This is a genomic window from Clostridium sp. 1001283B150225_161107_B6 (genome assembly GCF_015556325.1).
Lineage (GTDB): Bacteria > Bacillota > Clostridia > Lachnospirales > Lachnospiraceae > Enterocloster.
Map to the genome: position 1 here is coordinate 1 of NZ_JADNMD010000004.1, position 115,343 is coordinate 115,343.

A 115,343-nucleotide genomic window follows, 5' to 3' on the forward strand; every position below is an offset into this window, starting at 1 on the left:
CCTGGTGTACCGGTTTCTTTTCTCTTGCCATAATAAAAGGCCTCCTATGATTTTTTATTTTATCATAGAAGACCTTTGGCTAATACCTATTTACAGAAAAATTTTCATACACTCATCAAAACGCCCGGAAGGGGACTGCATCCATAAGCCGGATGCCCCACTTCGGGCGTTGCTTGTGCTGCCGGAGCCGGACCATACTGCCGTGACTTAACCATGCTGCCGGAGCCGTACCATGTTATTTGAGCTGAACCATATTATCCTTAATTCGGAATGTCCCAAAGCTGCGTATAAAGCTGGAGATGCGGCTGAAGCCATATTGTTTCACATCAAAGGAAGGGTATGTCTTTTTCAGCTCATCGTGTATAATGCTCAGATTATCCACATGTCCATTGTACCCCTTAATAATGCGCATGATTTCCTTTTCAATCTCAGACTTGGAAATGCTGGCGCTCTTTTCCTGGACAAAATAACCCCCATGGAGCTTGACCACCTGGAAGTCGTTGTTGTTCAGGCTCTCCAGGAAGGTGGAGAGTTTGGAATAGCCATAGTTTCTGACATCAAAGTCTGAAAAACGTTTTGTAAGGAAATTGCCCACCTTTGCAAGGATAATGGGCTGGTTCTGGCTGTTATTCTCAATGAGGAGCTTGGTGATGGCCTTCTGGATTTCATCAATGTTTGTAATGGTTTTCTGGTTTTCAATGACCGATGATTCCGGTGCATCGTCAGAGGATATGATTTCCAGCAATTTAAAGGTATCGCAGGCTGCACGGAAGGGCTTTGGGGTTTTCTGCTCCCCGATTCCCATGACAAACATCCCGGCCTCCCTCAGACGCTGGGCCAGCTTGGTGAAGTCCGAGTCGCTGGATACCAGGCAGAAGCCATCCACATTGCCGGAGTAGAGGATGTCCATGGCATCAATAATCATGGCTGAATCAGTGGCATTCTTTCCGGTGGTGTAGCTGTACTGCTGGATGGGATTTACGGACCAGTCCAGAAGCACATTTTTCCAGCTGCGTTTTTCATTATCTGTCCAGTCGCCGTAAATTCGTTTGTAGGTGGCGATTCCCACATCCGACACTTCATCCAAAATGTACTTGATATACTTGGGGGAGACATTGTCTGCATCAATCAATACTGCAAATCTGCGTTCATTTTGTTCCATAGATATGTTCACTTTCTGTTGGCATATGTTTCAAACAAGCACTAACATGAATAGTTTAACACATCTGTAAAAAGGCTTCAAGGGTCAGCTTAAATAGGATTTCATACTTTTCAGCGCATTTTTTTCAAGGCGGCTTACCTGGGCCTGGCTTATATGGATTTCCTGGGCAACCTCGGTCTGGGTTTTTCCTTCAAAGAAGCGCATGTCAATAATATGGCGCTCCCGTTCCGGCAGCCGTTTCATGGCTTCCACCAGAGAAAGGTCCTCCACCCAGTTTTCCTCCAGGTTCTTTTTGTCACTAATTTGGTCCATCACAAAAAGAGGGTCCCCGCCGTCCGTATAAACCGGCTCATACAGGCTTACAGGCGTCTGTATGGCGTCCAGTGCATAGGTGATATCTTCCTTTGAAACACCTATTTCCTGTGCGATTTCCATGAGGGTGGGTTCCTTTGAATTGGTTCTGGTAAGCTGCTCCCTGGCATAAAGGGCTTTGTAAGCGGTATCCCTCAGGGAACGGCTGACACGGATGGAATTATTGTCCCGCAGGTATCTGCGCACTTCTCCCAGTATCATAGGCACTGCATAAGTGGAAAATTTGACATTCTGAGTGATGTCAAAATTGTCGATGGCCTTGATTAGGCCGATGCATCCAATCTGGAACAGGTCGTCGATGTTTTCCTGGCTGTTTGAAAAGCGTTGGATTACGCTGAGGACCAGGCGCAGGTTTCCTTTGATGTACTGCTCCCTGGCTTCCATATCCCCATCCAGGATTCTTTGAAACAGTTCCTCTTTCTCTTCATTGCTCAGTAAAGGCAGTTTGGCGGTATTGACTCCGCATATCTCAACTTTGTAGCCCGACATAATCCTTACCTCCGTTAATAATGCCATACGCCCTGACATGGAAAAAGCAGGGCTGTACTGGATGAATCTGCTATAACGAAATGATGTACGGATTCCAGGCGTTTTATACGGTTTGGGGGGAGAAAAAGATTTCCATTTTTTTCTGGTTTGCGGGGAATGCATGGGAAATGCGGGTTCACAAATTATAATAAAATGAATAAAATATCATAAAAATAAAAAAAGTGACCAAATGAGGCGGAAAATAACGCTTTACGTAACGCTTTATCTGCTATTATGTAACCATATCAGGAAAAGGCTGTTCTGGTTACAATTTAAATTACAGTAATAATTTTATAAAAAACAGGAAAATGTAACCAAACTGTATCGGTTTATGATATGATATGGATAAGTTTAAGTGAGATATATCTGCACCTGATTGTCGGTGGAGCTTATGAAAAGGAGAACTATTATGGAAAGACGGAGATGTTCCGGTACAATAGCGAAATCCATGTATTACAGACAGAAGCGGATTCTGGCATTCTTACTGACAGCGGCCATGGTTTTCACAAATATGGGCACAAGTCTGAATGTATCCTATGCCGGTACGGCGGACCAGATTACGTTTCAGATGAAAGGGTCGGATTTGGTAGCAGCTGTGGAGGAGGCCATAGCAGGCGGTCACGGGATAACATCAGATGATTTGGGCTTTACCAACGGCAGGATGGCTGAATTTGAAAAGGTATTTTTCGGTGCGGAAGGTGCTGTGTATGAAGTGTATCCGGAGATGGAGGGAAGCAGCATGGAAGCTGAGCTGCGTGTATTTGTACGCCTTCCTGAGGATGCAGACGACATGTATATGGTAACCGGGGATGAGGAAATCATCTTGCTCTACGTGAATAACGGAGAGGATACCATAAGCTGTACCACGGAAATCACCCGGATGGATGACGGAGCGGAAAAAGTCAAGAAAACAAAACGTGTCACCATAAGGAGCTATGAGGATGCGTTTGGCGATGAAGAGATAGACCTTATATCGAAACCGGCCCAGGAGGAGAACGGAGTGTCTGAGCCTGAGACTTCAGCCGGAAACAGCACAGGGGAAACCGCCCTGCCGGACAGCAGCGCAGAGGGCAGCAGCAGCGCGGGTCAGGAAGGGACATCCCTGCCGGAGGATGGAACGTCTGACAGTGCGGACAATGGTACAGAGGGTAAAACTGAAGGCAGCGCGGACAGTAAAACTGAAGGCAGCGCGGACCACGTTACAGACAGCAGCACGGACAGCAGCCTGTCTGACACAGGAGCACTGCCGCCGGATGAGACCCTGGGAGCCGCTGAAGAAAAGGGCACTGCTGCGGATGAAAAGGCAGACATACCGGAAGGAGACAGTGGGGCTGATTCAGATAAAAAGTCTGCAGAGGATAATGGCAACGCAGCAGATGACAGAGATTCAAAAGAACAGGGTGAGAAGGAAGAAGCATCAAATCAGGGTAAGGATAAGCAGGAGGACAGTGCTGTACCGGCAGCTGCTATCTCCCGTCATGATGCGCCGGTTGTGTCTGAGAAAGAGGACGGCAACCAGGAGGCGGCCCCGGATGTAAAGGAAGAGGGCGCAAAGAAGGAAAAGGCCCGCGAAGAAAAGGAAACCACAGAGGCAGCGGACGACGGTGCAAAAGACGGAAAAAAAGAGGAAACATCAGAGCCGGCAGCTGAGAAGGATGGAGAACCGTCCGCAGAGGCCGGTACAGAACCGTCCTCAGAGGCTGATGCAGAACCGTCCTCAGAGGCTGACGCAGGACAGTCCGGTGCATCCACAGCAGAAGCGGATGTGACAAATACAGATGAAAGGCAGACCACGGACACTGCGGACCAGGGAAGCATCCCTGAAAGTATGGAAACAGCGGACAGCACGGGTGAAAGCAGTGATGCGCCTTCGGACGCATCGGACGCCTCTGCGGCGCCGTCAGCCGATGCCTCCCTTCCGGCTGAGTCAGTGCAGGGGACTGCAGAAGTGCCTGTGCCGGAGGATGATACCAGGAAGGCCGGCACCTCTGATTTGGTTGGAATGGGTTATTGTTCCACTGCAAAGGTTTATACCACAAGCCTGAATCAGTTAAAGGCATTGGAGGATTTCGACGGGTATAAGGTGACATACGCCAGCTTCCCTGAGGCCAGTGCCCGGATTCTGGAAGGCCCCAGAGGTGTTAAGGAGGGCGATAGCCTGACCTTTGGCGTCAGGACCCAGCTGGGATACACGATTGATAATGTGACAGCCAATGATGAGAAGATGGAAGCGGATTCCGTTACAGATAATTCAGACGGTTCACAGACAGCGTGGTTTACCATATCCCAGGTGTATGAGGAACAGGACATACAGGTATATACTCTGGAGACAATGGAGCATCCTGCTTTTGACAAATCAGTGGAGGTCAATGGGGTCACAATCCGGGTGACTGCATCCGAAGGAGTACTGCCGGCCGATACACAGATACAGGCTGAAGAGATAACAGAACAGGTGGAATCAGCGCTGACAGAGATGGTGGCTGCTGAATCAGATGATGGAACAACGGTCAGCACCATCATAGCTTATGACATCAATCTGATGTATGACGGCGTGAAATTAGATAACAGCTGGGCTGAGGATGGAAATCATTATGTGACGGTATCATTCAGCGGTGAGCGGATTGAGAAGGCCAGCATGGACGCGGATCAGATTGAAATCCTTCATCTGGAGACACCTACCCAGGAGGTCCAGGCAGTGTCTGCAAAGGCAGAGCTGGAGGGAAGCAAAGAGACGGACGCCATAGCCGAGGTACCTGTGCTGGATAATATTTCTGCCGGCAACATTGCTGTGGACAGCGAAGGCCGTCAGGAACTGGACGTAAGCGGAAATGCCGTCGGACAGATTGATTTTCAGACAGACCATTTCTCGGCGTTTACTGCAGTTTTTAAAACCTCCCCCTATCTGATTATTGCCAATGAACTGGCGGAAGGCAGTACGGAGGCTGAGAATATTGAATACACCTATAAAGTCAGCATCACGGACAGCCGGACAAATAAAAATGAGAAGCTCTATCTGCTGACAGGCCAGGATGGGGCAGAGGAGTATACGAAAGCTGATAAAACCAGCGAGGGCGATACCAATACCTATACGTTTAACCTGATGCCCGGCGGAAAAATGAAGATTGGGAATGTGGGACCGCTGGCTGAATACAAGGCGGTTCAGGAGATATCAGATTCCCATAATGCCTTCATGGGAGTGTATGAGTCCCGGACCAAAATAGGGTGGACCAACGGCAATGAGGGAAGCAGTGAAGAACATCCGGAGGAAGAGGATTCCTTTGAGTACCATCATGAAAAGGATGCATATGGCTCTCTGACAGAACGGGCAACTGCATTATTAACCGCATTTTCCAGATGCAGGACGCAAAATGAGCGGAGAGACTTTCTTGGCTATGGAAGACTGGGGTCATGGAATGACCAGTTAAGAAAGCGGCTGTTAGAAGACCATGGACTGGATGAGTGGCCTTTGGCAGCAGATGAAGGATTCCAGGATGTGATAGACATGGCCCAGGGTAAATTGGATGATTTAGAGATAAATGCGGACTTAAGCAGCAGCCGTTTAAACATCTACTTCCGCATCATGAAAGAGGGTACCAATGGCGGCGAGCTTAACAGCCCCGGAAAGATGGAAATTGTGCCATATCTGTCCATGAACCGGACCGACGATAACAACATAGACCACATACCGAACTGGACTGCGTATGTAGCATATAACAGTAAAGGAGCTGGCTGGTATCAGTTTTTATCTAAATCAGCAGCCAGTTTTGACCTTCACACAAAATCAGCCCAGGATGTGATAGACGCCCAGCCGGATAAGTGGATTCCTTTGATGGCAGCTGAGTTTGAACAGCCGGAAGAACCAATAAAGCAGCCGGAGATAGAAGGCTCCTTTACTAATATTGGATTTGCTTATCAGATTGAGCTTTTATTTAGAAACCAATACAAAACTGATGGAGCGTCAAACGACGACACAACAGAAATACCTGAAACACCGGAAGCGCCGGAATCATCCGAAACACCTGAAAACAATCCGGGCGGTGAAACCGGAACGGATTCCGGCAATGTACCTGGGAATAACACAGATAATACAGACACCGCAGATGCCGCAGACACATCAGCAGGAAACAGGAATGACTCTTCTTTCGGCAGTTCCGGCGGAGGCGGAGGCACCACCGCCACAACAGGCGGCAGTACAGGCAGATACCAGGGTTCTGATGACCAGAGCGGACCTGGCGTCCGGGGAAATGTGATTGAACCGCAGGAGGTACCCCTTGCATCTCTTCCGGTGGATGCATCGGCAGCAGCCAGCCAGTCAATGGCCATGATAGATGACGGGGAAATTCCTCTGGCATCCATACCAAAGACAGGCGACAGGGGGAACGGTGTGCACGAACTGTCATTCATCCTTTCGGGGATGCTGATGGCAGTGTATATGGTTCTGGGAAAGAAAAAGAAGGAATTATAGGCTATAGAGGTAAATGTACCACAAGGGCGCTGCCCTATGATGGAGCTTGCAGGAGCATGTTGGATGCCTGCGCTTACATCATAGGGCAGCGCCCTTATTTTGTCATCTATCCATGGTAACAAGTGTCCACCGGTCATTCTGCAGCATGACAAAGCATGGTTTTTTCACACGGTATCTGTAATAAGTTTCCGCCAGGGTCTGGAAGAGCCTGTATTTCATCATGGTTGCACAGATTGGATAGATAGTCATATATGTAAATGCTCCTTTCAGGGGTGATAGTATATTTTATTCAGCATGTCCATAAATATGACTGGTAATTAGTACAGTGTTTTCCCGGCCCCGTTCTGCCTGCCTAGCCTGGTATGCAAAATGAGATGCAGGTTCCCATTCCCTTTTTGCTGAGTATTTTCAGGCCTGCCTCTGCCCCGTAGCGCATGATTAAGCGGCTGTTTACATTGGTAAGGCCGATATTCTCACTGCCTGGATTGGCTATCTTTTCATATAATTCTCTGATATCTGCTTTTTCCATTCCCACTCCTGAGTCAATGACTGAAAAAATCAGCTGTCCCTTCCTCCTCACAATGCGCAGCTTGATGAAGCCTGAGCCGTCCAATGGTTTTATGCCGTGGTACAGGCTGTTTTCAATCAGGGGCTGGAGAATCAGGCGCATGATGGGGATGCTTTCCAGCTCTTTTTCATATTCATAATAAAGAATGTATTTATCTTCATAACGGTACCGCTGAATGCTGTCATACTTTTTCAGATAATCAATTTCATCCCTTAAGGTCACCATGGAATGAGGGTTCTGAAGGGAATATTTCAGGATATCAGACAATGCCTCAATCATCTGGTTTACCGCAGTGGGCTTACGGGTATATTCCATGGCCTTGAAATCCAGGGTCTGCAGGGTATTGAACAGAAAATGGGGATTAATCTGCAGCTGCAGGGCTGTCATCTCCGCCAGTTTCTGTTCCTGCTCCTTCAGGGCAAGCTTGCTGCGTAGAAAGGTCTGGTTCAGAAAGAGCTGGACAATATTATTGAGGATAATGTCGTATTCATCCTTGATGAAGGCAGGCTTTTCAGGGTTAAATACGCCCCGCTCCGCATCCGAGAACACCTTCACAAAGTAGTCAATCTGCTGGAAATTCTTTTTGGTGATGGCATAGGCAATCCACAGGGAGGTGGAAAGCACGGCTGCCAGGACCATGAGAAACTGCAGGAGCAGGGTATAAAGAGCCTGATAGTAGTTGGAGTGGCTGATACAGGCAGCGATATAAGTTCCGCAGTCCGCAGGAATGATTCGCACGTAGTATTTTCCGCGGCTTAAGTCCACCCATCCGCGGTAGGCATTGTCCTGGGACTGTTCCAGGCGGCTGACCAGCAAATCTTTGTCCTCCAGGGACAGCCGGGCAGTTTCCGCGCCTCCCTGGAGCAGGAAATTGCCGTCCTCGTCCAGGATAAAGAACCGGTCCAGCTGGGAACTGGTATTGATGAGCTGTTTTAACTGTTCCTCATATATGTTGACCATGACCACGCCCTTAAACATGCTCAGTTTCTTAAAATAGGTGAGGACAGGAACGGGCTGGGTGTAGGAGTACTGGTGCATTTCCCTGTGTTCCAGCCATTCGTCCTGTCTGGAATGGTCATAGGAATCCTTCCAGCTCAGGTCTGAAAACTGGGACAGCCGCGTGGCTCCGCCTGTGTCAGAGGTAAGGATGGAATCATAGCCGTCCAGGTAATAGTACACAGAGGCAATATAAGGGGCATTGTTGGTCAGAGAATTAAAGTTGGACAGGATGGTATTGGTCAGGATTACGTCCAGATATCCAATCTGCTTATGTGAAATGAAGTTGCGCAGGGAGATGGACAGTCTGGGAACTTATAAAAATCCGATTCTGTATGCGGATTATTCCGACCCGGATGTGGTCCGGGTGGGCGGGGATTATTATATGGTATCTTCGTCCTTTACTTATATTCCGGGGGTTCCGCTGCTGCATTCCAGGGACCTGGTTCACTGGGAGCTGATTAATCACTGTGTAAAGGAACTGCCTTTTGAGAAATACGCCCTTCCCTGCCACGGTTCCGGCACATGGGCGCCATCCATCCGTTATCATGAGGGAACATTTTTTGTGTTCATTCCTTTGGTGGATGAGGGAATCCTGGTTGCCAGGACCAGGGACCCATACGGGGAATTTGAGTGGAATATGCTGTGCCGGTCAAAGGGCTGGATTGACCCCTGTCCTTTCTGGGACCATGACGGGAAGGCCTACATGGTCTTTGCCTATGCTAAGAGCCGCACCGGGATAAAACACAGGCTGTCGCTGGTGGAAATAGACCCGCAGTGCCAGTCCCTTCTGGATACACCAAGGCTTATATTTGACGGAGAACAGGTTGCTCCTACATCGGAAGGCCCCAAAATGTATCAAAAGAACGGATACTATTATATTCTGATGCCGTCAGGAGGCGTGGAGACGGGCTGGCAGTCCTGCCTCAGGTCCCGGTCTGTCTATGGTCCTTATGAATATAAGGTGGTGATGCACCAGGGTAATTCGCCGGTTAACGGTCCGCACCAGGGGGGCTGGGTATCGTCGCCTGACGGAAGGGACTGGTTTGTCCATTTTCAGGATGTGGCGGAGCTTGGAAGAATCGTGCATCTGCAGCCCATGTGCTTTCTGGACAACTGGCCCTTCATTGGCCAGGACCAGAATGGGGACGGCATTGGCGAGCCGGTGGAAGAATGGGCCATGCCGTCGGAAGGAATGCCGGAATACGCCATTTCCCAGTCGGATGATTTTACGGGGAAGACGCTGGGGCTTCAGTGGCAGTGGCAGGCCAATCCGGATGCAGGCTTTTATTCTCTGGAGAAAAATCCGGGTTATCTGCGGCTGTATTGCTGCAGGAATCCGTCCAGGGAAAACCTGCTCTGGTATGCGCCCAATGTGCTGACCCAGATTCCGCAGAAACCAAAGCTGACCATGACCGTGAAGCTGTCCCTATCCGGCAGACAGGAAGGGGATTTCGGGGGTATCGGAATGGTGGGCCATGATTACGGATATGCCGGCCTGTACTGTACGGGAAGGGCTGTCCAGATAAGGTGTTACCGTGGAACGGTCACGGAACCCATGTTTGAGGGAGAGGCCAGTGAGAAATTGGTATTTTCACAGGAAACAGAGGAAGGCCGGGCATGGTTCAGGCTGACGCTGGGGGAAGATAAGACCTATGGCTTTTCTTATTCCGCTGACGGCAGGACCTTTACCCGGATAGAGCATTCATTTCCGCTGAAACGCGCCACATGGACCGGAGCAAAACTCTGCCTCTGGTCCTGCTCGCGGGAAAACAGGGAGTCTGAGGGATATTGTGATTATGAGTATGTGAATGTTGAATGACACCAGGAGATGTAAGGATATACGGATAGTCAGCAGTATTCAGGAAAAAGGAATGATTCATACGCCGCCGCCCGGAGTAAATCCGGGCGGTGTTGTATTTGGGGCCGCGGCAGATGCCGTACCCTGCTCTAATGGGCTTCCGTATTCTTCCGGTATAATATCAGCAGTCCCTTAAGGAGCAGCGCATCGTCCACAATTATCTTATGACGGCACAATGGCGTGATGAACTTTGCCAGTCCGCCGGTGGCTATGATAGTGGGAGACTCTCCCAGTTCCTTTTCCATGCGGTCCAGAATCCCGTCTATCATGTCCACGTTGCCGTAAATAATGCCTGAGCGCATACAGTCAATGGTATTCTTTCCAATTACATGGCTGGGAACCTCCAGGCTGATGTAGGGCAGCTGGGCTGTTTTGCTGCTCAGTGAGTTAAGGGAAACCTTGAGGCCGGGAAGGATGACGCCGCCGATATAATTTCCCTTTTTATCAACCGTACACAGTGTGGTGGCCGTGCCCATATCTATGACTACCAGGGGAAGGGGGTGTTCGTGGCTGGCAGCCACCGCGTCCACAATCTGGTCGCTTCCAACTGTTTTGGGGTTGTCCATAATGATATTCATACCGGTCTTCATGCCGGAGCCCACCAGGAGAGGCCGGATTCCCGTTACCTTTTCCACTGCGTTCAGAATGGTGGAGTTAACAGGGGGAACCACGGAGGAGAGGATGGCTCCTTCTATGCTTGAAATGTCAATCTGATGCATTTCCAGGATGTTCTTAAAGCTCACCGCGTACTCCGTGTCCGTGCGGCCCTGGTCCGTGGTGACCCGCTCTATAAAATATGTTTTCGTCTCGTCGATGCCGCCGATAACGGTATTGGTATTGCCCATGTCGATTGCTAAAATCATTGGGGGAACTCCTTTCAATCAAATAGGATGTATGTTATACTTTAACATGGATTGTAACATAGAAAAAGAGGAAAGACAACCGGAGGAATCATATGTTAAAAGGAAAGACAGTCCTTCTTGGAGTGACAGGAAGCATTGCAGCATATAAGATAGCCAGCCTGGCCAGCATGCTGGTCAAAAAGGGCGTGAAGGTCCATGTACTGATGACGGAGAACGCCACCCGCTTCATAAATCCCATAACCTTTGAGAGCCTGACAGGCAATAAATGTCTGGTGGATACCTTTGACCGGAATTTCGAATTCAGCGTGGAGCATGTGGCGCTGGCAAAACAGGCGGATGTGGTGATGGTTGCCCCTGCATCGGCAAATGTCATCGGGAAGATAGCCCATGGCATTGCAGATGATATGCTGACCACCACGGTGATGGCCTGCAGGTGCAAAAAGATACTGGCCCCGGCCATGAATACCAATATGTACGAAAATCCGGTTCTGCAGGACAACCTTGAAATCTGCAGGAAATACGGCATGGAAGTCATAACGCCGGCCTGGGGCTATCTGGCCTGCGGGGATACCGGGGCCGGAAAGATGCCGGAACCGGAGGTGCTGTACCAGTATATACTGCGGGAAGCTGGTTATTCCCGGGATTTGGCCGGCAGACGGATACTTGTGACAGCCGGGCCAACCAGGGAATCCATTGACCCGGTGCGCTACATCACGAACCATTCCACAGGCAAAATGGGGTATGCCATTGCCAGGGTGGCGGCCTGCAGGGGAGCTGCAGTTACCCTGGTAAGCGGCCCCGTGGACCTTGCCCCTCCCCTGTTTGCGGACACGGTTTTGGTGGAGAGCGCCAGGGAGATGTTTGAGGCAGTGACCGCCAGGAGCGGGGAGCAGGATATCATAGTCAAGGCAGCGGCAGTGGCTGACTACCGTCCGGCCGTGGTGGGAACGGAAAAGATGAAGAAATCGGACGGCGACCTGTCCATTGCCCTGGAGCGTACAGACGACATACTGGGATGGCTGGGACAGCACCGGCGTGACGGCCAGTTCCTCTGCGGATTTTCCATGGAAACCCAGAATATGCTGGAGAATTCCAGAGCTAAGCTGGCAAAGAAGCATATTGACATGATTGTGGCCAATAACCTGAAGGTGGAAGGCGCGGGATTTGGTACGGATACCAATGTGGTGACGCTTATTACCAGGGACAGTGAGAAGGAGCTTCCCATTATGTCCAAGGAAGAGGTGGCGGACTGCCTGCTGACTGAAATTTTGAACAGAATAGAGGGGTAGGCCGGGGGTTGTAATTATCATCCCCCCCTACTCTATAAAACGACAGGTTGATATTATCTTAACAAAGTCGTTGTGAAATATATCTAAAAAAGCAAAGTATTTCACAGGAAAACCCTGCTTCATATTGTAGATTTAGACTAAAATGGCGAAAGAAAAAATTGAATATTGACTTTGAAACTGTCAGAATATATAATTAAATCATACTTGAAACGGGTTTCAAGAATAAAACATACAAAGGGCGGAGGCGCCGGAAGGTGCATAATCCGCAGACGGGCAGGATGGTGGGCTTATGACGAGCATACGGGACGTGGCAAAACTGGCAGGCGTATCCCCCTCTACCGTATCCAGGGTAATGAACGGTACGGCCAGGGTGGATGACGAGAAGAGACAGAAGGTGGAACGGGCCATATCAGAAACCGGTTTCAAGCCAAATGAGGTGGCCAGGTCCCTTTATAAGCGCTCATCCAAAATCATCGGCATACTGGTGCCCAACATCATCAACCCGTTTTTCAATGAGCTGGCAGGAGCCGTGGAGGAGGAATGCGACCGCAGGGGATACCGCCTGACGCTCTGCAATTCCAACGATGATTTGGAAAAGGAGAAACGGAACCTGAACCTGCTGGAGCGCATGAATGCAGACGGGGCCATCCTAATGACCAACATGGATGAGATACATAAGGAAATCGGGAACTGCCGGATTCCGGTGGTTATGATTGACCGGCAGATTGAGGGCGGAAAAGAGATTGCCTGCATCCAGTCCAACCATTACCAGGGCGGAAGGATGTCCATGGAGCATCTCCTGGAATGCGGCTGCAGGCATATTGTGCAGATAAGCGGCCCGCTTCATCTGTCCAGCGCCAGAAAGCGCCACCAGGGATATCTGGATGTGTGCAGGGAACGGGGAATTGCACCTGCCTGGATAGAAGGGGATTACAGTTTTGAATCAGGAACCGAGATGGCGGCGCGGCTTTTGGAACTTCATCCGGATACGGACGGAATCATAGCAGCCAACGACATGGTGGCCATATCGGTGTATAAGGAGCTTCACAGGAGAGGCATACGGGTTCCGGAGGATATACAGCTGATTGGGTTTGACAACATTTCCCTCAGCAGCCTGTTTACGCCGGAGATTACCACCATTGCCCAGCCCATAAAGAAGATGGGGCAGGAGGCGGTGCGGATGCTGACGGAATACGTTGCCGGGGCGCAGATTAACCGGAATAAGGTATTCGATATCAAGCTGATAAAAAGGGACACAACTCTTTAGGGAATGCCTGGCGGCGTATTGGCCGGGCAGGCCCGGACATCAAAGGGATAAAATAAAATGTAAAGGAGAAAAGGAGGAATTATGAAGACAGCAGTGGTAGGCAGCATCAACATGGACATGACAGTGACAGCCGAGCGTATTCCCTTAAAGGGAGAGACGCTGAAAGGAGAGGACATCCGCTACATACCGGGAGGAAAGGGCGCAAACCAGGCAGTAGCCATGGCAAAGCTGGGAGCCGATGTGGAGATGTTTGGCTGCGTGGGCGATGATGAGGCGGGAAAAAGCCTTATTAAGAACATGGAGGACATGGGAGTGGGAACCTCCCACATCAAGGTTGCTCCCGGAGTAAACACAGGACTGGCGGTCATCACTGTGGGGGACCATGACAACACCATCGTGGTGGTGGCAGGAGCCAATGACAGGGTGGACCGGGACTATGTGGACAGCATAAAAGGAGCACTGTTTGCGTGCGACATCGTATTGCTGCAGCATGAGATTCCCCAGGACACGGTTGAGTATGTGATTGACATCTGCCATGAAAATGGAGTGAAGGTGGTACTGAATCCGGGTCCGGCCAGACCGGTGAAGCCGGAGGTTCTGGCCAAGGTGGACTACCTTACGCCGAATGAACATGAGGCAGCCATCCTGTTCGGGGACATGACGGTGGAGGAGATGCTGAAGGCGCATCCAGGCAAGCTGGTGATTACCCAGGGCTCCAGAGGCGTATCCACATGCCTTCCCACAGGAGAGATTCTTACTGTGCCGGCCAGGAAAGCCAATGTAGTGGACACCACGGGGGCCGGAGACACATTGAACGGGGCATTTACCGTGCAGATTGCAGGAGGCAGCACCATGGAGGAAGCGCTCCGGTTTGCCAATACGGCAGCCAGCCTGTCCACGGAGCGGTTCGGTGCCCAGGGCGGAATGCCTGACTGCGGCCAGGTGCTGGACGCCATGAAGCAGGCGTAATGTTGGATGGAGGAAGAAAACATGAAGAGACACGGCATACTTAACAGCAATATTTCCAGGGTACTTTCATCCATGGGGCATACGGACCGGATTGCAATTGCTGACTGCGGTCTGCCTGTACCGGAGGGAACAGAGCGCATTGATTTGGCGGTAACATTTGGAAATCCCAGGTTTATGGACGTTTTGAAAGCGGTTTCAAACGATATGAAAATAGAAGCAGTGGTTCTGGCTGAGGAAATCAAAGAACAGAATCCACAAATCCTGGAGGAAATCCAGGAGCTTTTTGCCAGCCTTGAAACCGGTTTCAAAATAGAAAAAGTAGAATTTGTCCCGCATACCCGCTTTAAGGAGATGACAAAGGAATGCAGGGCCGTTATCCGGACCGGCGAGACAACGCCCTATGCCAACATTATCCTGCAGTCCGGCTGTATCTTTTAAAGCAGAAACTATCTGGAGGGAAACAACATGAAAATTGAAATGAAAGGAATCAACAAGTCCTTTGGCCAGAACCAGGTCCTTAAGGATGCGGGCTTTGTGCTGGACGACGGGGAAGTACACGCCCTGATGGGAGAAAACGGCGCAGGCAAGTCCACCCTGATGAAAATCCTTACCGGCGTTTATACCCGGGATGGGGGTACGGTCATTGTGGACGGAAAAGAAGTGACCTACAAAAGCCCGCAGGAAGCGGAAAAGGCCGGAATCGTATTTATCCAGCAGGAGCTGAATGTACTGTTCGACCTGACGGTGGAGGAAAACCTCTTCCTGGGCAAAGAAATAAAGAAGGGCTTTGGAATATGCGACCGGAAGGCCATGAGGGCAAAGGCAGAGGAAACCTTAAACCGTCTGGGAGTCAGCATCCCCACAGACAAGGTGATGTCTGAGCTTTCCGTGGGACAGCAGCAGATGATAGAAATATGCAAGGCGCTGATGGTGGACGCAAAGGTCATTATCATGGATGAGCCCACGGCAGCCCTTACCCAGAGCGAGACAGAGGTGCTCTTCGAGGTGATGCAGTCCCTGCGGAATAAGGGAGTGTCCATTGTCTATATATCCCACCGTATGGAGGAGATTTTTGAGCTCTGCGACCGCATTTCCGTGCTGAGGGACGGCACCTACATAGGCACGAAGAAAATTCCGGAAACCAATATGAACGAAATCGTCAAAATGATGATTGGCCGGGAAATCGGCGAACGGTATCCAAAACGTGACTGCGCCATTGGAAACGAAGTGTTCCGGGTGGAGGACCTGACTAAGGAGGGCGTGTTCCACGATGTAAATTTCTCCGTAAAGGCAGGAGAGGTCCTGGGGGTATCCGGACTGATGGGGGCAGGGCGTACGGAAATCATGCAGGCTATTTTCGGTAATCTTTCTTATGAAAGCGGCAGCATTTTTATTGACGGAAAACAGGCAGTGATTAAGAATCCGATGCAGGCCATAGAGCAGGGAATCGGATTCATAACAGAGGACCGCAAAACAGAGGGCCTTCTTCTGGAGGAGAGCATTGAGAAAAATGTATCCCTGACAAACCTGGGGCGCATCTCAGGCAGGGGCAGGGTGGTAATCAGCAGGGAGAAGGAAAAAGGGCTGGTCACCAAGGCCATAGAGGAGCTTCATATCCGGTGTTTCGGACCAGGACATGAGTGTGTAAACCTAAGCGGCGGAAACCAGCAGAAGGTGGTATTCGCAAAATGGATTTACATGGAACCCAGAATCCTGATTCTGGATGAACCCACAAGAGGCGTTGACATCGGCGCCAAGAAAGAGATATACAGCATTATAAACCAGCTGGCTGAAAAGGGCGTTGCCATCATCATGGTGTCCTCTGAACTGCCGGAGGTATTGGGAATGAGCGACCGGATTATGGTGGTGCGCGAAGGCATGGTCAGGGGAATCATCAACCAGGGTGAGGCTGACCAGGAGAAGATAATGACATTGGCTACGGGAGGTACCTTATAATGAATGAAAATAAAAATAAAGTCATCAATTACGCCCAGGATTTCGGGGCACTCATTGCCCTTATCCTGCTGGTGGCGGGCATCAGCATTGCCAGCCCAAGTTTCCGCACCGGGGCCAATTTCCTGTCCCTGCTGCGTCAGTCTTCCATCAACGGGCTCATAGCCTTCGGCATGACCTTCGTCATTCTGACGGACGCCATTGACTTATCCGTTGGTTCGGTGCTGGCCCTCAGCACAGCCCTTTGCGCAGGCATGATTACAGCCGGGGTTCCGGCTGGTCTGGCCATGATTCTGGCACTGGTTTTGGGATGCGGCATGGGTGTTGTCAGCGGCATCATGGTAACAAAGGGACGTCTCCAGCCTTTTATCGCAACCCTGATTACCATGACGGTGTACCGCGGCCTGACCATGATATACACCAACGGTAAGCCAATCTCCAACCTGGGCGACAGCTTTATCCTGAAGGTGGTTGGAAAGGGAAAGTTCTACGGTATTCCGATTCCGGTCATTCTTCTGATACTGTTGTTCCTGCTTTTTTACTTCCTGTTAAATAAGACCACCTTCGGGCGCAGAATTTACGCAACCGGAAGCAACTGGAAATCTGCCAAGCTGGCAGGAGTGAACATACACAGGACAAAAATCATTGCCTATGCCATATCCGGCACCATGGCAGCCTTATCCGGCCTGATTCTGCTCTCCAGACTGGGTTCCGCGCAGCCCACCCTGGGAAGCGGCTATGAGCTGGACGCCATTGCGGCAGTAGCCCTGGGCGGCACCAGCATGAGCGGCGGCAGGGGAAAAATCTACGGAACCCTGATAGGCGTGCTGATTATTGCAGTGCTGAACAACGGCCTTAATATCCTGGGCGTATCATCCTACTATCAGGACGTCATCAAGGGCCTGGTCATCCTGATTGCAGTGCTCTCAGACCGTAAGAGATAGGAAACCGTAAAACCGTGTACATGAATCTGATATGAATATAAAAATAAATTTCGGGAGGAAAAGACCGTGAAGATTAAGAAAATACTGGCCCTTGCGGCAGCATTTACAATGCTTACGGCAGTGGGAGGCTGCAACGCCATCACCATTGACGGGGAGGAAAACGTTAAGGAGGGAAGCAGCGGAAACGTGATTGGTTTTTCTGTCTCCACCCTGAACAATCCATTTTTCGTAACGCTGACAGAAGGGGCCAGGAGTGCCGCGTCAGAGAAAGGGGTGGAGCTGGTGGTCGTGGACGCAGGGGATGACGCTGCCAAGCAGACCAGCGACATCGAGGATTTGGTGTCCAGAAACGTGGGCGTGCTGATTGTCAATCCGGTGGATTCGGACGCAGTTGCCCCGGCAGTAAAGAGCGCCATGTCCCAGGGAATCAAGGTGATTGCAGTGGACCGGGGAGTCAACGGAGTGGATGTGGACTGCCAGATTGCATCTGACAATGTGGCGGGAGCCAGGATGGCAACCGAGTATCTGATGGAGCTTGTGGGAGAGGGCGCCAAGGTGGCTGAATTACAGGGCGTGCCAGGAGCCTCAGCCACCATTGACAGAGGAGAGGGCTTCCACCAGGTGGCGGATAAATCCCTTCAGGTGGCTGCCAGCCAGACCGCTAATTTCAACCGTGCGGAGGGTATGACGGTTATGGAGAACATCCTTCAGTCCGACGGCACCATTAAAGGTGTGTTTGCCCACAATGACGAGATGGCCCTTGGGGCAGTGGAGGCAGTTGCTGCTTCCGGCAAGGACATAAAGATTGTTGGATTCGATGCAACGGACGATGCCCAGAAGGCGGTAAAAGACGGCAAGATGGCGGCCACGGTTGCCCAGAAACCGGATAAAATGGGTGAGACAGCCATTGAGACAGCCGTCAGTATCATGGCTGGTGAGACTGTGGATAAATCCATTCCGGTGGAAGTGGAGCTGATTAAATAGCAGAAATGAGATGGACCCGCCAGACCGGAACTTCCGGATGGCGGGTCCATTGCTGCCGGTTATATTACCATGTCTTTACCAGCTCTGTCTTAAAGTCCACCGTGTAAGGGCTGTCGTCCCTGGTCTTTAAATCCTCATAGACAGCCCTGCGCTCGTCGGCGCTTTCTTCGGCCCAGTATTCATAGCCCCGCATATAGCTGTCCATCAAATCATCCCAGGATTCAAACAAAGGCTGCATGGCCGTGGCGATTTCCAGGGATTTATCCAGGGCCTCCTGCTCGGTATAGTAGCCAGCCAGGTAGTAAAAGCTCATCAGGTTCATGGCGCGGCAGTAGTCCCAGCCTGCAATGGCGTCAGGGCCGTACTGCTCATAGAAGCCGAACATATCCGCGTAATTCCGGGCCTCATCCACGGTCATCTCAAACTGGTCCAGCAGGAATGCGCTTCGCTCGTCCGGGGCAATGTCCCTGATACCGGATTCATCCAGGTATGCCATGTCCTCGGCAAAGGTGGCCCGGTGTCCTTCTGTCAGAATCCAGTCCAGGGTGCTGTCCGCTGTCTCGCGGTCCGTGACGCTCCACCATTCTTCCAGTGATTTCTGCTCCATGGCCATCACCTCATCGTTGGCCGCCAGGCCGGCAAACCGGTTGTAATCCCAGCCGTTCAGGTCGGTGAGGACCGCGTAGGAGGCGTTGAACCAGCGGACCGTATCCGTCAGCTCCGCGGTGGTCCTGTCTTCCTCCTCAGGGGCATTTTCCTGGAATTTGGAACATGATGCCTTGAAGGAGGCTATCTTGCGGTCGCTCATCTTATTGGCCACATAAGCCATGGAGTAGTAAGCATAATCTGTTTCCCCGTAGACAACATAGGCATCCACCTTGGAGCCGTCCACCGACATCTTTCCGGTTATGGCGGTCAGGCTGGTCATGCCCGGCACCTCCGGCGCCTGGGCTTCGGCCTCGCCGGATATATTGTAGCTGGTTTTTATAATGTCCTGCACGTCCTCCAGACTGGAGGCCTGTCTGGCCGGACCGCTTTTAGGAAACTGAAGCAGGAACACTGCGTTGTCCTCCTTGGCGCTGGAAGCAATCAGCCATCCGTCCATGGGCGCCTCCTCTGTTTTCCAGGACTTGTCCAGATAAATGGACGCAGTGTCATCCGGGGTGGAGAATTCCTGCATCTGGGCCAGCATATCCTCCGGGGTTTTGGCCTTGCAGCCCTGCAGCGCTGCGGATGCCAGGGCTGCTGTGAGACAGAAGGTCAGGGCCAGTTTTTTTGGGGTTGTACATTTCATGGTTTTATCCTCTCTTTGTGGTCCTTTCAGGCCTGTCAGCTGGTTACGGACAGGCATGGACCGTATCTATACAGTATACTATATAACCATTCCGCACAGCAACCTGTAATTTACAGAGATTTCCATAGAATGGGGTGTCCTTAGCACCCGGCGCCTGTATTTCATACCTGTGAATACATGAGAGAGATATATGTACGGCAGGCAGGGCTGCATATGGAAAAACGGCCGGTAAAATCAAAAGCCAAAGGCCTTGACTTATGATTCCAATCATAATAGAATAAAAATTGGATGATTTTGGGCGTACTTCCAAAGTACGTCCATCTTTTACTCAATGGAAAACGGAGGACGAATAACTTGTCACAGATAGATAACCAGATGACAGAAGAGATAAAAAAGCGGAGGACATTTGCAATCATATCCCACCCCGATGCAGGTAAGACCACGCTGACAGAAAAGTTCCTGCTGTACGGCGGCGCCATCAACCTGGCCGGAACCGTCAAGGGGCGCAAGGCTGCCAAGCATGCTGTGTCCGACTGGATGGAGATTGAGAAGGAGAGGGGAATCTCGGTGACTTCTTCCGCCATGCAGTTTAATTACGACGGATTCTGTATCAATATCCTGGATACGCCGGGCCACCAGGATTTCTCAGAGGATACCTACCGTACCCTGATGGCGGCGGATTCCGCGGTCATGGTCATCGACGGTTCAAAGGGCGTGGAGGCGCAGACCATCAAGCTGTTTAAGGTATGTGTTATGCGCCATATCCCCATCTTTACCTTTATCAATAAGTTTGACCGGGAGGCCAGGGACCCTTACGAGCTTCTGGACGAGATTGAGGAGGTGCTGGGAATCCGCACCTGCCCGGTGAACTGGCCCATTGGATGCGGCAAGAGCTTTAAGGGCGTATACGACCGGTTCTCAAAGAAGATAACCACCTTTACGGCTGCCATGGGCGGCGCCAGGGAAGTGGACAGCCAGGAGTTTGCAGTGGACAGCGCGGATGTGGATTCCATAATCGGACAGGACTATCACCAGCAGCTCAGGGATGATATTGAGCTCCTTGACGGGGCCAGCGACGAGCTGGATATGGAGCGTGTCAGGATTGGGGATTTGTCGCCGGTATTCTTCGGCTCGGCCCTGACCAATTTCGGTGTTGAGACCTTTCTGGAGCATTTCCTTAAGATGACAACGCCGCCTCTTTCCAGGAAGACCCTGGACGGGGTGATTGACCCGTTCCGCCCTGATTTTTCCGCCTTTGTGTTTAAAATCCAGGCCAACATGAATAAGGCCCACAGGGACAGGATTGCTTTTATGCGCATCTGCTCCGGCAAGTTCGAGGCAGGCATGGAGGTAAACCATGTGCAGGGAGGAAAGAAAATCCGCCTGACCCAGCCCCAGCAGCTTATGGCCCAGGACCGTAAAATTGTGGAGGAGGCCTATGCCGGCGACATCATCGGCGTCTTTGACCCGGGGATTTTTGCCATCGGAGATACCCTGTGCGCTTCCAATGAGAAGTTTCAGTTTGAGGGCATACCTACCTTTGCGCCGGAGCATTTTGCCAGGGTGCGCCAGGTGGATACCATGAAGCGCAAGCAGTTCATAAAGGGAGTAAACCAGATAGCCCAGGAGGGTGCAATCCAGATATTCCAGGAGTTTAATTCCGGTATGGAGGAAATTATCGTGGGCGTGGTGGGCGTACTGCAGTTTGAGGTGCTGACCTACCGTCTGCGGAATGAATATAACGTGGAGGTTATCCTGGAGAAGCTGCCCTTTGAACACATCCGCTGGGTGGAAAATCCGGGCGAGGTGGATGTGGCCAGGATTCAGGGTACATCTGATATGAAACGCATTAAGGACTTAAAGGATAATCCGCTGCTGCTGTTCATTAACAGCTGGAGCGTGGGCATGGTATTGGACCGCAATCCGGCGCTGAAGCTGTCGGAATTCGGAAGAGCTTAGAGCAGAGCCGGGCGGCAGACGTTTTTTTCAGCGTGAATGAATGCAATCAGCTGCCAACAGAAGGAGGTAAAGTCATGAGTAAGATTGATGCTGTAAGGGCTGCCATGGTGGAGGCCATGAAGGCTAAGGACAAGGCCAGGAAGGATTCCCTTTCCATGCTGCTGTCCGCTCTCAAGAATGCGGAAATCAACAAGAGAGAGCCTTTGACGGAGGAAGAGGAGAACGCGGTCGTTAAGAAAGAAATCAAACAGACCCAGGAAACGTATGAGATGGCGCCGGCAGACCGTGAGGATATCCGGTCAGAGGCAGCGGCCAGGATGGCTGTATATAAGGAATTCGCACCCGAAGACATGAGTGTGGAGCAGATTCAGGCTGTCATAGGCGCTGTCCTGTCTGAACTGGGGATAGAGAATCCCACGGCTAAGGATAAGGGCGCCATCATGAAGGTTCTGATGCCCAGGGTCAGGGGAAAGGCCGACGGCAAGGTGGTCAATGAAACCCTGGCTTCCATGTTCCGGTAAAGACAGTTTTTGGGTTTTGAGAGCGGGCCGGTTGGAGCAGGACAATATAAGGATGCGGGGCTTAAGCTTTGCAGGAAAAGGAGACGGTAACAATGTATAGGAAAGAGATTGAAGGTTTTATTGACGCCCACAGGGAAGAGATGATAGAGGATATCTGCACGCTGTGCAGGATTAACAGTGAGAAGATGCCTTATGTGGAGGGCAAGCCTTACGGGGAAGGCCCGTTCCAGGCTCTTCAGGCAGCTCTCAGCATGGCGGAGGGGTATGGATTTTCCATCCGCAACTACGACAACTATGTGGGGACAGCCGACCTCAATGACAAGGAGAGGCAGCTGGACATTCTGGCCCATCTGGATGTGGTTCCCGCAGGCGAGGGGTGGACGGAGACAAAGCCCTTTGAGCCGGTGGTAAAGGACGGAAAGCTGTTTGGCCGCGGTACGGCTGACGACAAGGGTCCGGCTGTGGCTGCGCTCTATGCAATGAGGGCGGTGAAGGAGCTGGGAATCCCGCTTAATAAAAACGTCAGGCTGATTCTGGGCACGGATGAGGAGTGCGGAAGCTCTGATATCGTAAATTATTACGACAAGGAGGAGGAAGCCCCCATGACCTTTTCGCCGGATGCGGAATTTCCGGTTATCAATATTGAAAAAGGACGCCTGGAAGGTCATTTCCACGCATCCTTCCAGGCTTCTGAGGCAATGCCGAGGCTGGTGAAGGTGGAAGCCGGCATAAAGGCCAATGTGGTTCCGGGCAAGGCCAGGGCCGTAGTGGAGGGCGTTGACCTTAAGACGCTGGAGGCAGCGGCAGAGGAAGTGGAGAAAGAGACAGGAATCTCCTTTGTACTGGAGGGGGATTTACCGGTCATCACAGTTACCGCCCAGGGAGAAGGCGCCCATGCATCCACGCCTCAGGAGGGAAAGAATGCCCTTACCGGCCTGCTGGTGTACCTGACACGTCTGCCTCTGGCAGAGTGCTCCCAGATGGATATGCTGAAGAACCTGTTAAAGCTTTTCCCTCACGGCGACACCTGCGGAAGAGCCGCCGGCATCAGTATGGAAGATGAGCTGTCCGGCGCCCTGACCCTTGCATTCAGCATGCTGACGGTTGGGGCTGACGGCCTGGAAGGCGTATTTGACAGCCGCTGCCCAATCTGCGCAACTGAGGACACTGTGCTGGGAGTGGTAAAGAGTGCCATGGCTGACTTAGGACTTACGTTGGAGAATGACACCATGATACCGCCTCACCATGTGGACGGAGATTCCCATTTTGTAAAGACACTGCTGTCCGTATATGAGGACTACACGGGCCTTGAGGGAAGCTGCCAGGCGACAGGCGGCGGCACCTATGTCCATACCCTTAAGAACGGCGTTGCCTACGGTGCAGCCCTGCCGGGAACCGATAACCGCATGCACGGGGCAGACGAGTTTGCAGTGGTGGATGAGCTTGTTTTAAGTGCCAAGATATTTGCGCAGGTTATTGTTGAGCTGTGCGGCTGATAGTGAAAATATACCCTGTTTTTCTGTGACCTGATTGTGAATGAGGGGATGATGGAATGGTGGGATTGGAAGGCGGGCCGGAACAAGGCGGGCCAGCTGCTTATGCGGAGAATATCCGGCAAGCCCGGTCTGCAGTACCGGACCGGCCGGAAAAAACAACAATTGCAGGTAAGAATGATTTATCAGAAACAGCTGTCAGAAACAACGGCTGCTACCGCCGGGACCGGACCGTGTGGACAACGGCGGAGGACGGGGAGGACTGGCGGGAGCAGACGGTCCGTCTGCTGGAACAGCTGAAAAAGCAGTATCCGGGCATAGAGCTTCACCTGGCGGACGGGGAGGAAGCAAAGGATTTGGCTGCGCTGGCTGTCCGGGCAGGAACAGGTATGCATCTGTATCTGTCCCGGGAGTTTGTCCGCCGCATGGGCAGCAGCAGGGAGGAATTTGGCAGCTGCTATTCTGCGCTGTTATCCGCTGCCGGAACCCTCTGGGCGGAAAAGGGACAGACCATGGCTTCCGGGGCTTTTTTGGGGGAGAATGGGATTTCATACTGGTCTGTGCCGGATAGGACGGATAAGGCGGCCTCGGCTGCGGTTCCGGTTCCCGGCGGGGAGAAAAAAACATCCACCAGCAGCGGTACAGGGATGCACGTATCCCTTTCCCTCAATGTTTCCAGCCATTTTTCCCGTGTGGCCAGGGCGCGCACAAAGGGGCAGGTACAGGAAGCCATGTGGGACATATACAGGTCCATATCCAACCTGAAGACGGCAGCGGCCTATGGTGATGACCAGCAGCGGGTAAAGGCATCCAGGGCCCTTCGTTCCCTGCAAAAGCTGCTGGGCCGGGGAGGCAGGAAGATGCGCAGGCTGGAGCAGGAAAAGCTTAAGCAGCGGGCGCAGAAAAAGGCGGAAAAGGAACACCGGGACCGAAGGGCCTTCCGGCTTAAGCAGGAGCAGAAACGTATGCGTTCAGCCAGACTGGGGGCAGATGCCGGTCTTGTGAAGGAAGGTCATGGAGACGAGTACTATATTCAGGCATACAGGCGGTTTTCCGGCCCTGGGGACAAGAGGGAGTATCAAACGCCGGAAGCAATCATGGCAGGCCTCTTTGAGGCCATACCATCGGGAGATGCAGGGGTGGCCGGAGCGTCAGAGGCCGGGTTTACGGCAGCCGATGTAGTTGTCTCAGGTGATGCCCTGTAAAACAGCGGGGATAGGATATCACAGCGCTGGTTACAGAGAGTATTATAAAGGATATTACCTGGGGGACTGTCCGGACTGCCGCAAAAAATGCCGCATAAATGTCTCTTCCGGCAAAAAATGCTTGACAAATAGGTTCATGTGATGTATTTTCTTAACTAAGATAAATCCCAGCGATTTGATAGGAATCGGTATAGGAGGAACTTATGAATCAGTTAAGAGCCATGCAGATGAATATGGATATGATGAACAGCATGTACATGATGATGTGCTGTGTATCCGCATGGGCAAAAAACTGAATGTAAGTTTCATCTGTATGGATTGTGATTAATCAGGAGACATCCCGGTAGCAGGGGAAGATTCAGGGCCGCAAGTCCGTGCAGGACATGCGGCCTTTTTGCCGTGATTCTGCCATGGATGCCGCAGCCAGGCGTGAATAGGCGAGAGATGCCAACTATGTGCTGCAGGAACAAAAGAAAGGAATTAGACCTATGGAAGCAAATAAAGAGAATCCCATCATCCAGCTGGTGGGGCTGGGGAAACAGTTCCAGACCATGAACGGTCCGGTTACTGCCCTGGAAGATATCAATCTGGAAATCCGGTACGGAGAGGTGTTCGGCATCATCGGCCTCTCCGGCGCAGGTAAGAGCACCCTGGTACGGTGCATTAATTACCTGGAAGTGCCGACCTCAGGAAAGGTCATATTTGAGGGAAAGAACCTGTCCGTGATGAAGGACAGGGAGAAACGTCTGGCCAGACAGTCCATGGGCATGATTTTCCAGCAGTTCAATCTGCTGTCCCAGAGAAACGTGCTTCAGAATGTCTGCTTCCCCCTGGAGATAGCAGGGGTGTCCAGGGCAGAGGCCAAAAAGCGGGCCGAGGAGCTGCTGACGCTGGTGGGGCTGGAAGACAGGATGAAGGCTTACCCGGCACAGCTCTCAGGCGGCCAGAAACAGAGGGTTGCCATTGCCAGGGCCATGGCAACCAATCCAAAGGTCCTTCTGTGCGACGAGGCCACCAGCGCGCTGGACCCCAATACCACCAAATCCATTCTGGAGCTGCTTAAGAAGATAAACAGGGAAATGGGAATCACGGTCATTGTTATCACCCATGAGATGGCAGTTATCGAGGCCATATGCGACAGGGTGGCCATCATAGACCACAGCCATATTGCGGAAGTGGGAAATGTATCCGATATCTTCTCCGGCCCCAAATCCGATATCGGACGCCAGCTGATTCTGGGGGATGTGGCTGAACAAAATCTGAGTTTCGGCAGCTCCCGGCAGATTCGTATTATTTTTGACGGAAGGGAATCTTCTGAGCCTGTCATTGCCAATATGGTGCTGGCCTGCAAGGTGCCGGTGAATATCATGCATGCGGATACCAGGGATATTGAAGGCAAGGCCATGGGTCAGATGATTATCCAGCTTCCGGAGGATGACACGGACGCCGGCAGGATTTGTAACTACCTGAAGACAGCCAATGTAAAGTTCGAGGAGGTGCGGTGAGATGCAATTTGATTCTACGACCATAAATATGCTGGTGAAGGGAATATGGGAGACCATCTACATGGTATTCCTGTCCTCAGCCTTATCCTATGTCATCGGTATTCCGCTGGGAATCGCCCTGGTGGTGACGGACAAGGAAGGCATCAGCCCGGTGCCGCTGTTTAACAAGGCCCTGGGACTTATCATCAACCTGCTGCGTTCCGTGCCATTCATCATCCTGTTAATCATGGTGCTGCCCGTTACCAAGTTCATTGTGGGAAAGACCATTGGATCCAATGCAACGGTGGTGCCTCTGATTATTGCCGCAGCCCCCTACATAGGGCGTATGGTGGAGTCTTCCCTGAAGGAAGTGGACGCAGGCGTCATTGAAGCAGCCAAATCCATGGGTGCATCCACCTGGCAGATTATTGTCAAGGTGCTTCTGCCGGAGGCAAAGCCTTCCCTGCTGGTGGGGGCCGCCATATCCGTGACCACAATTCTTGGATATTCTGCCATGGCAGGCTTTACCGGCGGCGGGGGACTGGGCGATATCGCCATCCGCTACGGATACCACCGTTACCAGACCGACATGATGATGGTGACCGTGGTGCTTCTGGTCATCATTGTACAGCTGATACAGGAAGTTGCCATGCGCATGTCCAGGAAGAGTGATAAGAGGATTCGGTAGGTAAAACAGGCAAGAGAATTACATTGGAAAATCATGTAAGAGGAATCATGTAAAAGAAATCATGTAAAAGAATCATCTGACAAAGTCGTGCAGGAGAGTCTGCTGAGGCAGCCCGGTTTCCCCGCAATGTCCGGAAAACGTATATGACCGGCGTAAGAGAAAACGGCGCCTGGCCTTGGCTGATGATAAATGCCGTATCATTCATGGCGCAAAATAACAGGGGCATTGCCCCAAAGCGAGGAGGACACAATTATGAAGAAAAACATGTTAGGTGCAGCCGTACTGGCTGCCGTGCTGGCATCAGGAGTGCTTAGCGCTTGCTCCGGCAGTCCAAAGGAAACCACGGCAGCAGATACAACTGCGGCAGCTGCCGGGACACAGGCCGCTGATTCCAAGGCAGAAGATACCACGTCCGCGGAGGAGGAAACCACCCAGGCCGGCGGAGAGCTTAAGGAAATCGTGGTAGGCGCAAGCCCTGCACCCCATGCTGAAATTCTGAATGCAGCCAAGGAGGTTCTGGCATCCAAGGGCTATGAGTTGAAAATTGTGGAATATACAGATTATGTACAGCCCAACAATGCACTGGATTCCGGCGACCTGGATGCCAATTATTTCCAGCACAAGCCATACCTGGATTCCTTTAATGCCCAGAACGGAACAAAGCTGGCCAGTGCAGGCGCTATCCACTATGAACCCTTTGGTATTTATGCAGGCAAGACAACATCCCTGGAGGAGCTTCCTGACAAGGCAACCGTACTGGTGCCAAATGATGTGAGCAATGAGGCAAGAGCCCTTCTGTTACTGGAGGCACAGGGACTGATAAAGCTGAAAGACGGCGTGGGCCTGGAGGCAACCAAGAATGATATCGTGGAGAACACCAAGAATCTGGATATCGTAGAGTTAGAGGCAGCACAGCTTCCTCGTTCCATTTCTGACGGCGACATTGCAGTCATTAACGGCAACTATGCAATCGAAGCAGGACTGAAGGTCAGCGACGCCCTGGCTACAGAGGATTCCCAGTCCCTGGCAGCTACCACCTACGGCAATGTGGTGGCAGTGAGAGAGGGAGAAGAGTCCAGCGATGCCACCAAGGCGCTGGTGGAAGCATTGACCAGCCCTGAGGTAAAGCAGTTCATGGAGGAAACATACGAAGGCGCTGTTGTTCCGCTGTTCTAGGGTGCGCTGATGACGGGAATGAAGGTTCGAACAGGCTTCGGGAAAAGTACACTCATGTTCATAAAATTGTAAGAGGCTGTCCGCCGGGGATATACCCCGGCGGATTGTTTTATTTTACAAAATATGTTATACTTCTCCAAAAGTGCGTCCTGTTTTTTATGGACATACCGGTGCAGCCCTATGGGCTTGAGAGAGGAGATAAAATCCATGGAACATGAATACGATAACGGATGCGGAACCGGAGATGGCAAGGGTCCGGATTATCATACAGATAACAGGGAACCGGTGATAGTGGCGGAACAGCCTGCCAGGGAGGTGAAGGACGGGACCTTCGGACGGGAAAACGGCGGACGGGAAGCCGGCGGTCAGGAAGCTGGAGGTCAGAATGCCGGCGGTCAGGAAGCCGGAGGTCAGAATGCTGCGGCAAAGGGGACGCCGGGCCGGGAATGCCCGGACCAGGAAAGAACGGTTCAGGGAAGCCCAGTCCGGGAAAGCCCAGGCCAGGGTGGTTCCGATGGATGGAGCAGTCCCATAGATACGCCCCTAAGAGAGGACAGATGGAGCGATGGGGATAAGCCTTATCTGGGAAGTCCCTGGGAGCCGTCCCCATCCGGGACAGCATATGGGCCGGGAAAAGAGAACGGCGCCAGCGGAAACGACAGCCAGCCAATATATCACCCGGCGCCGGCTTCTTATGGCCAGAGGCAGCCAGGGGCCGGACAGGGTCAGCCAGGTCAGGGCCAGCCGGGTCCAGCCCAGGGCGGCAGTGCCGGAATGGGCAGTGGTTCTGTTCAGAGGGACGGAAGCGACGGAAGGGGAAACAGCCGGTATCAGAGCCAATATCAGACCCAATACCAGACCCAGTACCAGTCCGGCCAGCCTGTTTACCAGGAAAAGAATAACATGGCAACCGCATCTCTGGTCATGGGAATTCTTTCTGTGTGCAGTATCTGCTGCTGCCTGCTGTTTGGTATTGTTTTCGGCGCCCTTGGCATCATATTTGCCATCATGTCAAAGAAGGAAAACAGGATGGACGGCAAGATGGACGGCCAGGCAAAGGCAGGACTCATACTCTCTATTATTGGCATCGCTGTCACTGTGCTCATAGTTATCCTTTTTGTGGCGGTTGAAGTGCTTTACGTGATACCGGGGCTGGATTGATGGGGAATTATTATAAGAGATAATTATAAGAGGCGGAAATCAGGTTTTAATGGGACGGTATCCGGCATATAGTAGGTAGCAAGAGAGGCCGGGAGGCTGTGGACCGTGAGGATTTACGACCTTAAACAAAAAGAAGTGATTAATGTAAAGACCTGCAAGCGTCTTGGATTTGTGGGAGATGTGGATTTTGATATGGAGACGGGCTGTCTGCTGGCCCTGATTGTGCCTGGTCCGGGCTGCATATGCGGTTTTTTGGGGCGGGAGAAGGAGTATATCATTCCATTCTGCGACATCTGTCAGGTGGGAAACGATATTATACTGGTGGACATAAAAGAAAAAGATGTGACGGAAAGCATTAAATGCTGAAAGGAAACATGGCAGCGCGGATTCCAGTGGGATTCGCGCTTTATCCGTGTATGCGGGGACAGAGGAGTGGCCGCCAGGGTCTCCCCTGCCGGCCGGTTTGTGAGAAAAAGTTGTATGAAAAGCATTTGCTTTTTACAAAACTAACTATACAGATGAAATGTGAAGGTTTTATGGTGGAAATGTGAAAAAACTGTGAAGGGAACCGGAAAATGGCCGCAGCAGTCACAGGTTTTCGTGGATGATGGCCAGGATGTCTTTCAGCCTGCCTGCTTCAATCTGACCCGGAGCAGAGGCTTCCCCTACAGAGCCAAAGGTCATGCAGGAGCCGAACACTTCCCCTGACAGGCGGCTTATCAGTCCGGTGCCTTTCATGGACATGGTAATGACAGGGCAGGACAGGGACTGGCTGGCCTTATGGGTGGCTGAAAGAAGAGTAAGGACATCGCCGGCTGACTGCGGCATGACCGCAATTTTGGCTATGTCTGCCCCCAGTTCCTCCATGTGCTGCAGGCGGCGGAGCATCTCGCTTTCATCCGGTGTAGCCGTAAAATCGTGATTGGACAGGATGACGCTTACATGGTGTCTGTGGGCCAGGTCCGCCATCTCCCTTACCATATCGTCGCCGGAAAAGAGCTCTATATCCACCAGATGGATATGCCCGGAACAGATGGCGCGTTCCGCCAGGGAGCGGTAAGCCGGGAGGGAGGCGGGCAGATGGCCGCCCTCCTTATGTGTGCGGAAGGTAAAGAGAAGCGGAATGTTATCCAGAGCAGCTTCCAGGCCGGGAATAACCTGGTCCAGGGTGCCTGGTACCATAATGGACTCAAACCAGTCCGCCCGCCATTCAGCCACATCCACAGGCAGCTCCGTGAAGGAGGCTGCCTGACGAATCAGGGAGTCATAGTCCCTTTCCACCAAAGGAGCGCATAGTTTCGGCATTCCCTGACCAAGTACAGTTTGTTTTATAATAACATTTTTCATGATAAAGGGCACCTTTCCTGTAATCTTTTTGGTTCTGTATGGATTCATTATAAAGGAGGGAGGGGAATTCGTCCATACCGGAATGAAAAAAGAACAAAGTCCTTGCGATTCGTACTTTCTTCGGTTAAAATATATGAAGCGTTTAAGACGATACGTGAAAAAGAAAGGAAGGGTAACCCAGATGAAATGCCCCTATTGTAATGAAGCAGACACCAAGGTCATAGATTCCCGCCCGGCAGACGACAACAGCTCCATACGCAGGCGCCGCCAGTGTGAGCGCTGCGGTAAGCGCTTTACCACCTACGAAAAGCTGGAGACCATGCCGTTAATGGTAATAAAGAAGGATAATTCCAGGGAGACATATGACCGCTCCAAGATTGAAGCAGGAATCATTCACTCCTGCCACAAACGGCCGGTATCCCCCCAGCAGATTAATTCCATGATTGATGAGATAGAGAACCAGATTTTCAATATGGAGGAAAAGGAAGTGCCGACCTCCGCCATCGGAGAGCTGGTGATGGGAAAGCTTAAGGACCTGGACGAGGTGGCATATGTTCGTTTTGCCTCTGTATACCGTGAATTCAAGGATGTGAACACATTCATAGACGAGATTGGCAAATTGCTGAAAAAATAGATTGGAAGGAATACTTATAAGTATGCTGGAAATGTTTTATCCCCGCCGTTACGAGGTCTCCGCCTATGTGATACCCTTTGACCATTATCATGCACAGGGAATGCAGGGCGTGATTTTTGATATAGATAATACCCTGGTGCCCCACGACGCGCCGGCAGACGGACAGGCAGTGGAACTCTTCGGGCGGCTCCGGGCCATGGGAATGAAGACCTGCCTTTTATCCAACAATAAGGAACCCAGGGTAAAGCCGTTTGCGGATTTGGTGGGTTCCGGCTATATCCACAAGGCAGGCAAGCCGGGAGTCAGGGGATATGAGAAGGCCATGGAGCTTATGGGGACCGACAGGGACCATACCCTGTTTGTGGGAGACCAGCTGTTTACGGATGTGTACGGGGCCAACCGGGCCGGTATTTACAGTATCCTGGTAAGGCCCATGAACCCCAGGGAAGAAATACAGATAGTGCTGAAGCGTTACCTGGAAAAGCCGGTGCTGTATTTTTACAGGAAACATGCCAGAGACATAAAACAAGACAGGGAGTAACGTGAGACAATGGACGGAAAGACAAGAGTATGCGGACTGATTGCAAATCCGGTGGAACATTCCATGTCGCCCATGATGCATAATTTTTTTGCACAGAGAACAGGGATGAACCTGACCTATGTCCCTTTTAAGGTTGAGGAAAGCCGGGTGGGGGATGCGGTAAAGGGGGCTTATGCCCTGAATATACAGGGAATGAATGTGACGGTTCCCCATAAGCAGCGCGTCATGGAATTCCTGGATGAGCTGGATGAGGACGCCAGGGCCATTGGGGCGGTTAATACGCTGGTCAGGACAGATGCCGGGTATAAGGGGTATAATACGGATGGCGCAGGCCTGAGCCGTGCTCTTGCGGAATCCGGCATCAGGACAGAAGGCGAACACTGCATTCTGGTTGGCGCCGGAGGAGCCGCCAAGGCAGCAGCTTATGTGCTGGCAAAGGGCGGGGCCCGGCGAATCTGTATCCTCAACCGGAATGAACAACGGGCCAGGGAACTGGCCGGCTGTATCAATACACTGATTGGCCGCAGCCTGGCAGAGGCCCTGCCCCTTGACGGCTACAGGAATCTTCCTGCCAGGGAGGGCGGATATCTGGCTCTGCAGTCCACCAGCGTGGGCATGTATCCCCATGTTGAGGATGTTATCATCCATGACCCGCAGTTTTACGGAATGATTCATACCGGTGTGGACATTGTCTATACCCCCGCCAGGACAAGGTTCATGAAGATGGTACAGGAGGCAGGAGGAAGGGCTGTGAACGGCCTGGACATGCTTTTGTATCAAGGCGTTATCGCTTTTGAACTATGGAATCCCCAGGTAAAGGTGGACAGCGAAACCATAAGGATGGCAAAGCAGATGATAGAAGACTTCCTGGTAAAAAAGCAGGCCGGGGAGGACCGGGGAGAGAACCTGATTCTCATCGGCTTCATGGGGGCGGGAAAGACCAGCGTGGGAGAGCATTTTGCAGCCCGCTACCACATGCCTCTGATTGATACGGATAAGGAGATTGAGGCAGCGGCCGGTATGGCTATATCCGACATATTTGCCAACCAGGGAGAGGAAGCCTTCCGGCGCCTGGAGACAGGGGTTCTGGAGAAACTGCTGAAACAGGGAGGCAGGTCTGTGATTTCCGTGGGAGGCGGACTGCCTCTCAGGGCGGAAAACAGGGCGTTTCTGAAGCAGCTGGGCACCGTGGTATATCTGGATGTCCTGCCGGAGACTGTGATGGAACGAATCGGAGCCGATGTGTCGGACCGCCCCATGCTCCACGGCAGTGATGTGATGGGACGCATTATCAGTCTTTTGGATTCAAGAAAACCCCGCTATCTGGAAGCCTCCCACATGGTAGTGGATGTGAACGGACGGGATGTGGATGATATCGTGGAAGAGATATACCGCAGGGCAGTGGATAAAAACCGCTAAAAAGGGAGAAATTTATACTGCCAATAAAAAAGAACTTGAAAATGCTCCCTACATAGTATAGAATATAAAAGATTAAAGACTTATGGGGCGCTTAGGCAAGCGTCATGAACGAACTCAAGGAGGAATATCTTTATGATATCAGCAGGCGATTTTAGAAATGGCATTACACTGGAGATTGACGGACAGGTTGTCCAGATTATGGAATTCCAGCATGTTAAGCCAGGCAAGGGCGCAGCATTCGTGCGTACAAAATTAAAAAATGTAATCAACGGCGGCGTGGTAGAGCGCACCTTCCGTCCTACAGAGAAGTTCCCTCAGGCAAGGATTGACAGAGTGGACATGCAGTATCTGTATGCCGACGGAGAATTATATAACTTTATGAACCAGGAGACTTATGACCAGGTAGCCCTGAACCAGGATATCATCGGCGATGCCCTGAAGTTCGTGAAAGAGAATGAGGTATGTAAGGTCTGCTCTTACAATGGCAGCGTATTCTCCGTAGAGCCTCCGCTGTTTGTTGAGCTGGAGATTACAGAGACAGAGCCAGGTTTCAAGGGCGATACCGCAACCGGTGCCAACAAGCCGGCTACCGTGGAAACCGGTGCAACCGTATACGTACCGTTATTCGTAGAAATCGGCGATAAGATTAAGATTGATACCAGGACCGGCGAATATCTGTCACGTGTATAATATAACTTGTCAGACACGCTCTGGGAAGCGGTTTGTAAGAATTGCTCCGGCAGATGCCGGGGCAGTTTTTAACTTTCCGGGAAAAGGAAAGACCTATTGTCACAGTAAAGGAGAGTATACATTGTGAATAAGATTCTGGATATGATGGAGCAGGAAATAAAGCAGGCGTTTACAGCCAGCGGATATGAGGATTCCTTTGCAAAGGTGGTTTTATCCAACCGTCCCGACCTGTGTGAATATCAGTGCAACGGCGCCATGGCTGCTGCCAAAGCATACAGGAAGAAGCCTATTGATATAGCCAGCCAGGTGGTGGAACATCTGGTTTCCGGCGGCGCCCACCCTGTTTTTTCAGAGGCAGTTGCCGTGATGCCGGGATTCATTAACCTGAAACTGTCAGAGGAGTTCCTGGCAGAGTATGCAGGTTCCATGGCCCAGGCAGACAAGCTGGGACTGGAAACGCCTCATAAGCCTGAGACAGTTATAGTGGATTACGGCGGGGCCAATGTGGCAAAACCGCTTCATGTGGGCCACCTGCGGGCGGCCATTATCGGGGAGAGCATAAAGCGCATGGGCCGGTTCCTGGGCCACCATATGATTGGCGATGTGCACTTGGGAGACTGGGGACTGCAGATGGGACTTATCATCGAGGAACTCAGGGACAGGAAGCCGGAGCTGGTGTATTTTGACGAATCCTTTGAGGGACCCTTTCCGCAGGAGGCGCCCTTTACCATCAGTGAGCTGGAGGAGATATATCCTGCGGCCAGCGCCAAGTCCAAGGCTGACGAGGTGTTTAAGGAGAGGGCCCATCAGGCAACCCTGAAACTTCAGCGAGGATACGCCCCATACCGGGCAATCTGGCAGCATATCATGTCTGTCTCTGTGGCCGACCTTAAGAAAAATTATGCAAACCTGAACGTGGAATTCGATTTGTGGAAGGGCGAAAGCGATGCAGAGCCATACATTGCGGATATGATTCAGATGCTGGTGGATAAGGGGCTGGCCCATGAGAGCCAGGGCGCGCTGGTGGTGGATGTGGCACAGGATACGGATACCAAGGAGATTCCCCCCTGCCTGATTCGCAAATCCGACGGAGCTTCCCTCTATGCCACATCTGATTTGGCAACCATTGTGGAACGGGAGCAGGATTTTAAACCGGACCGGTATATATATGTGGTGGACAAGCGCCAGGGTATGCATTTTGAGCAGGTGTTCAGGGCGGCTAAGAAGGCTGGTATTGTGAAAGAAGATACCCCCATGATTTTCCTGGGCTTCGGCACCATGAACGGCAAGGACGGAAAGCCCTTCAAGACCCGTGAGGGCGGAGTCATGCGTCTGGAAACGCTTATTGAGGAAATCAATGAAGCTGTATATCAGAGAATCATGGAGAACAGGACCGTATCAGAGGACGAGGCCAGGAGCACGGCGGCCGTAGTAGGGCTGGCGGCCCTTAAGTACGGCGATTTGTCCAACCAGGCAGCCAAGGATTATGTCTTTGATATTGAGCGCTTTACATCCTTTGAGGGAAATACAGGTCCGTACATCCTCTATACCATTGTGCGGATAAAATCCATTCTTGCCAAATACAGGGAGAACGAGGGCCAGGTCAGCCCGGATGGCTCTGAAAAGAAGATTCTTGCCTGCACAGGCAGCTCCGAGAAGGCGCTGATGCTTATGCTGGCCAGATATAACGAGGTCCTGGAAAACAGTTTTGCTGAGACAGCGCCTCATAAGATATGCCAGTATATCTATGAGCTGGCCAATGCCTTCAACAGCTTTTATCATGACACCAAGATTCTGGCAGAGGAGGATGAAGCCAGGAAGGAGAGCTATATCGGTTTAATTTCCCTTACCAGGCGGGTACTGGAAACCTGTATCGGACTATTGGGAATCGAGGCTCCGGAGCGCATGTAACCGCGGGGATGTCCCGGGATATTCTGCGGCCCCCTGCCTTGGTGCAGGGGGAGCAGAGATATCCCGCTGAAAGGATGCATGAAGCAGATGAAGATTGTCAGGATGGACACCAGCAGCTTCTGGAAAGGAGAGGCTGGTGTGAAAGGCCTGGTTGAAGACCAGGGGGAAACATTTGAGGTAAATTTATATCTGGGAAACGGAAAGGTAAGGGATTATTCCTGTTCCTGCAGCAAAGGGAATTCTTACAGGGGAATGTGCGCCCATGGGGAGGCCCTTTTTGCGTATTATAAACAGCGGAGGGAGGAGGCGTCCAAACCAATGGTTCACACGTCCTCCCAGGTCCACACCATGATACGGGAGTACACGAACCGGGAGGTGGCCAGGATTCTGGCGGAGGATGTGGATGCCCAGGTTAAGCTGGAACCAGTGCTGATTCTGGACGGAAAGGACACTCATCTGGAGTTTAAGGTGGGAATTACCCGTTTTTATGCTGTGCGCGATTTGGGGGCATTTAAGGAGGCCGTTGAAAACAGCGCCCATGTGGCCTATGGAAAGGACCTGTCCTTTCATCATCACAAATCAGCTTTTACTGACAGCAGCAGGGAACTGCTGGCCCTGCTTATGGGAGCCGCGGAAAACCAGAAAGCAATCCGCAGCCTGACCTTAAACCGTATGAACCGGGACCGTTTTTTTGAAATGGTGGCCGGCCGTACCATAGAGGTCCAGCTTCCCGGAGGAAACCGGGTCATGATGGAAATGGAGGATTCGGACCCGGTGGCTTTACTTAAGGTGGAAAAGACGGGAAGGGACGGACTGAAAGCCAGCCTTATGGGCGTGGCGCCCATGAAAGGAAGCGAGGACCCAAGGCGGGTGGCTGCCTGTTTCCGTGGGGAACGGTTTCTTTACGTGGCATCAGGCCAGAGGCTGTACCGGTGCAGCGAGTCATGCACCCAGGTCATGGGTCTGTTCATGGAACAGATGTGCATGGAACGGGATGGAAGCGTGATGGTGGGGCAGAGGGATATTCCCCTGTTTTATGAGCGGGTGGTCAAGCATATTCTTCCATACTGCCGTCTTATGCTGGAGGAAGTGGATTTTAAGGATTACGAGCCGGAGCCATTAAAGGCGTCCTTCCGGTTCGGCACAGGGGAGGATGGCGCACTTGTGATGGAACCATCCCTTGCTTACGGCAGTTATGAATTCCATCCCCTGGAGGATGAGAATCTTCCCAGGACTATCTGCCGCGATGTGCCGGGCGAGTTCAGGGTTAGCCAGCTGATTCATAAATATTTTAAGTACAAGGACCCTGAGGGCAGGAAGCTGGTTATAAGGAATGATGAGGATGAGATATACCGTCTTATGACGGAGGGAATGGACGAATTCCGCTCCATGGGAGATGTATATGTGTCGGAGAACCTGCGTCAGTGGAAGGTGCTGGCGCCGCCGCGGGTTACGGTGGGGGCCTCTGCTGTCAGCGGCTGGCTGGAGCTGGACGTGGACATGGGAGATATGAACAGCCAGGAGCTGAACCGGATACTGGCAGCCTACAGCCAGAAAAAGAAGTACTACAGGCTGAAAAACGGACAGTTCCTTGGGCTGGATGAAGGCGGCCTCACGGTCATCAGCCGCATGGCATCGGAAATGGGAGTGACCAGAAAGGAGCTTCAGAGCGGCAGGGTCCGCCTGCCGGCTTACCGCGCCTTTTATCTGGATTATCTGCTCAAGGAGAGTACCGGTGTAACCTATTACAGGGACCAGATGCTGAAGGCCATGGTGAGGTCGGTCAAGTCCGTGGAAGACAGCGATTTCACGGTGCCTGAGAGGCTGCGGGGCGTACTGAGGGAGTATCAGAGAGTCGGGTATGTCTGGCTGCGGACCCTGGACAGCTACGGATTCGGGGGAATCCTGGCCGATGACATGGGACTGGGAAAGACCATACAGATTATTGCGCTTTTGGAGAATGCCTATGGTTCAGGGGAACCGTCCCCGTCTCTGATTATATGCCCTGCTTCCCTTGTGTACAACTGGGAGCATGAGATTGTTCGTTTTGCGCCGGACCTTAAGGTCCTGTCGGTTGTGGGAAGCAGTTCAGAGCGCGAGGCCCTGTTAAAAAAGGTGGGAAGTACCCCACGGGATTACCAGGCCATTGTGACCTCCTATGACTTGCTGAGAAGGGACATTGGATTCTATGAAGGCATTCATTTCCGGTACCAGGTCATAGACGAGGCCCAGTATATCAAAAATGCATCCACACAGAGTGCCAGGGCAGTGAAATCCCTGGATGTGCAGACCAGATTTGCCCTGACAGGAACGCCTGTTGAGAACCGTCTGGGGGAACTGTGGAGTATTTTTGATTATCTCATGCCGGGCTTTCTCTTTGGCAGCCAGTTTTTCAAAAAGGAATATGAAATCCCTATTGTAAGGGATGGTGACGCAGCAGCCCTAAAACGGCTGAAACGGATGATAGGTCCCTTTGTGCTGAGGCGTATAAAAAAGGATGTGTTAAAGGAGCTTCCGGACAAAATGGAGGAGGTTGTATATTCCAGCTTTGAGCCGGAACAGAAAAAATTGTATACAGCCAATGCCGCCGCCTTTAAGGAGAAACTCAGTGCAGGCGGCTTTGGCCAGGCGGGGGAAGGAAAGCTCCAGATTCTGGCGGAGCTCATGCGCCTGAGACAGATATGCTGTGACCCGCGGCTGTGTTATGACAATTACAGGGGCAGTTCCGCCAAGCTGGAGACCTGTATGGACCTGGTTCGCAGAGGCGTGGCGGGAGGACACAAGATATTGCTGTTTTCCCAGTTTACCTCTATGCTGGACATTATCCATAAGAGGTTCGAGAAGGAGGGAATCAGGTGCCATGTGCTTACGGGAGCCACTTCCAAGGAAGAACGAATCCGGCTGGTGGGGGATTTTGGGAAGGACGAGGTGCCGGTATTCCTGATTAGCCTGAAAGCAGGGGGAACCGGCCTTAACCTGACAGCAGCGGACATTGTCATACATTACGACCCTTGGTGGAACGTGGCCGCCCAGAACCAGGCCACGGACAGGACCCACCGGATTGGCCAGGATAAGCAGGTCACGGTCTATAAACTGATAACCAGAAATACCATAGAAGAGAACATCTTAAAGCTTCAGGAAGCCAAGAGCCATCTGGCGGATGCAGTGGTGCCTGAGGGCACAGTATCATTTGGAAGCCTGACAAGAGATGATATACTGAATATCATAAAGGAGGAATAAAAAATGAAAGTATTAATGTTAAACGGGAGCCCTCATGAGAAGGGATGTACCTACACCGCCCTTGCAGAGGTGGCGGGAGAGCTTAATAAGGCTGGTATTGAAACCGAAATCATGCATGTGGGCGGCGGGGCTGTCCGGGGCTGCATGGGCTGCGGTGCATGCGGTAAGCTTGGAAAATGTATCTATGGTGATGATAAGGTCAATGAGGCAGTGGAAAAGATGAGACAGAGCGATGGACTGATTATAGGTTCGCCTGTGCATTACGCTTCTGCCAGCGGCGCCGTCACCTCCTTTCTGGACCGTTTCTTCTATTCCGGAAGCAGCGCTGCTGCCCATAAGCCGGGAGCAGCCATTGCTTCCGCCAGAAGGGCCGGCACAACTGCGACCCTGGACCAGCTGAACAAATATTTTATGATTACGCAGATGCCGGTGGTGTCCTCCCAGTACTGGAATATGGTTCACGGACAATGTCCCGAGGATGTGATGAAGGATGAGGAAGGCATGCAGATTATGCGTGTCCTGGGCAGGAACATGGCCTGGATGCTCAAATCCATTGAGGCCGGAAAAGCAGCCGGAATCACGCTTCCTGAGACAGAGGAAAAAAAGAGGACGAATTTTATACGTTAGGAAAATGGCTGATTAAGGCGTGGAAATAATACGCGGAATTGGTACGCAGAAATAATACGCGGAATCAATACATAAAGCCGATGCATAAACGTAAGATATCCTGACTGTATTGCAGGGCCCGGCACAGTGATGTGCCGGGTTTTTAAATTGTCTGTATGTACCAGCTATGCCAATACGGTATGCATGGCCTGATTGTGCAGGTGCTGGTCCAGGATTAAATGGACCCGCTCCACTTCGCCGAGAATCAGGGATTCCGATTTCATGATTTGGTTTCTTAAGATGCGCTCGGTGGATTTGAGCTGGAATTCATGATTGTCCATATGGGTGTTCATGGATTTTATTTCGGACTGCATACCCTGGATTTCGGACTGTATACCCTGGATTTCGGACTGCATACCCTGGATTTCAGCCTTTATACCCTGGATATCAGCCTTCATACCCTGGATTTCGGACTTCATACCTTGGATATCAGTCTTCATACCAATAATTTCAGTTATCAAAAAGTCGAGTTTTTCAGAATCTGTCAAGCTATCACCTCCTAAAACAGTGTGCTGTGTCAGTGTGTCAGATAATGGTTTATGTTCAGCCTGGAAACAGGGTGTACTTAGTATAGCACATCGGAGCATGCAAATCTAGGATGGTATTTACATTTTAAGGTATTATTTTCATCCATAATTTTCGCTGGATTCCACCGCTGTTTTCCATGAAAAATAATTCTTGCCACCAGTCACTTATTCTGTTATACTCTGATATGGTTAACTAGCTAATAATAAACAGGCTAATGGTTTATCAGTTAAATATCCAGAAAGGAGGCGATTTACATGGATAATGCTTCGTGCTGTTGTTCCTTTCAATCTCCGGAACATCTTCTTATAGAGAAGTACATCCGTGTAGCCAGGCTGCACCGCAGTATGATGGAGCACCGCCTGGACGGCACAGGAGTGTACCGCAGCCAGCATCAGATTCTGATGTTTGTGTCGGATAACCCCAATGTGTCCCAGAAAGAGCTGGCAAGGATGTATGGGGTGTCCGGGGCCACCATAGCTGTTTCCCTTAAAAAACTGGAAAAGGGGGGCTATATAAGACGTCTGGTAGACCAGGAAGACAACCGGTGCAACCAGATATGCATTACAGACAAGGGCAGGAAAGTGGTGGAGGAAAGCGTAAAGATTTTCAGGCACATAGAGAGCTGTATGTTTGAGGGATTTTCCGAGAATGATATGAAGGTGCTGGGAGGACTTCTGGACCGGATTTACGGAAACCTGAACCGGGAGTTTGCAGACAGGGCAGAAAGAGAGGAATCATAAGTGAAACGATACGGAGCATATATAAAACCATATCTCAGCGCCTTTATCCTGGGGCCCCTTCTGATGCTGACCGAGGTGGCGGGAGAAATCATGCTGCCCAAGCTGATGTCCATGATTATCAACAACGGCGTGGCTCAGAGAAATGTGCAGTATATCCTGTCAGTGGGAGGTCTGATGATTCTGGCCACCCTGGTTATGGCCATTGGAGGAATCGGAGGAGCCTATTTCTCGGTGAAGGCGGCAGTCAGCTTTACCAGCGATTTGAGGGACGACCTTTTTTCAAAGGTGCAGGAATTTTCCTTTAAGAACATCGACACCTACAGTACCGGGTCCCTGGTTACCCGTCTGACCAATGACATCCAGCAGGTCCAGAACGTGCTTATGATGGGACTGCGGATGGCCATGCGTTCCCCCGGAATGTTCATAGGGGCCCTGATTATGGCTTTTATGATGAATGCCAGGCTGGCCGTGGTTATACTGGTGGTCATCCCTCTGCTGACGGCAGCCATTGCAGTCATACTTAAGACGGCATTTCCAAGGTTTACCGCCATGCAGAAAAAGCTGGACCAGCTGAATTCCGGCATCCAGGAGGCGCTGACCAATGTGCGGGTCATCAAGTCCTTTGTGCGGGAGGAATTTGAGGAAGATAAATTTAAGGACCTAAACCAGGATTTAAAGAACAGCAGTCTGGATGCCATGAAAATCGTCATTGTGACCATGCCTGTGATGACCCTTGCCATGAATATAACCACTCTGGCCGTGGTGTGGTACGGAGGGAATATTATCATAGCAGGGGATATGCCGGTGGGGGACCTGACTGCATTTACCACCTATATCGTACAGATACTCATGTCGCTTATGATGCTTTCCATGGTTTTTCTGCAGCTTTCCAGGGCAGTGGCATCCATCCGCAGGGTCAACGAAGTAATGGATACGGAGATTGACCTGACAGACCGGGACGCCTCCAGAAAAGACCTGGCTGTATTGAACGGCAGGGTGGAGTTTAAACATGTGAGTTTCAGCTACACGGACAAAGAGGATGAGATGGTGCTGGAGGATATAAGCTTTACGGCTGAGCCGGGGCAGATAATTGGCATCATCGGCTCCACCGGCAGCGGAAAAACCACCCTGGTGCAGATGATACCGCGGCTTTACGATGCCACAAAAGGCCAGGTGCTGGTGGACGGGGTGGATGTCAGGGATTATTCCCTGAAAAACCTGCGGGAGGGCGTGGGCATGGTGCTCCAGAAAAATGTGCTGTTTTCTGGCACCATTGAGGAGAACCTGCGCTGGGGCAAGGAGGACGCCTCCCTGGATGAAATCAGGGAAATGGCACAGAGCGCCCAGGCAGACAGCTTTGTAACTTCTTTTACCAATGGCTATGAAACGGACATGGGACAGGGAGGCGTCAATGTATCAGGCGGCCAGAAGCAGAGGCTGTGTATTGCCAGGGCCCTGCTCAAAAGGCCCAGAATCCTCATACTGGATGACAGCACCAGCGCTGTGGATACGGCTACGGAGGCCAGGATACGGCAGTGCTTCAGGACCAGCCTTAAGGATACCACCAAAATCATCATAGCACAGCGCATCGGCTCTGTGGAGGAGGCTGACCGGATTCTGGTGCTGGACGAGGGCAGACTCATTGGCCAGGGGACCCATGAGCAGCTCATGAAAGAATGTCAGGCATACCAGGAGATTTATTATTCCCAGAGGGACCGAAAGGAGACGGCTGCATCATGACGAGACAACAGAAAGCGGAAAGCCTGAAACGGCGTTATGGAAGACATGGGGCTCCTGTGCCCGGAGGTCCCATGGGAGGCAGAAGGCATGGGCCGGGGCGGAATATGGGCATGGGGCCGGGGCGGCTGCCCAGGAACGCAGGCACCACCATCAGGCGTCTCCTGCATTATTTAAATGAGGATAAGCCAAAGATGATGCTGGCATTTTTCTGCGTCATCCTCAACACCGGGGCAACCCTGGCAGGTTCCTATATGCTGCGGCCTATCATTAATACTTTTATTGCCCCGCTTACAGGCGGACCCGGGGACCCGGCGGGACTGGCAAGGTCCCTGGCTGTGCTGGCGGCTGTGTTCGCAGTGGGAGTGTTTGCCAATTATGCCCAGGCAAAGGTCATGCTGACCGTGGCCCAGAACGCTCTGCAGAAAATCCGCAATGACCTGTTTGGCAGAATGCAGAAACTGCCGGTGCGGTTTTATGACACCAATTCCAACGGTGATTTGATGAGCCGTTTTACCAATGATGTGGATACCATCGGACAGATGCTCAGCTCCACGCTGGTGCAGCTGTTTTCCGGGGCACTGAGCATTATCGGCACCCTGTTCCTCATGGTGTACACCAACCTGATACTGACCCTTGTCACTCTGGTGATGATTCCCCTGATGATGAAGGCGGGAGGAGCTGTGGCAGGGTGGAGCCAGAAATATTTCACCGCACAGCAGACATCCCTGGGAGCAGTAAACGGTTATATAGAGGAGACCATCACCGGACAGAAGGTGGTAAAGGTATTCTGCCATGAGGACATGGCCAGGGAGGAATTCGGCATACTGAACCAGGACCTGAGATACAACCAGATTCGGGCCCAGTTCTTCGGCGGAATCATGGGGCCTGTTATGAACAGCCTGAGCCAGATAAACTATTCCCTTACCGCCTGTGTGGGCGGCCTGCTCTGTGTGTTAAGGGGCTTTGACGTGGGGGGACTGACCGTATTTTTGAATTTTTCCAGACAGTTCAGCCGTCCCATCAACGAGATATCCATGCAGGTCAGCAATGTATTTTCAGCCCTGGCCGGGGCAGAACGTGTATTCGCGGTGATGGATGAGGAGCCGGAGCCGGCTGACACGGAGGACTGCACGGCGCCCAATCCCATGATTGGCCATGTGGTACTGGACCATGTCACCTTTGGCTATGACCCGGATAAAACCATTCTTAAGGACATAAGCCTCTATGCCAAGCCGGGACAGAAGATTGCGTTTGTAGGCTCCACCGGAGCGGGAAAGACCACCATAACAAACCTGCTGAACCGGTTTTACGACATCCAGTCAGGCTCCATCACCATTGACGGTGCGGATATACGCCGTATTTCAAGGGACGCCCTGCGCCGCAACATCGCCATGGTCCTTCAGGACACCCACCTGTTTACAGGCACGGTGCGGGAGAATATCCGCTACGGCAGGCTGGACGCCACGGACGACGAGGTCATACAGGCTGCAAAGACAGCCTCAGCCCATTCCTTTATCATGCGCCTTCCCCATGGATACGATACCATGCTGGAGGGGGACGGAGCCAATCTGAGCCAGGGACAGAGGCAGCTGCTCAATATTGCCAGGGCCGCCATATCCAAGGCCCCTGTGCTGATTCTGGACGAGGCCACCAGCTCTGTGGACACCAGGACGGAGAAACACATTGAGCACGGCATGGACCGGCTGATGGCGGACCGCACCACCTTCATCATTGCCCACAGGCTGTCCACGGTGCGAAACGCCAATGCAATCATGGTCCTGGAGCACGGTGAAATCATTGAACGGGGGACCCATGAGGAGCTTTTGGAGCTGAAAGGACGGTACTACGAACTGTATACAGGCATGAAAGAACTGGATTGATTGCCAATAAATTAACAGTTATTTAACATATAATTAAAAAAATAACGTATAAAATCTGTATTGTATACAATCTTTATTTATGCTATACTAAGTTGGTGTATTCCGGTGGGGGCAGGCAGCCCCGCCGGTCATACCGGACGCCAGTACTGGTCCGGCTGCACAAAGGAATAAAAAGAAAGAAAAGAGGGAGAGAATCCATGGGTTTGGCGACTTTTATAGGCGGCATCCATCCATATGAGGGGAAAGAGCTGTCAGAGAACAAACCGGTACAGGTCCTGATGCCAAAAGGCGACCTGGTGTATCCGATGTCACAGCACATTGGGGCACCTGCGAAGCCGCTGGTAGCCAAGGGTGACCATGTACTGGCAGGCCAGAAGATTGGAGAAGCAGGCGGTTTCATCTCTGCCAATGTAATTGCTTCTGTGTCAGGTACGGTGAAGGCCATTGAACCAAGGCGTATGGCCAACGGAGCAATGGTGCCCTCCATTATCGTTGAAAATGATGGAGAATATAAGACAGTTGAGGGCGTGGGAGAGGACAGGGACCCATCCGGCCTGTCAAAAGAGGAAATCCGCAACATTGTGAAGGAAGCCGGTATCGTCGGCCTTGGAGGGGCGGGATTCCCCACTCATGTAAAGCTGACTCCGAAGGATGAAAATGCCATCGAGTACATATTGGTCAACGGCGCAGAGTGTGAGCCGTATCTTACCAGCGACTACCGCATGATGCTGGAGGAGCCGGAGAAAATCGTAGGCGGTTTAAAGGTCATCCTGCAGCTTTTTGACAATGCAAAGGGTGTCATAGGCATTGAGAACAACAAGCCTGAGGCCATCAAAAAGCTGACCGAGATGGTGAAGGACGAGCCCCGCATCACGGTTTGCCCGCTTATGACAAAATATCCTCAGGGAGGTGAGCGTTCCCTGATTTATGCCGTCACAGGCAGGAAGGTCAACTCATCCATGCTTCCAGCGGATGCAGGATGTATTGTGGACAATGTTGACACTGTGATTTCCATCTACATGGCCGTGTGCAAGAGCACGCCCCTGATGAGGAAAATCATTACGGTCACCGGAGACGCGGTGGCAGACCCCAGGAATTTCAGCGTAAAGCTTGGAACCAATTACCAGGAACTGCTGGATGCAGCAGGCGGTTTTAAGACTGAGCCCGAGAAAATCCTGTCAGGCGGCCCCATGATGGGCCAGGCCATATTTGACCTGAATATTCCGGTAAGCAAGACTTCATCCGCCCTGACCTGCTTCACAAAGGACCAGGTGGCAGAGATGGAGCCTTCCGCATGCATACGGTGCGGAAAGTGCGTCAGCGTATGTCCAAGCCACATCATCCCTGTGATGATGATGCAGGCCGCCCTCAGGGACGACTGCGAGACATTTGAGAAGCTGAACGGTATGGAATGCATGGAGTGCGGAAGCTGTACCTATGTATGTCCGGCCAAGAGGCCTCTGACTCAGGCATTTAAGGAAATGCGCAAGACAGTTGCGGCTAACCGCAGGAAAAAAGGGTAGGAGGGGACATAAGTCATGAGTAAATTATTAAACGTATCATCATCCCCGCATGTGAGAAGCCATGAGACCACCCACAGCATCATGCTGGATGTGGCCATTGCCATGTTGCCTGCAACTGCTTTCGGTGTGTATCATTTCGGCATGCATGCGCTGCTGGTGCTTATAGTTACGGTTGCAGCCTGTGTTTTAAGTGAGTATGTATATGAGAAGCTGATGAAGAAGCCAAGTACCATCAGCGACTGCAGCGCCCTGGTCACAGGCATGATACTGGCGTTAAACATGCCTCCGGAGATTCCGGTGTGGATACCGGCTCTGGGAGGAATCTTTGCCATCATCGTGGTGAAGCAGCTCTACGGCGGTCTGGGACAGAATTTTATGAACCCGGCCCTGGCAGCCAGATGCTTTCTGCTGATTTCCTTTGCGGGAAAAATGACCAATTTCAGCTACAGCGGATTCGACGGCGTGTCCGGTGCAACTCCTCTGGCAGTGCTTAAGAGCGGCGGCGCAGTGGATGTTCCGGCCATGTTTGTGGGAAACATTCCAGGCACCATCGGAGAGGTTTCCGTGATTGCGCTTTTAGTGGGCGCTGCCTATCTTCTGGCGAAGAAGGTAATCTCCATCCGGATTCCAGGCACTTACATACTGACGGTTGTGGTATTTGCCGTCCTGTTCGGGGGCCATGGATTTGATTTGAACTATATAGCAGCCCATCTGTGCGGCGGCGGCCTGATTTTCGGAGCCTTCTTCATGGCAACCGACTATGTGACAAGCCCCATTACGCCAAAGGGCCAGATTATGTTCGGCATCCTGTTAGGCGTGCTTACAGGACTGTTCCGTATTTTCGGCGGCTCCGCAGAGGGCGTGTCCTACGCAATCATCATCAGCAATATCCTTGTTCCGCTGATTGAGAAAGTAACCCTTCCCAAAGCATTTGGAAAGGAGGGCAAGTAAACATGAGCAAATCAGGATTTATGAAAGACGCAGTGATTCTCTTTGTAATCACCCTGGTGTCCGGATGCCTTTTAGGCGGTGTATACCAGCTGACCAAGAAGCCAATTGAGCTGGCAACCATAGCTGCCAACAACAAGGCGTATAAGGCAGTATTTGCAGAGGCGGAAACCTTTGATTCCGACGAAGCCCTCACAGCTGCCATCCCGGCCTGCAACGAGGCCCTGTCCGGTATGGACTTTGGCGGCGTGGAAGTGGAGAATGTACTGAAGGCAGTGGATGCAGGCGGAAACCAGTTAGGCTATGTCATCACCTCCCTGTCCAACGACAGCTACGGCGGCGTGGTAAAGCTGTCGGTGGGACTGAAGGATGACGGAACCATCACAGGCATTGAGTTCCTGGAAATCAGTGATACTCCCGGTCTGGGATTAAAGGCAAAGGAACCGGCGTTCAAGGACCAGTATGTGGGAAAGAACGCACCTGAGCTTTCCGTCACCAAATCAGGCAGCGCAGACGATACCCAGATTAATGCCATCAGCGGCGCTACCATCACTTCAAATGCAACAACCAATGCAGTCAATGCAGCTTTATACTATCTGCATAACTGCATCCAATAAATAGGAGGTGGGAACATGAATAAATGTACAGAACGTTTATATAACGGTATTGTGAAAGAAAACCCTACCTTCGTCCTGATGCTTGGTATGTGTCCGACACTGGCTGTCACCACATCCGCCATCAACGGTCTGGGTATGGGACTTTCCACAACCGTGGTTTTACTGTTTTCCAATATGATTATTTCTGCCCTGCGCAAGATTATACCTGACAGGGTGCGTATCCCGGCATACATCGTTATCGTGGCATCCCTGGTTACCATGGTGCAGCTGCTGCTCCAGGCATATGTTGACAGCCTGTATTCAGCTCTGGGCATCTATATCCCGCTGATTGTGGTTAACTGTATCATCCTTGGACGCGCAGAGTCCTATGCATCCAAGAATGGTCCCCTGGCATCCACCTTTGACGGCCTGGGCATGGGCCTTGGCTTTACACTGGCCCTGACCTGTATCGGTCTGGTCCGTGAGATTCTTGGTTCCGGCGCCGTATTCGGGAAAGTGCTGATTCCGGAGGATTACCATGTTGCCATCTTCGTGCTGGCTCCGGGCGCATTCTTCGTGCTGGCTATCCTGACAGCCCTTCAGAACAAGTTCAAGGCTCCTTCCGCAACCAATGGTTCAGCTGCGCAGTCCAGGCTGGCCTGCGGCGGCAACTGTATGTCCTGTACCGGTTCAGCCTGCATGGCGAACCATGAGGTACTGGAGACAAGGATGCGTCAGGCTGAGGAAAAGGCGCTGGCGGCAAAGAAGGCAGCTGTAGCAAAGAAGGAAGCAGAGCTTAAATCAGCTACTTCCAAAAAAGAAAATTAGGAGGGTGGATAGATGAAAGAGTTATTGTTAATTGCCATTGGTTCCGCTCTGGTTAATAACGTTGTTTTAAGCCAGTTCTTAGGACTCTGTCCATTCCTCGGTGTTTCAAAGAAGGTTGAGACCTCAGCCGGCATGGGTGCGGCCGTTATCTTCGTTATAACCATAGCATCGGCAGTGACCAGCCTGGTTTACACCGGAATCCTTGTGAACATGCACCTGGAATACCTGCAGACCATTGTGTTCATTCTGGTCATCGCAGCCCTGGTTCAGTTCGTGGAAATGTTCCTCAAGAAATCCATGCCCTCACTGTATGAGGCACTGGGCGTGTACCTGCCCCTGATTACCACCAACTGTGCGGTGCTGGGTGTTGCCCTTACCAATGTACAGAAGTCATACAGCTTTATCCAGAGCGTTGTGAACGGCATTGGTATTTCCGTAGGTTTTACCATCGCCATCATCATGCTGGCCGGTATCCGTGAGAAGATTGAGCACAATGATGTACCGTATTCATTCCAGGGGTCACCTATTGTTTTAATTACCTCAGGTCTCATGGCAATCGCATTTTTCGGATTTTCCGGATTAATTTAGAAGGAGGAGAAGGAAAATGGTTACAGGTATTATATTAGCGGCAGCAGTTGTAGGTATCCTTGGTATTCTTATAGGAATCTTCCTTGGCGTTGCCAGCGAGAAGTTTAAAGTACAGGTAGATGAAAAAGAGATTCTGGTCCGCAATGAGCTTCCCGGCAACAACTGCGGCGGCTGCGGTTATGCGGGCTGTGACGCACTGGCAAAGGCCATTGCGGCCGGTCAGGCAGATGTGGGGGCCTGCCCTGTGGGCGGTGCTCCTGTGGCTGAGAAAATCGGTGAAATCATGGGCGTGGCCGGCGGAGCTGCTGAAAAGAAGGTGGCTTTCGTCAAGTGTACGGGAACCTGTGATAAGACAAAGGTGCAGTACAACTATTACGGCGTGGACGACTGCAAAAAGGTGTCGGTGGTTCCCGGTGCAGGAGAAAAGGCATGTGCCTACGGATGTATGGGCTACGGCTCCTGTGTGAAGGCCTGCGCCTTTGACGCCATCCATGTGGTGGACGGCGTGGCAGTGGTGGATAAGGAAAAATGTGTGGCCTGCGGCATGTGCGTGGCCTCCTGTCCCAACCATCTGATTGAGCTGGTTCCCTACAAGGCAGAGCATCTGGTGCAGTGCAGTTCCCATGACAAGGGCAAGGATGTAAAGGCTGTCTGTGCAGCCGGATGTATCGGATGTACCCTGTGTACAAAGCAGTGCGAGTTTGATGCCATCCATATGGAGAATAACCTGGCTGTCATTGATTATGAGAAATGCACCAACTGCGGCAAGTGCGCAGAGAAGTGTCCTGTGAAGGTTATACTTTAGATAAGATGAAAATGTCTGCATAGAATAAATGCATTCTCATGAAATAAAAAGCTGTCCTTTCCCGTATACCATGGGAAAGGACAGCTTTTCGCTGTTTTCATATGCTACTTTTTCTTCCTCTTTTTAAATGCCGGAGAGTCAAAGGACTGGTCGTCAGGCAGCACCTTTCTGGTGGTTGCCTCCACCAGATTATCATAACAGGAGAAGATTGAATTTATATCCTGGCTGTCCATCCTGGGTGTCAGGAAGGATACCAGAGGCACGATGATAAGCCCCACAATCATGGACACAGCTCCTGCATTGATGGGAGAAGCAATATAATGCAGGAACATATTTGAGACAGTGATGCCGATGCCTGTTGCAAAGCTGGCCCACACAGCAGCCGGTGTGGTCCTCTTCCAGTACAGGCCGTAGAGGAAGGGGGCCAGGAAGGCTCCGGCCAGGGCGCCCCAGGAGATGCCCATGAGCTGGGCAATGAAGTCCGGAGGGTCCAGGGCAAGGACAACGCTGATGACAATGAATACCACAATCAGGCACTGCATCAGTATCAGCTGAGTCCTGTCCTTCATATTTTTCACCAGACTGCCCTTGATAAAATCCAGGGTCAGGGTGGAGCTGGAGGTCAGCACCAGGGAGGAAAGGGTGGACATGGACGCGGACAGAACCAGCATGACCACAATTCCAATCAGCAGGTCGGGAAGGCCGGACAGCATGGCAGGGATGATGGTGTCGTAAGCCACGGCCCCATTTCCATTATAAATGGCAGGGCTGTCAAAGAGCCGGCCGAAGCCGCCCAGGAAATAGCTTCCCCCGGAGATAACAATGGCGAACAGGGTGGATATCACCGTGCCTGTGGCAATGGCTTTTTCGCTGCGGATGGTATAAAATTTGTGAATCATCTGCGGCAGGCCCCAGGTTCCGAGGGAGGTGAGAATCACCACTCCCAGAAGATTCAGGGGGTCCGGTCCAAAGAAGGAGGTATAGGCGCCGGGCTGTCCCAGGGTTACCGGAACTTCACTGGGAATCAGGGCAAGTCTGCCGACAGCAGCTGTAAAGCCTCCCTGGCCGTTCAGAACGCTTAAGATGACAGCAACAATTCCGGCCAGCATGATAATACCCTGAATAAAATCATTGATGGCTGTGGCCATATAACCGCCCAGAATCACATATACGGCTGTCAGGATGGCCATGCCCATGACGCAGACACTGTAGGGAATGTCAAAGGCCATGCCGAATAACCGGGACAGTCCGTTGTAGACAGAGGCTGTGTAGGGGATGAGGAAGACAAATATAATCAGGGAGGCAACAATCTTCATGCCCTGGCTGTGAAACCGGCTGCCGAAGAATTCAGGCATGGTAGCCGAGGAGAGATGCTTGCTCATGACCCTGGTGCGCCTTCCCAGGATGACCCAGGCCAGCAGGCTTCCAATCAGGGCATTTCCAATTCCAATCCAGGTGGATGCCAGGCCGTATTTCCATCCGAACTGGCCGGCGTAGCCAATGAACACAACCGCGGAAAAGTAGGAGGTGCCGTAAGCAAAGGCGGTGAGCCAGGGACCCACGCCCCTTCCTCCCAGTACAAAGTCGTTGACATTGGTGGCATGGCGCCGGGAATAGAATCCCACGCCCAGCATGATGGCAAAAAAGATAATCAACATCAGCAGTTTTACAGTCATTTGAATAACCTCCGCATACACTTTAATAATTAAAACTTCTGAACTTTAATGTATCAAAGTAAAGGGGGAATGTCAAAGGGAATTTCTTGTTTTTCCTTACTTTGGCTATTTTGACGGAAACATATGGAAGGAATGGGGGAGCTAAATGCCATTTATTCGGTAAAGTGGGGGATGAGTGTCAATTTTCGACATAAAATGTAAAATCCAGAGATGGATATAAAATGTAAAAAATGAATTATTATGGTATAAAATGATTAACATAATTAAAATTACAAAAATAGGAAATCAGATAACATGTTTAAAAGTTAATAATAATGTAATATAAATGTAAAAGTAAAGCTGGCAAGATGTACAATTTATAAAGCTTATTTACTGGAAAACTGTAGTAAATATATAAAAAATATTACAAATGTTTCAAAAGTGAGAAAAAATGTAACAAAATTGTTAAATCTCCATTGACGCGAAAAGTCAAATCCCATATAATTAGCCATACATCCCGGAAAAACATGCACAAAGTGGGAGATACCCACTGCATAAAATTTTGAGAATGGTATCCGTGCAGAACTGCGCGGAACCAGGAAAGAGGAGTATGTATGCTTACATTACATTCATTCCTTCGTTCGGTACTGCTCTTTGTTAAGTCATTGACTGTGAAAGTAACAAAGCAGATGTACCGTTCCTCATCCGTGGTAATGGCTGGTATGATGGTAGTGGCTGTTATTGCATTTTCAGCCAATGGGTTTGGCGGAGGGGGTAGGAACGCCCTTGCAGCGCCCATGGTAAATGAAAGTGAAGCCGTGGACACGGAGGCAGAGGAAGAAGAAGGAAGCGGTCTGGTTACTGAAGCAAAAATACAATCCGGACTTTTAAATACAGACAGTGAAGGCCAGCATCTGGCCGGTGCGCTGCTGGAAGCGGATGTCCGAGAGAAACAGAGAAAGCAGGCAGCGGCACAGACCCAGATTGAGACACTTCAGAAACAGATATTAAAAGAAAAACAGGAAGAGGAAGCCAGGAAAAAGGCGGAGGAAGAACGCCGGGCAGCCAGACGGATTAAATATACGGACGAAGACTACCAGGTGCTCCTGCGCATTGTCCAGGCAGAAGCAGGCATCTGCGACCCCAAGGGAAAGATTCTGGTCGCGGATGTAATCATAAACCGTGTGCTGTCAGGGAAATTCCCGGACAGTGTAAAGGCAGTTGTATACCAGCCATCCCAGTTTCAGCCTGTATCCAACGGCACCATCAACACGGTAAAGGTCACTGCAGAAACCATTGAATGTGTGGACCGGGCCCTGTCCGGCGAGGATTATTCCAATGGAGCCCTGTATTTCATGAACAGAAGGGCATCGGGCAGCGCGGCTTCCTGGTTTGACAGGCGCCTGACCTACCTTTTTGCCCATGACGGCCATGAGTTCTTCAGATAATTACCCGGAAACAATCTGCGGGACATGGCATTATGAAAAAAAGGATTGAGTTTCCTGTGGCTTTAGGTGTATACTAGGGTATGCTTGAAAATCGAAACGCCACAAAGGAGAATGGAATATGATTTTTGATGAGAAGAAGAACTTGGATTTTTACAGAAATTTAGGGATTGAAGGCAGATATGCCAAGGCCGTGGATTTCCTTAAGAATACGGACCTTGAGGCATTGGAGCCGGGAAAGTATGAGATTGACGGCAAGAACGTATACGCCAATGTCACGGCCTATACCACCATTCCGTGGGACGAGGCCAAATATGAAGCCCATGAGCACTATACCGATATCCAGTATGTGATTGAGGGAAGCGAAATCATGAGCTATGCGCCGGTACATGAGATGACGGTTAAGGTTCCCTATAATCCGGATAAGGATGTGGTATTCTTTGAAAACACCACCCCCGGACTTCAGGTTGTGACCGGAGCCGGACAGTATCTGATTTTCAATCCATGGGATGCCCATAAGCCAAAGGCTGCCAACGGAGAGCCTGCGCCTATTAAAAAGGTGATTGTAAAAATCAAAGAGGACTAAAGCGCATCATAAGGCGTATTATAAAAAGATAATTAAAGGCATCACCACAAAGGCCGGCCTGCTGTATCTGGAATCAGCAGACCGGCGCTTTTTTATGCCTGCTTGTGCCCCTTTTATGTTTGCTAATATTTTGTTAATTGAAATATTGACTTTTAATTCACAAAATGAGATAATGAAAAAGATTTCGATAAAATGAAAGAGAGGTAAATGAATGATGGCAAATGTAGATTTGAGTCAGTATGGTATTACCGGAACCACAGAAATTGTTTATAATCCTTCCTATGAGATGTTATTCGAAGAAGAGACAAAGCCAACTCTGGAGGGTTATGAAAAAGGCCAGGTAAGCGAGCTTGGCGCAGTGAACGTCATGACTGGCATTTACACAGGTCGTTCCCCTAAGGACAAGTTCATTGTTATGGATGAGAACTCAAAGGACACTGTATGGTGGACAACGGATGAGTACAAGAATGATAACCATCCAGCCAGCCAGGAAGCATGGGATACGGTAAAGAAGATTGCCCTGGAAGAACTTTCCAATAAGAGACTGTTTGTCGTAGATGCATTCTGTGGAGCAAACAAAGACACCCGCATGGCAATCCGCTTCATTGTTGAGGTTGCATGGCAGGCTCATTTCGTAAAAAACATGTTTATCCAGCCAAGCGCAGAGGAACTGGAAAACTTCACGCCTGATTTCGTTGTATATAATGCTTCCAAAGCAAAAGTAGAGAATTACAAGGAGTTGGGCCTGAATTCCGAGACAGCTGCAATGTTCAACATCACCAGCCGCGAGCAGGTTATTGTGAACACATGGTACGGCGGAGAGATGAAGAAGGGTATGTTCTCAATGATGAACTACTATCTGCCTCTGAAGGGCATTGCTTCCATGCACTGTTCTGCCAACACAGATATGAACGGTGAGAATACCGCTATCTTCTTCGGACTTTCCGGAACAGGCAAGACCACTCTTTCAACAGACCCCAAGCGTCTTCTTATCGGTGATGACGAGCATGGCTGGGATGACAACGGCGTATTTAACTTCGAGGGCGGATGCTATGCAAAGGTAATCAACCTGGATAAGGATTCCGAGCCTGACATCTATAATGCAATCAAGCGTGATGCCCTTTTGGAAAATGTTACACTTGACGCTGACGGCAAGATTGACTTTGATGACAAGAGCGTGACTGAGAATACACGTGTATCCTATCCGATTGACCATATTGAGAAGATTGTTCGTCCGGTATCAGCTGCTCCGGCTGCAAAGGATGTTATCTTCCTGTCAGCAGATGCGTTCGGCGTACTGCCTCCCGTATCCATTCTGACTCCTGAGCAGACACAGTATTATTTCCTGTCCGGATTTACAGCAAAGCTTGCCGGTACAGAGCGTGGAATTACAGAGCCAACACCTACATTCTCAGCATGCTTCGGACAGGCTTTCCTGGAACTGCATCCAACCAAGTATGCAGAGGAGCTTGTTAAGAGAATGGAGAAGAGCGGTGCAAAGGCATACCTTGTTAACACCGGCTGGAATGGAACAGGCAAGCGTATCTCCATTCGCGACACCCGCGGCATCATTGATGCGATTCTTGACGGCTCCATTGCAAAGGCTCCAACCAAGCAGCTTCCATTCTTTAACTTTGAGATTCCTACCGAGCTTCCAGGGGTAGACCCGAAGATTCTTGACCCGCGTGATACATACGCAGAGGTTTCCCAGTGGGAGGAAAAAGCAAAAGACCTGGCACAGCGTTTTGTAAAGAACTTTGCAAAATATGAGGGCAATGAAGCAGGAAAGGCACTGGTTGTTGCTGGTCCCCAGTTATAATTCCAATCAAACCGTCACTCTGCCCTGGGGCGGAGGGATAGCGCCATAGAATGGGAACCGGACAGCTGACCCCAAAGGTCGGCTGCCCGGTTCCTTTTGCGTGGCGAAGATGGTTCTGGAAGCCCGCGGGCCGGTATTTCTTAATATTTCCTACTGTTTCTTAAGTCTCATTTACGTCCATTGAAAGGCTGATTTTTTCATGGTAACATGAAGCCATAAAGGAGGATGGGTTATGAAAAAATGGAACATGGGACATTCAGGAAGACTGGGGGCGGCCGTTGTCCTGATGGCGGTCATCTCACTGCTTTCACTGTCAGGCTGTGCAAGCAAGTCGGCCAACACATCTGCCAGGGCGGAGACTGCGGCGGCTGCAAGATATGTGGAGACTGCGGGGGCAGGGCAGTACATGGAGGCTCTGCCGGAAGAAGACGCCGGCACAGAAATGCAGGAGAGCGGAAGCGGGATTTCGTCCACAGCGGATATGGGCAGTCTGGCGGACGCAGGCAGGAAGCTGATACGGGATGTGAGCATGAACGTGGAGGCCAGGGATTTTGACGGTGTCCTCTCACAGATTACCGGCAAAGTAAGGGAGCTGGGCGGTTACGTGGAATCATCTGATGTGTCGGGAATCAGCGTCAGCTCTTACGGCGGCAGCCAGCAGCGTTATGCAGACATCAAGGCCAGGATTCCGGCTGACAAACTGGACCGCTTTGTGGAGATTGTGGAGGGCGCCGGAAATGTGACCAGCAAGCAGGAACAGGTGACGGATGTGACCCTTCAGTATTCAGATGTACAGAGCCGCAAGAAGTCACTGGAGATTGAACAGGAACGGCTTTGGGCCCTGCTGGAGAAGGCGGACACGCTGGATGCCGTGGTGGCGCTGGAAGCACGGCTGTCGGAAATACGCTATGAGCTGGAGTCCTACACATCACAGCTGCGTCTCTATGACAACCAGGTGGACTACAGTACGGTGTCCATCTATATGATGGAGGTAAAGGACCTTACCCCCACTGCGCCTGACAGCATTGGAACTAGGATTCAGAAAGGCTTTAACCGGAGTCTGAACAACCTGACGGAGGCCGCGGTTGACCTGATTGTGTGGCTGGCTTCCAACAGTCCCGTCCTGCTGGTGCTGGCTGTCATAATTGCGGCGGCTGTTCTCATCGCCAAAAGGGCGGGCCGTAGGAGCGGAGGCAGGAACCGTCCGGGAAGCAGTGTCTTTATTTTCCGCGGTGATAATACAGGGAAGAAAAAAGAAAAAGACAGCAGGGAAAAGCAGGCTGGGGAAGAACGGACAGAGAAAGAAGGGACAGAGAAAGAACAGGCGGAGAAGTAGCATGTAAACAAAAAGGCCGGAAAACAAAATAAAAGGCAGGGCGCACCCGGTAAAAACGGGCTTGTGCCCTGCCTTTTAATGACGTATACTCATAGTAACAATACACACCCGGAGAAAGGAGGCTCCCATGCAGCTCACCTATCTGCATATACATAATTTTAAATCCATCCGAAGCATGGAAATCCGTGATATTGACAGGGCGCTGATTTTCGTTGGAAAAAATAATACAGGAAAGACCTCGGTGCTGGATGCAGTCTGCGCAGTGTGCGGCTGCTATGAGATTCAGGACAGGGATTTTAACGAGAACCGCCAGGCTATACGGATTGACGCCTGTTTTTCCATAGAGGAGGAGGACCTGCATCTGTTTCACCATATGGGTGTTGTCAGCCAGTACAGGCGCTATGATGTGTGGCGCAGGGTGTTTTCTGAGCGGCTGCCCTCCTTTCAGAATGGGGAATTGTCCTTTACCTTCCACGTGAACCAGGACGGCAGGGTGCGTTACGAGGATTTGTACCGGAAGAATAACCCCTACATCCATATGGTAATGCCGCGCATCTACCGTATCAATGCGGAGCGGGAGCTGAACCAGCTGCAGAACGACCTGCTGATGTTCCAGGAGGACGAGGAACTGCGGAGACTGCGCTCCGGCAGCTGCATGTTTGAGCGGGCAAAGAAATGCAACCATTGTTTCCAATGCATTGGCCTGGTTAATCAGAAAAAGCCGGAAGAGCTTACTGCCTTTGAGACGGCCCGCCTGCTGGAGTTTAAGATATATCAGCTGAACCTGAGCGGGTTTTCCAGGAAGGTCAATGAGAATTTCTTTAAAAACGGCGGATATGAGGAGATACAGTATACCCTGAATTGTGATGCGGACCAGCTTTTCACCGTGGAGGTAACGGCACACAACCGCCAGAGGGGCAGCGTAAAGCCGGTGGAGCTGATGGGAAAGGGTATGCGCAGCATTTATATGCTGTCCCTGCTGGAAACCTATATCAGTGAACCGGGCAGGATTCCAAGCATTATTGTGGTGGAGGACCCGGAGATTTTCCTCCATCCCCAGCTTCAGAAGACCTGCAGTGAGATTCTGTACCGTCTGTCCAAGAAAAACCAGGTGATTTTTAAGACCCACAGCCCGGACCTGCTGTTTAATTTCAGTATACGCCAGATACGGCAGGTGGTGCTGGATGAGGAGCGGTATTCAGTGGTACGCCCCAAGACTAATATGAGCGGGATACTGGACGACCTGGGATACGGGGCCAATGACCTTTTAAATGTCAGTTTTGTGTTTATCGTGGAGGGAAAACAGGATAAGAGCCGCCTGCCGCTGCTTCTGGAGAAGTATTATTCCGAGATATACAATGAGGAGGGGAATCTGTACCGTATTTCCATCATCACTACGAACAGCTGCACCAACATAAAGACCTATGCCAATTTAAAGTATATGAACCAGGTCTACCTGCGCGACCAGTTTCTGATGATACGGGATGGGGACGGCAGGGACCCGGAGGAGCTGGCATCGCAGCTGTGCAGGTATTATGACGAGCGCAATAGGGAGGATGTGGACCGCCTGCCCAAGGTGACCCGGAGGAATGTGCTGATTTTAAAGTATTATTCCTTTGAGAATTATTTCTTTAATCCGGCTGTTATGGTCCGTCTGGGAATCGTGGAAAGCGAGGATGCCTTTTATGGGACACTCTACGGCAAATGGCGGGAATATCTGTACCGCATTCGCAGCGGGCAGCAGCTGATGGAAGTGCTGGGACGGGATTTCTCATCCCCGGAGGATATGAAGGACCACATGGAAGAGGTGCGCACCTATCTCAGGGGCCATAATCTCTATGATATATTTTATGGTCCCTTTAAGGAACGGGAGAAGGAGATACTGAGGGCCTACATTGACCTGGCTCCCAGGGAGGATTTTAAGGATATTCTGGATGCCATTGACCGGTTTGTGTATTTTGACAGCCGGAAGAGGCCCGGAGATAAATAGAAAGCAGGGAAGAATATAACAGAAAAAGGGCGCCGCCCATGGCCGGACAGAACCGGCCGTGGACAGCGCCTCTTTTATATGAATCAAGGTATACTGGTTCTCTTAAACTGCATAGGGCTCTTCAACAGCAGGGCTGTCTGCGTTCTTTCCTTTTTTCATCACGCAGGTGTACACAAAGGTTCCCAGGCATACGGCGGCAAAGAGGATGCCGGCTGGATAGGCAATGGCGGTAGAGAGCTGGAAGCCTTCCTTTGCCATGAGGATATAGGTGCAGGAAACAGCCGACATGAAGGTGGCCGGAAGGGCGGTGAGCCAGTAAAAACGTTTTCTGCGGAACAGATACACGCTGGCAGCCCACAGGGCAATCATGGCCAGTGTCTGGTTGCTCCAGGAGAAATATCTCCACACCACCTGTACATCCACCTGGGTCAGGACAGCGCCAACGGCCAGCAGCGGAACGGTTAAGGCGAGACGGTTCTTAATGGGCTTCTGGTCAATCTTAAACCAGTCCGCCAGGGTCAGCCTTGCACTGCGGTAAGCAGTATCTGCTGAAGAGATAGGGCAGGCGATAACGCCAATCATGGCGATGACAGCGCCTACAGGTCCCAGGAGCTTGAAGCAGATTTCATATACAACGCTGGACTGTCCGTTGCCAAGTGCCTCTAACAGACCGCCGGTGCCGTTATAGAATGCAACTCCTGCAGCGGCCCAGATAAGGGCGATGACACCTTCCGCTACCATGGCTCCGTAGAACACCTTGCGGCCGTCCTTTTCATTGGTAAGACACCGCGCCATCAGTGGGGACTGGGTTGCATGGAAACCGGAGATGGCGCCGCAGGCAACAGAGATGAACATGGTGGGCCATATAGGGGTGCCTGCAGGATGCAGGTTGGACAGGGTAATCTCAGGAATGTGATAGCCGCCGAGTATGATGGCTCCTCCCACGCCCAGCGCCATGACAATAAGGCAGACTCCAAACACAGGATAAATCTTTCCGATAACCTTATCAATGGGAACAAAGGTTGCTATGAAGTAATAAATCAATACCACTGCCAGCCAGAATTTGGCATCCAGCACATTGGGGGTCAGCATGGCAAGCAGGTTGGCGGGGCCGGTGGAAAAGCTTACGCCTACCAGTACCAGAAGGACCACGGAAAATACACGCATAACCTGTTTCATGGCGTTGCCCAGATATGTACCTGTCAGCTCAGACACGCTGGCTCCCTTGTGGCGCATGGACATCATGCCTACCATATAGTCATGGACGCCTCCGCCTAATAGTGTACCGAAGGTAATCCACAGAAATACGCTGGGGCCCCAGCAGGCGCCGGCCAGTGCTCCGAAGATGGGCCCCAGACCAGCAATGTTCAGCAGCTGAATCAGGAATATACGGGGGGTTCCCATGGGCACATAGTCACTTCCGTCTGTCATGGACAATGCCGGCGGCTTTCTGTCATCCGGGCCAAATACCTTTTCAGCCACCTTGCTGTAGAACATGAATCCGATAATTAAAATTGCCAGACATACAAAAAAACTAATCATATACCTACCTCCTATGTATTTCTTGTATTTGTCATAATTATACAATAATAGGAGGAAAAGTGAATATTTTTTGTACCAACTGTATGGAGGGGTGCGCAAACAGTAGAAAAAGGTTCATAAACGGATGGCGGTTTGCCCGGGATTGCGTGTAGAGGAATCAGAATCCAATGAGCTGGCGCAGCATTTTTGATTTTTCCCTGCTCACAGGAAGAATGTTCTTCTCATACCCCTGCATCTTCACGGCCAGGCTGTTGTTGGCCCAGGGGAACAGTTCGGTGATATAGTTAAGGTTTACCAGATAGCTCTTGTGTATACGGCAGAAACCATGGGAGGCCAGACGCTTCTCATATTCTCCCAAAAGCAGATTTTCCGTGTAGTCCCGTTCGGTGGTGTGGATGATGCAGCTCCTTCCCGCGGTTTCTATGTATACAATCTGCTGTATATCCACCAGTATAATGGTCCTGTTTATGTTAATGGCCATGCGGCCGGAGGGAAAGGCAGCTGCAGCGGGTTCTCCTGTTTCCTGTGAGACAGCATATGAGGCCTGCCTGTACGGTTCGATGCAGGACTGGATATCAGAAGCAGTAAGGGTCTGGTTTTTCCGAAGGTCCTTTTGGCATTTTTCCAAAACGCGGCGCACACGGTCCGGGTCAAAGGGCTTTAGGATATAGTTGTTCACGCCCAGCTCAAAGGCCCTGACTCCATACTGGGAGTAAGCGGTGGCAAACACAATCTGGGCGTCGGGAAGAATGCGTCTGGCAGCTGCCGCCAGAGTGGTGCCTTCCATGTCCCCCAGATTGATATCCACGAACAGCAGGTCAAATGTCTGCCGGCTGATGAGTTCAATGGCAGAGGCGCCGCTGTCGGCTTCCTCAATCCGGCTGTCCGGCATGGCGTCCAGAATCTGATGGACCAGTTCCTTTCGTGCGGGACGTTCGTCATCAATCACAGCTATCTTCATTGCATGAAACCTCCTGTTTGATTTTCCTGGATGGGTCAGGGCTTTCCTCCGGTTCCAGAGGTATCCTGAACCAGACCCTGGAACCGGACTCCGAAGTCTCTATCTTCAGGCCGTTATCTTCTCCGTATATGCTTTTCAGGCGCTTATGTACATTGGACAGGCCCACGCCCTTTCCAAGGCCCGTGTAAAGACTTAAGACCACTTCCCGGGGGATGCCCTGTCCGCGGTCGGACACAGCAATTTCTGCCATGCCGTCCACACTGTGGGCGCTGATGGAGACATGGCGGGCGCCGGTCCTGTCCCCGCCGTGGCGCACTGCATTTTCCACCAGGGGCTGCAGGATGAAGGAAGGGACCTTGCAGTTAAGGTCGTCCTCCACATCCAGCTCCACAGCCAGCTTTTCTTCAAACCGCGCCTGTTCCAGTTCCAGATAGCTGGCCACATGGTACAGCTCCGTGTGGAGACTGAGCATGTACTGGTCATTTTCCAGGGCCTGGCGGTAGTAGGAGGAAAGGGTGAGAATCAGCTCCCTGGCCCGGTCCGGATTTTCCCGGCACACACATGAAATGGTGTTCAGCGCATTATAGAGGAAGTGGGGATTTACCTGGGACTGGAGCGCCTTAAACTCCGCTTTGCGGCGAAGCTGCTTCTGATAATCCAGGTCTGACAGCTCCAGCTGGGTGGAAAACAGGCGGGCCAGTTCCGAGGCAAAATCCAGGTTGGACTGGGAGGTGTGCCAATGCTTCTTCACCATCATGGTCAGGCTTCCCACTGGTTTGTCCATCTCAATGAGAGGGGCGGCAACAATGATATGGTTTTTCAGAATATGGTACAGAGGGTCTGACTTTTCCGCATAGGAGAAGGTGGTGGGCTTTCTGTCATGGATGGAGCTTAGAATAGGCGCCAGCACAGCCTCATCCCGGAGGACATCGTACCATGCTTCCCCCTTCATGGCCAGAATTTTCTGGGTATCTGTAATCATCACGGCTGCACAGGCAGTGGACCGGTATATGATGTCCGCAGTGGCATCCATATCAGCGGTGCTGTAGAGGCCCTTTCTCAGGTGGGGCAGGCTCTGGTCCACAATGCCCATGGCCAGCCGTATCTTTTCTGCAAACTGGCTGTCCTCCTCCATGAATACCATATTAAAGGTGCCAAGAAACACAACCATGCCCAGGGCGTTCATGATAATCATGGGAAAGGCTATGAGGCGCACCAGGTCCAGGGCAGCCGGGAAGGGGCGGGAGATGAGAAGGATGATAACCATCTGGCCAATCTCCGCCAGGGCCGTAATAAGGAATACCCCGGCCCCGTCAATCTTGCCGGCCTTAAAACGCCTGGAAAAGGCGGAACCGATAAGGCCCTCCACAAAGGTGGAGACAGCACAGCTCACCGCGGTAAAACCTCCGATGTCGAAAAGGTACCGGTGAAGCCCTCCTATGACGGCGGCTCCGATTCCCACATAGGGACCGCCTAAAAGCCCTGCCGCCAGCACGCCGATGACTCTGGTGTTGACAATGGCGCCCTGGGCGCGTACTCCGGTGTAGGTGGAAAAAATGCTGACCAGACCGAAGATGACTGCCAGGGCTGCTCTGCTGCCCATGGCGTGGCTGTCCTCCAGGAGCATGGAGCGCACCATGGGAAGCTTGGTGAGCATGGTGGCTATGAGTACCAGAAGACCTATGTTTAAAAGCAGGTTGAAAAACATGGTGTTGGACATGGCTGACCTCCTTGAGTGGTTCTTACACCAGTATACCAAAAAATGAATCTTAAGAAAATCTTTAATTGTAAATCTTGGAAGACTATGGTAATCTAATGGGGAAGATAACTGTATTAATATACTTAATACAGATAGAACACCAGGAAAAACAGGAAACCCGGCCCGCGGCCTGACGCAAGAGCCATACAGGCTGCGGGCGGGAATCCCGGCATCAAAAAAGGGAGAGGGGGAAGGACGGGATGATTGTACTGGATTACAGGGACAGCAGGCCGCTGTATGAGCAGGTGGCGGAACGGCTCCGGGAACTGATGTTTAAGGGCGCCCTGCCGCAGGATGCACAGCTTCCATCTGTGCGCAGCCTGGCCACAGAGCTGTCCATCAATCCCAATACCATCCAGAGAGCGTATACGGAGCTGGAGCGCCAGGGATATATTTATTCCATCAAAGGCAAGGGCAGCTTTGTGGCGGATAACAGCCGGATGAAGGCTGGAATCCTGAGGGAATGGAAGGGACATTTTAACTCCGCTGTGGAGGAAGGCATAAAGGTAGGCGTCACAGCAGGAGAGATGAAGGAAATGATTGATACGGCCTGCCGGAATCATGCCATGGAAAGGGGAGAGAGTAATGATTGAAGCAGTGAACCTGACAAAGCGGTTTGACGATATCGTGGCAGTGGACCACATAAGTGCCACCATACGGGATGGCAGCGTGTTCGGGCTCATCGGTACCAACGGGGCCGGAAAGTCCACCTTTTTGAGGCTGGCCAGCGGCGTGTTAAAGCCAGACGAGGGATGCATAACCATTGACGGGCATGAGGTATTTGAGAATATCCCGGCAAAGAAGCGTTTTTTCTATATATCGGATGAGCAGTATTTCTTTAATAATACCACTCCTGCGGAGATGATGCGCTATTACCAGAAGGTGTACCAGGGATTTGACGAGGCCCGTTTCCACAAGCTGATGGGAAATTTCGGCCTGGATGAAAAGCGGAAGATTCACACATTTTCCAAGGGCATGAAAAAGCAGGTTTCTGTCATCTGCGGCGTGTGCGCCGGCACGGATTACCTGTTCTGCGATGAAACCTTTGACGGGCTGGACCCGGTGATGCGCCAGGCGGTGAAGAGCATTTTTGCAGCGGATATGGAGGACAGGAACCTGACCCCCATCATTGCATCCCATAACCTGAGGGAGCTGGAGGACATTTGCGACCATGTGGGTCTGCTCCACAAGGGAGGCATCCTTCTGTCAAAGGATTTGGATGACATGAAGCTTAACATCCACAAGGTCCAGTGCGTCCTTAAACCGGATATGAAGCCAGAGGACCTGACGGCCCTTGATATGGTAAATGTGGAACAGAGAGGAAGTCTCTGCACCATCACGGTGCGGGGGAGCAGGGGCGAGGTGGAGGCTGTCATGGCTTCCTATGAGCCGGTATTTTTTGAGTGCATCCCACTGTCCCTGGAAGAAATATTCATCAGTGAAACGGAGGTGGCTGGTTATGACATCAGGAAGCTTATACTTTAAGCTGCTAAAGGAGGATTTCAGAAGAAGGCTGTGGGCCATTGCGCTGGTGTTTCTGGCATTTTTCTTCACCCTTCCCATTGGGCTGGCCCTGAACATGGAGAACGCAGCCAATACCAATTACTACAGGTACAATGATTACATGCCATTTGTCCAGGACGGCACCATGTCTGACCTTCAGTACAAGGAAAGGCTTCTGGAACTGAAGACAGAGGTTGTGTTAAGCGGTGTGGAGTATGGAAACGGGATGATTGCCTTTTTGATGATAACCGCGGCAGTGGTTATGGGCGTGTCCGGCTTTGCCTATCTGCATAACAAGAAAAAAGTGGACTTTTACCACAGCATCCCGGTGAGACGTGAGGCCCTGTTCGGGGCTCAGTTTTCAGGAGGCATATTCATTGTGGGCGCTGCCTATGGGCTTAATCTGCTGCTGCTCCTGGGCGTGGCCTTATCCTACGGCGTGCCTGCGGGCGGGATACTGGGAGCCATGGCCGGTGGATGGGCACTTAATATGCTGTATTACGCCCTGATGTACGCCACAGCCGTGGCAGCCATGATGATGACCGGAAATATAGTGGTAGGCGTTTTGGGAACAGGCGTATTCTATTTCCTGCTGCCGGGAGTCATGCTGCTCCTGTGCTGGTACTGCGGAACATTTTTCGTCACCACGGCCAGATACCTGTGGAGTTCAGAACAGTCGCCCTTTATGTGGGGTGTCAAGTATCTGTCCCCGTTCAGCGTGTATATCAATTCCTTTGGCTGGAAGATGAACGAACTGACAAAACATGTTCCGGAGCTCATCTGTACGGTCCTGGCATTTCTGGCTGTCACCACGCTGGATTTGGGGCTGTACCGCAAACGTCCGTCAGAGGCTGCAGGCAAAGCAATGGCATTTAAGAAGTCCATGCCGCCCATCCGTATACTGCTGGTACTGGGAATCGGATTGGCCGGAGGCATGTTCTTCTGGTCGCTGCAGAGCAGGCTGCGCTGGGGATTATTCGGAACCATGGTGTCGGTGGTGCTGACCCACTGTATTGTGGAAATCATCTATCACTTTGATTTTAAGAAGATGTTCTGCCATAAAATGCAGCTGGGGCTGTGCCTGGCTGCGGGAGTTCTGGTATTCCTGAGCTTCCGGTATGACTGGTATGGCTACGATTCCTATATACCGTCCGGAGAAAAAATCCTGTCCGCCAGCCTGGACATCGGCGTGGACACCAACTGGCTCTCAGATAAGACCTTTGAAACAGACAGTGAGGGAAAGCTGCAGATAAGATATGCGGACCCCTATGAATATATAGAAGAAACCATGGTGCTTACCGACAAAGAGGCTGTGTTATCCATGGTGGGAGAGGGCAGGAAACGCGCCCTGGAGCAAAGAGATGAGCGGCTGGGCATACGCAGGGCAGCGGTGGGGGCCGGCGGCTATTATCCCGGTGCAGCCGGCTCCGTCAGCTATATCGGCGGGGCGGACGGTCCCACCTCCATCTTTGTGGCCATGAAGAACGGCAAAGGAGATGATTCAGAGCAGGAAAAATTCGACACCAGTATGACGGTGTGCTACCGCCTGGCAAACGGCCGTGAGGTGAGACGCTCCTACTCCCTGCCCTTGTCAGCTGTGCTGGATGCCTATGCGGCCCTGTACAGACAGGACGCCTACAAGGAGGGCGTGTACAGGATTTTAAACCAGGAGCCCGGACATGTAAGCCAGGTTATGTACAGGGAGGCTGACTGTGTCACGGAGGTGAGCCAGGACAGCCGGGTACAGGAGGCTGTGCTTGCGGCTTACCAGGAGGACATGAGGGAGCTGACCGTGGAGGAACGGCTGGTGGAGATGCCTGTGGGCAGCCTTGCATTTATGACGGACCAGGAAAACAGCTATCTCCTGCAGCAGCGCCAGAAAGCCAGGTCGGCATTTGGCAATATAGCACAGTATCAGGTGGAAGATGTATGCCAGTACTGGCCGGTATACCCATCCTTTAAGCGGACCATTGGACTTCTGAAGGAACAGGGCATGGAGCCTGGCTCTTACCTGGCGCCTGAAAAGGTGGAGCGGATTGCATTTGAGGTGCAGAATTATTTCTATGACCGGAAGGGAGAACTGCCGGAGGGAGAGGAGTTGGAGGAACTTCAGAAAATCAACCCTAACTACCGGGAAGACGGTACCCTTGTATTTGAGGACTCCCAATCCATCCGCCTGCTGATGGGAGCCATTGCAGAGGATGACAGCTGCCGCATGAATTATCTTTGCGAGACAGTTGAGGGAGGCCCCTATTGTACCATAAGGACAGAGAACCAAGTGGGAGTGGGCGGATTGCTTATTAAGAACAGGGTCACGCCTGAGATAGCAGAGCTCTTTAACGGAATTCCTGTAAACAGCGGGAAATAGGGCGGACAGGGCTGGAAACAGAAGCTGAGCCGGAAATAAAAGAAGGATAAAAAAAGCAGGGAACAGACCCCAGTCATTTCATTGGTCTGTTCCCTGTTTTTGCAGCAGAAATCATCCGCTTCAGGAGGAACATCCTCCGCATCCGCTGCATCCGCTTCCGGCCTCGCGGGCAGTGCCGAAGACCTGTTCATGAAGCCGCCTTCCCGTAGGGGTGGCAGCCAGGCCGCCTTCCGCTGTTTCCTTTAAGGAGGAGGACATGGCATCGCCTACCTTTTTCATGGTCCAGATGACTTCGTCGGCAGGAATGGCGCTCTCAATACCGGCCAGGGCCAGTTCGGCTGCCACAAAGGCGCCTGCCACGCCGGAGGCATTGCGCTTGATACAGGGAATCTCAACCAGACCCGCTACGGGGTCGCATACAAGTCCCAGTATGTTTTTGATGGCAATGGCAATGGCCTGCTCCACCATCTTCGGGGTACCGCCTGCCAGTTCCACGATGGCAGCAGCAGCCATGGCTGCCGCAGAACCGCACTCGGCCTGGCATCCGCCCTGGGCGCCTGCCAGGGAGGCATTGTTGGCAATAACCATGCCTACGGCAGATGCAGTGAACAGGGACATGACGCAGTCTCTTTCCGGAATCTGTTTTTCTTCCTGCATGGTCAAAAGGGCAGCAGGCAGGATGCCGCAGCTGCCTGCTGTGGGTGCGGCCACAATCCGACCCATGGCAGCATTGAGTTCCGATACAGCCAGGGCGCGGTACAGGGCGCCGGAGAGAAAGGAGCCGGTCAGGCTTTTCCCGCTTTCGGATATCCTGCGCATCTTATAAGCGCTGCCTCCGGTCAGACCGCTGGTGCTGCGAAGGTCCTTATTGCAGCCGGGTTCAATGCACTGGGCCATGACCTGGTAATTGTTCCGCATATGTTCATATATGGATTCCTCTGTCTGCTCCATCTGCTCTGCCTGCTGCTTCAGTACAATGGCAGAGATGGGAAGGCCGCTTTTTTCGGCGGCAGCCACAATGGATGCCACAGAGGAGTAATTGAATTCAGGTTCCATAAATATAAATCCTCCTGTTATTGTGGTTTTTTATCAGCTATATGGGCTGAAGCATGGTGCTGGAGAAAATATTGGGAAGCACTTTGATTTTCTCGTTCAGCTCCGGTCCGAAACTGCCGTCAATCTCAATGGTCATCACGGCCTCGCCGCCCCGGCTCTGTCTGGACAGCCGGAAGTTGCAGATATTCACCCCTGCGTCGGCCATGACTTCGGTGACAGACGCAATGGTGCCGGGTGCATCTCGGTGGAGCACAATCAGGGTTGTGTGCTGTCCTGTGATGGACACCTCCATGCCGTTTACTTCCGTTACCAGTATGTTGCCGCCGCCGATACTGCTTCCCAAAAGGGAGACTGTGTTGCCCGCGCCATCGGTCAGGGTAACCCTGGCCGTATTGGGATGGGCTCCGTCAATATCGCCTGTGGCAATATTGACCTCCAGGCCCTGTTCCTTAGCCAGCTCCGGCGCCCTGCGTATGCGGCTGTCGTCCGTGGCCATTCCCATGATGCCTGCAATCAATGCCTTGTCCGTGCCATGGCCCTTATATGTCTTTGCAAAGGAGCCGTGGAGGAAAATGTCCGCCTTTACGGCAGGTGCGCCCAGCAGGGCCAGGGTTATCCTGCCGATTCTGGCAGCTCCGGCCGTGTGGGAACTGGAAGGGCCAATCATCACCGGCCCCAGGATATCAAATACATTCATGATGTTCCGCCTTTCTGTCATTGGTTTGTTTGTACATTTTTGTGCTGTTCATCCATACTGCTTGTGCTGTTCTGTCCCGGTATACCCACTGTCATGCAATGATTAGCTTGACCCCGGTCCCGCGAATCCTGCTTTCCATCTGCGGCGAGATGCCTGAGTCTGTCACAATGGTATCAACCTCGTCAAAGGGACAAATTTTAAGCAGGCTGGCTTTTCCGAACTTAGTGGAGTCAGACAGCACAATGGTACGGCTGGCAGAACGGTGCATCTGGTTCTGAATCCGTATCTCGCTCAGCCTCTGGTCCGTGCATCCGATAACAGGGTCAATGCCTGTTACGGTCATGAACATGATGTCGATGTGGATGCTTTCCAGGGTAGAGGAGAATTCATTGACCAGGGTATACTCATCCCGGTTCAGAATACCGCCTGTGAGGATGATGGTAATTCCCGGATTTTCAGCCAGCATCAGAGCGTTCTGAATGGAGTTTGTCACAACGGTCAGGCTGCGGAACCGTTCCTTTAATACAAGCGCCATCATCTGGCTGGTGCTTCCGTAATCCAGGGCAATGACCTGGCCTTCATTTACCATGCCCGCTGCCTTTGAGGTGATGGCTGCCTTTTGCTCCAGGTTCTGGGAATTACGGATTTGCAGGGAAATGTATCCCCCCGGAATATCTGCTGATTTTCCTGTATCCATAGGGACAGCGCCTCCGTGTACCCTGGACAGGCGTCCCTGGCTGTCCAGATACTCCAGGTCCTTGCGGATGGTTTCCGAGGAAACGCCCATCAGCTTTACCAGTTCGGCTGTATGTACGATTCCGTCTTTATCTAAAAGCTCCAGAATCTTAGTGTATCGCTGTTTTGCCAGCATATGTTTTAGCCCTCCCTTCTGATGCTTTTCTTAATTAGTCAATCATAACTTATTATATCCCAAAATCCCAAAATGGAAAAGTAAAAAATGCAATGATTCCCAAGTTAATCCCAAAATCGCCTCTTTGCCCCTGCAAAAAAACATTGGGAAAAACTTGTGTTTAAAAGGACCGATTTCATTATAACCAACATATTCGCAATTTTATAGATGCGAAATGCACAAAAAGCCAACAAAAAATTTAGTATAATTGCGAAAAAATTTGATATTATTGCGAATTAACTTGAAAACCCAATTAAAAACAGATATACTATGTCTGTAGCAGGGCGAAGCGGTCCTGCAGGGAATGACAGGTACCGTTTAGGGAGTGGGTACCGGATACACACAACGAAAGGAGATTTAATAGATATGAGTAATGAAACAAGAGCGAAAATCGTAAAAGCAGCACCCAACCGCTGGCTGGTGTTCTGTATCCTCACATTATCAGGAGGTATTGCATTCAAGCTTTCGTCCATGAAGGACATGTTCTATGTACCCATGCAGCAGTTTATGGGCCTGACCAATACCCAAATCGGCGGCGCCTTAAGTGCTTACGGCATTGTGCAGACCATTGGTCTGATAGCAGGTATTTACATCTGCGATATGTTCAGCAAGAAATATATGATTGGCGGTTCCCTGATTGGCCTTGGAATCGTAGGCGTATATCTTTCCACCTTCCCCGGGTACTGGGGCTTTCTGGCTGCCTTCGGCGTAATGGCTATCTTGGGAGAGGTTACATACTGGCCCGTACTGTTAAAGGCCATCAGGCTTTTAGGCGATGAGAAGACACAGGGACGTATGTTCGGTTTTCTGGAAATGGGGCGCGGTATTGTGGACGTCATCATTGCATCCACTGCCCTGGCTATCTTCAAGGCCATGGGAGAGGGTGCGGCAGCACTGAGGGGCGGCCTCTTGTTCTTATCAGCAGTCACGGCTGCAGCCGGCGTACTCTGCCTGATTTTTGTTCCCAATGACGAAAAACGCGTGGATGAAACGGGTAAGGAAGTCAATAAGGCGCAGGCTGCTTTCGGCGGTATGATGCAGGCGGTCAGGAGTATTGACATTTGGGCTGTTTCTTTGAACGGTTTTACGGTATACTGTATTTATTGCGGACTTACATATTTTATTCCTTTCCTGAACCAGATTTATTTCCTTCCGGCAACAGCCGTGGGTATGTACGGAATCATCAACCAGTACGGCCTTAAGATGGTAGGCGGACCCATCGGAGGTTTCATGTCCGATAAGGTGCACAAATCCTCTGCAAAGCATATCCGCGCTGGCTTCGTGGTATGCATCATTGCCATGGCGCTGTTCCTGATGGTGCCTCATGAGACGCTTGGACAGGGCGGGAACTGGGTAATTGGAGCAGCATGCACACTGGCTTTCGGAGCCATCGTATTCACCATGAGGGCTGTGTTCTTTGCACCTATGGATGAAGTAAAGGTTCCAAAGGAGATTACAGGAGCAGCCATGAGCCTTGCCTCCCTGGTTATCTACCTTCCCAATGCATTTGCATATGTAATGTACGGCAATTTCCTTGACAGGTATCCGGGTATGGCTGGCTTCCGGATTGTATTCAGCGTCATGATTGGATGGGCGGTCATTGGTGTGGGAGTGTCCACATTCCTGATTCACCGTATCAAGAAGTGCCAGGCAGCATCCAAGGCAGAGTAAGCCGGCACATTGATTTTGAAAGAAGGGCGGTATGAATATATGAAGGAATATCATGGTTTTAAAAATTGCGGAAACTGGTATAAAGGCAATATCCACAGCCATACCACGGTGTCGGACGGCATGCTCACCCCGGAGCAGTCCGTGAAGCTTTACAGGGACAACGGATACCATTTTATGTGCTTTTCCGAGCATGACATATTTACAGACTACCGGGAGCTGTTCAACACGGAACAGTTCATCATAGTGCCGGCGGTGGAGAGCAGTGTGGTGCTGTACCGGGCAAAGGGCACAGGGGAGCGCTATAAGATACATCACCTCCACGGTATCCTGGGTACGCAGGCCATGCAGGACGCAGCTCCCCTGGGGACCTACGGGCACATGCAGTACATCCCCCCTATGAAATTTTTCGGTGAGTGGACCGGTCCAAAGGCTGCCCAGGAGGTGGCCGACATGCTGAGGGACCATGGCTGCGTCACCACCTACAATCACCCCATCTGGAGCCGGGTGACAGAGGATGAGTTTATCTACACAGAGGGAATCAGCTCCCTGGAGATTTTTAACTTCAATACGGTGCAGGAGTCCAATACGGGTTACGATGTGACGTACTGGGACAGGATGCTGCGCATGGGAAAGAAAATCAATGCATTTGCCAGTGATGACAATCACAACGAGGGGCTGTTTGAGGATTCCTGCGGCGGCTGGATTTGCGTCCAGTCCCCTGACTTAAGCCATGACGGCATTGTGCAGAACTTTATGGACGGCAATTATTATTCCTCATCCGGCCCTGAGATATATGACTGGGGTGTGCGGGACGGCAAGGTATGGATTGACACATCCAATGTGAATCATGTAAACTTTGTATGCGGAAATATCATCAATGACGGGACCACGGTTCTGGGGGAGAGGTTTAAGGATACCCTGAACCATGCGGAATACGCCTTAAAGGGCCATGAGACCTATATACGGGTGGAGGCAGTGGACAAATACGGCCGCACCGCGTGGACGAATCCCATCTATCTGGAATGGTAATCAGGTACTAAAGGAGGAAAGGAAGAATGAAAGAGCTTCAGCAGATTCTTACGGCTTTTGACGACTGGCTGTGGGGCAACTGGCTGTTGTTTGTGCTTCTTGGAGTGGGGCTTTTATATACAATCATAACAGGAGGCATACAGATACGGCGTTTTGGATACATCATAAAAAAGACAATCTGGGAGCCCATTCTCTCAAAGAACAAGGAGTCCAAAGAAGCAGGAACCATATCTTCCTTCCAGGCCTTGTGTACGGCAGTGGCGTCCTGCGTGGGAAGCGGCAACATTGTGGGCGTGTCCACGGCCGTGCTGGCAGGCGGCATGGGAGCCATCTTTTGGATGTGGGTGGCTGCCTTTGTGGGAATGGCTACCAAGTACGGTGAAATCATTCTTGGTATGCTGTACCGCGAGAAGAATGAAGAGGGAAATTATGTGGGCGGTCCCATGTACTATATCAAAAAGGGACTGCACGCGCCCTGGCTGGCTGTACTGTGCGCCTTCTTTATGGTGACCCAGATTATCGGAGGCAACTTTATCCAGTCCAACACCATAAGCGGTGTCATGAAGGAGAATTTCGGCGTTCCCTATCTGACCACGGGAGTTGCCCTTGTATTCATTATTTTTGTTATTACACTGGGCGGACTTAAACGTCTGGCCCATGTGGCCCAGAAGCTGGTTCCTACTATGGCGCTCATCTATGTGGTGGGCGGGCTTCTCATCATTGCTGCCAATATAACCAGGGTGCCGGGCGTATTCGCAGACATCTTTGCCGGAGCCTTCGGCCTCAGGGCCATGGCGGGCGGCGCCATGGGCTCCATGCTGATTGCCATGCAAAAGGGTGTTGCCAGGGGCCTGTATTCCAATGAAGCCGGCGAGGGTTCGGCGCCGGTTATCCATTCCGCCGCCCAGGTAGACCACCCGGTGCAGCAGGGCATTACAGGCGTGGCGGAGGTTTTCTTAGACACCTTTGTCATCTGTACCATTACCGGACTGGTGCTGGGAGTTACCGGCGTGCTGGATTCGGGAGCGCCGGGAAATGTGCTGGCCATCAATGCATTTGCCAGCGTGTGGGAACCCCTGCGCTATGTGGTGGCTGTCTGTCTCCTGCTGTTTTCCTCCACAACCCTGATGAGCCAGTGGTATTTCGGTTTCGTGGGTCTGAACTACATATTCGGGACAAAGGTGGCCGACAAATTTAAATACGTATTCCCCTGCTTTTGCATTATCGGCGCATTGGCGGAGATTGAGCTGGTCTGGGTCATCCAGGATGTGGCTCTGGGGCTTCTCACCATCCCTAACCTGATTGCCATGGTAGCGCTGGCACCCCAGGTCAGGAAGGCTACAAAGGAATATTTTTCACGGGAGGAGTTTCAGCGGTAACCGTTGGGACGGCAGGCCGTCCCAAAGGGGCAGAAGATAATTCTGCCTCTTCTTTTTATTGACAATCCTTTGCCGTAAAGCTACAATCATATCAACAGATGGACCAGCCAGTATATGTAAAATAATGTGAGGTCCGCCATCAGGGAGAAAGAGAGGACATAAGTATGATATCAGAGAAAATGAAACCATTAGTCAACAACAATTCCGCCATCCGCGCCATGTTTGAGGAGGGCAAGCGTCTGGCTGCCATCCACGGAGCGGAGAATGTGTACGATTTCAGTCTGGGCAACCCCAATGTGCCGGCCCCGGCAGAGGTGAACCAGGCAATCTGTGATATCCTGAAGGAAGAAGAGTCCACCTTTGTCCATGGTTATATGAGCAATGCTGGCTACGAGGACGTGAGACAGGCCGTGGCCGAATCACTGAATAAACGTTTCGGCACCAGCTTTTGCCGGAATAACATCCTGATGACCGTGGGGGCTGCCAGCGGCCTGAATGTGATTTTGAAGACATTGCTGAATCCGGGGGATGAAGTCATTGCCTTTGCACCTTATTTTGTGGAGTATGGAAATTATGTCCGCAATTACGATGGAAACCTGGTGGTCATTTCACCGGATACAAGGGATTTTGAGCCTAATCTGGCAGAATTTGAGCAGAAGATAAACGCAAGGACCAAGGCTGTCATCATCAATACCCCCAACAACCCTACCGGCGTGGTGTATTCCCTGGAAACCCTTACAAAGATGGCCGATATCATGCGGGCCAAGGAAAAGGAATTTGGCACAGACATCGTGCTGCTGTCCGACGAGCCCTACAGGGAACTGGCCTACGACGGCGTGGAAGTGCCCTACGTGACCAATGTCTATGACAACACCGTTATCTGCTACTCCTACAGCAAGTCCCTGTCCCTGCCGGGAGAGCGTATCGGTTATCTGGTGATTCCCAATGCCTTAAAGGACAGTGAGGAAGTGTTCAATGCAGCCACCATTGCAAACCGGGTGCTGGGCTGCGTCAACGCCCCGTCCCTGATGCAGAGGGTTGTCATGCGCTGCCTGGACGCCCAGGTAAACCTGGAGGCATATGACAGGAACAGGAACCTGCTCTACAACGGGCTTAAGGACCTGGGATTCCAGTGCATCAAGCCCCAGGGCGCTTTTTACCTTTTTGTCAAGTCTCCGGAGGCCGATGAAAAGAAATTCTGTGAGAACTGTAAGAAGTACAATGTACTGGTTGTTCCGGGCACCTCCTTTGCATGCCCCGGCTATGTGCGCATTTCCTACTGCGTGTCCTATGAGCAGATTGAGCGTTCCCTTCCCGCCTTTGCAAAGGTGGCCGCAGATTACGGACTCGGGAAGCAGGCATAGGGACCTGGGCCGTGAAGCGGCAGTGAGTCAGAATTCAGGAGGAAAGCAGACATGAAACCATGGGAAATGAACATACGCCAGGTGGTTCCCTATGTACCCGGGGACCAGCCGGCAGGCGATAAACTGATAAAACTGAATACCAATGAAAATCCATACCCGCCTGCACCGGGCGTGGAAAAGGCTTTAAAGGAGATGGATGCGGACCGGCTGCGCAAATATCCCGACCCGTCCTCGGCAGAGCTTGTGAAAGCCCTGGCGGAATTTTACGGAGTGGGGCAGGACCAGGTGTTTGTGGGGGTTGGCTCTGACGATGTCATAGCCATGTCCTTCCTGACCTTTTTTAACTCCAAAAAGCCGGTGCTGTTTCCGGATATCACCTACTCCTTTTACAAGGTATGGGCTGACCTGTACCGGATTCCTTATGAGACACCGGCGTTAGACGGGAACCTGGCCATCCTTCCTGAGGATTATAAAGGGGAAAATGGGGGAATCATATTCCCAAACCCCAATGCGCCTACCGGCATCTACATGCCCCTGGACCAGGTGGAGGAAATCGTAAAGGCCAACCAGGATGTGATTGTTATGGTGGATGAGGCATACATCGACTTTGCAGGCCCCTCCGCCAGAGAGCTTCTGCCCAGGTATGATAACCTGCTGGTGGTCCAGACCTTCAGCAAGTCCCGTTCCATGGCAGGGGTGCGCATCGGCTTTGCCCTGGGAAACCCTGTATTGATTAAAGCGCTGAATGATGTAAAATATTCCTATAACTCCTATACCATGAACCTGCCGTCCCAGATTGCAGGTGTCCAGGCCGTAAAAGACAGGGCATATTTTGAGGCGGCAAAGGCAAAAATCATAGCTACCAGGGAGCGCTCCAAGAAACGGTTTGCAGAGCTTGGATTCACCTTCCCGGATTCCATGACGAATTTCATCCTGGTTACCCATGCGCGTGTTCCGGCCAGGGCCATGTTCGACGCGCTGAAAAGGGAGAGGATTTACGTGCGCTATTTCAATGCGCCCAGGCTGGACAACAGCCTGCGCGTCAGCATTGGCACGGACCAGGAGATGGATGCCCTGTTTCGGTTCCTGGAGCAGTATCTGAGGGAGTGGAAGGAAACAGAGGATTCTGAATAAAGGCTGTGTGCAGGCAGGAGAGATGGATATGATGGAAGAAACAGGCTGGAAGCATTATCTTCGTCTTATACTTAATATAGTAATCCCGTTGACGGGCTGGCTTTTAATCTGCCTGCTGGGACCAAGGCTTTTGAAGTTTTTCATGCCATTTGTCATAGGCTGGGTGATAGCAATGATAGCCAATCCCCTGGTTCGTTTCCTGGAGCGCCGGATGAGGCTGGTGCGCAGGCACAGCTCCATTGTCATTGTGGCGGCGGCCCTGGCCCTTGTCATCGGACTTTTATATCTTCTGGTGTCAAGAACCTTTGTCCTGCTGCGCCAGTTCATAATGGACCTTCCCGGGCTCTATGCCGGTATTGAAGGGGATGTGGCCCGCAGCATGGAACAGCTGGAGCACCTGTTTGATTTTATGCCTGACAGCATACAGCAGAGCTGGGCCCAGTTCGGTAATAATCTGGGAAGCTATATGGGAACGGTTGTGGAGAAGATTGCATCCCCCACCGTGGAGGCGGCCGGGACTGTGGCGAAAAGCCTTCCGGCTATCCTGGTCTATACCGTGGTCACCATCCTGTCTGCGTACTTCTTTATCGTGGACAGGGACCGCATCCTGGCAGTTATAAAAGCCCATACGCCCCAATGGGCAGGCCACTACGGGCTGTATCTGAAGGGTGAGGTGCGCCATCTTATAGGGAGCTATTTTATGGCCCAGTTTAAAATCATGGCAGTGGTGTGGCTGATTCTCACGGTTGGATTTTTAGTTTTGGGAGTGGGATACGGTCCCTTGTGGGCTTTTCTCATTGCTTTCCTGGATTTCCTGCCTGTGTTTGGAACAGGAACAGCCCTTCTTCCGTGGGGGCTTATCAAGCTTCTGGGAGGCGAGTACGCCTTTGCGGCAGGGCTGCTGCTTATATACGTATTAACCCAGGTAACCAGACAGATTGTACAGCCGAAGCTGGTGGGAGACAGTATGGGCCTGCCCCCCCTTATCACGCTGTTTTTGCTGTATCTGGGATTTAAGGCGGACGGAATCGCGGGAATGATTCTGGCCGTGCCCATAGGCCTGCTGTTTGTGAACCTGTACCATTACGGTGCATTTATGGGTATCACGGACAGCGTGTGTATCCTTGTCAAGGATATCGAACGATTCCGGCATAAAGAGGTATGACAGCCGGCTGTTGAGGTAAATAAGGAATAAAATGTAATCAGGAGAAGACGGAGTTGAAAGTGGAGAATAATCTGGATACAGATAAAGTCAGAGGGCTGGTGTGGAGGCTGGCATTTCCTTCCATGCTGGCTCAATTTGTGAATGTGATGTACAGCATTGTGGACCGTATGTACATTGGAAATATTCCGGAGGTGGGCGCCCTGGCCCTGGCCGGCGTGGGAATATGCGGTCCTGTGGTCACCCTTATATCATCCTTTGCCAGCTGGATTGGAGTGGGAGGAGCGCCTCTCATGAGTATTCGTCTGGGACAGAAGAATGAGAGGGCTGCCACCCAGATGGTGGCCAACTGCTTTGCCCTTTTGACAGGCATGGCCCTTATCATCATGACAGTGTCCTATTTGTTCAAGGACCAGCTTCTGGTGTTTTTCGGCGCAGGTCCTGCCATATTTCCCTATGCAAACCAGTATATGAGCTGGTATCTGACAGGCACTGCATTTGCCCTCATTTCCGCGGGCATGAACCAGTTTATCATATGCCAGGGATTTGCTACGGTGGGTATGAAATCCGTGGTGCTGGGAGCTGTCAGCAATATTGTTCTGGACCCGGTGTTTATCTTTGTGATGAATATGGGGGTCCGGGGAGCAGCCATTGCAACCGTGCTGTCACAGATGGCGTCCTGCATTTATGTGCTGCTGTTCCTGTTTGGTAAGCGGCCTTTGGTGCGGATTACCTTTGGGGGATACCGGTGGAAGACCATGAAGCAGGTGCTGTTAGTTGGCCTGTCCCCATTCCTGATTATTGCCTCGGACAGCCTGCTCATCATTGTCATGAACATGATAATAAGCAGCTATGGGGGACCTGAGAGAAGCGACATGCTTCTCACCTGCAATACCATTGTGCAGAGCTTCATGCTGATTATTACTATGCCGCTGGGAGGAATTACCGGTGGAACACAGACGGTCATGGGTTATAATTATGGTGCAGGCCGCCCTGACCGTATACGGAAGGCAGAGAAGCATGTGCTGCTATTGTCCATTGCATTTACAACGGTCATGTTCATCATTGCCCAGGCAGGCCCCGGGTATTTTGTCAGGATATTTACAAGGGAAATGTCCTATGTCCAGGTTACGGAATGGGCAATCCGGATTTTTACCCTGTGTATCATTCCGCTGGCAGTGGAATATACGGTGGTGGACGGTTTTACAGGCATGGGAATCGCAAAGGTGGCCATCAGCCTGTCCATGTTCAGAAAGTCGGTCTATTTCCTGGGCATGCTTTTGCTGCCCCGTTATTTTGGTGTGGAGGCTGTGTTCTATGCTGAGCCCATATCGGACATCATGGCCTGTGCAGCCGCATCCACAACATTTATCCTGCTGAGCGGGAAGGTGCTGAAGGACAACCGGAGACTGTTTTAACAGGACGGTTTGCGGGCTGTCAGACAGAAACATACATAAATGGAAGGATGAAGAATATGAATATACTGGTAAGCGCCTGTTTGCTGGGAGTGGAATGCAGATATGACGGCCGCGGCGTACTGATTTCCCAGGCAGAGGAGCTGTTAAGCAGACACCATCTGATACCAGTCTGTCCGGAAATCATGGGCGGTCTGGCCACGCCCAGGACACCGGCGGAGCGGGTGGGAGACGGAGTCATCACAAGGGATGGAGCGGATGTCACGGCAGCGTATGAAAAAGGCGCCGGGGAAGTACTTAAGCTGGCCCGGCTGTACGGCTGTCAGGCAGCCATTTTAAAGGAGAGAAGTCCTTCCTGCGGAAGCGGGCAGGTTTATGACGGCACATTTACCGGCACGCTTAAGGGCGGAGACGGTGTCTGCGCCGCATGTCTGAAGGAACATGGGATTGAAGTATATGGGGAGAGCCAGGTGATGAGACTGTTAGAAGACATAGAAAGGTAAAGGTGCATGAGGGAAGATAAAAACAAGGTGGAATCCATACCTGCCCGCAGCGGGGAAAGCCGTCCCCGCCGCAGCCGCAGCAGGGAGGCTTTCAGGCAGCGCCAGAAGGAGCTGGCAGAGAGCAGGGCACAGGAACGCAGGCAGCAGGAGGGTAAGGCCCAGGCAGACCGGGAGAAGGATAACAAGGCACAGACGGACCAGGAGAAGGATAACAAGGCACAGGAAGGATGGGAAGCCGGGGACCGGGAAACAAGAAACCCGGATGTACAGGGGAACAGCCCCCTTCCTAAAATCCTGAGCTGGAAGGCAGGGGCCATGGTTCTGTTAATGGCCGGTATTGTGCTGATGGGAGTCTATGTATACAAAGCCCTGGGATACCGGAATACATACTTTCCCCATACAGTCATCAACGGAATGGACGTATCAGGGAAGACCGTGGAGGATGTGAAGGGACTTATGGCCTCCGGTGTAAACGGGTACGGGCTTGTGCTCAGGCTCCGGGGGGAGGAACATGAGATTATAACCGGGGATGAAATCGGCCTTCATACTGTGTTTGACGGAAGCCTGGAGGAAATCATACGCCAGCAGAATCCCTTCCGCTGGCCCAGATACCTGCTTAAGGGACCATCCTATGATATACGGACCATGATTGCCTACGATGACGATGCACTGGGGCAGACACTGGAGGGACTGTCCTGTTTTGACAGCAGCCGGGCTGTCCCGCCCTCGGACGCTTACCTGTCCGACTATGTCAGGGGACAGGGGTATTCCATTGTGCCGGAGACAGAGGGAACCACCCTGGATATGGGGAAAGTCAGGGAACAGGCGGAGCAGGCCATATCCAGTCTTGCCCCGGAATTGGACCTGGATGCCCTGGGGTGTTACAAGGCCCCGTCCATCCGCAGTGATAATTCCTCCCTGGCAGCTGCCAGAGATGCCAGGAACCGCTATGTAAATATGACTGTGACCTATACCTTCGGCAGCAAGACAGAAGTGCTGGACGGGGATGAGATACATCAATGGCTGGTGGCTGACGGGGAACAGGTATCCATTGACCCGGACCAGGCGGCAGCCTATGTAAAGAGCCTGGGCACCAGGTATAACACAGCATACACAAAGCGCTCCTTTGCCACCAGCTACGGACAGAGCGTGGAGGTGTCCGGTTTTTACGGGTGGAGAATCAACCAGTCCCAGGAGACAAAGGAGTTGCTTGGGATTCTGGAAACAGGGGAAAATGTTACCAGGGAGCCGGTCTATTTGCAGACAGCCGCAAGCCACGACGGGCCGGATTATGGCGGCACCTATGCGGAGGTGAACCTGACGGCCCAGCATCTGATTTTTTACAAGGATGGTGAGAAGGTGCTGGAGTCAGATTTTGTCTCCGGCAATGTTTCCAGAGGACATACCACGCCTCCGGGAATTTTCTCCATTACATACAAACAAAGGGACGCTGTGCTGAAAGGGGAGGGATATGCCAGCCCGGTTAAATTCTGGATGCCCTTTAACGGAGGTATTGGTTTCCATGACGCCAGCTGGAGGTCCAGCTTTGGCGGTTCCATTTATAAGAGCGGCGGGTCCCATGGCTGTGTGAACATGCCCTACGACAAGGCCAAAGAGCTTTTTGATAATGTGTATGCGGGGATGCCCGTTATCTGCTATGACCTTCCGGGTACAGAGAGCAGGAAATCCAGCCAGTCTTCAGGTAGGGCGCCTCAGGAGACTGCGGCTGCGCAGCCGGTACCGGCACAGACAGCGCCGGCGCCCACCCAGGCACCGCCGGTCCAAAATCCGGATATTCCGGAGGGGACACTGCCATCCCAGGCAGTACCGCCGGAGACAGCGCCGCAGCCATCACAGCCTCAGGTTATCATACAGCCTGCAGACCAGACAACCGCAGCGCCGGCAGAGCCGCAGCCGTCACCCGGAACCACAGAAGGGTACGGACCGGCCTTTCAGACACCACAGTCCGGCTCATCAGCCGGGCCGGGCGTCAGCTGACGGAACGCATTAAGAATGGGTCAAGCTGTGAGGTTTTTTGCAGGAGACAGTCGATTTTTCAAGTGAATTTATTGACAAATGGAAAAAACCATTTTATAATGCCCTTAATGCATCTAGGGATTACTCGTACAGCCATTATTCAAAATTAGGGAGGATATGGACTATGGTAGAAAAGAAAGATGTTAAGGCAAATGTAAAGGCGGCAGCGGAGGCAGTTAAGCCGGCAGAGGCCAAGACAGAAGCAAAACCAGCAGTTCCGGAGAAAGTAGAAGCAAAGGCAGAGGCAGCAGTTCCGGTGAAGGCAGAAGCAGCTCCTGTTGAGAAGGAAGTAAAAGCTCCGGCTAAAAAGACAGCAGCTAAGAAGACAACAACCGCTAAGACAGCAGTCAAGAAGGCGGCTGCTCCCAAGGAGACGGCCAAGAAAGAGACAGCTCCCAAAGCAGCAGCTAAAAAAGAGACTGTAAAAAAGACATCCGCTAAAAAGGCAGCAGAGCCAAAGGCAGCCGTACATTTCCAGTTTGACGGCAAGGACCTTGTGGCAAAGGATGTGCTGGACCAGGCTGTGAAGGCATTTAAGAAATCACACAGGGGTGTTGAGATTAAGACCATTGATTTGTACATTGTTGCAAATGAGGGCGCAGCCTACTATGTGGTGAACGGTGAGGGCGGAGACGATTACAAGATAATACTGTAATTCAGAATAAAGGATTGAAGGATGAAGTGGGTTGCTGTATCATGGATGCAGCAGCTCATTTATTTTATGTGCCGTGGGCAGGCATAATATTGATAAAGAATAGGAAACAGGAAAGTATGGCAGATTTACCGATACGGTTTGAAGAACGGATGAGAGAATTATTAGGAGATGAATACCCTGCCTTTGCGGCCAGCTATGACAAGGAGCGGGTCCAGGGACTGCGGTTCAACCGTCTTAAGTTTCCGGATGGGATTCAGGGCGCAGGGGAAAACTGGGAAGAGGCCGGAGCAGCTGAATTGGCACAGCGGGTCAGTCAGGAAACAGGGTTCACCCTTCAGCGGATTCCATGGGTGAAGGAAGGATATTATTATTCCGGGGACAACAGGCCCGGAAAGCATCCTTACCATGAGGCGGGGCTCTACTATATCCAGGAGCCCAGCGCCATGGCCGTGGTGGAGCTATTGGACCCCAGACCGGGAGAACGCGTACTGGATTTGTGCGCGGCGCCGGGAGGAAAGTCCAGCCACATTGCCTCCAGACTGAGAGGCAGGGGATTCCTGCTGTCCAATGAGATTCACCCGGCCAGGGCCAGGATACTCTCCCAGAACATGGAACGGATGGGAGTGCGCAATGCGGTGGTGTCCAATGAGGATGCATCCGGCCTGGCCAGGGTATTTAACCATTATTTCCATAAAATTGTGGTGGATGCCCCCTGTTCAGGGGAAGGAATGTTCCGCAAGGATGAAGAGGCCAGAGCCCAGTGGAGTGAGGAGCATGTAAAGATGTGCGCTGCCCGCCAGGGGGAAATACTGGACCACGGGGCATCCATGCTGGCTTTTGGAGGCAGGATGGTGTATTCCACCTGTACCTTTGCCCCGGAGGAGAATGAGGGAACGGTTCTGGCCTTCCTGAAACGCCACCCCGAATTCCGCGTGGAACAGGTGTCTGCTTATCCCGGCTTTACCGGGGGAAAGCCCTGGTGGGCAGGACCGGAGGCAGATGGCTGGGGGCTGGAGAAGACCATGCGCATTATGCCCCACATTCTGGAGGGAGAGGGCCATTTTATGGCTGTCTTAAAAAAGGATGGGGAGGCGGACCATGGAGCAATAGCAGGAAACCGGGACAGGATGTATCTGGACAGCAGAAAGAGAAAGGAGGTGTTCAGGGATTATGGGCCATTCATACGAAGCACACTGACAGAGCCGGAAATGTTCCTGGAAAGAAAAGAATACGTTCTGTTCGGTGAGCAGCTGTATCTTCTGCCGGCCGACATGCCGGATATAAAAGGGCTTAAGATTCTCCGCCCGGGCCTTCATCTGGGCACACTTAAAAAGAACCGCTTTGAGCCCTCCCATGCACTGGCGCTGGCGCTGAGAAAAGAGGAGGTACTATCCTCCTGGGAGCTGCCCCCCTGCGGAGACAGTGTAATCCGGTATCTGAAAGGCGAAACCCTCAGTGAGGACGCAGGAGCGCCGGAGGGTTGCCTGAAAGGCTGGACGCTGGTCTGTACCGGCGGTTTCAGCCTGGGCTGGGCCAAGAGTGCAGGCGGAATGATGAAAAACCACTATCCCAAGGGGCTCCGGTGGAATTAAGAACCGCATCACATGTTACGGACACATGCCGGGCGGCAGGAGACATTCCATATCCTCAGGCAGCCCGGCCGTAAAATCCATGGATTCTCCTGTAATGGGATGTTCAAACATCAGACGATAAGAGTGGAGTGGCTGCCGGCTGATATAGCGGTAATCCGGACAATATAGGAAGTCTCCGGGAAGGGGATGTCCAATGGACCTCATATGGACCCGTATCTGGTGTGTCCTGCCTGTTTCCAGGCTGAGACTCACCAGGGACAGGTCCCTTTCTTTGTTATAAAGAAGGGTACGGTAATGGGTGACAGCCCTTTCTCCTGTCTCCGGGTCCACCCTGCGCTCAATGGTAGAACCCTCCACCCTGGCGATGGGGCTGTCAATGGTACCTTCCTCCGGGGCATGACCAAGGACAATGGCCCTGTACTCACGTCTGATTCGCCTTCCAATCATCTGTTCTGATAAGATGCAGGCACTGAGCATGTGTCTGGCCAGGACCAGCAGGCCGGTGGTATCCCTGTCCAGGCGGTTGATGACCCTGTAAGTAAATGGCTCCCCTCTTTCATGGAAATACCAGGAAACAGCATTGGCCAGGGTATTGTCGCGGTGGCCCTGGGAAGGATGGATGGGCACGCCCGCATCCTTATTGATGACCAGTATGTCCTCATCCTCATACACAATGGAGAGAGGAAGCTTTACCGGCACAATGTTCTCCGAATCCTCCTCTTCAGGCAGCGTCACCTCCAATGTCTCCCCGGTCTTAAGCCGGTAACCTGCGTACACCGGGGTTCCCTCCACGTAAAGCCCCCGACCTGCCTTAATGCGCACCAACAGCCGGCGGGAAAATCCTCTTGCCCTTAAAAACCGTCCGATATCAACTCCATTCTGCCCTTCTCCAATGGTATAACATATAACTCTCCGTCTCATGTCCATTCCTCAACTCTGTTTTTCTGATATACTCCCATCACCTTTTGCGCAGGATATTAATTCAAATGCTTCTTCTTGCTGGCAGCATGGTCCACAATAGCATCCTTTCGCAGGAAGCTGGCCCGCTTTACGCTGTCAATTCCATATTTGCTGCGTATGGCATCCACAGCTTTTTCAAAATCCTTTTTCTTCTGGAGACTTGGGTCGTCAAAGAGGCTCATCTGTGAGAACCCGTCATCGGAAATCTTGCCGGCACGCACCCCCATAAGCCGCAGAGGCGTCATGTTCCAGGATTCTTTAAGCAGGCGGCAGGAATACTCATAAATAACAGAGGTGGAGTCCGTTGGTTCCGGTATGGCCATCTGGTGGGACTGATTCCTGAACTCCCAGTCCCGCAGCTCCACGCAGACATTATTGCACAGCACATGGTCCGCCCTCAGCCTGGCGCCCACAGTCTCACAGAGGGAGAGCAGGACCTGGCAGGCGCTTTCATAGTCGGATATATCCCTGGAAAGGGTGATGCTGTTTCCATATGCTTTATTTACCGGCTCTTTTTCAGCCACAGGGTCCCGGTCAATTCCATTGGCATACTGGTGGATGAGGACTGCATATTTTTCTCCCAAATGGGACTTAAGCACCTCCAGGTTGCAGCCGGCCAGCTGCCCGATGGTATGTAATCCCAGGTTTTCCATCTTCCGCTGGGCAGCGCCTCCCACAAAAAACAATTCCCGTATAGGCAGGGGCCACATCTTATCAGGCACCTCCTGGGGAAACAGGGTATGGCATTTATCCGGTTTCTCAAAGTCGGAGGCCATCTTGGCCAGAAGCTTGTTGGTGGAGATTCCGATATTTACCGTGAATCCCAGTTCCTTTTTGATGCGTTCCCGAATTTCATTGGCCACCTTCAGGGGGCTGCCAAAGAGATGGATGGTGCCGGTCATATCCAGGAAAATCTCATCAATGCTGAACCTTTCATGGTCCGGTGTGTATTGTTCCAGAAGCTCCATCATGCGCCGGGAGCACTTAATATAAAAATCAAACCGGGAGGGAACAACCACCAGTTCCGGGCACTTGCGCATGGCCTGGACCAGGGGTTCCCCGGTGGTGACCCCATACTTCCTGGCCAAAGGAGACTTGGCCAGAACAATTCCATGACGCGACTTGGCATCCCCGCCAACCGCAGAAGCAATGGTCCTCAAATCCAGGGCCTCCGGGTCCTGGGATAGCCGGTACACACATTCCCAGCTCAAAAATGCTGAATTCACATCAATATGAAAAATAAGACGCTCTCCCTGTCCCATCATAAAACACCGGCCTTTCAGGTTTTAGTTTGTTTATAGATATCATAGCAGAATATGTGTTCGGGGGCAAGAGGGATATGGGGCGGGAGAGGGGACGGGGATGGGGATGGGAGGAGGATTGGCGTTTGGTTGCACCCCACAACCATACCCTTTCAATCCATTTTCTCAGTAATATTCATTTTCCATCAGGAATACTATTAAAATAAAGCCAACTAGGCGGCGTCGCTTATGAAGCATTGGATTTTTTCGGTAATTTTGATTATTTCACTGGCCTGTACGCAGATATATGCGGCGGCAGACAGTTGGGCAGCGGTACCTGTGCGGGAAGAAGTGCAGGAGGGTCAGGAATGGGAGGCCCGGGAACAGCAGGTGCAGACGCTGGGAGCCCAGGTGCGGGAGGTCCGGGTGCAGGGGGACGGACTGAAGGAGGCTGCGGCGGTGAAGGGAACAGCGGGCGCCGCAGGGGCCGGGGAGACGGCGGGGGAAGGGGATTTCCTGAAGCTGTATGCCCAGTCGGCTGTGCTTATGGATGGAGATACCGGCAGGATACTGTATGGGAAGGGACGGGATATCATCCGGCCCATGGCCAGCACCACGAAAATTATGACCTGCATCCTGGCGCTGGAGGCAGGGAAGGGGGAGGAGACGGTGAAGGCGTCTTCCAATGCGGCTTCCCAGCCCAAGGTGCATCTGGGGGTGCGGGAAGGGGAGGAGTACAGGCTGGAGGACCTTTTGTATGCCCTGATGCTGGAATCCTACAATGATGCGGCTGTGATGATAGCGGAGCACATAGGGGGCAGCGTGGAGGGATTTGCTTCCATGATGAATGAGAAGGCGGCCGGGCTGGAATGCCGGGATACGTATTTTATTACGCCCAACGGGCTGGACGGGGTGAAGACGGATGAGCAGGGGAAGGAGCACATCCATTCGACCACTGCCTCTGATTTGGCGAGGATTATGCGGTATTGTGTGACGGAGTCGCCTGCCAAGGATGAATTTTTAAAGATAACACAGACGCAGAACCACTATTTTACGGATGCAGCGGGGAAGCGCTCCTTTAACTGCAATAATCATAATGCGTTTTTGACTATGATGGAGGGAGTGCTGTCAGGAAAGACTGGATTTACCGGAGGCGCCGGTTATTCCTATGTGGGGGCCATGGAAAATCAGGGAAGGACTTATGTCATTGCTCTTCTGGGCTGCGGTTGGCCGCCTCATAAGACATACAAATGGTCGGATGCAAGAAAGCTCTATAATTACGGATTGGAGCATTTTAAGATGAAGGATGTGTTCCGGGAGGAAACCTTTGCAGGAGTTCCAGTGGCAGGAGGACTGTGCTGGAAGGAAGGAGAAGGCGCCACGGACCAGGTGGAGCTTTCCATGATGCTTAAGCCGGATGATATGCATCTGACACTGCTGATGGGAGAGGGGGAACAGGTTCAGGTAAAAAAGAAGGTTCCTTCTATATTAATGGCTCCGGTCAGGGAGGGGCAGCAGGTGGGCAGCGTGGATTATTACCTGGGAGATGTGCTGGTAAGAAAGTACCCTGTCTATGCATTGCAGGGCGTGGAGAAGCTGAATCTGAGGCGTGCCGCGGACCGCGTGCTGGATTTGTTTCTATGCAGATGACGGGAATGAATTTTCAAACAGCCCCTGGTACGGCAGAAAGGGGAAACAGACCTTTGGATAAGAGGATGGGAAGGGTGTTTTAAGGGGCTTTGGGCAGAATATGCCAGGATTTGCCACATTATTTAATCTTTTCTTACAAATTTTTGTATTATGTGAAGTTTCCGCCGTTCTTGTTGACATATGAACGCTTTTGTCATTATAATAGGGTTAATGTCATAAAATAGAAATTCATACGAATTCTGGATATGAATGAAGATACAGGAGATTTTTACATAATGAAGGGAAAAAAGTTAAAAAGGGGCCTGGCGATTGTGCTGGGACTGATGCTGGCAGTTGAGCTTCCGGCATCTGTGGCAGCGCCTTTTAAAATGTTTGATTCCTATGCATATACAGGGGCGGCCACGGTTAAGGCCACCTCTTTGAATGTACGCAGCGGGGCCGGCACCGGTTATTCCTCGGTGGGCAGGCTTGCGGCGGGAGCAGCGGTTACCGTTATCGGAGAGCAGCGCGGAACAGACGGCAATACATGGTATCAGATTCAATACACAGGCACAGGCGGTGCCGTGAACACCGGCTATGTCTCGTCACTTTACATCAGGCTTCCGGTGGCCTATACCACGGATTCTAATTTTGAAGCATATCTCACCTCACAGGGATTTCCGGAGAGTTATAAGAACGGGCTCAGGCAGCTTCACGCCCAGTACCCTAATTGGGTATTCAAGGCCAAGAACACAGGCCTGGACTGGAACACGGTCATTGAAAATGAGTCTGTGCTGGGGCGCAACCTTGTGGCCACAGGCAGTGTTTCTTCCTGGAAATCGGTTGCCAACGGAGCCTATAACTGGGACAACAGCACCTGGACAGGATTTGACGGCAGCAACTGGGTGGCTGCTTCCGAGGATATTATAAGGTATTACATGGACCCCAGGAACTTTCTGGATGAGACCTATGTGTTCCAGTTCCTCAACCATGAATATGATGCAAATACCCAGACAAAGGAAGGACTGAACAGTCTTATATCCGGCTCCTTCCTGTCAGGGACAACGAATTCCACGGGAACAGGGGGAAGTGATTTTTCCAGCGGACCAGGGGCTTCCTCGGAAGGACCCGGGTCAGGCAGTTCCGGTTCATCGGGCGGCTCCTCAGGTTCCTCCAAAGGGCCTGGCCGCAGCAGTACCTATGAGGATACACAGCATGGACCGGGAGTCTCCGGTTCCTCCGGCGGCTCAGGGGCGGCAGCCGTCTCTCCGGGAGGAAGCGGTTCCTCCGAAAGCAGTTCCTCAGGGGGAAGCAGTCCTTCGGGGAGCGGCGGTGAAGTGAGCCTGGAGCCGCCTCACGCATCCATTGAGCGCAGGGAGCGCAATGTGGTGGCTACCAGCGTAAGCCTGGTGGCTCCGGGACAGGACAGCTCCGGCAGCACCAATGGTCCCTCGCCCTCCGGACAGAGCGGCGGCAGCTCTTCCAGCGGCCCTGTGGCCTCGCCGGGGTCCGATAATGTGGTGGACCAGACCGGCACATCGCCGGGAGGCGGCTCCACAGGTGCGGCAGCTCCCTATGCAGACATCATCATGGGGGCGGCCGGTCAGTCAGGGGTAAGCCCTTATGTGCTGGCGGCCATGATTCTTCAGGAGCAGGGCAATAATGGTACAAGCCCTCTTATCTCCGGTTCCTATTCCGGTTATGAGGGATACTATAACTTCTTTAATGTGGAGGCATACCAGTCCGGCGCAGTGTCCGCCATTGAGATGGGACTCAGGTTTGCGTCCCAGTCCGGTTCCTACGGACGGCCCTGGAACACGGTGGAAAAGGCCATCCGGGGCGGCGCCCAGAACTATGGGGATAATTATGTGAAAGCTGGGCAGAATACATTTTATCTGAAGAAATTCAATGTCCAGGGGTCAAACCTTTATAAGCACCAGTATATGAGCAATATCCAGGGAGCTGCCTCGGAGGCGGCCAAGCTGTCCCAGGCTTATACGTCTGATTTGAAAAAGACGGCTCTGGAGTTCCATATACCTGTATTCAACAACATGCCTGAGCAGCCCTGCGTGGCGCCAACCGGAGACGGCAGCCCCAACAACAAGCTGTCCGGACTTGGAGTGGACGGCTTCAATCTGACGCCAAGCTTTAACAGGGATACCCAGGAATATAATCTGATTGTGGATTCTTCTGTGTCCAATATTACAGTCAGCGCATATGCATCGGATTCCAATGCACGTGTGGACGGCGCAGGCAATGTCTCCCTGCAGAATGGCGGAAATGACATTTCCATTGCTGTGACGGCCCAGAACGGAAGCGTAAGGACCTATACCATCCATGTGGTGAAGCAGGACGGCGGACCCACCCAGGGAAGCGCAGGCTCGCCCGTATATGGCGGCGGCAGTTCCGGCGGTACGGTCAGTCCGGACGGCAGCTCAGGCAGCGGCAGTTCCGGCAGCGGAGGCGGACCAGGCGGTTCGGGCGGACCGGGCAGTTCTTCCGGAAGCGGCAGCGGACCAGGTGGAAGCAATGTTACCATTGTAGAAGTGCAGTCCTGATAAAGGGAAGACATTATAATCAGAAAGTGGGAAATAATAATGATTAGACGGATGAGACATGCGGCTGCTGTTCTGGCAATGGCGTGCTTGATGACAGTCATGATGCCGGCACAGATGATGACGGCCTTTGCAGCAAATGCGAGAATCGCCTTTTCCGACCCCTCGGCAACAGTTGGGGGCAAGGTAAAGGTGAATATGAAGATAACCAGCAGCGATAACCTGGCCAATGCGGATGTGATGCTTTCCTATGATTCCAACATACTGGAATTTGTGGACGGCACCAATGCGGACGGAGGCGCGGGAGCTGTCCGGGTTCACGGTGATGCAGGTACGCCCAATACGGGTACCCTTGCATTTACCCTTAATTTCAATGCCATAGCAGCCGGGACCAGCAAGATTGAGGTTACCAGCCAGGAGATTTATGATACCAGCTCGCAGATAGTGACGGTAAACCAGCAGGGGAGCTCCACTGTGACAATCAGCGCCCTCCAGTCAGCTTCCAAGGATGCAACCCTTAAATCCCTCCAGATTTCACCCGGAAGCCTGACACCGGCATTTTCGCCGGATGTGGACACCTATGCGGTGACCGTTGGCACGGATGTGGATAAGGTTATTGTCAGCGCGGACTGTACCGACGACAACGCTACCAAGGTGGTCAGCGGAAACGAAGGCCTGCAGATGGGCGAGAACCGCGTGACCTGCCGTGTGACGGCCCAGGATGGGGAGACCATCAAGGAATACGTCATTGTGGTGACCAAGGCAGAGGGCGGCGCCAGTGCAGCGGACGGCGATGCTTCTTCCCAGGTACGGATGCGGATTGCTGAACGCGTCATCACCATTCTTCCTCCCGACCCGGAGGTGAAGGTTCCGGAAGGCTTCAAGGAGAGCACCATCAACATCGACGGCCACAAGGTTCAGGGCTGGGTATGGGGTTCTGAGGCAGAGCACCAGTACTGTGTTGTGTACGGCATGAACGAGGCCGGAGAAAAGGGCTTCTACCGTTATGACATGAAGGATGATGAGAGGACCATCCAGCGTTACTTTGAGGACCCGGCCATCAGCGGTTCCGTGACCAAGGAAGTGTATGATGAGCTGGCCCTTACATACGACAAGATTTATGATGATTACAGTCTCCTTAAGATACTGCTGATTGTGACCATTGTCATTGCTGTCATTCTGCTGGTCATCCTTCTGGTGGTTGTATTTACCAAGGGTTCCGGCAAAAAGGGCGGCAGCCGGGAAGAGACTGGCGGCAAGAAGGACGGACCGCGGGGCAGCCGGGGCAGAAACAGCAGGAAGGAACATGCGGAGGAGCCTGAACTTCCGGAGGATTCAGAGGCATATGAGGATTATGCCGGGGAGGAATACCAGGACTCTGGCGAGTACGATGAATCCCGGGAATATGAGGATGATTCTGTCTACGATGACGATGAGGATTACAGGGACCTTCCTGAGGACGATTACCTGCCTGAGGACGGGGACCAGGACATCTATGATGAGGATGAAGATGCATACGAGCCTGAAGAAGAGCCTCAGCTGGAGATTCCGGTGAAGAAGCCGGTAAGGCCGGCACAGGCAGCCTTTGCACCGGTCCAGACACCAGCCCAGGCGCCGGCTCATACGCCGTCCCAGGCGCCGGCATCCAGGCAGAAGCCCCCTGTGAAGCAGGAACGGCCGGCTGTCAGAAGGGAAGCAGAGCAGCAGTCTGCAGAACCGGAAGGACAGGATGATGATTTTGAGATTTTTGACTTGTAATATGCGATAAGAGAACAGACTGACAGAACGTAAAGGCAGCAGCCATCGGGGATGATTCCCATGGCTGCTGTTTGCCTGTACACCCAATGGCAGGAATATGCCTTAATGATAAAATTTTATTATTAGACCATCACAATATATAATTATACTTTATTTTTGGGGGTTGTTATAATAATAACATGAGCCTTTTAATATAGAGTATATATAAGGGATAAAAGAATAAAGGAGGAGGCATTTCATGGGATACAGAATGGATTTGAAGGATGCCGACAGGATGTTTGCAAAGCTTCAGGAAGAGTATGAGATATGGGCGCCAAAACGTTTTGTGGGTAAGGGCAGGTATTCCGACACAGACCTGATTAAGTACGCCAGGGTGGACCGGGCAGAGGAAATTGAGTACAGGGAAAAATCGGATTTTCCGGCCAAGGAGGTTTTAAGCCCCATTACCCAGTCCCTGTTCTATTTCACAGAGGATGAATTCATTGAAAGCAAGGCGACTTCCAAGAAGCTGCTTATTTTTATGCGGCCCTGCGACATCCATGCACAGCACCATCAGGAGAAGATTTATCTGACCAACGGCGGTTACGAGGATATATATTATAAGCGTATGAACGAAAAGGTCAAGATTGTGATGATGGAGTGCGGCGAAGGCTGGGATACCTGTTTCTGCGTCAGCATGGGAACCAACAGGACCGATGATTATTCCATGGCAGTCCGCTTTGGGGAAGACGGACTGGAATTCCAGGTAAAGGATGATGCATTTGCCTCTTATTTTGAGGGCATGGAAGAATGTCCTTATGAACCCCGGTTTGTGGAAAAAAATGAGCTGACCCTTACCGTGCCGGAGATTCCGGATAAGGAGGTATTGACAAAGCTTAAGGAACATTCCATGTGGAGGCAGTTTGACGGCCGCTGCATCTCCTGCGGCGCCTGCACCGTTGCCTGCAGTACCTGCACCTGTTTCACCACAACGGATATCATATACAATGAGAACCACAATGTAGGGGAGCGCAAGAGAACTTCCGCCTCCTGCCAGGTAAAGGATTTTACCGACATGGCCGGCGGCATGAGCTTCAGGAACAGGGCCGGGGACAGGATGCGCTATAAGGTGCTCCACAAATTCCACGATTACAAGGCCAGGTTCAAGGACTACCATATGTGCGTGGGATGCGGACGGTGTATGGACCGGTGTCCGGAGTACATATCCATCGTGGCCACAGTGAACAAGATGGCGGATGCCATTGAGGAAATAAAAGCTGGAAAGCAGGCATAGGAGAGGGGATGCAGTCATGAATAATATAGTGAAGCCAGTGGCATGTAAGATACGCGAGGTAAGGCGGGAGAGCCTTCATGAATATACATTCAGGGTGGAAACGGATATCCGGCCTTCCCATGGACAGTTCCTGCAGCTTTCCATTCCAAAGGTAGGGGAAGCGCCCATATCCGTCAGCTCCTTTGGAGACGGCTGGATGGATTTTACCATCCGTTCCGTGGGTAAGGTGACGGACGAGATATTTGAGAAGCAGCCGGGAGACATTCTTTTCTTAAGAGGAGCCTACGGCAAGGGATGGCCGGTGGAACAGTTCCAGGGCAAGCATATGGTTGTCATTACCGGCGGCACCGGACTGGCGCCTGTAAAGAGCATGTTAAACATGTTCTGGGACCAGGAGGATTTTGTGAAGAGCGTGCACCTTATCAGCGGATTCAAGAACGAGGACGGAATCATTTTCAAGAATGATTTGGACCGCTGGAAAGAGAAGTTCACCACCACCTATGCTCTGGATACAGACCACAAGGATGGATGGGAGACAGGTTTTGTCACAGAGTTTGTGTCAGGGATTCCCTTCCGGGATTTTGGAGAGGACTACAGCGTTGTGGTGGTAGGACCGCCGCCCATGATGAAGTTTACCGGCCTGGAAGTACTTAAACAGGGCGTTCCGGAGGAAAAGATATGGATGTCCTTTGAGCGCAAGATGTCATGCGCCGTGGGCAAATGCGGACACTGCCGCATTGATGAGGTGTATGTCTGTCTGGACGGACCTGTGTTCAATTATACCCAGGCCAAGTATCTGGTTGACTAAGAGAGGGGTGGCGAAGGAATGAATCATGATATTGATATAAAAAAGGTAAGAATCAACTGTTTCAGACAGTCCAAGGTGGCAGGAGAGTTCATGCTGCAGATGCGTGTGCCGGGAGCCATGATAGAGGCAAAGCACTTAAAGCTGGTGCAGGACCTGTGCGAGCGCTTTGGAAACGGCACCTTCCACCTGGGTACCAGACAGACATTTGACATACCGGGCGTGAAATATGAAAACATTGAGGAAGTAAATAAATACATTAAGGGATATATCCATGATGTGGATGTGGAAATGTGCGGCGTGGACATGGATGTGACGGATTACGGTTATCCCACCATCGGGGCCAGGAATGTTATGTCCTGTATCGGAAACGCCCACTGCATCAAGGGCAATGCAAATACATACGAGCTGGCCAGGAAGATTGAGCGTCTGGTATTCCCTTCCCATTACCACATCAAGGTGGCAGTGGCAGGATGTCCCAATGACTGTGTCAAGGCCAACTTTAATGATTTCGGCATCATGGGCATCAACAAGCAGGTCTATGACATTGACCGGTGCATTGGCTGCGGTTCCTGCGTGGATGCCTGCAAGCACCATGCCACAGGCGTGCTGAGCCTGAATCAGAACGGAAAGATTGACAAGGATACCTGTTGCTGTGTGGGCTGCGGCGAATGTTCCCTGATTTGTCCTACCGGAGCCTGGACCAGAGGAGATAAAAAACTGTACCGTGTAACCCTGGGAGGACGTACGGGCAAGCAGAACCCAAGGGCAGGCAAGCTGTTCCTTAACTGGGTTACAGAGGATGTGATTCTGGGCATGTTTGCCAACTGGCAGAAGTTTTCCGCCTGGGCCCTGGATTACAAGCCGGAGTATCTCCACGGCGGCCACCTCATTGACCGTGTGGGCTACAAGGAATTCGTAAAGCATATCTTTGAGGGCGTGGAGTTCAATCCTGAGGCAAAGATGGCGGATGACATTTTCTGGGCTGAGAATGAGCAGAGAGGAAACATGCATGTGATGCCCCTGTCCGAGCATAAGCACGCAGGTCCTCAGGAGCCGGCAAAAAAGTAGAAATCCTGGAATATAATCAGATAGCAGCAAAAGATTACAAACAGCGGGGATGCCGGGGCATACCCTGCTGTTTTTCTGCATTTTTTTTACCTTCTTGCCAAAGGATACGGTCAGCGTGATATTTTGCGGACAGACAGGGATACTATATATGATAAGTACAGACAGCGGGAACGAAAATAGGGATGGCGGAGAAGGCAATACAGACAGCGGGGAAGGCAATGCGGATAATAGGAAATTATTAGTGTACACTAATTTATACAGTGACATTTTGGGGAAAATGTAGTATACTTCTAAGCGAAATAAATTGACGGATATTTAACATATTATGGACGAAAGGAAGAATGAATATGTACTGTGTAAAGCGCATCAATGATGATTTGTTCTGGGTTGGCGGTACAGACCGGAGGCTGGCCTTATTTGAGAACGCGTATCCTATTCCGCGTGGCGTATCCTATAATGCATATCTGATGCTGGATGAGAAGACGGTTCTGTTTGACACGGTGGACAGGGCAATCACGGAGCAGTTTTTTGAAAATATAGACGCACTGTTAAAGGGACGCGCCTTAGATTATGTGGTGGTGAACCACATGGAGCCGGACCACTGCGCCACCCTTGGAGAGATTGTGCTGCGCTATCCGGGGGTACAGGTGGTGTGCAATCCCAAGACCATTCCAATCATCAAACAGTTCTATAATTTTGACATTGACTCCAGGGCCATTGTGGTCAAGGAAAATGACACCTTCTGCACGGGACGTCATACATTTACCTTCCTCATGGCGCCCATGGTGCACTGGCCTGAGGTCATGGTGACCTACGATACAACAGACAAGACCCTTTTCTCCGCAGATGCCTTCGGCACCTTCGGGGCCATGAACGGCAATCTGTTTGCAGATGAGGTCAACTTTGAGAGAGACTGGCTGGATGATGCCAGACGCTATTATACCAATATTGTGGGCAAGTACGGTCCTTCCGTCCAGACCCTGTTAAAGAAGGCGTCGGGCCTGGACATCCGTACCCTGTGTCCTCTTCACGGACCGGTATGGCGCAGGGATATAAGCTGGTATGTGGACAAGTATCTGACCTGGAGCAGCTATGAGCCGGAGGAAAAGGCTGTGATGATTGCCTATGGTTCCATCTATGGCAACACGGAGAACGCAGCCAATATCCTGGCCTGCAAGCTGGCAGAGAGAGGGCTCAGGAACATCGCCATGTACGATGCCTCCTCCACCCATCCGTCCACCATTATCTCGGAGGCATTCCGCTGCAGCCATCTGGTATTTGCGTCAGCCACCTATAACGGAGGCATTTTCAGCAGCATGGAGCATGTGCTTATGGACCTGAAGGCCCATAACCTGCAGAACAGGACTGTGGCCCTGATGGAAAATGGTTCCTGGGGTGTGCTGTCAGGCAAGCAGATGAAGGAAATCATTGGCTCCATGAAGAATATGACTATTCTGGAACAGATGGTGACTGTAAAATCATCCCTGAAGGAATCACAGATGGAAGAACTGGACGCCATGGCGGATGCCATTGTGGACTCAATGTAACAGCGGTACTGAATCAGGTACAACCGTATTTAATCATGATTTGCCGGACAGCTTGTTGGGAGTTGTCCGGTATTTTATTGCGTTTTTTGTACTTTTTGTGTATTTTTGGTCGGAAATGTTGCATTATTTTGTGAAATTTAGTAGTATAGAAAATGCGTTCCCATATTTCAGGTGCTGAAAATTGGGAGGCGGAGGAAAATACAAATGATGTGAGAGGATATGATAACATGGGAATTATGAGACTGATTGAGGGGATAAGGGCGCAGAAGACAGTCAGCGTGTTTTCCGGCAGGCATGAATATTTATTTGCTGCCGGGAAATACAGTCCTGCCTGTCCGGACGGTTTTTGGGGAATCCGCGTCAGACGCAGGCCGGAGGCAGTTCCTGACCGAACCGGGCCGGATAATGGCCCCTTTTTATTTTTCGACAGCAGGACCAACCGGTTTCTGGATTTTACCGGGGGGCTGCTGGAGACATTATTTCCCATGTCCGCTGAACATTCCTACGATATGGCTGCCCTGGAACAGGAAGTGAACCTGCGGGTGAACCGGTATATTGCTCACAATCTGATATACAGAATACAGGAAGGCGCGGCAACGTATGGGCGGGAGGAATTTGACGAAGGAGAGATACGGGAGCAGGCGTATGTATGCTATATGACAGGGGGCGGCAGCAGCCTGCGCGTTCCGGCCCTGGTATTTGACATGAGCCAGTTCTGCCGTATGGACAGGCGGCAGGCAAGGGCAGGAGAGGGACCGTTTCTGGAGGCATATGCCCGTCTCATGATGCTCCATTTAAGCGAACAGTTTCCGTCCGGAGAGGTGGCAGGAAGCTTTCTGGAGGACATATGCAGGAGGGACACGGGCTGCCGTCGCAATTACGATATTATCTGCAGGGAATATGCAAAGGACTGCTATGTGGAGCAGGAGCTGGAACATCTGATGTTGGAGGCAACCGACAGCATGAAGCGGGCCAAGAGCCTGTGCCAGCTCCTAAAGGCCAAGGGCAGCGTGAAGCCCCATGTGGAGCTGGACCAGGAGATGTTAAGCGTCTCCCTGGCCCCGGACTGCACCAGCCCGGTTATTGGCAGGAAGCGGGAGCTGTATTATTCATGAAGGTATGTGCAAAATTCTTCCGCATGGGCCATCCTTAAAGGCCATTCCCCGAAAGGCCATTACCCAAAAAGCCATTACCCAAAAGGCCATTACCCGTAATGCCATCCTCAAATGCAGCCTCCGGACGTTGACGGACCCTGAGCAGGATGGTACAATGATGAATAGCCATATGGAATCACAGGAGGACAGGAATCATGATTAGAAGAAAAGACGAAATGGAAGCCTCGGTCAAGCATGAGGTGCAGAAGGGGATGGGGGATGTGACCTTCCATACCTTTATGACAAAGGAGGAGGCTTACGGCTCAGGAAGGACCTTTGCCAGGGTTGTGTTTGAACCGGGTACATCCATTGGGATACATGAGCATCATGGAGAGTTTGAAGGATATTATGTGCTGAAGGGCCGGGCCCTGGTTACGGATAACGGCGTGGAATCCGTGCTGAATCCGGGAGACTACCACATGTGCAAGGACGGGGACAGCCACGGCATTGCCTGTTACGGGGATGAAACCATGGAAATAATTGCCCTTATCATCAATGTACCGGCGTAGGCGGCATCAGTAGAGGCGTGTTTGTTCCGGACATGGGACAGGGCTGCCTGCTTTGGAAGGGTTGTTGGAATCCGGTTCCTGGCAGACAGCTCTGTGTTTTTGTCTGAAACATGCACTGCAATACGTAAAATTTCTGTAATGCAATGAATATTATATTGTATTTTTAGAATCCCTGTAGTAAAATAATATCTGATTATGGGGACTCAGACCCATGTTTCCGGACCATATCAGCCAGGCAGCGTATGACGGGAAGCAGCTCCAGGGCTTCCTTCTCGCTGAGGCTGTGTAGTTCCCAGAACAGCTGCTGTTTGCCGTCCTCCATGGATTCGGTTCCTGGGTAAAAAATACGGTCGGCGGGGATTCTCAAAGTGGTCACCAAGGGATAAAGCACCTCAAATTTGGGGTTCCCACGGAAATTTTCTATATTGATAATGGTACGGACATCTATGCCCAGCTTCTCCGCCAGGGAAGCCTGGGACAACCCCTGTTCTTCGCGGGCTTTTCGGATGACCGTACCTAAAGTTTTAACGTAATCATGCATTGCGATTCACCTCAATACTAGTGTACACTACACTTCTTATATTATGAATTACTATGCAATACATATAAACAATGAATTGAAATACACCAAACTCCTGGATGGATTGCCGGGAGGGGGAAAGGATTTTTGCATGGGTGAACGGACAGAAGACAGAATGCAGGCGTGCATGAAACGTGTGGTGCTGGAACCGGTGCATGAACAGGAATATGCACAGCCGCTTCTGACATTATTTGACGAACTGGTGGCCTGGGACCTGGCATCAGGGAACATCCGCACGATATTTTACACAGAGGGCAGGGAACGGCTGCGGGAAAACCGGACAGCGCAGGAATTGCAGGCATTTGCCTGGAACCATGTACATCCCCGGGAGTGCAGGCAGTTCCGGGCGTTTTTCAGCTCCGCCCACATGGGAGAACTGTCCGGAAGCAAAACCCCTGATAAGCTTGTATTCAGGCAAAGGACTGCAGAGGGAGGGTATGTGTGGGTGCAGGCAGTGGCCATACCGGCCGGCAGCGGGAGTAATACCATTTTGTGCTATGTCCGTGACCTTGGAAAGGAGGAGCAGGAACGGTACATGCAGGAACAGATTATTGACCGGTACGTGTACAGGAAATGTGATTTCTTCCTGTGCCTGGACGGAGACACGGGCTACTATGAAATTCTTAAGAAGAATGACAGCCGGATTCAGGGACAGATGCCTTCTTCCGGAAATTATAAACAGGAGCTGGAAGCCTGCATCAGGAAGTACGTGGCGCCGGAGGACCGGGACATGCTTCTGGAGAAAGCATCCATGGGCAATGTGCTGGATGTCCTGGAACGGGAAGGCGAGCTGATGGTATCCTACGGGGAAACGGGTCAGGACGGTCAGTATGTCCGCAAATTGCTGCGCTATGTATATTTTGACAGGCAGGAACGCAAGGTCCTCCTTATGCGCCAGGATATCACGGCGGAGTACCTGGAGCAGAGCAGGCAGAAGAAGCGCCTAAACGATGCGCTTCTTCATGCAAGGATTGATTCGCTTACAGGGCTTTACAACCGCCAGGCCGTGAACGCCAAAATCAATGGAATCCTGGGGGATTGGGCTGTGATGCCTGCTTCGGTCCTGCTCTTTATTGACTTGGATAATTTTAAGACAGTAAATGATACCCTTGGTCACCGGTACGGGGACAAGGTGCTGTGCTCCGTGGCGGACTGCTTCCGCCAGGTCCTCCGCACCTCCGATATAATAGGAAGGGTGGGAGGGGATGAGTTTGTGGCCTTCCTTCCGGGTGTGGCTTCCGAAGAGGAGGCTGGCGAGTGCGCAGGACGCCTGTGCCAGGCCGTAAGCCGTATACCGGGTTTGAAACTGAAAGACCGCGGGCTGTCCTGCAGCATTGGAGGGGCCGTGTGTCCAAGGGACGGAAGGGATTACGATTCACTTCTCATGAAAGCGGATATGGCTGTCTATGAGGCCAAGCGCCGGGGCAAGAACCAGTTTGCATTTTACCAGCCCGGGATGAAACCCCATTCCGCGCCCTGATAAGGGTAAATGGGTTCTAATCCACCACCTCAATGTGATAGGTTTTCAGCCAGAAGTTGACCTGCAGGATGTAGGCCAGCATCTGGGGGCCGGCCATGAGCTGTCCGTACCAGGGCTTTCCATAATCAGAGGGGCTGGTGAGGAAACGTTCCAGCTTTTTACGGTCCAGGAAATCCATGACCGGGGAGTGGCTGTCGTCCATCATTTCTTTTACACGGCCCACAAGCAGCTTTTCATAGGCAGTGTCATAGGTTTTAGGATAAGGGGACTTTCTGCGGAACAGTATTTCATCCGGAAGAAGTCCCTTTCCTGACTGGCGGAGCAGGTTCTTTACCAGTCCGTCCCGGGTCTTTATATCCCAGGGCACGTTCCAGACATATTCTATAATCCGATGGTCGGCAAAGGGTACCCTTGCCTCCAGACCTGAGTACATGCTGGTGCGGTCCATACGGTTGAGAAGGGTCTGCATGAACCAGCGCAGGTTCAGCCAGGCAATTTCACGGCGTCTGGCTTCCTCCGGGGAATCCTCAGCCAGTGCAGGTGTCTCCGCCACGGAGCGCTCATAGGTGTCCTGTACGTATTGGTCCATGTCCAGATATTCTAAGAAGCTGTCGTCCAGCAGAACCTTTCTGGGAGCCAGGTCCATGGTCCATGGGAAGGTGCGGGCTTCGAAGCACTCCTTTTTATGGAACCAGGGATAACCGCCGAATATCTCGTCGGCGCATTCGCCGGTCAGGGCCACCTTATTGTGCTCCTTGACCATGGAACAGAACTGGAGCATGGAGGAATCAATATCTCCCATGGCAGGCAGGTCATGGGCCAGGACGGAATCCAGCAGGCGGTCGGCCTGGGTCAGGTTGCTGCATTCCAGGTAGTGGTGGTCGGAATCCAGGAATTTTACCATCTGGTCCACATAGGGGCGGTCCTGGGAGGGCTGGAAGGAGTTGGCCCGGAAGAATTTATCGTTGTCCACAAAGTCAAAGGAGAAGGTGGTGAGCCGCTTTCCTTGTTTTTTCAGCTCCTTTGCGCAGACAGCGGATACAAGGCTGGAATCCACGCCGCCGGAGAGAAAGGTGCAGATAGGCACATCGGACACCATCTGCCGGCGTATGGAGTCCTCCACCAGAAAGGACGTTTTCTCAATGGTTCTTTCATAGCTGTCCTCATGGGGACGGCTGACCAGCTTCCAATAGCTTTGCTGGCGGATGCCCCCGGGGCTGCATATGAGGTAATGCCCCGGAAGCAGTTCTTCCATGTCCTTGAGGACGCCGCAGCCACAGGTCCTGGCAGGCCCGATGGAGAACACTTCATTCAGTCCCTTCCGGTCCAGCCGGGCCTTGACGCCAGGGCAGGCCAGGATTCCTTTGAGCTCAGAGGAGAAAATCAGTTCTTCGTCCCTGATGGTATAGAACAGCGGTTTTACACCGGCCCGGTCCCGGAACAGACACAGCCTGTTATGGGCTGTGTCCATGATGGCAAAGGCAAAAATGCCGTTCAGGCGCTTTACAAAGTCAGGGCCGTATTCCATGTAGCCTGCCAGTATGACCTCCGTGTCGCTGGAGGTCTGGAAGGTGCAGCCGGCGGCCATAAGCTCCTGGCGCAGTTCATCGGTGTTGTACAGTTCTCCGTTGTAGACAATGGCAAAGGTCTGTCCGGAGCCGGATTTTACCATGGGCTGGTGGCCTCCGGACAGGTCGATGATGGACAGGCGGGCATGGGACAGTCCGCCGTGTTCCCACAGCCATGTTCCGGCGTCGTCAGGCCCCCGGTGCCGCAGCTGCTCTGCCATGGCTTCCAGCACCGATTCATAGTGTTCTTTTTCTTTCAGGTAATGGTCATGAGGGTTATAAAAACCGGCAATTCCGCACATAATTCATTCCTCCTGTCATGATGTGGAAAGGTGATTGGTATTAAAGCATGAAGCATGCCAGGGCAAAGGTGCAGGCAAAGCCAAGACAAACCGGTATCAGGTTCTTCCTGGCCAGCTCCAGCGGGCTTACATTGCAGATGGCAGCAACGGGGATAAGTCCCCATGGCACGATGGTGCCGCCGCCCACGAAGATTGCTGTAATCTGGCCCAGGGCAGCCATAACCGGAACAGAGGAACCGGTGGCAGTTGCGAAGGTCCTGGCCAGAGCTCCGGTAAGGGGAAGGCCCGAAAAACCGGAACCGTCCAGCCCGGTCAGCCCGCCCACCACCATTTGGATGAAGGCAGCCATATATTTGTTTAGAGGGGCATTCTGCGCCAGCCACAGGGCCCAGTCGTTCATGATGCCGTGGGTGAAACGTTCTCCCATGATGGAGGTGATTCCGTCCCCGCCCAAAAAGAAAAAGGCGCCGATTATAATAACCGGAGCAAAGATGCGGATGGCAAAGAGAAACCCTTCGGTGACATAGCCGGTGACCTTTTCCAGGGACTGTTTTCCAAATCCCGCCAGGGCGCCCAGGCAGGTGAGAAGGAGGGCGGTGCCGGAAACCATGCTGGTGGCATCCCCTCCTTTAAGGCCGCACAGCAGCATGAGCACAACATCCCCTGCAAAGGCCAGAGGCGTAAATACCGCCAGGAACAGGGCTGCCTTCCTGTGTCCCTGGGGCCTGGAGGGTTCTGCCTGGATGGAGAGCCTGGGGCCTCTGGCATCCAGCCGGCTCCTGTTTAACACATATGCGCTGAGGACAGTGACAATGCCCATCATCCAGAATAAAGGCCATGCCTGCTGGAGAATGTCCGGGGTGTCAAGGCCTGCCGCGCCTGCTGAGATGGCAGGGGCTCCCTGAATCACCACATCGTAGCTCAGCGCAAAGCCATGTCCGAACAGGTTCATGGCCATGGCCGCGGCCAGGGGATTCAGGCCTGCCTTCACTGCAAAGGGAAGCATGATGGCACCCACCAGTGCCACTGAGGGACTGGGCCACAGGAACAGGGAAAACAGGAACATGGTGAGTCCAAGAATCCACCAGGTCAGGGACGGGGTCTTCATGATGCGGGCCATGGGAACCATCATCAGATAGTCGCTTCCCAGGTCCTTCAGGCATTTGGACAGGGAGGTGACCAGGGCAATGGTGGCCAGCACTTCCATGAATTCCCTGCCCGCGTAGAGGACGGCGGAGAATACGGTGATAATGCCTCCTGTAAGGGATTTAAGGCCGATGAGGCCCAGGATGAACAGGAAGGCAATGCAGACAGCAGGGGTATCCTTCTTGAGGACCATCACTGCCAGGATAACGATAACGCCTATGAGATAAGCGTAGTGGAGCGGAGTCAGCACTACTGCGGATTCTATCATGATAAGTCACTCCTGTATTTATGGAATATAATCTATGATATGGGGAAATGCTCTCTGCCGTGAAAAGGAAAGCAGGAAATTGGGGGTTGATTTTATAGCCGGGTGCTGGTATGCTAGATAAGGACTTAAATTTAAAAATGAAAGGAAGTGAACCGGAGTGGAAGGTCGAAGTCATACGTTGGAAGCAGACAATTATCATAAGCGTGTGGTAGTGGGAGCTGGGCCAGGGGCTTTGATTCCGCTTTGCTTTCACTGCCGTTGATGATAGGATACAGATACGTTTATGATGATAGCCATGGATTACAGGAGGAGTCTGTAATTATGGCTATTTTGTAGTTGCAGTCCGGCTGTTCGCGGCAGGGCTGCGGCATTTTGCGCGCTGCTTTCATGATGTCACCATTCATGGAAGGAATAAGATGCAGGAGAATTTTGATTTAAAAGAGCTGTTGGAGCTGCTGGACACCATGCAGCTCAGATTATTGAAGGAAAAGCTGATTGAGATGAATGAGGTGGATATTGCCGCGTTCATCGAGGAGCTGGATTCGGAAAAGACCGTGGTGGTCTACCGTATGCTCCCAAAGGAGCTGGCCAGCGATGTGTTTGCCTGCCTGCCGGTGGAGAAGCAGGAGCACATCATTAACAGCATTACGGATTACGAGCTCAGCACCATTGTAAATGATTTGTTCGTGGACGACGCCGTGGATATGCTGGAAGAACTGCCGGCCAATGTGGTCAAGCGCGTGCTGAAAAACTCCACGCCAGACACCAGGAAGCTGATTAACCAGTTTTTAAAGTACCCGGAGGGCAGCGCAGGAAGCATTATGACCGCCGAGTATGTGGGACTTAAGAAACGCATGACCGTGGAGGAGGCATTTGCCTATATCCGCAGGCACGGCGTGGACAAGGAAACCATTTACACCTGTTACGTCATGGATGCCAAGAGGGCCCTGGAGGGTGTGGTGACGGTCAAGGACCTGCTGATGCATCCCTATGAGGAAGTCATCGGCAATATCATGGATACCCATGTAATCAAGGCCGTGACCACAGACGACCAGGAGGAGGTGGCTGAGAGCTTCCGCAAGTACGACCTTCTGAGCCTTCCTGTGGTGGACCATGAAAACCGTCTGGTGGGCATAGTCACCGTGGACGACGTGGTGGATGTGATGGAACAGGAGGCCACCGAGGATTTTGAGAAGATGGCAGCCATGCTTCCCAGCGAGAAGCCCTATCTTAAGACAGGGGTCTTTGCCCTGGCCAAGAACCGTTTGGCCTGGCTTCTGATTCTCATGGTCAGCAGCATGATTACCGGAAGCATTCTGGCAAAGTACGAGGCGGCCTTTGCGGTTATACCGCTGCTGGTGACCTTCATTCCCATGCTGACGGATACCGGCGGAAACGCAGGCAGCCAGAGCAGCACCATGATTATCCGCGGCATGGCGGTGGGAGAGATTGAAGCAGGGGATATACTGAGGGTTATCTGGAAGGAACTCCGGGTTGGAGTGATTGTGGGCGTACTGCTGGGACTGGTGAACTATATACAGCTGTTAATCCGCTTTCCGGGCCAGGAAATGCTCTGCCTTACAGTCGTACTGAGCCTTTTGGCCACGGTTATGCTGGCCAAGACCATTGGCTGTGTCCTGCCTATCGTGGCACAGGTCCTTCATCTGGACCCTGCCATTATGGCTGCGCCCCTAATCACTACCATTGTGGACGCTGTGAGTCTGATAATTTATTTTCAGCTGGCATGCAGCCTGCTTAAGATTTAAGACATATTCAGGGGGCCGGAAGCCTGTTTTCATGCAGGATTCCGACCCCCTGTTCCGGTGACGGTCCCACAATTTGTAAATCCTGAGAACCCTCTATTGACAATGGGGAACTGATTTTACTATAATAGAAGTAAGTTTAATAACATGTTTCAAGTCTTTGATTTCTGTCCCCGCGTCCAGTTTCAGCAGAACTTATAGTATGGAGGTATCCCCTTTCCCTGGGGTGCTTCCGGTCTTTACCATATATTCCATCAAGAAAGAGAGGTAGTTTTATGAACCAGGAACAGCTAAGAATCATGAGCGGGAAAAAAGGGTTTATTGCAGCGTTAGACCAGAGCGGCGGCAGTACACCGAAGGCGTTGAAGAATTACGGAATTGAGGAGGACCAGTACAGCAATGACGAGGAGATGTTTCAGCTGGTCCATGAGATGCGTACCAGAATCATAACCAGTCCCTCCTTTACCTCAGACCATATCCTGGCAGCCATTCTCTTTGAGAATACGATGGAGCGGAAGATAGGGGATAAGCTGACTGCGGATTATCTGTGGGAGGAGAAGGGTATCATCCCCATTCTGAAGGTGGATAAGGGTCTGGCAGAGGAAGCGGACGGAGTCAGGCTGATGAAGCCCATACCGGGACTGGATGAGCTCCTTGCCCGCGCAGTGGAGCGCCATATTTTCGGCACCAAGATGCGTTCCGTGATTAAGCAGGCAAATCCAGCGGGAATCAAGCAGATAGTGGACCAGCAGTTTGAAATCGGGCTTCGCATTGCAGCCGCAGGACTGGTTCCTATTCTGGAGCCTGAGATTGATATTTACAGCCCGGATAAGGCTGAGTCCGAGCAGATTATGAAGGATGAAATCAAGAAGCACCTGGCGGAGCTTCCAGGGGATACAAAGCTGATGTTTAAATTGTCCATTCCGGATAAGCATGGATTTTACAGCGACCTTATGGAGGATTCCCATGTGGTGCGCGTGGTGGCTTTGTCCGGCGGCTATTCCCGCCAGGAGGCCAATGAGCGCTTGAGCCGCAGCCCGGGACTGATTGCCAGCTTTTCCAGGGCATTGTCAGAAGGCCTGAATGCTAAACAGACCCAGGGTGAGTTTGACCGGATGCTGGCCCAGTCCATTCAGGAGATTTACGATGCATCCATAACCTAGAAACAGTAACCATACTATAAGGATGGAAGGCTCCGCTGCTGCGGAGCCTTTTTAAGGATGGTAAGGACTGGAAACAGATGGCAGGGGGGTGGGCCTAATTGGCGGCCTGCCTTGTGTTTACAAGGACTGTCATAAATGATATCATATAAATTGATATCATGTGAAAGTGTCTTTATAAAAGATACAAAGGCATTTAGTTATGACAAGAGGAAGCTATGAAGCATAGGTTTATCGGAAAATGGCATGTCGCTGTTTTTTTAGCGGTCTGCTTTGTGTTTGCACTGACGGCCGGCGGCGTTTTTTATAACCAGCGCGGGAAACTGGCCGGAGAATTCGGGGATATGGTGGCAGCTAACCTGACCTCTTATACCCAGGCCCAGAAACGTTACCTGAACAGTTCCATTACAGATGCCTGGAATACCCTGAAAGGGATATCAGGACTGGCTGAACAGATTGTCCCGGAGTCTACGGAGGATACCCTGAACGGGTATCTGGAACAGCTTAATCTGCAGAACAGGGATTACATGATAGAATACCTGTCCCTGGAAGAGCTGGAGAAAAGGCTGAGGGACCAGCAGGTATCGGAGCGTGACTGGAATCTGTTCCATGAGATTGAACAGGGGAAGGGCGTTGTATCCGATATTTGGGACTGGCAGAAGGAGGGAAGCCGGTCTGTTTTCACGGTTGCGGAGCCGGTCCGGATAAGGGGGCGCGTGGGTGGGGTGCTGCAGACCAGGCTGGAGCCCCTGGCCATCACGGAACAGGTGCCGGAGGCCAGCGCATTTAAGCGCAGCAGCACCCTTATTGTGAGAAGGGACGGGACCATCCTTGCCAGTGAGAACCATAACCGGGGCGATATATCCACAGGGAACCTGTTTACCTCTGTAAGGGCAGCCGGTATTACGGATAAGGTAGCGGGACAGATGGAAGAACGTTTTTACAGGGATGGGTCCGACAGCTTCATGTTTGAGGGGAAGGGGGATTCCTACTATTTTTCCTGGGATTCCCTGGGGTACAATGAGTGGTACATTGTGAACTTTGTACGCTCTCCGGATGTGGCCATTCATTACGACAATATTCTGAAAGAGCTTATCTATGCCAGTCTGCTCCTGATTGGCCTTACGGCTGTGCTGGGCGGTGCGATCGTTGTACTGTTCCTGCGTTACAGGAGCAGTATGGATTTGGAGGTTAAGAAGTACGGACTGCTGGCGGAGTTTTCCGACACAGCCCTGTTTGAATATGACAGGAGAAAGGATACCCTGGAATTTACCAACAATGCCAGACGCATCCTGAAGCTGGAGGAGCTGGTAATCAGCCATGTCACGGGAAAGAAGGTCCGGACCGACCTGTTTCTTAAGGAGGACAGGAAGGTGATGGAGGATATGCTGAGAGGCAGGCCCGGCAGAGGGGAAGACAGGGTCCAGTATACAGAACTGCGTCTTAAGAGCATCTCCGGTGAATATCACTGGTTTGGCTGCCATTATAAGGCTATACCATCGGACACAGGTGCAGTGGTAAAGGTGGTGGGAAAGCTGGCGGATATTTCACGGCAGAGAAGCCGGGAGCAGGCACTCCGGGAGCAGGCCATGCGGGACGTGCTCACGGGAATCTACAACAAGGCCGGTGAAAGACTGATAGACAGGATGCTGAAGGAAAAGGGCCAGGGCCTGTTCCTGATGCTGGATTTAAATCATTTTAAGAACATCAACGATACCATGGGCCATGCGGCAGGGGACGCCATACTCACCGAGGTGGGAAAGGTCCTGAAAAGGACATGCAGGGAGAATGATATCGTGGCCCGCATTGGCGGGGATGAATTTGTCATGTTCCTTCCGGGGGCATTTAACCGGCAGACAGGAGAACGCAAGGCAGGGGAGATACAGGAAAGCCTTCTGGCAGTCCGTATATCCACCTGGGGAATCAGGGGAATCAGGGCCAGCATCGGCACTGCCCTGTGCCCGGAGGACGGAACAGACTACGGGACGCTGTTTAAGGCCGCGGACGGGGCCATGTATCAGGCCAAGGAGCAGTCCAGGAACCAGAAGAAGAGCGGAGCGGCAGAAGAAGGAAAACAGGACAGGACAATATCATGACGGCAGGAGGAAGGACATGAGGCATGGATGGGGAAGCGTGATTCTGTCAGGAGGACAGGGACGCCGCATGGGCGGCATTGACAAGGGAGGGCTGGACTATAAGGGGGAATCCTTCCGGGGGCATATACAGAGACAGCTGCAGGCCCTGGATATCCCATGCTATCTGTCCCGGGCCTGCTATGGGGGGAACGGGGACAGGGAGGACGGACTGGAGGTCATTGAAGACACGGTAAAGGGGGCTGAGGGTGAGTGGATTGGCCCTATGGGAGGCATCTGGTCCTGCTTTCAGAGAACAGGCTATGAGGGGCTGTTCTTTATATCCTGCGATATGCCGTTATTCAGAACAGAGATGGCGCGGATTCTCATGGAGCGCTGGGAACCGGGCACGGATGCGGTGCTGTGGAGGACCAGGAACGGCCGGATACAGCCCATGTGCGGCTTTTATGCAGATACCTGCCTGGAGGCGCTGGAGGATACAATCCGCCGGGGGAATTACCGTCTGATGAAGTTCCTGGACGCTATCCGCTGTGTTGTGGTGGACACCGCTGAGGCCCATATACCGGATATCTGGTTTGCCAATGTGAATTCACTGTCCGCTTACAGGAGTCTCTACAAGCTGCGGACGCCTGTCCTGGCCGTAAGCGGCAGAAAGGACACAGGCAAGACAGCCCTTCTGGAAATGCTGGTCAGGGAGCTGGCCCGGTCCGGAATCCGGTCTGCGGTCATCAAGCACGACGGCCATGAGTTTGAGGCCGATGTGCCGGGAACCGACAGCCGCAGAATTAAGGATGCAGGGGCATACGGCACCGTAGTGTACTCCGGCTCCAAATTTTCCGTGATTAAGGAGCAGCCCTTCATGAAAGCAGAGGATTTTTTTTGTTTTTTTCCGGAGGCGGACATCATTTTCCTGGAAGGGCAGAAATATTCGGACTATCCCAAACTGGAGGTGCTGAGAAAGGAAATTTCTGAGATTCCGGTGTGCAGGCCGGAGACAGTGCTGGCCTATGTATGGAGCGGGGAGGAGGGCTGGAGCCGGGAAAACAGCTGTGCCGGAGACAACCGGCGGAATATAAAATGTCCCGTGCTCACAGCCGGCCGGAAGGACCTTATCCTGGAAATCGTGATTGAGTACATGGACAGGTACAGCCGGGGAGACGGAGGGCAGGAGCTATAAGCAGAATACCCGCCACATCCTTTTTGCCCCTGGCCGAAATATGTCATTTTTTCTCCCTTACAGCGGACCGTTATCCTGCCTTGTCTTACTGATATAAAATGACTGCAGTGATTTCTCTATGTTCAGTTTTTCATAAAAACCCTCTGCCTCAGGCTGGGCTCCAAAAAACAGGGAGGTGGGGGAAATATCAATGGCCCGCCTCATCAGCTCCCTGCCGATACCCTGTTTTTGGTATTCCTTCAGCACAAGTATTTCTGATATGGTGCCAAACAGATAGCCGTCGCTTAAGATGCGGATACAGCCAACCAATTTATCATTATCCCAGGCAGTGATGTTGATTGTTTTACTTATGGCCTTTCGCATCAATTCCGTATCATAGGAACCGGGCCAGACCTGACTTGCCATCCCAATAAATATGTCTGGCTGCAGGTTTTTATCATCGTTGATATAATGAATCATGACAGCCTCCTTTTGTGAATGAATCCAAATATATGCAGACGCGCAGCATTTTTATTTATAGTATCATATCAGCCTGGTCCTCTCAAGACAATTCAGTGGGTTTCCCGGAGTTTTTACCATATGAAGATATCCGGGACAGGGATAAAAAAGCTTTTTTAACCTTTTTATTACAATTGGGATTTAGCATGCTATAATGTAAAGAAAGGCGGCAGCACCATAGCAATCAGTCAGGAGGATATATGTATAAAATGTATTTAATCACTTTTTTTGCCAGCACATTTCAGATTTTGAGGTTTATTGCCCTGATACTTATTATAGCATGCTGCATCAAATATTTAAAAAGCAGATAGGATGTGTTTATCTGGTATGCAAAAGGTAAAGGGGATGGGAAAAGTATGAATAGAAGAGCAAAAAAAGCAATTTTAACTTCCCTTATGGTATCTGCTGTTACAGCTGCCCTGACTGTAACCGGGTGTAATGCATCATCAGGAGAAGTCCCGCAGCCAGCAGTGCAGGAAACGGAAAGCCAGGGTACGGGTGTATCTGCTGTTCCGCCGGAAATCACTGCTCCGCCGGAAATCACCGCCCTGCCGGAAATCACCGCCTTGCCGGAAATCACCGCCCTGCCGGAACTTATGTTTCCCTCAACCGCTGACTTCCCTATGGAATACGATGAAAAAGGGGATATAATCTTTTTCGCAGATGTGGACCATGACGGTGAAGGTGAGCGCATTGAACTTAACATGAACGAATATAAAGACCGGGGAGGTGCAGGAAGCGTTCTGAAGGTTCGGCTGGATAATGGAGCAGATTCGCCTGTCATTTGGGAAAGGGAATATGCTGCGCCTCACGCGGGACAGACCATGCTGTACCTTTACAGGGAGGCGGGACAAGATTATCTGATGGAATATTATCCGGGGATGTACCAGGGGTACGCCTCCTACTTTTTACATCTGTTTTCCTTGGACAGTGACGGCAATCCTCTGTATCTCCATGAATATGAGGCTGGCTTTGCCTTACATGAGAACCGGGAGGATGGCTTTTATACGGGCTTTTACGGGGATGCAGAGGCATTTGTCTCATTTTTGGAGCAGGTACAGCACTATATAGAAGGCGCCCTTCTTTTGGTGAGTACAGACAATGGTAATTTGTCCTACAGCACTCCGGAGAACCCGATTACTATCTTTCATGATGACAGTTTCTGGACAGATGAATGGAATGTGGCGGGGAATATGAATTCCCTGGATTGCATGAAGCTTGTGGTCCGGAAAAACTGGATGAACACCGAGGGCATAAGCAGGCTGAAGGAGCGGGGGAACAGCTGTCTTGAAACCTGGGCTGATATAAAGGGAAACGAACGCTCTTTCCTTACTTCGGATGTGGTGGCAGCCGGATTATTTACGGATTTAAGCGGTGACAACTGGCTGTATCTTCCCGACCGGGAACCGCCTGCAGGAGATGCGGATTTTGTGTTTGGCATTCCAGCCCAGGACCTCAGTGATTTGTATGTATCCTGTTTTATGGAGGATGAAGTGGCAGTTATATGGACCGACCCCTATGTATGGGATAATGATAACCATACGAGGATTACCCGGGAGTGCTATCACCTCTCAGCAGATACCATGAAAGGTTTTTTAACATGGGCATATACCAGATAATCCATATTTTTTCCAATGTTTCAGGGCTTCTGCCATAGAGAGCGGAAGCCTGTTTTTAATTTTACTTAATTATTATAGGACCGGCCAAAAAACGCTGCTGCTGGTGAGCAGGATATAAACGGCGGAAATCAGAACAAATGTTCGGTTTGCATATTGCGGTTTGTAAACAGCTGCAGTATAATAGATTCATAAATGGGAATAGCATACAATGACAGATACTAATAAGAAAGTGGAGAAGAAAGGCAAGCAGGGTTATCCGGCAGGAAGGGAGGCATGACAGTGGAGCAGCGGACCTACATTGTGATAGATTTAAAATCCTTTTATGCATCTGTGGAGTGTGCAAAACGGGGGCTGGATTCCATGACAGCCAGGCTGGTGGTGGCGGACCCGGAACGGACGGAGAAGACCATCTGCCTGTCCATCTCCCCGGCCATGAAGGAGCTGGGAATCCGCAACCGCTGCCGTGTCTTTGAGATTCCGAAGAGTGTGGATTACATCATGGCCCCGCCCCGCATGCAGCTGTATATTGATTATGCGGCTGGGATTTACGGTATTTATCTGAAATATATTTCCAAGGAAGATATCCATGTCTATTCCATTGACGAGTGTTTCATGGATGTGACCAATTATCTGCCCCTTTACCATAAGACGGCCAGGGAACTGGGCCAGATTATGATGGCTGATATTCTGCGGGAATATGGAATCCGGGCTACCTGCGGTATTGGCACCAATCTCTATCTGGCCAAAATTGCCCTGGACATCACGGCAAAGCATTCGCCGGACTTTATCGGGGAGCTGGACGAGGAAACCTTCCGGAGGACACTCTGGAACCATAAGCCGCTGACGGATTTCTGGCGAATTGGGAAAGGAACTGCGGCCAGACTGGAGAAGTATGGGATTCACACCATGGGAGACATTGCAGAAATGGATGAAGACTTTTTGTACAAGCTGTTTGGGGTAGATGCAGAACTTCTGATTGACCATGCATGGGGAAGGGAGACTGCCACCATTGCTGCCATTAAGTCATATAAGGCCAAAACAAATTGCCTTACCAGCGGGCAGGTGCTGGGATGCGATTACAGCTTTGAGGATGCGAAGCTGATTGTGAAGGAAATGATGGATTTACTGTGTCTGGAGATGGTGGAAAAGAACCTTGTCTCCAATTCCGTGACCTTACAGGTGGGGTATTCCGGGAAAACGGCAGCCGAGCCGTCCAGAGGGACAGCTTCTCTGGATGCAGAGACAAATGCGGATATCATCCTGGTTCCGGCAGTGTCTGCCCTGTTTGAACGCATTGCCAATCCCGGCCTGCCCATACACCGCATTAACATTTCAGTAAACCACGTGATTGAGGAGGAGTACAGGCAGTACAGCATGTTTACCGATGCCTGGGAACTGGAACGAAACCGTAAACTGCAGTCAGCTATGCTGGATATAAAGAAAAAGTTTGGGAAAAATGCTATCCTTAAAGGGATGAACCTGCAGGACGCCTCCACCATGCAGGAACGGAACCAGCAGATTGGCGGGCATAAAAGCGGTATTTACAATAGCGGCAGGGACAAAAACGGCAGGGACAAAAACGGCGGAGACAAGAACAGCGGAGACAGGAACAGCGGAGGCAAGAACAGCGGAGACAAGAACGGCGGAGGCAGGGAGTATAAAGGCAGAGAAAACAGAACCGGAGGAAACAGAGATGGCAGGTAGGCCAAGGGCAAAGATGTCCGCCCAGGACCGGGCAAAGCAATTCCTTCCATTTGCAGCCCTGAAGGGGCTGCCGGAGGCCCTGGCGGTAAAAGAGCGGGTAGTGGTGCCGAAAATCATACTGACAGAGGATATGGCTGAAGAGTTGAACCGGAAGATGCAGCAGATTGAGCCCGGAATGATAATCAGTGTGGTGTATTTTCACAAGGATGAATACCTGAAGGTTACCGGGATGGTTGCCCGGTTCAATATCAGCAGCCGGGTCCTCCAGGTGGTAAATACCAAAATCAGTTTTGACGATGTGCTGGATATTGGTTTCTGCCAATGATTTTATGGTTTTATGTCCGCTGGGTACGGCCTCCGGATTCACGGCCCCTGGCTTGACACGGCGTTCCATATTGTATAACATTACTATAAAAGAACACGCGGGTCACGGACAGGAGAGGTGCTAATGGATATCAGAATTCTATTGGAAGTGCTGGATGCCGGCAAAAATCAGTACAAATATGCCGGACCGGCAGAGGGGCAGGTATACGGGGTACAGGTTCAGAATGGTTCCTATCCATATATGGAGGGGATGTTGTATGTCCAGCCGTCCCTGACACATCCTCACCCGCCTAATAATATGTGCGTCATTGCAGGGGGAAATGAGCTGTATGAGACTTTGCAGAAGATACTGCTGGATTATAACCGCAAGGAGTCCCTGCTCATCAGGATGCAGGATAAGTTAAATGCATTCCGCTCATCGGAAACAGATATGATTTCAGGAGTCATGGATAATCCGTGCATCCTGCTGCGGGAGGATTATAAGCCCCTTGTCTGGAATGGATTTGAGAGGGAAGAGGAGTTTTGGTGGGTTTCCAGGATTGACTTTAAGACCGTGGCTAAAAAAGGGCAGAACCTGAATATATGTTATCAGGAGATTACCGAAGAAATTCCTTATCCGCTGATGATTGTACAATATACCAATCCAAGAGGGAAAAAGCGGTATTGCGTGCTGGCGGGGAGGGATACCAGGTTCGACCGTGTGGCGGACCCGGTTTTTCTGAAGAAAATCTGCAATATCCTCCAGTGCTATACATTTACCAACAACGGCATTGTACAGCCAATTTCACGGCTGGACGAGCTGTTGGAGAGTATGGTCCATGAGATTCCCTCCCAGCCGGAACTGATGCAGAATGAGCTGCTAAAGGCGGGATGGGTGGAGAAAGAAAAATATTATGTGCTGCTGATTGATGTGAGCCTGGGAAAGACGAAGGCCGATGATGCAGAGGAATTGTCCCAGAAGCTAAATGCCAGGGTGTTCAGTCATGATAATTATTATGTATGCCTTTTGACAGGAACCTGCGCAGAGGAGTATGATTCCAGGACCCATCTGGGAATCGAGGAGTTTCTGGCAGAACGCAATTTTTATGCGGGGCTGAGTTACGGCTTTTTTAATATCGTGAATCTTTCCATTGGATATAAGCAGGCGGCGGAGGCAGTCAAGGTATTGCTCAACACCCTGAACGGAATACACTATTATGCATTTGCAGACAGTATTGTGACTTATCTTGTGAACACCAGCGTGAACTGCGGGGAATTTACCATGGAAAGCCTGTGCCATCCCAGCGTTTATAAGATTTTTGAGTATGATAAGAAGTATGGAAGCGATTACATGAATTTTCTGCGTATTTATATCTATTCCGGCGGAAGTGTGAAGAGAACAGCAGAGGCGCTTTACATGCATAAGAATACGGTCTACCAGAAGATTGAAAAATTAAAGGAATCTTTCCATGTGGACGTCAATGATTTGTATGCCTATGTCAAGCTATACGTGTCGTTGGTTATCCTCGAACAGATGCCCATATATAATTCAAATGACTTCCTGAAGTGGATGTGAAAGCGAATGTAAAAAAGCCTTTTTTGGCGCTGTTTTAATGTGTTTTTTTCCATATATATAAAATAATAATCATTGTAAAATATCTATAGATAAATTCGATAACACAATTTGTCTATAGATATTTTTTATTTACATGGAAAGGAGGAAGACTATGGGACCGTTGGGACTGCCTTGGGGGACATTTCTGATGTTTGCATCAGCTGTAATCGG

94 protein-coding genes (1 of these 94 running past the window's edge) are annotated in these 115,343 nt (G+C 51.7%); 73 read left to right on the forward strand and 21 right to left on the reverse strand.

Features of this window, described 5'->3' with window-relative positions; genetic code table 11:
- Positions 1-235 precede the first annotated feature (235 nt).
- Entirely contained in the window at positions 236-1,162 is a 927-nt protein-coding gene (locus tag I2H39_RS11410; RefSeq protein WP_138308782.1) for an NYN domain-containing protein, read from the reverse strand.
- An 84-nt stretch (positions 1,163-1,246) separates the two neighbouring features.
- Positions 1,247-2,023 (reverse strand): RNA polymerase sporulation sigma factor SigG, encoded by a 777-nt coding sequence (gene sigG, locus I2H39_RS11415; RefSeq protein WP_002574207.1) that lies wholly within the window; start codon positions 2,021-2,023, stop codon positions 1,247-1,249.
- A 448-nt stretch (positions 2,024-2,471) separates the two neighbouring features.
- Between sigG and I2H39_RS11420 the strand changes: the two genes are divergently transcribed.
- Positions 2,472-6,527, forward strand: coding sequence for a doubled motif LPXTG anchor domain-containing protein (locus I2H39_RS11420; protein WP_195626501.1), 4,056 nt, complete (start codon positions 2,472-2,474; stop codon positions 6,525-6,527).
- Between the two features lie 102 nt (positions 6,528-6,629).
- Here the strand turns inward: I2H39_RS11420 and I2H39_RS11425 are convergent, their stop codons facing one another.
- Both I2H39_RS11425 and I2H39_RS29630 read right to left on the reverse strand, forming a co-directional pair.
- A complete protein-coding gene (locus I2H39_RS11425; RefSeq protein ID WP_171042619.1) occupies positions 6,630-6,776 on the reverse strand; it encodes a hypothetical protein in 147 nt (48 codons plus the stop codon).
- A 103-nt stretch (positions 6,777-6,879) separates the two neighbouring features.
- The gene (locus I2H39_RS29630; protein ID WP_227146338.1) at positions 6,880-8,274 is read right to left on the reverse strand and encodes a histidine kinase; all 1,395 of its coding nucleotides are present in this window, start codon (positions 8,272-8,274) and stop codon (positions 6,880-6,882) included.
- Positions 8,275-8,371: 97 nt separating this feature from the next.
- Between I2H39_RS29630 and I2H39_RS11435 the strand changes: the two genes are divergently transcribed.
- A complete protein-coding gene (locus I2H39_RS11435) occupies positions 8,372-9,913 on the forward strand; it encodes a glycoside hydrolase 43 family protein (protein WP_330640868.1) in 1,542 nt (513 codons plus the stop codon).
- Positions 9,914-10,041: 128 nt separating this feature from the next.
- Here I2H39_RS11435 and I2H39_RS11440 read toward each other — a convergent pair whose 3' ends face one another.
- Positions 10,042-10,815, reverse strand: a complete 774-nt coding sequence (locus I2H39_RS11440; protein ID WP_195626502.1) for a type III pantothenate kinase — start codon at positions 10,813-10,815, stop codon at positions 10,042-10,044.
- A gap of 92 nt (positions 10,816-10,907) precedes the next feature.
- Between I2H39_RS11440 and coaBC the strand changes: the two genes are divergently transcribed.
- From coaBC to I2H39_RS11475, 7 genes are all read left to right on the forward strand, one after another.
- On the forward strand, positions 10,908-12,104 hold the full coding sequence (coaBC, locus tag I2H39_RS11445) for a bifunctional phosphopantothenoylcysteine decarboxylase/phosphopantothenate--cysteine ligase CoaBC (protein WP_195626503.1): 1,197 nt from the start codon (positions 10,908-10,910) through the stop codon (positions 12,102-12,104).
- Between the two features lie 289 nt (positions 12,105-12,393).
- Positions 12,394-13,371, forward strand: a complete 978-nt coding sequence (locus I2H39_RS11450) for a LacI family DNA-binding transcriptional regulator (RefSeq protein ID WP_195626504.1) — start codon at positions 12,394-12,396, stop codon at positions 13,369-13,371.
- 81 nt (positions 13,372-13,452) lie between these two features.
- On the forward strand, positions 13,453-14,340 hold the full coding sequence (rbsK, locus tag I2H39_RS11455; RefSeq protein WP_195626505.1) for a ribokinase: 888 nt from the start codon (positions 13,453-13,455) through the stop codon (positions 14,338-14,340).
- Positions 14,341-14,361: 21 nt separating this feature from the next.
- The gene (gene rbsD / locus I2H39_RS11460; protein WP_195626506.1) at positions 14,362-14,778 is read left to right on the forward strand and encodes a D-ribose pyranase; all 417 of its coding nucleotides are present in this window, start codon (positions 14,362-14,364) and stop codon (positions 14,776-14,778) included.
- Between the two features lie 27 nt (positions 14,779-14,805).
- A complete protein-coding gene (locus I2H39_RS11465) occupies positions 14,806-16,296 on the forward strand; it encodes a sugar ABC transporter ATP-binding protein (protein ID WP_195626507.1) in 1,491 nt (496 codons plus the stop codon).
- Positions 16,296-17,237, forward strand: a complete 942-nt coding sequence (rbsC, locus tag I2H39_RS11470; protein WP_195626508.1) for a ribose ABC transporter permease — start codon at positions 16,296-16,298, stop codon at positions 17,235-17,237. Before I2H39_RS11465 ends, rbsC begins: the two co-directional genes overlap by 1 nt.
- A gap of 66 nt (positions 17,238-17,303) precedes the next feature.
- Positions 17,304-18,221, forward strand: coding sequence for a D-ribose ABC transporter substrate-binding protein (locus tag I2H39_RS11475; RefSeq protein ID WP_195626509.1), 918 nt, complete (start codon positions 17,304-17,306; stop codon positions 18,219-18,221).
- A gap of 64 nt (positions 18,222-18,285) precedes the next feature.
- Here I2H39_RS11475 and I2H39_RS11480 read toward each other — a convergent pair whose 3' ends face one another.
- Positions 18,286-19,515, reverse strand: coding sequence for a DUF1266 domain-containing protein (locus tag I2H39_RS11480; RefSeq protein WP_138308765.1), 1,230 nt, complete (start codon positions 19,513-19,515; stop codon positions 18,286-18,288).
- 354 nt (positions 19,516-19,869) lie between these two features.
- Here I2H39_RS11480 and I2H39_RS11485 point away from each other — a divergent pair, with 354 nt between their 5' ends.
- The 9 genes from I2H39_RS11485 (at position 19,870) to I2H39_RS11525 (ending at position 29,568) form a co-directional block, all read left to right on the forward strand.
- Positions 19,870-21,474, forward strand: a complete 1,605-nt coding sequence (locus I2H39_RS11485) for a peptide chain release factor 3 (RefSeq protein ID WP_002567108.1) — start codon at positions 19,870-19,872, stop codon at positions 21,472-21,474.
- A 74-nt stretch (positions 21,475-21,548) separates the two neighbouring features.
- The gene (locus tag I2H39_RS11490; RefSeq protein WP_138308763.1) at positions 21,549-21,995 is read left to right on the forward strand and encodes a GatB/YqeY domain-containing protein; all 447 of its coding nucleotides are present in this window, start codon (positions 21,549-21,551) and stop codon (positions 21,993-21,995) included.
- 92 nt (positions 21,996-22,087) lie between these two features.
- The gene (locus I2H39_RS11495) at positions 22,088-23,491 is read left to right on the forward strand and encodes a Sapep family Mn(2+)-dependent dipeptidase (protein WP_195626510.1); all 1,404 of its coding nucleotides are present in this window, start codon (positions 22,088-22,090) and stop codon (positions 23,489-23,491) included.
- A 56-nt stretch (positions 23,492-23,547) separates the two neighbouring features.
- On the forward strand, positions 23,548-24,693 hold the full coding sequence (locus I2H39_RS11500) for a hypothetical protein (protein ID WP_195626511.1): 1,146 nt from the start codon (positions 23,548-23,550) through the stop codon (positions 24,691-24,693).
- Positions 24,694-25,181: 488 nt separating this feature from the next.
- Positions 25,182-26,198, forward strand: coding sequence for an ATP-binding cassette domain-containing protein (locus tag I2H39_RS11505; RefSeq protein WP_138308758.1), 1,017 nt, complete (start codon positions 25,182-25,184; stop codon positions 26,196-26,198).
- 1 nt (position 26,199) lies between these two features.
- Positions 26,200-26,865 (forward strand): methionine ABC transporter permease, encoded by a 666-nt coding sequence (locus I2H39_RS11510; RefSeq protein WP_138308756.1) that lies wholly within the window; start codon positions 26,200-26,202, stop codon positions 26,863-26,865.
- 252 nt (positions 26,866-27,117) lie between these two features.
- Complete coding sequence (locus tag I2H39_RS11515) at positions 27,118-28,041, forward strand: MetQ/NlpA family ABC transporter substrate-binding protein (protein ID WP_195626512.1); 924 nt, start codon at positions 27,118-27,120, stop codon at positions 28,039-28,041.
- Between the two features lie 207 nt (positions 28,042-28,248).
- Positions 28,249-29,202 (forward strand): DUF4190 domain-containing protein, encoded by a 954-nt coding sequence (locus I2H39_RS11520; RefSeq protein ID WP_195626513.1) that lies wholly within the window; start codon positions 28,249-28,251, stop codon positions 29,200-29,202.
- A 105-nt stretch (positions 29,203-29,307) separates the two neighbouring features.
- Positions 29,308-29,568, forward strand: a complete 261-nt coding sequence (locus tag I2H39_RS11525; RefSeq protein WP_138308750.1) for a YlmC/YmxH family sporulation protein — start codon at positions 29,308-29,310, stop codon at positions 29,566-29,568.
- 222 nt (positions 29,569-29,790) lie between these two features.
- Here I2H39_RS11525 and aroD read toward each other — a convergent pair whose 3' ends face one another.
- Positions 29,791-30,597 (reverse strand): type I 3-dehydroquinate dehydratase, encoded by an 807-nt coding sequence (aroD, locus tag I2H39_RS11530; protein ID WP_240305421.1) that lies wholly within the window; start codon positions 30,595-30,597, stop codon positions 29,791-29,793.
- Between the two features lie 133 nt (positions 30,598-30,730).
- Here aroD and nrdR point away from each other — a divergent pair, with 133 nt between their 5' ends.
- The 7 genes from nrdR to I2H39_RS11565 all read left to right on the forward strand — a co-directional run bounded on the left by nrdR (position 30,731) and on the right by I2H39_RS11565 (position 39,611).
- Entirely contained in the window at positions 30,731-31,183 is a 453-nt protein-coding gene (gene nrdR, locus I2H39_RS11535) for a transcriptional regulator NrdR (protein WP_002574232.1), read from the forward strand.
- 22 nt (positions 31,184-31,205) lie between these two features.
- Positions 31,206-31,724: a YqeG family HAD IIIA-type phosphatase gene (locus I2H39_RS11540; RefSeq protein ID WP_138308746.1), complete on the forward strand. Its 519-nt coding sequence runs from the start codon at positions 31,206-31,208 to the stop codon at positions 31,722-31,724.
- 9 nt (positions 31,725-31,733) lie between these two features.
- Positions 31,734-33,143: a shikimate dehydrogenase gene (aroE, locus tag I2H39_RS11545; RefSeq protein ID WP_195626515.1), complete on the forward strand. Its 1,410-nt coding sequence runs from the start codon at positions 31,734-31,736 to the stop codon at positions 33,141-33,143.
- A 132-nt stretch (positions 33,144-33,275) separates the two neighbouring features.
- Positions 33,276-33,833, forward strand: a complete 558-nt coding sequence (efp, locus tag I2H39_RS11550; RefSeq protein WP_002583865.1) for an elongation factor P — start codon at positions 33,276-33,278, stop codon at positions 33,831-33,833.
- Between the two features lie 123 nt (positions 33,834-33,956).
- Positions 33,957-35,744 (forward strand): arginine--tRNA ligase, encoded by a 1,788-nt coding sequence (gene argS / locus I2H39_RS11555; RefSeq protein WP_195626516.1) that lies wholly within the window; start codon positions 33,957-33,959, stop codon positions 35,742-35,744.
- Between the two features lie 78 nt (positions 35,745-35,822).
- Positions 35,823-38,984, forward strand: coding sequence for a DEAD/DEAH box helicase (locus tag I2H39_RS11560; RefSeq protein WP_330640874.1), 3,162 nt, complete (start codon positions 35,823-35,825; stop codon positions 38,982-38,984).
- Positions 38,985-38,987: 3 nt separating this feature from the next.
- Positions 38,988-39,611 (forward strand): flavodoxin family protein, encoded by a 624-nt coding sequence (locus I2H39_RS11565; protein ID WP_195626517.1) that lies wholly within the window; start codon positions 38,988-38,990, stop codon positions 39,609-39,611.
- Positions 39,612-39,775: 164 nt separating this feature from the next.
- Here I2H39_RS11565 and I2H39_RS11570 read toward each other — a convergent pair whose 3' ends face one another.
- Complete coding sequence (locus I2H39_RS11570) at positions 39,776-40,069, reverse strand: hypothetical protein (RefSeq protein WP_240305424.1); 294 nt, start codon at positions 40,067-40,069, stop codon at positions 39,776-39,778.
- Between the two features lie 363 nt (positions 40,070-40,432).
- Here I2H39_RS11570 and I2H39_RS11575 point away from each other — a divergent pair, with 363 nt between their 5' ends.
- From I2H39_RS11575 to I2H39_RS11615, 9 genes are all read left to right on the forward strand, one after another.
- Complete coding sequence (locus I2H39_RS11575; RefSeq protein ID WP_138308734.1) at positions 40,433-40,918, forward strand: MarR family transcriptional regulator; 486 nt, start codon at positions 40,433-40,435, stop codon at positions 40,916-40,918.
- Positions 40,919-42,658: an ABC transporter ATP-binding protein gene (locus I2H39_RS11580; protein WP_195626519.1), complete on the forward strand. Its 1,740-nt coding sequence runs from the start codon at positions 40,919-40,921 to the stop codon at positions 42,656-42,658.
- Entirely contained in the window at positions 42,655-44,538 is a 1,884-nt protein-coding gene (locus I2H39_RS11585) for an ABC transporter ATP-binding protein (RefSeq protein ID WP_195626520.1), read from the forward strand. Before I2H39_RS11580 ends, I2H39_RS11585 begins: the two co-directional genes overlap by 4 nt.
- A 197-nt stretch (positions 44,539-44,735) precedes the next feature.
- A complete protein-coding gene (rsxC, locus tag I2H39_RS11590; protein ID WP_138308727.1) occupies positions 44,736-46,061 on the forward strand; it encodes an electron transport complex subunit RsxC in 1,326 nt (441 codons plus the stop codon).
- A 15-nt stretch (positions 46,062-46,076) separates the two neighbouring features.
- Positions 46,077-47,012 (forward strand): RnfABCDGE type electron transport complex subunit D, encoded by a 936-nt coding sequence (locus tag I2H39_RS11595; RefSeq protein WP_138308725.1) that lies wholly within the window; start codon positions 46,077-46,079, stop codon positions 47,010-47,012.
- 2 nt (positions 47,013-47,014) lie between these two features.
- Positions 47,015-47,626 carry an RnfABCDGE type electron transport complex subunit G gene (locus I2H39_RS11600; protein WP_138308722.1) on the forward strand — a complete coding sequence of 204 codons (612 nt, stop codon included), beginning with the start codon at positions 47,015-47,017 and terminating at the stop codon, positions 47,624-47,626.
- 15 nt (positions 47,627-47,641) lie between these two features.
- Positions 47,642-48,433 (forward strand): electron transport complex subunit E, encoded by a 792-nt coding sequence (locus I2H39_RS11605; RefSeq protein ID WP_138308719.1) that lies wholly within the window; start codon positions 47,642-47,644, stop codon positions 48,431-48,433.
- A gap of 12 nt (positions 48,434-48,445) precedes the next feature.
- On the forward strand, positions 48,446-49,021 hold the full coding sequence (gene rsxA / locus I2H39_RS11610; RefSeq protein ID WP_138308717.1) for an electron transport complex subunit RsxA: 576 nt from the start codon (positions 48,446-48,448) through the stop codon (positions 49,019-49,021).
- A gap of 16 nt (positions 49,022-49,037) precedes the next feature.
- The gene (locus I2H39_RS11615) at positions 49,038-49,826 is read left to right on the forward strand and encodes an RnfABCDGE type electron transport complex subunit B (RefSeq protein WP_138308715.1); all 789 of its coding nucleotides are present in this window, start codon (positions 49,038-49,040) and stop codon (positions 49,824-49,826) included.
- Positions 49,827-49,930: 104 nt separating this feature from the next.
- On the opposite strand, the gene I2H39_RS11620 is transcribed toward I2H39_RS11615, so the two are convergent.
- The gene (locus tag I2H39_RS11620; protein WP_138308713.1) at positions 49,931-51,502 is read right to left on the reverse strand and encodes a sodium:solute symporter; all 1,572 of its coding nucleotides are present in this window, start codon (positions 51,500-51,502) and stop codon (positions 49,931-49,933) included.
- Positions 51,503-52,095: 593 nt separating this feature from the next.
- Here I2H39_RS11620 and I2H39_RS11625 point away from each other — a divergent pair.
- The 5 genes from I2H39_RS11625 to I2H39_RS11645 all read left to right on the forward strand — a co-directional run bounded on the left by I2H39_RS11625 (position 52,096) and on the right by I2H39_RS11645 (position 58,657).
- Positions 52,096-52,929 carry a cell wall hydrolase gene (locus tag I2H39_RS11625; protein WP_138308711.1) on the forward strand — a complete coding sequence of 278 codons (834 nt, stop codon included), beginning with the start codon at positions 52,096-52,098 and terminating at the stop codon, positions 52,927-52,929.
- A gap of 118 nt (positions 52,930-53,047) precedes the next feature.
- On the forward strand, positions 53,048-53,512 hold the full coding sequence (locus tag I2H39_RS11630; protein WP_138308708.1) for a YhcH/YjgK/YiaL family protein: 465 nt from the start codon (positions 53,048-53,050) through the stop codon (positions 53,510-53,512).
- 214 nt (positions 53,513-53,726) lie between these two features.
- Positions 53,727-55,331, forward strand: coding sequence for a phosphoenolpyruvate carboxykinase (ATP) (gene pckA / locus I2H39_RS11635; RefSeq protein WP_138309025.1), 1,605 nt, complete (start codon positions 53,727-53,729; stop codon positions 55,329-55,331).
- A gap of 232 nt (positions 55,332-55,563) precedes the next feature.
- Complete coding sequence (locus I2H39_RS11640; protein ID WP_138308706.1) at positions 55,564-56,667, forward strand: DUF4349 domain-containing protein; 1,104 nt, start codon at positions 55,564-55,566, stop codon at positions 56,665-56,667.
- Between the two features lie 127 nt (positions 56,668-56,794).
- On the forward strand, positions 56,795-58,657 hold the full coding sequence (locus I2H39_RS11645) for an AAA family ATPase (protein WP_138308704.1): 1,863 nt from the start codon (positions 56,795-56,797) through the stop codon (positions 58,655-58,657).
- Positions 58,658-58,759: 102 nt separating this feature from the next.
- Here the strand turns inward: I2H39_RS11645 and I2H39_RS11650 are convergent, their stop codons facing one another.
- The 3 genes from I2H39_RS11650 to I2H39_RS11660 all read right to left on the reverse strand — a co-directional run bounded on the left by I2H39_RS11650 (position 58,760) and on the right by I2H39_RS11660 (position 62,880).
- Entirely contained in the window at positions 58,760-60,199 is a 1,440-nt protein-coding gene (locus I2H39_RS11650; protein ID WP_138308702.1) for a carbon starvation CstA family protein, read from the reverse strand.
- A gap of 157 nt (positions 60,200-60,356) precedes the next feature.
- On the reverse strand, positions 60,357-61,160 hold the full coding sequence (locus tag I2H39_RS11655; RefSeq protein WP_195626521.1) for a LytTR family DNA-binding domain-containing protein: 804 nt from the start codon (positions 61,158-61,160) through the stop codon (positions 60,357-60,359).
- On the reverse strand, positions 61,141-62,880 hold the full coding sequence (locus tag I2H39_RS11660; protein ID WP_195626522.1) for a LytS/YhcK type 5TM receptor domain-containing protein: 1,740 nt from the start codon (positions 62,878-62,880) through the stop codon (positions 61,141-61,143). Before I2H39_RS11660 ends, I2H39_RS11655 begins: the two co-directional genes overlap by 20 nt.
- Before the next feature lie 239 nt (positions 62,881-63,119).
- On the opposite strand from I2H39_RS11660, the gene I2H39_RS11665 reads away from it, so the two are divergent.
- From I2H39_RS11665 to I2H39_RS11675, 3 genes are read left to right on the forward strand one after another with little or no spacing between them, the layout of a single operon-like run.
- The gene (locus tag I2H39_RS11665) at positions 63,120-63,512 is read left to right on the forward strand and encodes a GntR family transcriptional regulator (protein WP_138308696.1); all 393 of its coding nucleotides are present in this window, start codon (positions 63,120-63,122) and stop codon (positions 63,510-63,512) included.
- Entirely contained in the window at positions 63,505-64,404 is a 900-nt protein-coding gene (locus tag I2H39_RS11670) for an ABC transporter ATP-binding protein (RefSeq protein WP_138308693.1), read from the forward strand. Before I2H39_RS11665 ends, I2H39_RS11670 begins: the two co-directional genes overlap by 8 nt.
- On the forward strand, positions 64,379-66,790 hold the full coding sequence (locus I2H39_RS11675) for a DUF6449 domain-containing protein (protein WP_138308691.1): 2,412 nt from the start codon (positions 64,379-64,381) through the stop codon (positions 66,788-66,790). The genes I2H39_RS11670 and I2H39_RS11675 overlap by 26 nt, the downstream gene beginning before the upstream one ends.
- Before the next feature lie 120 nt (positions 66,791-66,910).
- On the opposite strand, the gene sdaAA is transcribed toward I2H39_RS11675, so the two are convergent.
- The 3 genes from sdaAA to I2H39_RS11690 form a co-directional block, all read right to left on the reverse strand.
- Positions 66,911-67,846, reverse strand: a complete 936-nt coding sequence (sdaAA, locus tag I2H39_RS11680) for an L-serine ammonia-lyase, iron-sulfur-dependent, subunit alpha (protein WP_138308688.1) — start codon at positions 67,844-67,846, stop codon at positions 66,911-66,913.
- Between the two features lie 37 nt (positions 67,847-67,883).
- Positions 67,884-68,543, reverse strand: coding sequence for an L-serine ammonia-lyase, iron-sulfur-dependent subunit beta (gene sdaAB / locus I2H39_RS11685; protein WP_138308687.1), 660 nt, complete (start codon positions 68,541-68,543; stop codon positions 67,884-67,886).
- A 91-nt stretch (positions 68,544-68,634) separates the two neighbouring features.
- Positions 68,635-69,414, reverse strand: coding sequence for a DeoR/GlpR family DNA-binding transcription regulator (locus I2H39_RS11690; protein WP_138308685.1), 780 nt, complete (start codon positions 69,412-69,414; stop codon positions 68,635-68,637).
- A 405-nt stretch (positions 69,415-69,819) separates the two neighbouring features.
- On the opposite strand from I2H39_RS11690, the gene I2H39_RS11695 reads away from it, so the two are divergent.
- The 11 genes from I2H39_RS11695 to I2H39_RS11745 all read left to right on the forward strand — a co-directional run bounded on the left by I2H39_RS11695 (position 69,820) and on the right by I2H39_RS11745 (position 83,394).
- Positions 69,820-71,124 carry an MFS transporter gene (locus I2H39_RS11695; protein ID WP_138308683.1) on the forward strand — a complete coding sequence of 435 codons (1,305 nt, stop codon included), beginning with the start codon at positions 69,820-69,822 and terminating at the stop codon, positions 71,122-71,124.
- A 39-nt stretch (positions 71,125-71,163) separates the two neighbouring features.
- Entirely contained in the window at positions 71,164-72,153 is a 990-nt protein-coding gene (locus tag I2H39_RS11700) for a CehA/McbA family metallohydrolase (RefSeq protein ID WP_195626523.1), read from the forward strand.
- Between the two features lie 26 nt (positions 72,154-72,179).
- On the forward strand, positions 72,180-73,532 hold the full coding sequence (locus I2H39_RS11705; protein WP_138308679.1) for an alanine/glycine:cation symporter family protein: 1,353 nt from the start codon (positions 72,180-72,182) through the stop codon (positions 73,530-73,532).
- Between the two features lie 164 nt (positions 73,533-73,696).
- The gene (locus tag I2H39_RS11710; protein WP_138308677.1) at positions 73,697-74,896 is read left to right on the forward strand and encodes a pyridoxal phosphate-dependent aminotransferase; all 1,200 of its coding nucleotides are present in this window, start codon (positions 73,697-73,699) and stop codon (positions 74,894-74,896) included.
- Between the two features lie 51 nt (positions 74,897-74,947).
- Positions 74,948-76,030 carry a histidinol-phosphate transaminase gene (hisC, locus tag I2H39_RS11715; protein ID WP_195626524.1) on the forward strand — a complete coding sequence of 361 codons (1,083 nt, stop codon included), beginning with the start codon at positions 74,948-74,950 and terminating at the stop codon, positions 76,028-76,030.
- 28 nt (positions 76,031-76,058) lie between these two features.
- Positions 76,059-77,195, forward strand: coding sequence for a sporulation integral membrane protein YtvI (gene ytvI, locus I2H39_RS11720; protein ID WP_195626525.1), 1,137 nt, complete (start codon positions 76,059-76,061; stop codon positions 77,193-77,195).
- Between the two features lie 59 nt (positions 77,196-77,254).
- A complete protein-coding gene (locus tag I2H39_RS11725) occupies positions 77,255-78,610 on the forward strand; it encodes an MATE family efflux transporter (RefSeq protein WP_330641153.1) in 1,356 nt (451 codons plus the stop codon).
- Between the two features lie 56 nt (positions 78,611-78,666).
- Entirely contained in the window at positions 78,667-79,110 is a 444-nt protein-coding gene (locus tag I2H39_RS11730; RefSeq protein ID WP_138308668.1) for a DUF523 domain-containing protein, read from the forward strand.
- A gap of 6 nt (positions 79,111-79,116) precedes the next feature.
- Positions 79,117-81,108, forward strand: coding sequence for a L,D-transpeptidase family protein (locus I2H39_RS11735; protein WP_138308666.1), 1,992 nt, complete (start codon positions 79,117-79,119; stop codon positions 81,106-81,108).
- A gap of 163 nt (positions 81,109-81,271) precedes the next feature.
- A complete protein-coding gene (locus I2H39_RS11740; RefSeq protein ID WP_195626526.1) occupies positions 81,272-81,802 on the forward strand; it encodes a DUF6465 family protein in 531 nt (176 codons plus the stop codon).
- 116 nt (positions 81,803-81,918) lie between these two features.
- Positions 81,919-83,394: an RsmF rRNA methyltransferase first C-terminal domain-containing protein gene (locus I2H39_RS11745; RefSeq protein WP_138308662.1), complete on the forward strand. Its 1,476-nt coding sequence runs from the start codon at positions 81,919-81,921 to the stop codon at positions 83,392-83,394.
- Between the two features lie 15 nt (positions 83,395-83,409).
- Here the strand turns inward: I2H39_RS11745 and I2H39_RS11750 are convergent, their stop codons facing one another.
- Both I2H39_RS11750 and I2H39_RS11755 read right to left on the reverse strand, forming a co-directional pair.
- Positions 83,410-84,315, reverse strand: a complete 906-nt coding sequence (locus I2H39_RS11750) for an RluA family pseudouridine synthase (protein WP_195626527.1) — start codon at positions 84,313-84,315, stop codon at positions 83,410-83,412.
- Between the two features lie 56 nt (positions 84,316-84,371).
- Positions 84,372-85,616 (reverse strand): DNA polymerase IV, encoded by a 1,245-nt coding sequence (locus I2H39_RS11755; protein ID WP_347708584.1) that lies wholly within the window; start codon positions 85,614-85,616, stop codon positions 84,372-84,374.
- Between the two features lie 228 nt (positions 85,617-85,844).
- Here I2H39_RS11755 and I2H39_RS11760 point away from each other — a divergent pair, with 228 nt between their 5' ends.
- From I2H39_RS11760 to I2H39_RS11800, 10 genes are all read left to right on the forward strand, one after another.
- Positions 85,845-87,245, forward strand: coding sequence for a D-alanyl-D-alanine carboxypeptidase family protein (locus I2H39_RS11760; protein WP_227146331.1), 1,401 nt, complete (start codon positions 85,845-85,847; stop codon positions 87,243-87,245).
- Positions 87,246-87,520: 275 nt separating this feature from the next.
- The gene (locus tag I2H39_RS11765) at positions 87,521-89,782 is read left to right on the forward strand and encodes an SH3 domain-containing protein (RefSeq protein ID WP_195626529.1); all 2,262 of its coding nucleotides are present in this window, start codon (positions 87,521-87,523) and stop codon (positions 89,780-89,782) included.
- A 39-nt stretch (positions 89,783-89,821) separates the two neighbouring features.
- Positions 89,822-91,537, forward strand: coding sequence for a cadherin-like beta sandwich domain-containing protein (locus tag I2H39_RS11770; RefSeq protein ID WP_195626530.1), 1,716 nt, complete (start codon positions 89,822-89,824; stop codon positions 91,535-91,537).
- 238 nt (positions 91,538-91,775) lie between these two features.
- Positions 91,776-92,810 (forward strand): anaerobic sulfite reductase subunit AsrA, encoded by a 1,035-nt coding sequence (gene asrA / locus I2H39_RS11775; RefSeq protein ID WP_138308651.1) that lies wholly within the window; start codon positions 91,776-91,778, stop codon positions 92,808-92,810.
- A gap of 16 nt (positions 92,811-92,826) precedes the next feature.
- Positions 92,827-93,618 carry an anaerobic sulfite reductase subunit AsrB gene (gene asrB / locus I2H39_RS11780; protein ID WP_138308649.1) on the forward strand — a complete coding sequence of 264 codons (792 nt, stop codon included), beginning with the start codon at positions 92,827-92,829 and terminating at the stop codon, positions 93,616-93,618.
- Positions 93,619-93,636: 18 nt separating this feature from the next.
- Positions 93,637-94,686, forward strand: a complete 1,050-nt coding sequence (gene asrC / locus I2H39_RS11785) for a sulfite reductase subunit C (RefSeq protein WP_138308646.1) — start codon at positions 93,637-93,639, stop codon at positions 94,684-94,686.
- Positions 94,687-95,033: 347 nt separating this feature from the next.
- Positions 95,034-96,233, forward strand: coding sequence for an FprA family A-type flavoprotein (locus I2H39_RS11790; protein ID WP_138308643.1), 1,200 nt, complete (start codon positions 95,034-95,036; stop codon positions 96,231-96,233).
- A gap of 227 nt (positions 96,234-96,460) precedes the next feature.
- The gene (locus I2H39_RS11795; protein ID WP_195626531.1) at positions 96,461-97,348 is read left to right on the forward strand and encodes a hypothetical protein; all 888 of its coding nucleotides are present in this window, start codon (positions 96,461-96,463) and stop codon (positions 97,346-97,348) included.
- 4 nt (positions 97,349-97,352) lie between these two features.
- The gene (locus I2H39_RS28845) at positions 97,353-97,550 is read left to right on the forward strand and encodes a hypothetical protein (RefSeq protein WP_207746801.1); all 198 of its coding nucleotides are present in this window, start codon (positions 97,353-97,355) and stop codon (positions 97,548-97,550) included.
- On the forward strand, positions 97,543-97,896 hold the full coding sequence (locus I2H39_RS11800; protein ID WP_138308638.1) for a cupin domain-containing protein: 354 nt from the start codon (positions 97,543-97,545) through the stop codon (positions 97,894-97,896). Before I2H39_RS28845 ends, I2H39_RS11800 begins: the two co-directional genes overlap by 8 nt.
- A 193-nt stretch (positions 97,897-98,089) precedes the next feature.
- Here the strand turns inward: I2H39_RS11800 and I2H39_RS11805 are convergent, their stop codons facing one another.
- Positions 98,090-98,437, reverse strand: a complete 348-nt coding sequence (locus tag I2H39_RS11805) for a helix-turn-helix transcriptional regulator (protein WP_195626532.1) — start codon at positions 98,435-98,437, stop codon at positions 98,090-98,092.
- A gap of 130 nt (positions 98,438-98,567) precedes the next feature.
- Here I2H39_RS11805 and I2H39_RS11810 point away from each other — a divergent pair, with 130 nt between their 5' ends.
- Positions 98,568-99,956, forward strand: a complete 1,389-nt coding sequence (locus I2H39_RS11810; protein WP_138308633.1) for a sensor domain-containing diguanylate cyclase — start codon at positions 98,568-98,570, stop codon at positions 99,954-99,956.
- A 16-nt stretch (positions 99,957-99,972) separates the two neighbouring features.
- Here I2H39_RS11810 and asnB read toward each other — a convergent pair whose 3' ends face one another.
- Together asnB and I2H39_RS11820 are read right to left on the reverse strand one after the other, a co-directional pair.
- Positions 99,973-101,826, reverse strand: coding sequence for an asparagine synthase (glutamine-hydrolyzing) (gene asnB, locus I2H39_RS11815; protein WP_195626533.1), 1,854 nt, complete (start codon positions 101,824-101,826; stop codon positions 99,973-99,975).
- Positions 101,827-101,866: 40 nt separating this feature from the next.
- The gene (locus tag I2H39_RS11820; protein ID WP_195626534.1) at positions 101,867-103,240 is read right to left on the reverse strand and encodes a citrate transporter; all 1,374 of its coding nucleotides are present in this window, start codon (positions 103,238-103,240) and stop codon (positions 101,867-101,869) included.
- Positions 103,241-103,656: 416 nt separating this feature from the next.
- On the opposite strand from I2H39_RS11820, the gene mgtE reads away from it, so the two are divergent.
- The 4 genes from mgtE (at position 103,657) to mobB (ending at position 109,433) form a co-directional block, all read left to right on the forward strand.
- Positions 103,657-105,006 (forward strand): magnesium transporter, encoded by a 1,350-nt coding sequence (gene mgtE / locus I2H39_RS11825; RefSeq protein ID WP_138308627.1) that lies wholly within the window; start codon positions 103,657-103,659, stop codon positions 105,004-105,006.
- Positions 105,007-105,278: 272 nt separating this feature from the next.
- Complete coding sequence (locus I2H39_RS11830) at positions 105,279-106,166, forward strand: fructose bisphosphate aldolase (RefSeq protein WP_138308625.1); 888 nt, start codon at positions 105,279-105,281, stop codon at positions 106,164-106,166.
- A 215-nt stretch (positions 106,167-106,381) separates the two neighbouring features.
- Entirely contained in the window at positions 106,382-108,259 is a 1,878-nt protein-coding gene (locus tag I2H39_RS11835) for a sensor domain-containing diguanylate cyclase (protein WP_195626535.1), read from the forward strand.
- A gap of 16 nt (positions 108,260-108,275) precedes the next feature.
- Positions 108,276-109,433 (forward strand): molybdopterin-guanine dinucleotide biosynthesis protein B, encoded by a 1,158-nt coding sequence (mobB, locus tag I2H39_RS11840; RefSeq protein ID WP_195626536.1) that lies wholly within the window; start codon positions 108,276-108,278, stop codon positions 109,431-109,433.
- A gap of 57 nt (positions 109,434-109,490) precedes the next feature.
- On the opposite strand, the gene I2H39_RS11845 is transcribed toward mobB, so the two are convergent.
- Complete coding sequence (locus tag I2H39_RS11845; RefSeq protein WP_171042618.1) at positions 109,491-109,892, reverse strand: GNAT family N-acetyltransferase; 402 nt, start codon at positions 109,890-109,892, stop codon at positions 109,491-109,493.
- Between the two features lie 395 nt (positions 109,893-110,287).
- Between I2H39_RS11845 and I2H39_RS11850 the strand changes: the two genes are divergently transcribed.
- The 5 genes from I2H39_RS11850 to I2H39_RS11870 all read left to right on the forward strand — a co-directional run.
- Positions 110,288-111,550, forward strand: a complete 1,263-nt coding sequence (locus tag I2H39_RS11850) for a hypothetical protein (protein WP_195626688.1) — start codon at positions 110,288-110,290, stop codon at positions 111,548-111,550.
- Positions 111,551-111,823: 273 nt separating this feature from the next.
- Positions 111,824-113,254, forward strand: coding sequence for a DNA repair protein (locus I2H39_RS11855; protein WP_195626537.1), 1,431 nt, complete (start codon positions 111,824-111,826; stop codon positions 113,252-113,254).
- The gene (locus I2H39_RS11860) at positions 113,244-113,579 is read left to right on the forward strand and encodes a YolD-like family protein (RefSeq protein ID WP_195626538.1); all 336 of its coding nucleotides are present in this window, start codon (positions 113,244-113,246) and stop codon (positions 113,577-113,579) included. The genes I2H39_RS11855 and I2H39_RS11860 overlap by 11 nt, the downstream gene beginning before the upstream one ends.
- Before the next feature lie 123 nt (positions 113,580-113,702).
- Positions 113,703-115,133: a PucR family transcriptional regulator gene (locus I2H39_RS11865; RefSeq protein WP_195626539.1), complete on the forward strand. Its 1,431-nt coding sequence runs from the start codon at positions 113,703-113,705 to the stop codon at positions 115,131-115,133.
- A gap of 151 nt (positions 115,134-115,284) precedes the next feature.
- Positions 115,285-115,343, forward strand: partial view of a hypothetical protein gene (locus I2H39_RS11870; RefSeq protein WP_171042617.1) — the start only. The gene runs 100 nt beyond the window's last position; the window shows 59 of its 159 coding nt (coding positions 1-59); it begins with the start codon at positions 115,285-115,287; the stop codon falls past the right edge of the window.

Coding starts and splice junctions, on each gene's coding strand:
- I2H39_RS11410 (WP_138308782.1), bottom strand. CDS start 1,162: ATGGAACAAAATGAACGCAGATTTGCAGTATTGATTGATGCAGACAAT.
- sigG (WP_002574207.1), bottom strand. CDS start 2,023: ATGTCGGGCTACAAAGTTGAGATATGCGGAGTCAATACCGCCAAACTG.
- I2H39_RS11420 (WP_195626501.1), top strand. CDS start 2,472: ATGGAAAGACGGAGATGTTCCGGTACAATAGCGAAATCCATGTATTAC.
- I2H39_RS11425 (WP_171042619.1), bottom strand. CDS start 6,776: ATGACTATCTATCCAATCTGTGCAACCATGATGAAATACAGGCTCTTC.
- I2H39_RS11435 (WP_330640868.1), top strand. CDS start 8,372: ATGAAGTTGCGCAGGGAGATGGACAGTCTGGGAACTTATAAAAATCCG.
- I2H39_RS11440 (WP_195626502.1), bottom strand. CDS start 10,815: ATGATTTTAGCAATCGACATGGGCAATACCAATACCGTTATCGGCGGC.
- coaBC (WP_195626503.1), top strand. CDS start 10,908: ATGTTAAAAGGAAAGACAGTCCTTCTTGGAGTGACAGGAAGCATTGCA.
- I2H39_RS11450 (WP_195626504.1), top strand. CDS start 12,394: ATGACGAGCATACGGGACGTGGCAAAACTGGCAGGCGTATCCCCCTCT.
- rbsK (WP_195626505.1), top strand. CDS start 13,453: ATGAAGACAGCAGTGGTAGGCAGCATCAACATGGACATGACAGTGACA.
- rbsD (WP_195626506.1), top strand. CDS start 14,362: ATGAAGAGACACGGCATACTTAACAGCAATATTTCCAGGGTACTTTCA.
- I2H39_RS11465 (WP_195626507.1), top strand. CDS start 14,806: ATGAAAATTGAAATGAAAGGAATCAACAAGTCCTTTGGCCAGAACCAG.
- rbsC (WP_195626508.1), top strand. CDS start 16,296: ATGAATGAAAATAAAAATAAAGTCATCAATTACGCCCAGGATTTCGGG.
- I2H39_RS11480 (WP_138308765.1), bottom strand. CDS start 19,515: ATGAAATGTACAACCCCAAAAAAACTGGCCCTGACCTTCTGTCTCACA.
- I2H39_RS11490 (WP_138308763.1), top strand. CDS start 21,549: ATGAGTAAGATTGATGCTGTAAGGGCTGCCATGGTGGAGGCCATGAAG.
- I2H39_RS11495 (WP_195626510.1), top strand. CDS start 22,088: ATGTATAGGAAAGAGATTGAAGGTTTTATTGACGCCCACAGGGAAGAG.
- I2H39_RS11500 (WP_195626511.1), top strand. CDS start 23,548: ATGGTGGGATTGGAAGGCGGGCCGGAACAAGGCGGGCCAGCTGCTTAT.
- I2H39_RS11505 (WP_138308758.1), top strand. CDS start 25,182: ATGGAAGCAAATAAAGAGAATCCCATCATCCAGCTGGTGGGGCTGGGG.
- I2H39_RS11510 (WP_138308756.1), top strand. CDS start 26,200: ATGCAATTTGATTCTACGACCATAAATATGCTGGTGAAGGGAATATGG.
- I2H39_RS11515 (WP_195626512.1), top strand. CDS start 27,118: ATGAAGAAAAACATGTTAGGTGCAGCCGTACTGGCTGCCGTGCTGGCA.
- I2H39_RS11520 (WP_195626513.1), top strand. CDS start 28,249: ATGGAACATGAATACGATAACGGATGCGGAACCGGAGATGGCAAGGGT.
- aroD (WP_240305421.1), bottom strand. CDS start 30,597: ATGAATCCATACAGAACCAAAAAGATTACAGGAAAGGTGCCCTTTATC.
- nrdR (WP_002574232.1), top strand. CDS start 30,731: ATGAAATGCCCCTATTGTAATGAAGCAGACACCAAGGTCATAGATTCC.
- I2H39_RS11540 (WP_138308746.1), top strand. CDS start 31,206: ATGCTGGAAATGTTTTATCCCCGCCGTTACGAGGTCTCCGCCTATGTG.
- aroE (WP_195626515.1), top strand. CDS start 31,734: ATGGACGGAAAGACAAGAGTATGCGGACTGATTGCAAATCCGGTGGAA.
- efp (WP_002583865.1), top strand. CDS start 33,276: ATGATATCAGCAGGCGATTTTAGAAATGGCATTACACTGGAGATTGAC.
- I2H39_RS11560 (WP_330640874.1), top strand. CDS start 35,823: ATGAAGCAGATGAAGATTGTCAGGATGGACACCAGCAGCTTCTGGAAA.
- I2H39_RS11565 (WP_195626517.1), top strand. CDS start 38,988: ATGAAAGTATTAATGTTAAACGGGAGCCCTCATGAGAAGGGATGTACC.
- I2H39_RS11570 (WP_240305424.1), bottom strand. CDS start 40,069: ATGAAGTCCGAAATCCAGGGTATGAAGGCTGATATCCAGGGTATAAAG.
- I2H39_RS11575 (WP_138308734.1), top strand. CDS start 40,433: ATGGATAATGCTTCGTGCTGTTGTTCCTTTCAATCTCCGGAACATCTT.
- I2H39_RS11585 (WP_195626520.1), top strand. CDS start 42,655: ATGACGAGACAACAGAAAGCGGAAAGCCTGAAACGGCGTTATGGAAGA.
- rsxC (WP_138308727.1), top strand. CDS start 44,736: ATGGGTTTGGCGACTTTTATAGGCGGCATCCATCCATATGAGGGGAAA.
- I2H39_RS11595 (WP_138308725.1), top strand. CDS start 46,077: ATGAGTAAATTATTAAACGTATCATCATCCCCGCATGTGAGAAGCCAT.
- I2H39_RS11600 (WP_138308722.1), top strand. CDS start 47,015: ATGAGCAAATCAGGATTTATGAAAGACGCAGTGATTCTCTTTGTAATC.
- I2H39_RS11605 (WP_138308719.1), top strand. CDS start 47,642: ATGAATAAATGTACAGAACGTTTATATAACGGTATTGTGAAAGAAAAC.
- rsxA (WP_138308717.1), top strand. CDS start 48,446: ATGAAAGAGTTATTGTTAATTGCCATTGGTTCCGCTCTGGTTAATAAC.
- I2H39_RS11615 (WP_138308715.1), top strand. CDS start 49,038: ATGGTTACAGGTATTATATTAGCGGCAGCAGTTGTAGGTATCCTTGGT.
- I2H39_RS11620 (WP_138308713.1), bottom strand. CDS start 51,502: ATGACTGTAAAACTGCTGATGTTGATTATCTTTTTTGCCATCATGCTG.
- I2H39_RS11625 (WP_138308711.1), top strand. CDS start 52,096: ATGCTTACATTACATTCATTCCTTCGTTCGGTACTGCTCTTTGTTAAG.
- I2H39_RS11630 (WP_138308708.1), top strand. CDS start 53,048: ATGATTTTTGATGAGAAGAAGAACTTGGATTTTTACAGAAATTTAGGG.
- pckA (WP_138309025.1), top strand. CDS start 53,727: ATGGCAAATGTAGATTTGAGTCAGTATGGTATTACCGGAACCACAGAA.
- I2H39_RS11640 (WP_138308706.1), top strand. CDS start 55,564: ATGAAAAAATGGAACATGGGACATTCAGGAAGACTGGGGGCGGCCGTT.
- I2H39_RS11645 (WP_138308704.1), top strand. CDS start 56,795: ATGCAGCTCACCTATCTGCATATACATAATTTTAAATCCATCCGAAGC.
- I2H39_RS11650 (WP_138308702.1), bottom strand. CDS start 60,199: ATGATTAGTTTTTTTGTATGTCTGGCAATTTTAATTATCGGATTCATG.
- I2H39_RS11655 (WP_195626521.1), bottom strand. CDS start 61,160: ATGAAGATAGCTGTGATTGATGACGAACGTCCCGCACGAAAGGAACTG.
- I2H39_RS11660 (WP_195626522.1), bottom strand. CDS start 62,880: ATGTCCAACACCATGTTTTTCAACCTGCTTTTAAACATAGGTCTTCTG.
- I2H39_RS11665 (WP_138308696.1), top strand. CDS start 63,120: ATGATTGTACTGGATTACAGGGACAGCAGGCCGCTGTATGAGCAGGTG.
- I2H39_RS11670 (WP_138308693.1), top strand. CDS start 63,505: ATGATTGAAGCAGTGAACCTGACAAAGCGGTTTGACGATATCGTGGCA.
- I2H39_RS11675 (WP_138308691.1), top strand. CDS start 64,379: ATGACATCAGGAAGCTTATACTTTAAGCTGCTAAAGGAGGATTTCAGA.
- sdaAA (WP_138308688.1), bottom strand. CDS start 67,846: ATGGAACCTGAATTCAATTACTCCTCTGTGGCATCCATTGTGGCTGCC.
- sdaAB (WP_138308687.1), bottom strand. CDS start 68,543: ATGAATGTATTTGATATCCTGGGGCCGGTGATGATTGGCCCTTCCAGT.
- I2H39_RS11690 (WP_138308685.1), bottom strand. CDS start 69,414: ATGCTGGCAAAACAGCGATACACTAAGATTCTGGAGCTTTTAGATAAA.
- I2H39_RS11695 (WP_138308683.1), top strand. CDS start 69,820: ATGAGTAATGAAACAAGAGCGAAAATCGTAAAAGCAGCACCCAACCGC.
- I2H39_RS11700 (WP_195626523.1), top strand. CDS start 71,164: ATGAAGGAATATCATGGTTTTAAAAATTGCGGAAACTGGTATAAAGGC.
- I2H39_RS11705 (WP_138308679.1), top strand. CDS start 72,180: ATGAAAGAGCTTCAGCAGATTCTTACGGCTTTTGACGACTGGCTGTGG.
- I2H39_RS11710 (WP_138308677.1), top strand. CDS start 73,697: ATGATATCAGAGAAAATGAAACCATTAGTCAACAACAATTCCGCCATC.
- hisC (WP_195626524.1), top strand. CDS start 74,948: ATGAAACCATGGGAAATGAACATACGCCAGGTGGTTCCCTATGTACCC.
- ytvI (WP_195626525.1), top strand. CDS start 76,059: ATGATGGAAGAAACAGGCTGGAAGCATTATCTTCGTCTTATACTTAAT.
- I2H39_RS11730 (WP_138308668.1), top strand. CDS start 78,667: ATGAATATACTGGTAAGCGCCTGTTTGCTGGGAGTGGAATGCAGATAT.
- I2H39_RS11735 (WP_138308666.1), top strand. CDS start 79,117: ATGAGGGAAGATAAAAACAAGGTGGAATCCATACCTGCCCGCAGCGGG.
- I2H39_RS11740 (WP_195626526.1), top strand. CDS start 81,272: ATGGTAGAAAAGAAAGATGTTAAGGCAAATGTAAAGGCGGCAGCGGAG.
- I2H39_RS11745 (WP_138308662.1), top strand. CDS start 81,919: ATGGCAGATTTACCGATACGGTTTGAAGAACGGATGAGAGAATTATTA.
- I2H39_RS11750 (WP_195626527.1), bottom strand. CDS start 84,315: ATGAGACGGAGAGTTATATGTTATACCATTGGAGAAGGGCAGAATGGA.
- I2H39_RS11755 (WP_347708584.1), bottom strand. CDS start 85,616: ATGGGACAGGGAGAGCGTCTTATTTTTCATATTGATGTGAATTCAGCA.
- I2H39_RS11760 (WP_227146331.1), top strand. CDS start 85,845: ATGAAGCATTGGATTTTTTCGGTAATTTTGATTATTTCACTGGCCTGT.
- I2H39_RS11765 (WP_195626529.1), top strand. CDS start 87,521: ATGAAGGGAAAAAAGTTAAAAAGGGGCCTGGCGATTGTGCTGGGACTG.
- I2H39_RS11770 (WP_195626530.1), top strand. CDS start 89,822: ATGATTAGACGGATGAGACATGCGGCTGCTGTTCTGGCAATGGCGTGC.
- asrA (WP_138308651.1), top strand. CDS start 91,776: ATGGGATACAGAATGGATTTGAAGGATGCCGACAGGATGTTTGCAAAG.
- asrB (WP_138308649.1), top strand. CDS start 92,827: ATGAATAATATAGTGAAGCCAGTGGCATGTAAGATACGCGAGGTAAGG.
- asrC (WP_138308646.1), top strand. CDS start 93,637: ATGAATCATGATATTGATATAAAAAAGGTAAGAATCAACTGTTTCAGA.
- I2H39_RS11790 (WP_138308643.1), top strand. CDS start 95,034: ATGTACTGTGTAAAGCGCATCAATGATGATTTGTTCTGGGTTGGCGGT.
- I2H39_RS11795 (WP_195626531.1), top strand. CDS start 96,461: ATGGGAATTATGAGACTGATTGAGGGGATAAGGGCGCAGAAGACAGTC.
- I2H39_RS28845 (WP_207746801.1), top strand. CDS start 97,353: ATGTGCAAAATTCTTCCGCATGGGCCATCCTTAAAGGCCATTCCCCGA.
- I2H39_RS11800 (WP_138308638.1), top strand. CDS start 97,543: ATGATTAGAAGAAAAGACGAAATGGAAGCCTCGGTCAAGCATGAGGTG.
- I2H39_RS11805 (WP_195626532.1), bottom strand. CDS start 98,437: ATGCATGATTACGTTAAAACTTTAGGTACGGTCATCCGAAAAGCCCGC.
- I2H39_RS11810 (WP_138308633.1), top strand. CDS start 98,568: ATGGGTGAACGGACAGAAGACAGAATGCAGGCGTGCATGAAACGTGTG.
- asnB (WP_195626533.1), bottom strand. CDS start 101,826: ATGTGCGGAATTGCCGGTTTTTATAACCCTCATGACCATTACCTGAAA.
- I2H39_RS11820 (WP_195626534.1), bottom strand. CDS start 103,240: ATGATAGAATCCGCAGTAGTGCTGACTCCGCTCCACTACGCTTATCTC.
- mgtE (WP_138308627.1), top strand. CDS start 103,657: ATGCAGGAGAATTTTGATTTAAAAGAGCTGTTGGAGCTGCTGGACACC.
- I2H39_RS11830 (WP_138308625.1), top strand. CDS start 105,279: ATGAACCAGGAACAGCTAAGAATCATGAGCGGGAAAAAAGGGTTTATT.
- I2H39_RS11835 (WP_195626535.1), top strand. CDS start 106,382: ATGAAGCATAGGTTTATCGGAAAATGGCATGTCGCTGTTTTTTTAGCG.
- mobB (WP_195626536.1), top strand. CDS start 108,276: ATGAGGCATGGATGGGGAAGCGTGATTCTGTCAGGAGGACAGGGACGC.
- I2H39_RS11845 (WP_171042618.1), bottom strand. CDS start 109,892: ATGATTCATTATATCAACGATGATAAAAACCTGCAGCCAGACATATTT.
- I2H39_RS11850 (WP_195626688.1), top strand. CDS start 110,288: ATGAATAGAAGAGCAAAAAAAGCAATTTTAACTTCCCTTATGGTATCT.
- I2H39_RS11855 (WP_195626537.1), top strand. CDS start 111,824: ATGACAGTGGAGCAGCGGACCTACATTGTGATAGATTTAAAATCCTTT.
- I2H39_RS11860 (WP_195626538.1), top strand. CDS start 113,244: ATGGCAGGTAGGCCAAGGGCAAAGATGTCCGCCCAGGACCGGGCAAAG.
- I2H39_RS11865 (WP_195626539.1), top strand. CDS start 113,703: ATGGATATCAGAATTCTATTGGAAGTGCTGGATGCCGGCAAAAATCAG.